Annotated in this window: 89 protein-coding genes and 9 pseudogenes (1 of these 98 running past the window's edge); 42 read left to right on the top strand and 56 right to left on the bottom strand. The window is 70.1% G+C overall.

What is annotated here, in order from left to right:
• The 8 genes from ACFVJX_RS10700 to ACFVJX_RS10665 form a co-directional block, all read left to right on the top strand.
• Window positions 1-607: the 3' portion of an ornithine carbamoyltransferase gene (locus ACFVJX_RS10700; RefSeq protein WP_384136094.1), read on the top strand. The gene continues 320 nt to the left of window position 1, outside the view; only the last 607 of its 927 coding nucleotides appear in the window; its start codon lies beyond the left edge, outside the window; its stop codon occupies window positions 605-607.
• Window positions 608-1210: 603 nt separating this feature from the next.
• Window positions 1211-1504 (top strand): MbtH family protein, encoded by a 294-nt coding sequence (locus ACFVJX_RS10695; RefSeq protein ID WP_384126628.1) that lies wholly within the window; start codon window positions 1211-1213, stop codon window positions 1502-1504.
• Between the two features lie 402 nt (window positions 1505-1906).
• Window positions 1907-16378, top strand: a complete 14472-nt coding sequence (locus ACFVJX_RS10690; RefSeq protein ID WP_384126627.1) for an amino acid adenylation domain-containing protein — start codon at window positions 1907-1909, stop codon at window positions 16376-16378.
• Entirely contained in the window at window positions 16375-23970 is a 7596-nt protein-coding gene (locus tag ACFVJX_RS10685; RefSeq protein WP_384126625.1) for an amino acid adenylation domain-containing protein, read from the top strand. The genes ACFVJX_RS10690 and ACFVJX_RS10685 overlap by 4 nt, the downstream gene beginning before the upstream one ends.
• Before the next feature lie 46 nt (window positions 23971-24016).
• Window positions 24017-24151 carry a hypothetical protein gene (locus ACFVJX_RS10680; RefSeq protein WP_384126624.1) on the top strand — a complete coding sequence of 45 codons (135 nt, stop codon included), beginning with the start codon at window positions 24017-24019 and terminating at the stop codon, window positions 24149-24151.
• 85 nt (window positions 24152-24236) lie between these two features.
• Window positions 24237-25550, top strand: a complete 1314-nt coding sequence (locus ACFVJX_RS10675; RefSeq protein WP_384126623.1) for an acetyl-CoA carboxylase biotin carboxylase subunit family protein — start codon at window positions 24237-24239, stop codon at window positions 25548-25550.
• Between the two features lie 97 nt (window positions 25551-25647).
• A complete protein-coding gene (locus ACFVJX_RS10670; RefSeq protein ID WP_384126655.1) occupies window positions 25648-27687 on the top strand; it encodes a CocE/NonD family hydrolase in 2040 nt (679 codons plus the stop codon).
• A 282-nt stretch (window positions 27688-27969) separates the two neighbouring features.
• The gene (locus ACFVJX_RS10665) at window positions 27970-29493 is read left to right on the top strand and encodes a catalase (RefSeq protein ID WP_384126622.1); all 1524 of its coding nucleotides are present in this window, start codon (window positions 27970-27972) and stop codon (window positions 29491-29493) included.
• Window positions 29494-29590: 97 nt separating this feature from the next.
• Here ACFVJX_RS10665 and ACFVJX_RS10660 read toward each other — a convergent pair whose 3' ends face one another.
• Window positions 29591-31393, bottom strand: a complete 1803-nt coding sequence (locus ACFVJX_RS10660) for a cellulase family glycosylhydrolase (protein WP_384126620.1) — start codon at window positions 31391-31393, stop codon at window positions 29591-29593.
• Between the two features lie 498 nt (window positions 31394-31891).
• On the opposite strand from ACFVJX_RS10660, the gene ACFVJX_RS10655 reads away from it, so the two are divergent.
• From ACFVJX_RS10655 to ACFVJX_RS10630, 6 genes and pseudogenes are all read left to right on the top strand, one after another.
• On the top strand, window positions 31892-32341 hold the full coding sequence (locus ACFVJX_RS10655; RefSeq protein WP_384126619.1) for a spore-associated protein: 450 nt from the start codon (window positions 31892-31894) through the stop codon (window positions 32339-32341).
• Window positions 32342-32943: 602 nt separating this feature from the next.
• Window positions 32944-34119, top strand: coding sequence for an epoxide hydrolase family protein (locus ACFVJX_RS10650; protein ID WP_384126617.1), 1176 nt, complete (start codon window positions 32944-32946; stop codon window positions 34117-34119).
• 270 nt (window positions 34120-34389) lie between these two features.
• Entirely contained in the window at window positions 34390-35523 is a 1134-nt protein-coding gene (locus tag ACFVJX_RS10645) for an FAD-dependent oxidoreductase (protein ID WP_384126616.1), read from the top strand.
• 429 nt (window positions 35524-35952) lie between these two features.
• A complete protein-coding gene (locus tag ACFVJX_RS10640; RefSeq protein WP_384126615.1) occupies window positions 35953-36336 on the top strand; it encodes a hypothetical protein in 384 nt (127 codons plus the stop codon).
• Between the two features lie 53 nt (window positions 36337-36389).
• A pseudogene (locus ACFVJX_RS10635) lies at window positions 36390-37522 on the top strand (IS630 family transposase).
• A 79-nt stretch (window positions 37523-37601) separates the two neighbouring features.
• Window positions 37602-37958 carry a MarR family winged helix-turn-helix transcriptional regulator gene (locus ACFVJX_RS10630; RefSeq protein ID WP_384126613.1) on the top strand — a complete coding sequence of 119 codons (357 nt, stop codon included), beginning with the start codon at window positions 37602-37604 and terminating at the stop codon, window positions 37956-37958.
• Between the two features lie 242 nt (window positions 37959-38200).
• Here the strand turns inward: ACFVJX_RS10630 and ACFVJX_RS10625 are convergent, their stop codons facing one another.
• From ACFVJX_RS10625 to ACFVJX_RS10605, 5 genes are all read right to left on the bottom strand, one after another.
• Window positions 38201-39703 (bottom strand): carboxylesterase/lipase family protein, encoded by a 1503-nt coding sequence (locus ACFVJX_RS10625; protein ID WP_384126612.1) that lies wholly within the window; start codon window positions 39701-39703, stop codon window positions 38201-38203.
• 171 nt (window positions 39704-39874) lie between these two features.
• Entirely contained in the window at window positions 39875-40414 is a 540-nt protein-coding gene (locus tag ACFVJX_RS10620; RefSeq protein ID WP_384126611.1) for a cupin domain-containing protein, read from the bottom strand.
• 46 nt (window positions 40415-40460) lie between these two features.
• Window positions 40461-41306, bottom strand: coding sequence for an HpcH/HpaI aldolase/citrate lyase family protein (locus ACFVJX_RS10615; protein WP_384126610.1), 846 nt, complete (start codon window positions 41304-41306; stop codon window positions 40461-40463).
• A gap of 71 nt (window positions 41307-41377) precedes the next feature.
• Window positions 41378-41806, bottom strand: coding sequence for a heme-binding protein (locus tag ACFVJX_RS10610; RefSeq protein WP_384126608.1), 429 nt, complete (start codon window positions 41804-41806; stop codon window positions 41378-41380).
• Window positions 41803-42237 (bottom strand): VOC family protein, encoded by a 435-nt coding sequence (locus ACFVJX_RS10605; RefSeq protein WP_384126607.1) that lies wholly within the window; start codon window positions 42235-42237, stop codon window positions 41803-41805. Before ACFVJX_RS10605 ends, ACFVJX_RS10610 begins: the two co-directional genes overlap by 4 nt.
• Window positions 42238-42334: 97 nt before the next feature.
• Here ACFVJX_RS10605 and ACFVJX_RS10600 point away from each other — a divergent pair, with 97 nt between their 5' ends.
• The gene (locus ACFVJX_RS10600) at window positions 42335-42955 is read left to right on the top strand and encodes a TetR/AcrR family transcriptional regulator (protein WP_384126606.1); all 621 of its coding nucleotides are present in this window, start codon (window positions 42335-42337) and stop codon (window positions 42953-42955) included.
• 6 nt (window positions 42956-42961) lie between these two features.
• Here the strand turns inward: ACFVJX_RS10600 and ACFVJX_RS10595 are convergent, their stop codons facing one another.
• The 4 genes from ACFVJX_RS10595 to ACFVJX_RS10580 form a co-directional block, all read right to left on the bottom strand.
• Complete coding sequence (locus ACFVJX_RS10595) at window positions 42962-43447, bottom strand: TniB family NTP-binding protein (protein WP_384126604.1); 486 nt, start codon at window positions 43445-43447, stop codon at window positions 42962-42964.
• A gap of 20 nt (window positions 43448-43467) precedes the next feature.
• Entirely contained in the window at window positions 43468-43686 is a 219-nt protein-coding gene (locus ACFVJX_RS10590) for a hypothetical protein (protein ID WP_384126603.1), read from the bottom strand.
• Window positions 43683-44012, bottom strand: coding sequence for a hypothetical protein (locus tag ACFVJX_RS10585; RefSeq protein WP_384126602.1), 330 nt, complete (start codon window positions 44010-44012; stop codon window positions 43683-43685). Before ACFVJX_RS10585 ends, ACFVJX_RS10590 begins: the two co-directional genes overlap by 4 nt.
• A gap of 138 nt (window positions 44013-44150) precedes the next feature.
• Window positions 44151-44390 (bottom strand): hypothetical protein, encoded by a 240-nt coding sequence (locus ACFVJX_RS10580; RefSeq protein WP_384126600.1) that lies wholly within the window; start codon window positions 44388-44390, stop codon window positions 44151-44153.
• Window positions 44391-44826: 436 nt separating this feature from the next.
• On the opposite strand from ACFVJX_RS10580, the gene ACFVJX_RS10575 reads away from it, so the two are divergent.
• Entirely contained in the window at window positions 44827-45165 is a 339-nt protein-coding gene (locus ACFVJX_RS10575) for a hypothetical protein (protein WP_384126598.1), read from the top strand.
• An 82-nt stretch (window positions 45166-45247) separates the two neighbouring features.
• Here the strand turns inward: ACFVJX_RS10575 and istB are convergent.
• Together istB and ACFVJX_RS10565 are read right to left on the bottom strand one after the other, a co-directional pair.
• Window positions 45248-46036, bottom strand: a pseudogene (gene istB, locus ACFVJX_RS10570) (IS21-like element helper ATPase IstB).
• Window positions 46033-46521, bottom strand: a complete 489-nt coding sequence (locus ACFVJX_RS10565; protein ID WP_384126597.1) for a hypothetical protein — start codon at window positions 46519-46521, stop codon at window positions 46033-46035. The pseudogene istB and the gene ACFVJX_RS10565 overlap by 4 nt, the downstream one beginning before the upstream one ends.
• A gap of 66 nt (window positions 46522-46587) precedes the next feature.
• Here ACFVJX_RS10565 and ACFVJX_RS10560 point away from each other — a divergent pair, with 66 nt between their 5' ends.
• Window positions 46588-47547, top strand: a complete 960-nt coding sequence (locus ACFVJX_RS10560; protein WP_384126653.1) for a HEAT repeat domain-containing protein — start codon at window positions 46588-46590, stop codon at window positions 47545-47547.
• A gap of 176 nt (window positions 47548-47723) precedes the next feature.
• Here ACFVJX_RS10560 and ligD read toward each other — a convergent pair whose 3' ends face one another.
• From ligD to ACFVJX_RS10530, 6 genes are all read right to left on the bottom strand, one after another.
• Window positions 47724-48692, bottom strand: a complete 969-nt coding sequence (gene ligD, locus ACFVJX_RS10555; RefSeq protein ID WP_384126596.1) for a non-homologous end-joining DNA ligase — start codon at window positions 48690-48692, stop codon at window positions 47724-47726.
• A gap of 136 nt (window positions 48693-48828) precedes the next feature.
• Window positions 48829-49212, bottom strand: a complete 384-nt coding sequence (locus tag ACFVJX_RS10550) for a hypothetical protein (RefSeq protein WP_384126594.1) — start codon at window positions 49210-49212, stop codon at window positions 48829-48831.
• 127 nt (window positions 49213-49339) lie between these two features.
• The gene (locus ACFVJX_RS10545) at window positions 49340-50284 is read right to left on the bottom strand and encodes an NAD-dependent protein deacetylase (RefSeq protein WP_384126593.1); all 945 of its coding nucleotides are present in this window, start codon (window positions 50282-50284) and stop codon (window positions 49340-49342) included.
• A gap of 107 nt (window positions 50285-50391) precedes the next feature.
• Window positions 50392-51282, bottom strand: coding sequence for an LLM class F420-dependent oxidoreductase (locus ACFVJX_RS10540; protein WP_384126591.1), 891 nt, complete (start codon window positions 51280-51282; stop codon window positions 50392-50394).
• A 419-nt stretch (window positions 51283-51701) separates the two neighbouring features.
• The gene (locus tag ACFVJX_RS10535) at window positions 51702-52223 is read right to left on the bottom strand and encodes a hypothetical protein (protein ID WP_384126652.1); all 522 of its coding nucleotides are present in this window, start codon (window positions 52221-52223) and stop codon (window positions 51702-51704) included.
• A gap of 49 nt (window positions 52224-52272) precedes the next feature.
• A complete protein-coding gene (locus ACFVJX_RS10530) occupies window positions 52273-52857 on the bottom strand; it encodes a DoxX family protein (RefSeq protein WP_384126590.1) in 585 nt (194 codons plus the stop codon).
• Window positions 52858-53408: 551 nt separating this feature from the next.
• Between ACFVJX_RS10530 and ACFVJX_RS10525 the strand changes: the two genes are divergently transcribed.
• A complete protein-coding gene (locus ACFVJX_RS10525; RefSeq protein ID WP_384126651.1) occupies window positions 53409-54419 on the top strand; it encodes an ABC transporter permease in 1011 nt (336 codons plus the stop codon).
• A 221-nt stretch (window positions 54420-54640) separates the two neighbouring features.
• Here ACFVJX_RS10525 and ACFVJX_RS10520 read toward each other — a convergent pair whose 3' ends face one another.
• From ACFVJX_RS10520 to ACFVJX_RS10500, 5 genes are all read right to left on the bottom strand, one after another.
• Window positions 54641-54988, bottom strand: coding sequence for a MerR family transcriptional regulator (locus tag ACFVJX_RS10520; RefSeq protein ID WP_384126649.1), 348 nt, complete (start codon window positions 54986-54988; stop codon window positions 54641-54643).
• A 31-nt stretch (window positions 54989-55019) separates the two neighbouring features.
• Complete coding sequence (locus ACFVJX_RS10515; RefSeq protein ID WP_384126589.1) at window positions 55020-55958, bottom strand: aldo/keto reductase; 939 nt, start codon at window positions 55956-55958, stop codon at window positions 55020-55022.
• Window positions 55959-56115: 157 nt separating this feature from the next.
• A complete protein-coding gene (locus ACFVJX_RS10510; RefSeq protein WP_384126587.1) occupies window positions 56116-57309 on the bottom strand; it encodes a hypothetical protein in 1194 nt (397 codons plus the stop codon).
• A gap of 216 nt (window positions 57310-57525) precedes the next feature.
• Complete coding sequence (locus ACFVJX_RS10505) at window positions 57526-58173, bottom strand: response regulator (RefSeq protein WP_384126585.1); 648 nt, start codon at window positions 58171-58173, stop codon at window positions 57526-57528.
• A complete protein-coding gene (locus tag ACFVJX_RS10500; RefSeq protein ID WP_384126584.1) occupies window positions 58161-59417 on the bottom strand; it encodes a sensor histidine kinase in 1257 nt (418 codons plus the stop codon). The genes ACFVJX_RS10505 and ACFVJX_RS10500 overlap by 13 nt, the downstream gene beginning before the upstream one ends.
• A 151-nt stretch (window positions 59418-59568) precedes the next feature.
• Between ACFVJX_RS10500 and ACFVJX_RS10495 the strand changes: the two genes are divergently transcribed.
• Window positions 59569-60021, top strand: a complete 453-nt coding sequence (locus ACFVJX_RS10495) for a hypothetical protein (RefSeq protein WP_384126583.1) — start codon at window positions 59569-59571, stop codon at window positions 60019-60021.
• A 101-nt stretch (window positions 60022-60122) separates the two neighbouring features.
• Window positions 60123-60428: pseudogene (locus ACFVJX_RS10490) on the top strand (phospholipid carrier-dependent glycosyltransferase); the annotation flags it as partial.
• Window positions 60429-60603: 175 nt separating this feature from the next.
• On the opposite strand, the gene ACFVJX_RS10485 reads toward ACFVJX_RS10490, so the two are convergent.
• Entirely contained in the window at window positions 60604-61722 is a 1119-nt protein-coding gene (locus tag ACFVJX_RS10485) for a serine hydrolase domain-containing protein (RefSeq protein WP_384126581.1), read from the bottom strand.
• A gap of 195 nt (window positions 61723-61917) precedes the next feature.
• On the opposite strand from ACFVJX_RS10485, the gene ACFVJX_RS10480 reads away from it, so the two are divergent.
• From ACFVJX_RS10480 to ACFVJX_RS10470, 3 genes are all read left to right on the top strand, one after another.
• Window positions 61918-62577, top strand: coding sequence for a TetR/AcrR family transcriptional regulator (locus ACFVJX_RS10480; RefSeq protein WP_384126580.1), 660 nt, complete (start codon window positions 61918-61920; stop codon window positions 62575-62577).
• A 99-nt stretch (window positions 62578-62676) separates the two neighbouring features.
• Window positions 62677-62868 (top strand): histidine phosphatase family protein, encoded by a 192-nt coding sequence (locus ACFVJX_RS10475; RefSeq protein WP_384126648.1) that lies wholly within the window; start codon window positions 62677-62679, stop codon window positions 62866-62868.
• 172 nt (window positions 62869-63040) lie between these two features.
• Window positions 63041-63562: a cupin domain-containing protein gene (locus tag ACFVJX_RS10470; RefSeq protein WP_384126647.1), complete on the top strand. Its 522-nt coding sequence runs from the start codon at window positions 63041-63043 to the stop codon at window positions 63560-63562.
• A gap of 316 nt (window positions 63563-63878) precedes the next feature.
• Here ACFVJX_RS10470 and ACFVJX_RS10465 read toward each other — a convergent pair whose 3' ends face one another.
• Both ACFVJX_RS10465 and ACFVJX_RS10460 read right to left on the bottom strand, forming a co-directional pair.
• Window positions 63879-65042 (bottom strand): CynX/NimT family MFS transporter, encoded by a 1164-nt coding sequence (locus ACFVJX_RS10465; protein ID WP_384126578.1) that lies wholly within the window; start codon window positions 65040-65042, stop codon window positions 63879-63881.
• Between the two features lie 74 nt (window positions 65043-65116).
• The gene (locus tag ACFVJX_RS10460; RefSeq protein ID WP_384126577.1) at window positions 65117-65827 is read right to left on the bottom strand and encodes a FadR/GntR family transcriptional regulator; all 711 of its coding nucleotides are present in this window, start codon (window positions 65825-65827) and stop codon (window positions 65117-65119) included.
• Window positions 65828-66768: 941 nt separating this feature from the next.
• Between ACFVJX_RS10460 and ACFVJX_RS10455 the strand changes: the two genes are divergently transcribed.
• The gene (locus ACFVJX_RS10455; protein ID WP_384126576.1) at window positions 66769-67173 is read left to right on the top strand and encodes a hypothetical protein; all 405 of its coding nucleotides are present in this window, start codon (window positions 66769-66771) and stop codon (window positions 67171-67173) included.
• Between the two features lie 208 nt (window positions 67174-67381).
• On the opposite strand, the gene ACFVJX_RS10450 is transcribed toward ACFVJX_RS10455, so the two are convergent.
• The 5 genes from ACFVJX_RS10450 to ACFVJX_RS10430 form a co-directional block, all read right to left on the bottom strand.
• A complete protein-coding gene (locus tag ACFVJX_RS10450) occupies window positions 67382-68563 on the bottom strand; it encodes an acyl-CoA dehydrogenase family protein (RefSeq protein ID WP_384126574.1) in 1182 nt (393 codons plus the stop codon).
• Between the two features lie 253 nt (window positions 68564-68816).
• On the bottom strand, window positions 68817-69758 hold the full coding sequence (locus ACFVJX_RS10445; protein WP_384126573.1) for a TauD/TfdA dioxygenase family protein: 942 nt from the start codon (window positions 69756-69758) through the stop codon (window positions 68817-68819).
• A gap of 30 nt (window positions 69759-69788) precedes the next feature.
• On the bottom strand, window positions 69789-70724 hold the full coding sequence (locus ACFVJX_RS10440; RefSeq protein WP_384126572.1) for an ABC transporter ATP-binding protein: 936 nt from the start codon (window positions 70722-70724) through the stop codon (window positions 69789-69791).
• The gene (locus tag ACFVJX_RS10435) at window positions 70708-71760 is read right to left on the bottom strand and encodes an ABC transporter substrate-binding protein (protein WP_384126571.1); all 1053 of its coding nucleotides are present in this window, start codon (window positions 71758-71760) and stop codon (window positions 70708-70710) included. Before ACFVJX_RS10435 ends, ACFVJX_RS10440 begins: the two co-directional genes overlap by 17 nt.
• Before the next feature lie 101 nt (window positions 71761-71861).
• Window positions 71862-72722: an ABC transporter permease gene (locus tag ACFVJX_RS10430; RefSeq protein WP_384126645.1), complete on the bottom strand. Its 861-nt coding sequence runs from the start codon at window positions 72720-72722 to the stop codon at window positions 71862-71864.
• Between the two features lie 419 nt (window positions 72723-73141).
• Between ACFVJX_RS10430 and ACFVJX_RS10425 the strand changes: the two genes are divergently transcribed.
• On the top strand, window positions 73142-73795 hold the full coding sequence (locus ACFVJX_RS10425) for a DUF402 domain-containing protein (protein ID WP_384126569.1): 654 nt from the start codon (window positions 73142-73144) through the stop codon (window positions 73793-73795).
• Between the two features lie 144 nt (window positions 73796-73939).
• Window positions 73940-75094: an FAD-dependent oxidoreductase gene (locus tag ACFVJX_RS10420; protein WP_384126568.1), complete on the top strand. Its 1155-nt coding sequence runs from the start codon at window positions 73940-73942 to the stop codon at window positions 75092-75094.
• A 232-nt stretch (window positions 75095-75326) separates the two neighbouring features.
• On the opposite strand, the gene ACFVJX_RS10415 is transcribed toward ACFVJX_RS10420, so the two are convergent.
• From ACFVJX_RS10415 to ACFVJX_RS10405, 3 genes are all read right to left on the bottom strand, one after another.
• A complete protein-coding gene (locus ACFVJX_RS10415) occupies window positions 75327-76268 on the bottom strand; it encodes an alpha/beta fold hydrolase (protein ID WP_384126567.1) in 942 nt (313 codons plus the stop codon).
• Window positions 76269-76589: 321 nt separating this feature from the next.
• Window positions 76590-77153: a hypothetical protein gene (locus ACFVJX_RS10410; RefSeq protein WP_384126565.1), complete on the bottom strand. Its 564-nt coding sequence runs from the start codon at window positions 77151-77153 to the stop codon at window positions 76590-76592.
• A gap of 219 nt (window positions 77154-77372) precedes the next feature.
• Window positions 77373-78137 (bottom strand): MBL fold metallo-hydrolase, encoded by a 765-nt coding sequence (locus tag ACFVJX_RS10405; protein ID WP_384126564.1) that lies wholly within the window; start codon window positions 78135-78137, stop codon window positions 77373-77375.
• A gap of 649 nt (window positions 78138-78786) precedes the next feature.
• Here ACFVJX_RS10405 and ACFVJX_RS10400 point away from each other — a divergent pair.
• On the top strand, window positions 78787-79305 hold the full coding sequence (locus ACFVJX_RS10400) for a sigma-70 family RNA polymerase sigma factor (protein ID WP_384126563.1): 519 nt from the start codon (window positions 78787-78789) through the stop codon (window positions 79303-79305).
• A gap of 40 nt (window positions 79306-79345) precedes the next feature.
• Here ACFVJX_RS10400 and ACFVJX_RS10395 read toward each other — a convergent pair whose 3' ends face one another.
• A complete protein-coding gene (locus tag ACFVJX_RS10395) occupies window positions 79346-81529 on the bottom strand; it encodes a BTAD domain-containing putative transcriptional regulator (RefSeq protein ID WP_384126561.1) in 2184 nt (727 codons plus the stop codon).
• 516 nt (window positions 81530-82045) lie between these two features.
• Window positions 82046-83490, bottom strand: a pseudogene (locus tag ACFVJX_RS10390) (aldehyde dehydrogenase).
• Between the two features lie 209 nt (window positions 83491-83699).
• Between ACFVJX_RS10390 and ACFVJX_RS10385 the strand changes: the two are divergent.
• On the top strand, window positions 83700-84188 hold the full coding sequence (locus ACFVJX_RS10385) for a TetR/AcrR family transcriptional regulator (RefSeq protein WP_384126644.1): 489 nt from the start codon (window positions 83700-83702) through the stop codon (window positions 84186-84188).
• A 402-nt stretch (window positions 84189-84590) separates the two neighbouring features.
• Here ACFVJX_RS10385 and ACFVJX_RS10380 read toward each other — a convergent pair whose 3' ends face one another.
• Window positions 84591-84869: a hypothetical protein gene (locus tag ACFVJX_RS10380; protein WP_384126560.1), complete on the bottom strand. Its 279-nt coding sequence runs from the start codon at window positions 84867-84869 to the stop codon at window positions 84591-84593.
• A gap of 521 nt (window positions 84870-85390) precedes the next feature.
• Between ACFVJX_RS10380 and ACFVJX_RS10375 the strand changes: the two genes are divergently transcribed.
• Complete coding sequence (locus ACFVJX_RS10375) at window positions 85391-85999, top strand: TetR/AcrR family transcriptional regulator (RefSeq protein WP_384126559.1); 609 nt, start codon at window positions 85391-85393, stop codon at window positions 85997-85999.
• Window positions 86000-86109: 110 nt separating this feature from the next.
• Here the strand turns inward: ACFVJX_RS10375 and ACFVJX_RS10370 are convergent, their stop codons facing one another.
• The 4 genes from ACFVJX_RS10370 to ACFVJX_RS10355 form a co-directional block, all read right to left on the bottom strand.
• Window positions 86110-86904: an SDR family NAD(P)-dependent oxidoreductase gene (locus ACFVJX_RS10370; protein WP_384126558.1), complete on the bottom strand. Its 795-nt coding sequence runs from the start codon at window positions 86902-86904 to the stop codon at window positions 86110-86112.
• 317 nt (window positions 86905-87221) lie between these two features.
• Window positions 87222-88280 carry an alpha/beta fold hydrolase gene (locus ACFVJX_RS10365; protein WP_384126556.1) on the bottom strand — a complete coding sequence of 353 codons (1059 nt, stop codon included), beginning with the start codon at window positions 88278-88280 and terminating at the stop codon, window positions 87222-87224.
• Window positions 88281-89128: 848 nt separating this feature from the next.
• The gene (locus tag ACFVJX_RS10360) at window positions 89129-90754 is read right to left on the bottom strand and encodes a phosphodiester glycosidase family protein (protein ID WP_384126555.1); all 1626 of its coding nucleotides are present in this window, start codon (window positions 90752-90754) and stop codon (window positions 89129-89131) included.
• A 491-nt stretch (window positions 90755-91245) separates the two neighbouring features.
• A complete protein-coding gene (locus ACFVJX_RS10355; RefSeq protein ID WP_384126554.1) occupies window positions 91246-92130 on the bottom strand; it encodes an NAD(P)-dependent oxidoreductase in 885 nt (294 codons plus the stop codon).
• A 96-nt stretch (window positions 92131-92226) separates the two neighbouring features.
• Between ACFVJX_RS10355 and ACFVJX_RS10350 the strand changes: the two genes are divergently transcribed.
• Window positions 92227-92601 carry a winged helix-turn-helix transcriptional regulator gene (locus ACFVJX_RS10350; protein WP_384126552.1) on the top strand — a complete coding sequence of 125 codons (375 nt, stop codon included), beginning with the start codon at window positions 92227-92229 and terminating at the stop codon, window positions 92599-92601.
• A gap of 50 nt (window positions 92602-92651) precedes the next feature.
• On the opposite strand, the pseudogene ACFVJX_RS10345 reads toward ACFVJX_RS10350, so the two are convergent.
• Together ACFVJX_RS10345 and ACFVJX_RS10340 are read right to left on the bottom strand one after the other, a co-directional pair.
• A pseudogene (locus ACFVJX_RS10345) lies at window positions 92652-92999 on the bottom strand (IS5 family transposase); the annotation flags it as partial.
• Window positions 93000-93144: 145 nt separating this feature from the next.
• Window positions 93145-94212, bottom strand: a complete 1068-nt coding sequence (locus tag ACFVJX_RS10340; RefSeq protein ID WP_384126551.1) for an alpha/beta fold hydrolase — start codon at window positions 94210-94212, stop codon at window positions 93145-93147.
• Between the two features lie 640 nt (window positions 94213-94852).
• Here ACFVJX_RS10340 and ACFVJX_RS10335 point away from each other — a divergent pair.
• Entirely contained in the window at window positions 94853-95665 is an 813-nt protein-coding gene (locus ACFVJX_RS10335) for an alpha/beta hydrolase (protein ID WP_384126550.1), read from the top strand.
• 66 nt (window positions 95666-95731) lie between these two features.
• Here ACFVJX_RS10335 and ACFVJX_RS10330 read toward each other — a convergent pair whose 3' ends face one another.
• Complete coding sequence (locus ACFVJX_RS10330) at window positions 95732-96934, bottom strand: indole oxygenase (protein ID WP_384126548.1); 1203 nt, start codon at window positions 96932-96934, stop codon at window positions 95732-95734.
• A 109-nt stretch (window positions 96935-97043) separates the two neighbouring features.
• Here ACFVJX_RS10330 and ACFVJX_RS10325 point away from each other — a divergent pair.
• Together ACFVJX_RS10325 and ACFVJX_RS10320 are read left to right on the top strand one after the other, a co-directional pair.
• Window positions 97044-97259: pseudogene (locus ACFVJX_RS10325) on the top strand (hypothetical protein); the annotation flags it as partial.
• 101 nt (window positions 97260-97360) lie between these two features.
• Complete coding sequence (locus tag ACFVJX_RS10320) at window positions 97361-97933, top strand: O-methyltransferase (RefSeq protein WP_384126547.1); 573 nt, start codon at window positions 97361-97363, stop codon at window positions 97931-97933.
• Between the two features lie 34 nt (window positions 97934-97967).
• Here ACFVJX_RS10320 and ACFVJX_RS10315 read toward each other — a convergent pair whose 3' ends face one another.
• From ACFVJX_RS10315 to ACFVJX_RS10305, 3 genes and pseudogenes are all read right to left on the bottom strand, one after another.
• Window positions 97968-98180, bottom strand: coding sequence for a MafI family immunity protein (locus ACFVJX_RS10315; RefSeq protein WP_384126546.1), 213 nt, complete (start codon window positions 98178-98180; stop codon window positions 97968-97970).
• Between the two features lie 140 nt (window positions 98181-98320).
• Window positions 98321-99078, bottom strand: a pseudogene (locus tag ACFVJX_RS10310) (transposase); the annotation flags it as partial.
• Between the two features lie 83 nt (window positions 99079-99161).
• Entirely contained in the window at window positions 99162-99746 is a 585-nt protein-coding gene (locus tag ACFVJX_RS10305; protein ID WP_384126545.1) for a DinB family protein, read from the bottom strand.
• Window positions 99747-99852: 106 nt separating this feature from the next.
• Here ACFVJX_RS10305 and ACFVJX_RS10300 point away from each other — a divergent pair, with 106 nt between their 5' ends.
• Window positions 99853-100284 (top strand): hypothetical protein, encoded by a 432-nt coding sequence (locus ACFVJX_RS10300; RefSeq protein ID WP_384126543.1) that lies wholly within the window; start codon window positions 99853-99855, stop codon window positions 100282-100284.
• 13 nt (window positions 100285-100297) lie between these two features.
• Here the strand turns inward: ACFVJX_RS10300 and ACFVJX_RS10295 are convergent.
• Window positions 100298-101175 (bottom strand): IS5 family transposase gene (locus tag ACFVJX_RS10295; RefSeq protein WP_384126542.1). Its coding sequence is split into 2 segments (ribosomal slippage): window positions 100298-100372 and window positions 100375-101175, totalling 876 coding nucleotides; the frame shifts between segments, so codons are not numbered across the junction.
• 52 nt (window positions 101176-101227) lie between these two features.
• Here ACFVJX_RS10295 and ACFVJX_RS10290 point away from each other — a divergent pair.
• Window positions 101228-101481 (top strand): annotated as a pseudogene (locus ACFVJX_RS10290) (transcriptional regulator); the annotation flags it as partial.
• Between the two features lie 423 nt (window positions 101482-101904).
• Window positions 101905-102075, top strand: coding sequence for a hypothetical protein (locus ACFVJX_RS10285; protein ID WP_384126540.1), 171 nt, complete (start codon window positions 101905-101907; stop codon window positions 102073-102075).
• On the opposite strand, the gene ACFVJX_RS10280 is transcribed toward ACFVJX_RS10285, so the two are convergent.
• Window positions 102053-102526: a hypothetical protein gene (locus ACFVJX_RS10280; protein WP_384126539.1), complete on the bottom strand. Its 474-nt coding sequence runs from the start codon at window positions 102524-102526 to the stop codon at window positions 102053-102055. The two genes, ACFVJX_RS10285 and ACFVJX_RS10280, sit on opposite strands and share 23 nt — an antisense overlap.
• Window positions 102508-102927, bottom strand: a complete 420-nt coding sequence (locus ACFVJX_RS10275; protein WP_384126538.1) for a hypothetical protein — start codon at window positions 102925-102927, stop codon at window positions 102508-102510. Before ACFVJX_RS10275 ends, ACFVJX_RS10280 begins: the two co-directional genes overlap by 19 nt.
• A gap of 420 nt (window positions 102928-103347) precedes the next feature.
• Between ACFVJX_RS10275 and ACFVJX_RS10270 the strand changes: the two genes are divergently transcribed.
• Window positions 103348-103929, top strand: a complete 582-nt coding sequence (locus ACFVJX_RS10270; protein WP_384126536.1) for a TetR/AcrR family transcriptional regulator — start codon at window positions 103348-103350, stop codon at window positions 103927-103929.
• Between the two features lie 102 nt (window positions 103930-104031).
• Here ACFVJX_RS10270 and ACFVJX_RS10265 read toward each other — a convergent pair whose 3' ends face one another.
• Window positions 104032-104244: an alpha/beta fold hydrolase gene (locus ACFVJX_RS10265; RefSeq protein WP_384126535.1), complete on the bottom strand. Its 213-nt coding sequence runs from the start codon at window positions 104242-104244 to the stop codon at window positions 104032-104034.
• A gap of 415 nt (window positions 104245-104659) precedes the next feature.
• On the opposite strand from ACFVJX_RS10265, the gene ACFVJX_RS10260 reads away from it, so the two are divergent.
• Window positions 104660-105085: an organic hydroperoxide resistance protein gene (locus tag ACFVJX_RS10260; protein WP_384126534.1), complete on the top strand. Its 426-nt coding sequence runs from the start codon at window positions 104660-104662 to the stop codon at window positions 105083-105085.
• 382 nt (window positions 105086-105467) lie between these two features.
• Here ACFVJX_RS10260 and ACFVJX_RS10255 read toward each other — a convergent pair whose 3' ends face one another.
• From ACFVJX_RS10255 to abc-f, 5 genes are all read right to left on the bottom strand, one after another.
• The gene (locus tag ACFVJX_RS10255) at window positions 105468-106313 is read right to left on the bottom strand and encodes a prephenate dehydratase (protein WP_384126530.1); all 846 of its coding nucleotides are present in this window, start codon (window positions 106311-106313) and stop codon (window positions 105468-105470) included.
• Window positions 106314-106595: 282 nt separating this feature from the next.
• Window positions 106596-107111 (bottom strand): peptide-methionine (S)-S-oxide reductase MsrA, encoded by a 516-nt coding sequence (gene msrA / locus ACFVJX_RS10250; protein ID WP_384126529.1) that lies wholly within the window; start codon window positions 107109-107111, stop codon window positions 106596-106598.
• Window positions 107112-107326: 215 nt separating this feature from the next.
• Window positions 107327-107890, bottom strand: coding sequence for a CGNR zinc finger domain-containing protein (locus ACFVJX_RS10245; RefSeq protein WP_384126527.1), 564 nt, complete (start codon window positions 107888-107890; stop codon window positions 107327-107329).
• 28 nt (window positions 107891-107918) lie between these two features.
• The gene (locus ACFVJX_RS10240; RefSeq protein ID WP_384126525.1) at window positions 107919-109571 is read right to left on the bottom strand and encodes an ABC-F family ATP-binding cassette domain-containing protein; all 1653 of its coding nucleotides are present in this window, start codon (window positions 109569-109571) and stop codon (window positions 107919-107921) included.
• A gap of 83 nt (window positions 109572-109654) precedes the next feature.
• A complete protein-coding gene (gene abc-f / locus ACFVJX_RS10235) occupies window positions 109655-111283 on the bottom strand; it encodes a ribosomal protection-like ABC-F family protein (RefSeq protein WP_384126524.1) in 1629 nt (542 codons plus the stop codon).
• A 507-nt stretch (window positions 111284-111790) separates the two neighbouring features.
• Between abc-f and ACFVJX_RS10230 the strand changes: the two genes are divergently transcribed.
• The 4 genes and pseudogenes from ACFVJX_RS10230 to ACFVJX_RS10215 all read left to right on the top strand — a co-directional run.
• Complete coding sequence (locus ACFVJX_RS10230; RefSeq protein ID WP_384126522.1) at window positions 111791-112513, top strand: molybdopterin-dependent oxidoreductase; 723 nt, start codon at window positions 111791-111793, stop codon at window positions 112511-112513.
• On the top strand, window positions 112461-113153 hold the full coding sequence (locus ACFVJX_RS10225) for a cytochrome b/b6 domain-containing protein (protein WP_384126521.1): 693 nt from the start codon (window positions 112461-112463) through the stop codon (window positions 113151-113153). Before ACFVJX_RS10230 ends, ACFVJX_RS10225 begins: the two co-directional genes overlap by 53 nt.
• Window positions 113154-113431: 278 nt before the next feature.
• Window positions 113432-115030 (top strand): tannase/feruloyl esterase family alpha/beta hydrolase, encoded by a 1599-nt coding sequence (locus ACFVJX_RS10220; protein ID WP_384126520.1) that lies wholly within the window; start codon window positions 113432-113434, stop codon window positions 115028-115030.
• A gap of 18 nt (window positions 115031-115048) precedes the next feature.
• Window positions 115049-115303: pseudogene (locus tag ACFVJX_RS10215) on the top strand (DUF308 domain-containing protein); the annotation flags it as partial.
• Between the last annotated feature and the right edge of the window lie 40 nt (window positions 115304-115343).

The raw sequence follows: 115343 nt of genomic DNA, 5'->3' as shown, positions 1-115343 counted from the left end.
CCGCCGGCTCGGCAGCAGCGAGAACCTGGCCGTCGTCAACGCCCTCAGCCTCGACGAGCACCCGACCCAGGCGATCGCCGATCTCGCCACGCTCACCGAGCAGTTCGGCTCCCTGGACGGTCTGCACCTGCTCGCCGTCGGCGAGGGCAACAGCTCGGGCGCGGCGCTCGCGCTCGCCGCGGCCCTCACTCCCGGCCTGCGCCTCACCCTGCTGTGCCCGAGTGGATACGAGGTACCCAAGGAGACTCTCGACCTGGCGGCCGAACTCAGCGGCGGCAAGGCGCTGGTGAGCCAGGTCGTGACGCCCGACGAGGTCGAGGGCCCGGTGGACGCGGTGTACACCAGCCGGTGGCAGACCATGGGGGTGACGAAGGAGAACCCCGACTGGATCCGTGACTTCGACGGCTTCCAGATCAACCGCGCGTTCCTGGACCGCTTCGGCGGCCCGGGGACCGTCTTCCTGCACGACCTGCCCGCCGTCCGCGGCGAGGAGGTCACCGACGAGGTGCTCGACGGCCCGGCGAGCCTGGCCTGGCGGCAGGCCCACCACAAGATGACCGCCGCCGCCGCGGTCCTGGAGTGGTGCGTCGTCGGCGCCCGGGACTGAGTACCCGCCCCCCGTTCCGACGGGGAGCCGAACGACGAAGCTCCTGGCAGTCATGGGTGCCCGGCCACGGCCGCCCATGACTGCCAGGAGCTTCTCGTGTGTGTGCGGGGCCCCCCCCCCCCCCCCCGGTGGGGCGGGGGCGGCCCCCCCCCGGGGGGGGGGCCGCCGCGTATGCCTGGCTGGGTGGAGCGGGGTGCGAACGGGGCGCGTGCCCGGCGCACGGGAGCGCGACGTGATCTGCGTGTGCCGGAAAGACCGCGGGCGTGCGCCAGCGGCTATCCGGATTTGATCGATTCGTATTCGGCGATTCCAGCACAATCGGGACACCGGGTGGCTGAATGTTTCTGTTCGGACCGTGTTGGCATATGTCTCGTACCGGTCTCCGGCCTTGTCGTCCCATTGAGGACTTGTAAGCAATGGGCCGAATTTGCGTCTTGGGCCGTCGAGGGTCCTCTATTGTGATTGTCGTGAACGGGCGAAGCCGGGGGAGTCCGGGTTCGCCATCGGTGTAACGTCGGTATCCCGAGGCGTAACGTATCTCCGCCCCGCGTGGTCGAGATCGCACCGTGAGGGGACGGGCGGTTCGACGGGCGGCTGCAGGAAATGATCGACGCAGCGCGCCTGGAAAAGGCTGATGAACATGTCGTGGAAATGGCAGGAACAGGTGGGGGGACGGTCGTGACCAATCCTTTCGATGACGAGTCGGGGCGGTTCGTGACGCTGGTGAATGGCGAGGGTCAGTACTCGCTGTGGCCGGCGCATATCGATATCCCGGGCGGCTGGCGCGTTGACGGCGCGGAAGGTTCGCGTCAGGAGTGTCTGGATGCGATCGAGGCTGCGTGGACCGACATGCGGCCCGCCAGCCTGGTGAGGGCGATGGGAGCGGACGCCGGATAGCGGGCGTTCGAACCGTCGAGGGTGGCGTGGGCCACCACGAGGTCGGGCAGGTTCCGACGCTCCGGCCTGATCGACTCTGCTCTAAATCGAGCAGAAGCGATCAGACGGGAGTGGTGATCAGTCATGCCTCGCCTGTAAATGCTCATGTCGCCTTCATTTGGCTTTCATGAAGTATTGGTGGGTCGTCTCGCGGTTCGTCCTCGAATAAGCAGAAGACAGCGGAGTTCCCTGCCGGCCGCCTCTGGGCCGGCGGGGGCCCGCCACTGCCTGATGTCACGGCGCGACGACGTTCCACTTCAATTCACAGGCCCACGGGCGGCTTCGAATGCCGTACCGGCGCGGCCGGTTTCCGTCGTGTCTTCTTCGTCCCCCTCGAAACTCTCCCCAAAGGTGTGGTCCGGCATGCGCGAAAACAGTTCTGTCTCCTCGGGCTCGGATCCCGAAGAAGTCTTCGGAACGACCGTGGCTCAACAAGGTGTCTGGTACGGGCAGCTGGTCGATCCGAAGAGCCCCAAATACAACATCGGGGAATGCTTCGAGATTCGGGGCGACCTCGACAGGGCCTTATTCGCCGTAGCGTTCGAACGGGCCGTCGAACAGTGCGACAGCCTCAACGTCGAGTTCGTCACCAGGGACGACACCGTCCTCCAGCGCGTCGTCCGTCCCCCGGCGGGGACCGGTCGGCTCCACGAGATCGACCTCCGCGACAGTGACGACCCGGCCGGCGCGGCCGAGCGCTACCTCGCCGCGGACATGGCCGCCGTCGACAGGATCGACGCCCCCCACCACCACTTCGCGCTGCTCCGCCTCGGCCCCCGGCTGCACTACTGGTACGTGCGCTTCCACCACATAGCCGTGGACGGCCTCGGCGGTGCCGTCTTCACACGCATCGTGGCCGGCCTGTACGGACGCGCCGTGCGGGGCGAGGATCTCGCCGCGGTGGATCTGCCCGCCGCGCCCCTGCGCGACCTCGTCGCCGACGAGGAGGCCTACCGCGACTCGGACCGCTATGAGGCCGACCGCTCCTACTGGACCGGCCGGTTCGCGGACCTGGTCGCCGGCCACGCCGCGGACCAGGCTGACGCGCACGGCGGCAGGGCACTCATCCGCCGGCGCCCCGGCACACCGGCGCCCGCCGCCCCCGAGGGGCCCGGCATCCGGCTGCACACCGGCGAGACGCTTCCCGTAACCGTCCTCGACAGCCTGCGCCGGCTCGCCTCCGCCAACCGAACGAGCTGGAGCGCCGTTCTGGTGAGCGCGGTCGCCGCCTACGTCGGCCGGGCCACCGGCACACAGGACGTCACCGTGGGCCTCGCCTCCAACGGCCGCCACGGCGGACTGCGCCACATCGTCGGCATGACCTCCAACATCCTGCCGCTGCGCCTGACCGTCACTGCCGATATGACCGTGGGGGCTCTCGTGCGTGCCGCCGCCGCCGAGATGCGCGGCGCCCTGCGGCACCGCCGGTTCTCCCGCGAACAGCTCGCGCGTGAACTGAACATGACCGATGACGCGGCCCGCCTCACCGGCGTCGTCGTCAACATCATGGGCTACGACTACGACGTCGACTTCGCCGGCAGTCCGGGCGCCTCCCGCGTGCTCTCCATCGGGCCGGTCGACGACGTATCCCTCTTCGTCTCCGAACGGGCCGAGGGCAAGGGGCCGTTGATCGGCTTCGACGCCAACCCGGAGCTCTACCGCCCCGAGGACGTGCGGCTGCACCAGCAGGCCATGGTGTCCTTCCTGTCCGCCCTGGCCGAGGCGGACGCCGACCTCCCGCTGCGCGATCTGCCGTTCATCGACGGGAGCACCGCCGCCGCCCTGCACGCACAGGGGCGCGGCACCGCACTGCCGGCCCCAGCCGTGGCATCCAGCCTGCCGGAGGCGTTCGGCGCGCAGGCCCGCAGGACACCGGACGCCCCGGCGGTGGTGGACGGCGCGACCACGCTCACCTATCAGGAGCTCCAACGGGCCGCACAGGACCTCGCGGGCGCCCTGGCCGGCTGGGGCGTCGGCGCCGAGGACGGCGTCGGGGTTCTCGCGGGACGCTCGGCGGCCGTACTGTCCGCCACGCTCGGCGCGGTCGGCGCGGGCGCCGCGTACGTGCCGATGGACGCCGCCTGGCCGGCCGAACGGCTGGACCGCGTCGTGGAATCGGCCCGTATCCGTGCCCTGGTGGTCGACGAGGCGACAGCCGGCCGGCCGTGGGTACGGGAATCGGCCGCCGGACTGCCGCTCATCGTCCTAGACGCCCGGGGCGACGTCGTACGCGGCGCTCCGCCGCGGCCGGGACCGCTGCCGCTCGTGACCCGCGGCGACCGGCTCGCCTACGTCATGTTCACCTCCGGTTCCACGGGGCTGCCCAAGGGCGTCGGCGTCACCCACGCCGACGTCCTCGCACTGGCCGCCGACAGCACCTGGAAGGGCGGCGTGTCCGACGCCGTCCTGATGCACTCGGCCTACGTGTTCGACGCCTCGACCTTCGAGATCTGGGCACCCCTCCTGAACGGCGGCCGGGTGGTCGTCGCGCCCGCCGGCGTCCTCGAGGCACGGGTCCTGCGTGAGCTCGTGGACCGCGACGGCGTCACCGCGCTCTTCCTGACGACGGCACTGTTCAACGTGATGGCCGAGGCGGACCCCGCCGCGTTCGCCGGACTGCGCATGGTCGCCACGGGAGGCGAGGCCGCCACTCCGGACCTGATGCAGCGGGTGGCCGCCGCGACACCCGGCACGCTCGTCCTGCACGTCTACGGCCCCACGGAGACCACGACCTTCGCCGCCCGCCATCCGGTCACCCCCGCCACCGAGGGCGTGGAGCCCATCGGCGGGGCCCTCGACGGGATGAGCCTGTACGTGCTCGACGAGGCCCTCACCATGGTGCCGGCCGGCGTCGTGGGCGAGCTGTACGTGAGCGGCCACGGAGTCGCCCGCGGCTACCAGGGCAATGCCTCGCTGACCGCCACCCGGTTCGTCGCCGACCCGTACGACGCGTCCGGCCGGCGGATGTACCGCACCGGAGACCTCGTGCGCTGGAACGCGCACGGCCGCGTCGAGTACGTCGGGCGCGCGGACGGCCAGATCAAACTCCGCGGATTCCGCATCGAACCCGCCGAGACCGAAAACGTCCTGCTGACCGATCCGGACGTCCGGGGTGCCTGTGTGGTGGTCCGTGAGGACGTCCCCGGGGACCGCCGGCTCGTCGCCTACGTCGTACCCGCCCCCGGTGCCCGGCTGGACGACGCCGCGCTGACCCGGCGTGCCGGACGCGCCCTGCCCGCGTACATGGTGCCCTCCGCGTTCGTCACCCTCGACGCGCTTCCCCTGAACGCGAACGGCAAGGTCGACCGACGCGCCCTGCCCGCCCCGCGCGCCGCGACGACCACGGGCCGCGCCCCGCGCACCGCCTACGAGGAGGTGCTCGTCGGCCTGTTCGCCGACGTCCTGGGCGTGAGCACCGTCGGCATCGACGACAACTTCTTCGCCCTGGGTGGCCACTCGCTGCTGGCCACCCGCCTCACCGGCCGGGTACGGGCCGCGCTGGGCGCGGAGATCGGCCTCGGCACGCTCTTCGCCCGTCCCACGGTCGCATCTCTGGCAGCGGTCCTGGACACCACGGGCGCGGCCCGCCCCGCTCTGGTCCCGCAGGAACGCCCAACCGCTGTCCCGCTGTCCTTCGCGCAGCAGCGCCTCTGGTTCCTCAACCGGGCGGAGGGCCCCGGCGACGCGTACAACGTCCCGCTCGTCCTCGAACTCGACGGCCCCCTCGACACGGCCGCCCTGCGGGGCGCCCTGGCCGACGTGGTCACCCGGCACGAGAGCCTGCGTACCGTATTCGCCGAGACCGACGGCGTCGCCCGTCAGGAAGTCCTCGACGCGGCCACCGCCGCATCGCTCGTCCCCCTCGTCGTCGAGCGGCCCCCGGCAGGCAGGAGTGCCGGTACCTGGGCCGAGGAAGCGGTCCGCCGACTGACCACCGCACCCTTCGACCTCACGGGCGCCGCCGCCGTCCGCGCCCATCTGCTGCGCCTCGGCGCCGACCGCCACATCCTGGTCCTCGTCCTGCACCATGTCGTCGCGGACGGCTGGTCCCTCGCTCCCCTCAGCCGCGACCTCGGCGCCGCCTACCGCGCCAGGAGCGAGGGCACGGGCACGCCCGGCTGGACCCCGCTGCGCGTGCAGTACGCCGACTACGCCCTCTGGCAGCGTCGGCTGCTCGGCGACGACGACGATCCGGAGAGTGTGGGCGCTCGTCAGCTCGCCTTCTGGACGCGGGCCCTGCACGGCGCCCCCGATCTGCTGGACCTGCCGCTGGACCGGCCACGCCCGGCCGCGCCCACCCACCGAGGCGGCTCGGTGCCGTTCGCACTGCCCGCCTCCGCGCACGCCGCCCTCGTCCGGCTCGCCCGCTCCACCGGCTCCACACCCTTCATGGTGCTCCAGGCAGCCCTCGCCGTGACGCTTCAGGCACACGGCGCGGGTCCCGACATCCCGCTCGGCACCGCGGTGGCGGGCCGCACTGACGAGGCCCTCGACGATCTCGTCGGGTTCTTCGTCAACACCGTCGTCCTGCGCACCGACCTGTCCGGCGACCCGTCGTTCCTGGAACTGCTCGGCAGGGTCAAGGAGTTCGACATCGCCGCCCTCAGCCACGGCGACATCCCCTTCGAACGGATCGTGGAGGCCCTCAACCCCGAGCGGTCAGCCGACCACCACCCCCTCTTCCAGACCATGCTGGTCCTTCAGAACCAGGAACGGACGGACCTCGATCTGCCCGGCGTCACCGTGCACGACCGGTCCCGGCACCGCGGGGGCAGCAAATTCGACCTGACGTTCTCCCTGACGGAGATCCCGGCCACCACCGCGCGCCCGGCGAACGATAGAGCACCCGAGGTCACCAGACCCACCGGAGCGACCGACCCGGCAGAACGGGCCGACACACCGCACGCAGCCGGCGGCATCGGCGGCTACCTGGAGTACGCCACCGACCTCTTCGACGCCGCCACCGCCCGCGCGCTGTGCGCCCGTTTCGCCCGCGTCCTGACGCTGGCCGTGACCGACCCCGGCCAGGCCATCAGCGAACTGGACCCGCTCGAACCGGCCGACAGGGACCGCCTCCTCGCCCAGGGGCGCGGTGCCCAGCGACCGCTGCCGGCCCTCACCGCCCCCGAAGCCGTACGGAACCAGGCCGCGCGCACCCCCCACGCGGTCGCCGTGCGCGACGCGCACACCAGCCTCACCTACGCGGAACTGGACGCCCGCGCCGACGCCCTCGCCCACGTCCTGCGCGAGCACGGCGCCGGTCGTGAGACCGGAGTGGCGATCGCCGCGCCACCGGCCGTGGACACCGTCGTCGCCATGCTCGCCGTTCTGCGCTCCGGCGCCGCCTACCTGCCGCTCGACCCGCAGTATCCGCCGGCCCGGATCCGCCACATGCTGGACGACGCCCGCCCCGTCCTGCTCCTCACCACCACGGCCGTCCGCCCGGATCTGCCCGACTGCGGCGTACCGTGGCTCGCCCTCGACGACCCGGCCGCCCGGCCCACGCACCCCACCGGGCCGCTCCCCGGCACACCGCACCCGGCGGACCCCGCCTACGTCATCCACACCTCAGGATCCACCGGCCGCCCCAAGGGCGTGGTCGTGTCGCACGCCGCCCTGGCCAACCACATGGACTGGATGGCACGACACCTGGCGATCACCTCGCAGGACCGGGTACTCGCCCGCACCTCCTCCAGCTTCGACGCCTCCGTGTGGGAGCTCTGGCTCCCGCTGATGAACGGCGCCGAAGTCTGCGTGCTGCCGGACGGCGCCAACACGGAACCCCGCGCCCTGGTCTCCTGGATGAGCCGGTTCGGTGTCACCGTCGCCCAGTTCGTACCCTCCCACCTGACCCTCGTGCTCACCGAGGCCGCGCATGCCGCGCCGCTGCCCCGGCTGCGCGCCGTACTGTGCGGCGGCGAACCGCTGCCGCGCGCCCTCGCCGTGGAGGCCGCCGAGCTGTGGCGTGCCGAGGTGCACAACCTCTACGGGCCCACCGAGGCGACCATCGACGCCACCGCACACCGCGTCGACCTCCCGGCAGCCGCCGGACAGGCGGAGCCCGGCACACCGTACGAGACCGTGCCGATCGGCCGCCCCGTCGACACCATGCGGGCCTACGTCCTCGACGGCCGGCTGCGGCCCGTACTGCCCGGCGTCACCGGCGAGCTGTACCTGTCGGGGCCCAACCTCGCCCGTGGCTACCTGGGCCGTCCCGGTCTGACCGCCACCCGGTTCCTCGCCGACCCGTTCGACGCCGCCGGCGCACGCATGTACCGGACCGGCGACCTCGTCCGGTGGAACCGCCACGGTCTGCTCGACTACGTGGCCCGCGCCGACGACCAGGTCAAACTGCGGGGATTCCGCATCGAGTTGGGAGAGGTCGAGGCCGCGCTGCTGGCGCGCCCCGGTGTCACGGCCGCCTGCGCCGTGATCCGCGAGGACGCGACGGGCGGACCGCGCCTCGTCGCCTACGCGGTCACCGGCGACCACGCCGTGCGTCCCGCCACCCTGCGCGACGCCCTCGCCGAGAGCCTGCCGCACTACATGGTGCCCGGTGCCGTCGTCATCCTCGACGACCTTCCGCTCCTGCCCAACGGCAAGGTGGACCGGCGCTCCCTGCCGGAGCCCGCGCAGGGCCCCGACGCCGTCACCGACGGGACGGGGCAGCGAACGCTCAGGGAGGATCTGCTCGCCGGCATCTTCGCCGACGTTCTGCAACGGCCCCTGGTGAGCCCGCACGACAGCTTCTTCGACCTCGGCGGACACTCGCTCCTCGCCATGCGTGTCGTCAGCCGGGTACGCGCCGTCCTCGGCGCCGAGATCACCGTACGCACCCTCTTCGAACACCCGACCGTCGCGGGCCTGGCCCGTGTACTGGACACATGGGACGGCCGGGACCGTCCGCCGGTGGTACCCGCGGCGCAGCGGCCCGATCCGCTGCCGCTGTCCTACGCGCAGCAGCGCCTGTGGTTCATCAACCGGCTCGAAGGCCCCGGCTCCGCGTACAACATCCCGCTCGTCCTCGAACTCGACGGTGCCCTGGACACGGACGCGCTGCGCACCGCCCTGCACGACGTGGTGGAGCGGCACGAGGCGCTGCGCACCGTCTTCCCCGAACGGGACGGCGTACCGCACCAGCTGGTCCTGCCCGCCGACGCCGCCACGCCCCGGCTGCCCGTCGTGAGCACAGCACCCGCGGACCTGGAGGCGGCCGTCCTGGCCGCCGTGCGCGAGCCGTTCGACGTCAGCGCGGACCCGCCCCTGCGCGCCCTGCTCCTGCGCTCCGCACCCGGCCACCACGTCCTGGTGCTCGTCCTGCACCACATCGCGGGCGACGGCTGGTCCCTCGCCCCGCTCACCCGTCACCTCGGCGAGGCCTACGCGGCCCGCCTCACCGGCCGCGAGCCCGAACCGGCGGCGGGCACGCCCCTCCAGTACGCCGACTACACCCTCTGGCAGCACGCCGCCCTGGGCGACGGGATCGAACCCCGGAGCATCCTGCGGCAGCAGCTCGACCACTGGCACACCGCACTCGCGGGCCTTCCCGGGCTGATCGACCTGCCGCTCGACCGGCCGCGCCCGGCCACCACAGACCCGAGAGGGGCTGTCCACACCTTCGACCTGCCGCCCGCCCTGTACGGCCGGCTCCTGCGCCTGGCAAGGGAATCGGGCAGCAGTCTGTTCATGGTGCTCCAGGCGGCGGTGGCCACCCTGCTGCACCGGCACGGCGCCGGTGACGACATCCCGCTCGGCTCGCCCGTCGCCGGCCGCACGGACGAGGAGCTGGAGGACCTGGTCGGCTTCTTCGCCAACACCCTGGTCCTGCGAACGGACCTGTCCGGCAACCCCACCTTCCGCGAACTGCTCCACCGCGTCCGGGAGTTCGACCTGGCTGCGTACACGCACCAGGACGTGCCGTTCGAACGTCTCGTCGAGAGCGTCAACCCCGCCAGGGCACGTAACCACCACCCGTTGTTCCAGACCATGCTGGTACTCCAGAACCAGGAGACCACCCGCCCCGAGCTGCCCGGCCTCACCGTCGGGAGCCGGCTCGTCCACAACGGCCTGAGCAAATTCGACCTCACCTTCGCCTTCGACGAGGAGCGCGGCGAGGGCGGACTGACCGCCGGGATCGAGTACGCCACCGCGCTCTTCGACCGGTCCACCGTCGAAGCACTCGCAGGCCGGCTGGTCCGGCTCCTGGAGCAGGTGGCCGACGACCCCGCCCGGCCACTGGCGGGCTACGACCTGATGACGCCGGACGAGTACAACCGTGTCACCCGCTGGGGCACCGGCGGCGCCCTGCCCGCACACGCAGCGGACGACGGAGCCACCCTGCCCGCGCTCTTCGGAGCGCAGGCGCACCGCACACCGGACGCCGTGGCCGTCATCGGGGACGACACAGCCCTCACCTACGCCGAACTCGACCGGATCTCCGCCGGACTCGCCCGCGTGCTGGCCGGTCTCGGCGCCGGCCCGGAGACCGGCATCGGCGTGCTGCTCTCCCGGTCACCGGCCGTCGTGGCCGTGTCCCTCGGCGCGGTCCGCGCTGCCGGTACGTATGTCCCGCTGGACGCGCGCTGGCCCGGGGAACGGCTCGACCAGGCCGCCGGGGTGGCCGCGGTGCGGATCCTTGTCGTCGACGAGGACGCCCTCGCCACGCCGTGGGTGGCCGATGCCGCCCGCCGGGTACCGGTCGTGGTCGTGGACCGGCTCGGCCGCGTCCTTCGCGGCGCGCCGGAGCACCCGCTCGACCCCGCCGCCGTGCCCGGTCCCGGCTCCCTCGCCTACGTGATGTTCACCTCCGGTTCGACCGGCCTGCCCAAGGGGGTCGGAGTCACACACGCCGACGTCGCGGCACTGACGGCCGACTCCACCTGGCAGGGCGGCGCGGTGGACGTGGTCCTGATGCACTCGGCGTACGTCTTCGACGCCTCCACGTTCGAGATCTGGGCCCCGCTCCTGAACGGCGGCAGAATCGTCGTCGCACCGGACGGCGTCCTGGAGGCCCGCGTCCTCGGCGACGCGATCCAGGAACACGGACTCACCGCGGTCTTCCTGACGACGGCCCTGTTCAACGTCATCGCCGACACCGATCCCGGCGCCTTCACCGGCCTCCGGCTCGTCTGCGCCGGGGGAGAACTGGCCTCACCGGACGCCATGCAGCGCGTCGCCGGCACCGCGCCCGGCGTACGCGTCCTCCATGTGTACGGACCCACCGAGACCACCACCTTCGCCACCCGCAACGACGTGGCGGCCGACCTCCCGTCCGGCCCGCCCCCCATCGGGCGGCCCCTGGACGGCATGCGCCTGTACGTACTCGACGGCTCACTCGGACCGGTCGCGCCGGGCGTCACGGGCGAGCTGTACCTCGCCGGACGCGGCGTGGCACGCGGATACACCGGCCTCCCCGGCCTCACCGCCACCCGGTTCGTGGCCGACCCGTTCGACCCGGCGGGCGGTCGCATGTACCGCACCGGCGACCTCGTCAGGTGGACCCGCGACGGCCGGATCGCCTATGTCGCCCGCGCCGACGGCCAGGTGAAGCTGCGCGGCTACCGCATCGAACTCGGCGAGATCGAGTCCGTACTGGCCTGCTGCGAGGGCGTCGCCGACTCCTTCGCCGTCGTCCGCGAGGACGCACCGGGCGACCGGCGGCTCGTCGCGTACGTGGTGCCCGCCCACGGCGCACGCCCCGAACCCGCCGACCTCGCCCGAGCGGTCGGCCGGTCGCTGCCCGGTTACATGGTGCCCGGCGCGTTCGTCCTGATGGACGCACTGCCGCTGACCCTCAACGGCAAGGTGGACCGGCGCTCCCTGCCCGAGCCCGCCCACCGGGCACCGGTCCGGGGGCGTGCGCCCCGCACCGCCCGCGAGGAGATCCTCTGCGGACTCTTCGCCGATGTGCTCGGCCTCGAAGGAGCGGGCGCCGACGACGACTTCTTCGCCCTGGGCGGCCACTCCCTGCTCGCCACCCGCCTCGCAGCCCGCATCCGTACCGCGCTCGCGGTCGAGGTCCAGGTCAAGACCGTCTTCGAGCACCCCACGCCCGCCGCGCTCGCGGCCACGCTGGACGGCGCCCAGGAGGCCAGGAAACCCCTGGAGCGTGCGCGGCACAGGCCCGATCCACTGCCACTGTCCTTCGCGCAGCAGCGGCTGTGGTTCCTCAACCGGTTCGAGGGGCCGAGCGCCACCTACAACGTGCCACTGGTACTCCGGCTGGACGGCCCGCTCGACGCGGACGCGCTGCAGAGCGCGCTCGCGGACGTCGTCGAACGCCACGAGAGCCTGCGCACCGTCTTCCCCGAAACGGACGGCGTGGCGCGCCAGCTCGTCCTCGACGCCGGCGCCGCCGACCTCGACCTGAGCCCCCGCGACACCGACACCGCCCGGCTCGACGAGGTCCTCACGGCGGAGGTGGCGCACACCTTCGACGTCGGCGCCGAACTGCCCGTACGGGCCCGGCTCCTGCGGCTCGCAGCCGAGTCCCACGTCCTGGTCCTGCTCATCCACCACATCGCCGGGGACGGCTGGTCCCTCGCCCCGCTCGCCCGCGACCTCGGCGACGCCTACCGGGCCCGCGCCGAAGGAGTGGAACCCCCCTGGACCGAACTCGGCGTCCAGTACGCCGACTACACCCTCTGGCAGCGCGCGCTGCTCGGCGACGACGACGATCCGGCCGGTCAGGCAGCCCGCCAGCTGGACTTCTGGCGCACCGCGCTGGCGGGCGTCCCCGACCTGCTCGACCTGCCGTGCGACCGGCCGCGTCCCGCTGTCACGGCCTACCGAGGTGACGCCTTCGCCTTCCCCGTCGACACCGAGACCCACCGGACGCTCGCGGAACTCGCCCGGTCCCGCGGAAGCAGCCTCTTCATGGTGCTCCAGGCCGCGCTGTCGGTCCTCCTCTCCCGGCACGGCGCCGGCGACGACATCCCGCTCGGCACCGCGGTCGCCGGACGCACCGACGAAGCCCTCGACGATCTGGTGGGCTTCTTCGTCAACACCCTCGTCCTGCGCACCGACCTGTCGGGGGACCCGACGTTCGCCGAAGTGATCGACCGGGTCCGGGAGTTCGATCTGGCCGCCTACGCCAACCAGGACGTCCCGTTCGAGCGGCTGGTCGACGCAGTCGCACCGGCCCGGGCCCAGAACCACCACCCGCTGTTCCAGACCATGCTCGTCCTCCAGAACCAGGCGGACACCGGCATCGACCTGCACGACATCACCGTCACGGAACAGCCCGTGCACACCGGCATCAGCAAGTTCGACCTGACCTTCACCTTCACCGAGACACACGACGGCACCGGCCGGCCCGCCGGCCTCGAAGGCGTCCTGGAGTTCTCGACCGAACTCTTCACCCCCGCCACCGCGCACGCACTGGCCGAACGTCTGACCCGTCTGCTCTCCTCGCTCGCGGCCGACCCCGGCCGGCGCGTCCACGCCGTCGACGTCCTGCCCGCTGCCGAACTGGCGAGCCTGGACCGGGCCGCCCACGGCCCCGCCCGGCCCGTGGCGGTGCGCACCGCGCCCGACGCGTTCCGCGGACAGGCCGCCGAAACCCCGCAGGCAATTGCCGTACGGGACGGCGCCCACCGACTCACCTTCAGTGAACTGGACGCACTCTCGGACGACTTGGCACACCATCTGCACGACCGGGGCATCGGCCGCGGCGACCTCGTGGCCGTCGCCCTCGAAGGCACCGCCGACCAGGTCGTCGCGATGCTGGCGGTGGTCAAGTCGGGGGCCGCCTATCTGCCGGTCGACCTGGAGTACCCAGAGGCACGCGTCACCTACATGCTCGACGACGCCCGCCCGGCGCTGCTCCTCACCCACGGCGCCCGCGCCAGCCGGTTCGCCGCGTCCGTACCCTGCCTGGCGCTGGACGACCGGGCGGCCTGGTCCACGGGACGCGGGGCGCCGGCCGGCACCGAGCCGGATCCGCTCGACACGGCGTACGTCATCTACACCTCGGGCTCCACCGGCCGTCCCAAGGGCGTGCTCGTCACCCACGCCTCCCTCACCAACCACATGGCCTGGATGGCCGGCCACCTAGGCCTCTCCGACGAGGACCGCGTCCTCGCGCGGACCTCGCCCAGCTTCGACGCCTCGGTCTGGGAGACCTGGCTCCCGCTGCTGCACGGCGGCTCCACCTGCCCGGTCCCGCCCGCCCTCAACCACGACCCCGCCGGCCTGCTCGCACGCATCCGCGACGCCGGGGTGACCCTCGCGCAGTTCGTGCCCTCGCACCTCTCGATCGTCCTCGCCGAGACCGGTCCCGACGAGCGACCCGCCACCCTGCGCGCCGTCCTGTGCGGAGGCGAACCGCTGACCGAGGCCCTGGCCGAACGCGCCGGCCGGACCTGGGGGGTGGAGGTGCACAACCTGTACGGCCCCACCGAGACCACCATCGACGCCACCGCCCACCACCACCGAGGCGGCGAGACCGCCGCCGGGGAAGGGGGAGTGCCGCTGGGCCGCCCCGTCGACAACACCCGCGCCTACGTCCTGGACGCCGGGCTCCGGCCGGTGCCACCGGGCGTCACCGGTGAGCTCCACATCGCGGGCGAAGGTCTCGCACGCGGCTACCTGGGGCGCCCCGGCCTGACCGCCGCACGGTTCGTCGCAGATCCGTACGGACCCGCCGGCAGCCGTATGTACCGCACGGGCGACCTCGTGAGACGGGACACCGACGGCCTGCTCACCTATGTCTCCCGCGCCGACGACCAGGTCAAGCTGCACGGTTTCCGCATCGAGCTCGGCGAGATCGAGGCCGCGCTCACCGCACTCGACGGCATCGACGCCGCCTGCGCCCTCGTCCGCGAGGACCGTCCGGGCGAACGGCGGCTGGTCGCGTACACGGTCGCCGGCCGGCGCGGCGGAGCCACGGCCCCCACGGACGGCGAACTGCGCACCCTGCTGACGGCCGGTCTCCCGCCGTACATGGTCCCCGCCGTCTTCGTCGCGCTCGACGCCCTGCCGCTCCTGCCGAACGGCAAGACCGACCGAAAGGCACTGCCCGCCCCGGAGCGCCCCGCCGCCTCCCGGCCGGGAGGGCTGCCGCGCACCGCGCGGGAACGCGTCCTGTGCGAGGTGTTCGCCTCCGTCCTGCGTACCCCGGCCGTCCGCACGGACGACGACTTCTTCGCTCTCGGCGGCGACAGCATCCTGTCGATCCAGCTCGTCAGCCGGGTACGCGAGGCGGGCCTCGGAGTCACGCCCCGCGACGTCTTCGTCCACCGCACACCCGAGGCGATCGCGGCCGTCGCGACCGCCATCGACGCGGACAGCGCAGCACTGGCCGACCGGGGCACCGGCGAGATGCCGCCGACGCCCATCGCCGCCTGGCTGCTCGATCGGCCGGGCACCACGGACGGCTACAACCAGTCGGGGATGCTGAGCACGCCCGCGGGCGCCGACGAGAACACGCTCGTCGCCACGCTCCAACTCCTCATCGACCACCACGACATGCTCCGCCTGCGGGTCACCCGCCCGCCCGGAGGAACACCCGTCTTCGAGGCCCTGCCGCCCGGCGCGGTGCCCGCCCGTCCCCGCTTCACCCGCATCGACATCGCGGGTCTCGACGCGGACGCCGCCCGCGCCGCGGCCGCCGAGGCCGGCGAACAGGCACGCGGTCGGCTGCGGCCCGCCCACGGGGACGTGGTCGAAGCCGTCTGGTGCGACGCCGGACCGCGGGTGCGCGGCCGTCTGCTGCTCGTCGTGCACCACCTGGCGGTCGACGCGGTCTCCTGGCGCATCCTCGCCGCCGACCTCGCCCGCGCCTGGCAGGCGGTCACCGAAGGCACGACCGCCATACTGCCCGCCGTCACCACCTCGTACAGGGGCTGGGCGCACCTTCTCGCGTCCCAGGCCCGCAGCGCCGAGCGGGAAGCCGAACTCCCCCTGTGGCAGGACGTGCTGAGCACCCCGGACCCGCAGCTCGGATACCGGCCGCTCGACCCCCATCTGGACACCGCGGACGGAACCCGCACCCTGGTCACCCACCTGCCCGCCACCTGGACGCGGTCCCTGCTCACGACCGCCCCCGGCGCGTTCCACGCCGGGGTGGACGACATCCTCCTCACGGGACTCGCGCTCGCCGTCCGCACCTGGCGGGCGGAGCGGGCCGCAGACCCCGGCGGATCCCGGCCGGCCGGCACCGGTGTCCTCCTCGACCTGGAGAGCCACGGCCGTGAACAACTCGCCGACCACATCGACCTGTCCCGCACGGTCGGCTGGTTCACCAGCCTCTATCCCGTCCGGCTGGACCCCGGCCCCGTGGACGCACGCGGCCCCGCCGGCTTCGACGCCGCACTGGTCGAACGCGCGGTCAAACGCGTCAAGGAACAGCTGCGGACGGTGCCCGACCACGGCGTCGGCCACGGAATGCTGCGCCACCTCAACCCGGCGACCCGCCCCCTGCTGGCCACCGCGACCGAACCCCAGATCGGGTTCAACTACCTCGGCCGGTACGCCGCTTCACCCGATCCGGCGGGCGGTGACGCGGGCGCCGACTGGGAGGTGCTGCTCGACGGCGGCGGGCCACGCAGCCAGGACCCGGACATGCCCGTGCACCACGTCCTCGACATCAACGCGCACACCGAGGATCTCCCGGACGGCCCACGGCTGGTGACGCGCTGGACCTGGCCGAGCGACCTGCTCAAGGAGGAGGACGTGGGAGCCCTGTCCGATGCGTTCATGCGTGCGCTGCGCGCCATCGCCGACCACGCCGAACGACCCGACGCGGGCGGCTACACGCCCTCCGACCTTCCCCTGGTCTCGCTCAACCAGGCCCAGATCGACCGACTGCAGAACAAGTGGGGTGGACACAAGTGACCGGTTTCCAGCTGGAGGACGTACTACCGCTGACGCCGCTTCAGGCAGGCATGCACTTCCACGCCCTCTACGACTCCCACGCCGTGGACGTCTACACCGCGCAGTTCGTCTTCGACCTCGAGGGCCCCGTCGATGTTCCAGCACTGCACGCCGCCATCGGCGCTCTCCTGCGCCGACACGCCAACCTGCGGGTCGGCTTCCTCCACGAGGACCTGGACGAGCCCGTACAGGCCGTCGCCGTCGAGGTCCCGGTGCCGCTGGAGGAACTGGACCTGACGGCAGCGGACGGCACGGGCACCACGCAGGAGCGCCTCACCGCGTTCCTCGCCGCCGACCGCACCCGCCGATTCGACCTGACCACCCCGCCCCTGATGCGGTTCACCCTGGTGCGCACCGCGCCGCTGCGGCACCGCCTGGTCATGACGAGCCATCACATCCTGTTCGACGGCTGGTCGATGCCCCATCTCGTACGTGAACTCCTCGAGCTGTACGCGACCCGGGGCGACGACAGCGCCCTGCCGCGCGTCACCCCCTACCGCACCTACCTCGGCTGGCTCGCCCAGCAGGACCGCACCGCCGCACTGGACGCCTGGGCCACCGCCCTGGCCGGGGTCGAGGCGCCGACCCTGCTCGCGGGGCCCGGCCGTGGGGGAGCGCCCGGCTCCGCCGAGCTGCCCACAACCCTGGTCCTCGACCTGGACGAGGCCACGACACTCCGGCTCCGGGAGACGGCCCGTGTCCACCGGCTCACCCTCAACACCCTCGTGCAGGGTGCCTGGGGCCTTCTGCTCGGGCATCTCACCGGACGCCCCGACGTCCTCTTCGGTGCCACCGTGTCGGGCCGCCCGCCGGAGATCCCCGGCATCGAGTCGATGGTCGGCCTCTTCATCAACACGGTGCCCGTACGGCTGCGCCGGGAGCCCGGCGAGAGCCTGGCCGCGCTCCTGACACGGCTGCAGGAGGAACAGGGCCGCCTCCTCGGCAGCCAGCACGTGGGTCTGAGCGAGATCCGCGGTGTCACAGGCCTGGACGAACTCTTCGACACCCTGGCCGTGTTCGAGAACTATCCGATGGACGACGAGGCCCTGCGCACCGCTCAGCGGGGGCTGCCCGGTCTCGCCGTCACGGGGTTCAGCGGTACGGACGCCGCCCACTACCCGCTCACCCTCACCATCGCTCCGGGCGACGCCCTGAGGATCACCTTCGGCTACCGGGCCGCCGTCCTGGACCGTGCCGACGTGGTCAGGATGGTCGCCCGCATGCGGCGCCTGCTGACGACGATGGCGCACGGGCTCGACCGCCGTGCCGACACCGTGCCCGTCCTCCTGGACGGCGAGCGCGACGCCCTCCTCTCCCAGGGCGCCGGTGCCGAACTGATCAGTGATACTGAGGGCATGTGCATCCCGCAGGCCGTCGCCGGGCACGCGGCCCGGCATCCGGACGCGGTGGCCGTCTCCGGGGCGGGCGAGCAGCTGACCTACCGGCGGCTCTGCGACCTCTCGGACGATCTGGCCGCCGCCCTGACCGGGCTCGGGGCCGGTGCCGAGGACGGCGTCGGCATCCTCGTGGCCCGCTCCACCGCCACGGTCACCGCCTCCCTCGCCGCTCTGCGCGCAGGCGCCGCCTACGTGCCTCTCGACCCCCGCTGGCCCACCGAACGGCTCGGCCGGGTCGCCGAGGTGGCCCCCCTGCGTGCCCTGATCGTCGACGAGACCACCCGCACACACCCCTGGGTCCGCGAACTCGGCCCGGACACCGCCGTACTGACCGTCGACGCCGCCGGCCGTGTCCTGCGAGGCGGCCCGGCAACCCCGGGCGCCCTCCCCGAAGTCACGGGCGGCGCCCGCCTCGCGTACGTGATGTTCACCTCCGGCTCCACCGGACTGCCCAAGGGTGTCGGCGTCACCCACGCCGACGTGCTGGCCCTCGGCGCGCACCGGGCGTGGGGCGATGCGGCCGAAGCCGTCCTGCTGCACTCCGCGTACGTCTTCGACGCCTCCACCTTCGAGCTCTGGGTCCCGCTCCTCAACGGCGGCCGCGTCGTCGTGGCGCCCGATGGCCCGCTCCAGCCCGCCGTGCTCAGGGACCTCGTCACCCGGCACGGTCTGACGGCGGCGTTCCTGACAACGGCTCTGTTCAACGTCCTGGCCGAGACGGACCCGGACGCCCTGGGCCTGCCGGCCCTGATCGCCACCGGCGGCGAGGCGGCGGCGCCCGGCGTCCTGCAGCGCATCGCAGCCGCCCACCCCGGAACGACCTTCCTGCACGTCTACGGACCCACCGAGACGACCACCTTCGCCACGGCCCACCACGTCCGGAGCGACGAAGCGCCCGCCGGTGCGGCCCCGGTCGGACGGCCGCTCGACGGCATGCGCACCTACGTCCTGGACGCGGCGATGCGACCCGTCCCGGCCGGTGCCGAGGGCGAGCTGTACGTAGCGGGCGCCGGTGTCGCGCGAGGCTACCTGGGGCGGCCGGGCCTCACCGCCACCCGGTTCGTCGCCGACCCCTTCACCGGCACCGGGGCGCGCATGTACCGCACCGGAGACCTCGTGCGCCAGGGAGCCGACGGCACCCTGCACTACGTGGCCCGCGCCGACCAGCAGATCAAACTGCGCGGCCACCGCATCGAACCCGCCGAGATCGAGACGGTGCTCCGCGCCGACCCGTCCGTCCGGGACGTCTGCGTCCTGGTCCGTGAGGACCTGCCCGGCGACCGCACCCTCACGGCCTACGTCGTGCCGGCGCCCGGACACGCCCCCGATGCCGGTCTGCTCGCCGCGCACGTCGGCCGCCATCTGCCCGCCTACATGGTGCCTGCCGTCATCCAGCCGGTCGACGCGCTGCCGCTGACCCCGAACGGCAAGCTCGACCGGGCGGCCCTGCCCAAGCCCGTCGGCCCGTCCGCCACGGCCGGCCGCCCACCGCGCAACGCCCTGGAGGAGATCCTCGCCGGACTCTTCGCCGACGTGCTCGGCGTGGCCCGCGTGGGCATCGACGACAGCTTCTTCGCCCTGGGCGGCCACTCCCTGCTCGCCACCCGTCTCGTGGGCCGTGTCCGCACCGCCCTGGACACCGAGACCGAGATCCGTACCCTCTTCGAGAACCCCACCGTCCGCGCACTCGCCACCGCCCTGCGGGACGCGGGCCGCCCCGCCCGCCCCGCTCTCGTGCCACAGCGACGCCCCACCACGATCCCGCTGTCGTACGCCCAGCAGCGCCTGTGGTTCCTCCACCGGCTCGAAGGCCCCTCCTCGACGTACAACATCCCCTTCGCCCTGCGCATCGACGGACCGCTCGACACGGATGCACTGCACCGGGCCCTGCACGACGTCGTCAGCCGGCACGCCGCCCTGCGCACCGTCTTTCCCGAGGGCGACAGCGGACCCCGTCAGCACATCACCGATCCGGCCGACGTCAGCCTCCCGTGCGCACCGGAGCCCGTCGACGAGGACAAACTCCACGACCGGATCAGAGCCGCCGCCGCCGAACCGATCGACATCGAGAACCGCCATCCGCTCCGGGCGACCCTGCTGCGCCTGACCCACGACGCCCACGTCCTAGTGCTCGTCATCCACCACATCGCCGCCGACGGCTCGTCCCTCGCCCCCCTGACCCACGACCTGGGCGTCGCCTACCGGGCCCGTGTCCGCGACGAGGAACCCGCGCTGACCCCACTGCCCGTCGACTACATCGACCACACCCTGTGGCAGCGCCGCCTGCTCGGTGAGGAACAGGACGCCGAGAGCGTCGTCTCACGCCAGCTCGCCCACTGGAAAGCCGCGTTGGCGGGCATTCCGGAAATGGTCGAACTGCCGTGGGACAGGTCGCGCCCGGCCGTGTCCCGGCACACCGGCGCCACCCACGGCTTCGATGTCGACCGCGACACCGCCCAGCGGATCGCGGAGCTGGCCCGGACCAGCGGATGCAGCGTCTTCATGGTGCTCCAGGCGGCGCTGTCGGTCCTGCTCTCCCGGCACGGTGCCGGCGACGACATCCCACTGGGCACGGCGATCGCCGGACGCACCGACGAGGCCGCGTCGGACCTCGTCGGCCTCTTCGTGAACACCCTCGTGCTGCGCACGGACCTGACGGGCGACCCGACGTTCCTCGAACTGCTGGACCGGGTGAAGGAGTTCGACCTCTCCGCGTACGCCCATCAGGACGTCCCCTTCGAACGCCTGGTGGAACTGCTCAACCCGGCGCGCTCGCAGAGCCACCACCCGCTCTTCCAGACCATGCTCGTACTCCACAACCACGCCCCCGCCACCGGCATCGACATGCCGGGCCTCTCCGTCGCCGGGGTGCCGGTCGACGCCGGTTCCAGCAAGTTCGACCTGTCGTTCACCTTCACCGAGGCGTACGACGACAGCGGTGCCCCCAGCGGTATGCGGGCCGCCGTCGACTACGCGACCGAACTCTTCGACGGGTCAACGGTCCGCGCTCTCGCCGACCGGCTCGTCCTGCTGCTCTCCGCCGTCACCGCGGACCCGGGCCGCCCGCTGCACACCTACGACGTGCTCACGGCCGCCGAACACACCCGTCTCACCGCCTGGGGCACCGGGCCCGTCGACGACCGGCCCGCCGAGTCCGTCACCGGCCTCTTCGACGCCTGGGTCCGGCGCACCCCCGACGCCCCTGCCGTCCGTGACGCCACGACCACCCTCACCTACGGTGAACTCGACAGCCGTGCCGACGCGCTGGCCCGACACCTCGCCGCCCAGGGCATCGGCCCCGAGGACCGGGTGGCCGTCGCCCTGCCCCGCACCCACCACCTCGTCGTGGCCCTGCTCGCCGTCCTCAGGACCGGTGCGGCCTATGTGCCGATCGACCCCGACTACCCCGCCCGGCGGCTGTCCTACATGCTCGACGACGCCGCCCCGCGCATGCTCCTCACCACCCCCGCCACCCACCGCCGACTTCCGCCCAGCACCGTGCCGCACCTGTACGTCACAGACCTTGGCGACCTCACCGGCAGCGACCGCAGAGCCACTCCCACCGCGACCGGGCCGGACCCCGTCCCGCACCCGGCACACCCGGCGTACGTCATCTACACCTCAGGGTCCACCGGCCGCCCCAAGGGCGTCGTCGTCACCCACCGCGGCGTCGGCGCCATGGCCCGGACCCAGATCGAGAGGCTGCGCGTCACCCCGGGCAGCCGGGTACTGCACATGGCATCCGTCAGCTTCGACGCCGCGTTCTGGGAACTGTGCATGGGCCTGCTCTCCGGAGCCTGCCTGGAGATCGACGAACGCGACGCCCTGCTGCCCGGCCCCACACTCGCCGCCCTCGTCCGTGAACGGGGCATCACCCACCTCACCCTGCCGCCCGCCGCACTCGCGGTGATGCCGCCCGGCTCGCTGCCGGCCGGCACCACGATGGTCCTCGCCGGTGAGGCGTGCCCGCCCGCCCTGGTGCACGCCTGGGCACGGGACCGGTACCTCGTCAACGCCTACGGCCCGACGGAGACCACCGTCTGCGCCACCATGAGCGGCCACCAGCACGCGGACGGACCGCTGGCCCCGGGCCGCACGGTATCCATCGGCGTGCCCGTCGACGGCACCCGCGTCCACGTCCTGGACGACCGGCTGGCACCCGTACCCCCGGGCGTGGTCGGCGAGCTGTACGTGTCCGGTGCCGGAGTCGCCCGCGGCTACCACGGCCGCGCCGCGCTCACCGCGTCCCGCTTCCTGGCGGACCCGTTCGACCGGTCGGGCGGGCGCATGTACCGCACCGGCGACCTGGTGCGGTGGACGGCCGACGGCGAACTCGTCTACGTCGCCCGGGCCGACGACCAGGTCAAACTCCGCGGCTTCCGCATCGAACCCGGCGAGATCGAGGTGGTGCTCGCCTCCATGCCCGGCGTGGCCGCCGCCTGCGCCACCGTCCGGGAGGACCGCCCCGGCGACCGGCGGCTCGTCGTGTACACCGTGCCCGCCGACGGCGGGCCGGGACCTGACGCGGCCGAGGTGCGCGCCCATCTGGCCGCGTCCCTGCCCGAGCACATGGTCCCGGCAGCCCACGTCAGCCTCGACGCGCTCCCACTCACGCCCAACGGCAAGACGGACCGGCGCGCCCTGCCCGCACCCCACCACGCCGCACCGACAGGAGGACGCGCCCCGCGCACCGCGCGCGAACACGCCCTGTGCGAGGTGTTCGCCGAGACGCTCGGCGTGCCCGAAGTAGGCGTCACGGACGACTTCTTCGCCCTGGGCGGCCACTCCCTGCTCGCGGTGACCCTGGCCCGGCGGATCGGGGAGCGGTGCGGTCGGCGCCCCTCCCTGCGGGCCCTGTTCGCGGCGCCGACCGTCGAGGGCGTCGACCGGCTGCTGGCACGAGCGGCGGGGGAGGGGGGACCGGAGAACACCCCCACACCGGACCTCGCGTCCGAGGTCAGGCTGCCCGAGGACATCTCGGCCGCGGGCCGGCGGACCTCGGCCTCCGCGCCCGCCCCGGAACGCAGGAACCTCCGCCCGTCCGCCCGCCCCCTCCTGACCGGCGCCTCCGGCTTCCTCGGCGCCTTCCTCCTGCGGGACCTCATCGAGACGACCGACGGCCCCGTCGACTGCCTCGTACGGGCCGGGAACGAGCACCGCGCGGCACACCGGCTGCGGGCCAACCTGGAACGCTACGGCCTGTGGCACCCCCGGTACGCGGATCTGATCCGCGCCGTACCCGGTGACCTCGCAGCACCCGGCCTCGGCCTGTCATCCGGCGAACGGGCGGCGCTGGCCCGCCGCCTCGGCCCGGTCGTGCACAACGGCGCACGCGTCAACTTCGCCGCCACGTACGGTGAACTCCGCGATCCCAACGTGGCCGGCACCGAGGAACTCCTCCGCCTGCTCGCCGACTCCGCCTCACCCGGTATGCACTACATCTCGACCACCGGGGTGTACGCCCCGGCCCAGGGCCCCGATCCGGTCACCATCACCGAGTCGACCCCGACCGGCCCGGCGGCCGAACTGCCCGACGGGTATGCACAGAGCAAATGGGTCGCCGAGGGACTGCTCGGACTGGCCCGCGACCGCGGACTGCCGGTGACCGTTCACCGGCCCGGCCGCATCAGCGGCGACACCGCCACCGGCGCCTGCCAGGACCGCGACCTGCTGTGGCAGCTGGTCAAGGGCTGCCTCCAGGCGGAGGCGGTGCCGGATCTTCCGTACGGGTCGACCGACTGGGTGCCCGTCGACTACGTCAGCGCGGCGGTGGTGGCGCTCGCCCTGTCCGGCCCCACCGGCACGTCCACGTATCACCTCACCAACCCGGACGCGCCGGGCCTGGACCGGGTCTTCGAAGCGGCCACCCGCCTCGGGCACGAGCTGCGAACCGTGCCCGCCGCGCACTGGCAGGCTCGCGTGGCCGCGCAGCCCGACAACGCCGCGCAGCTGTTCCTCGGCGACGAGGGGCGGACCGGACAGTCCGGGGGGGAGGCGAAGGACCTGCGCCGCTTCGACTCACGCCGGACAGCGTCCGCCGCGTCCGCCGTGGGCGTCCGCCTGCCGGCCCTGACCGACGAGATCCTGACCCGCTATCTGACGTACTTCCACGGAACGGGCTTCCTGCCTGCCCCGGGGGTGCAGGCAGCGCCGTAGCCACCGGGTCGCCCTGGACGTCACGGACGAGGCGGTCCGGGTCCGGATGTTCCAGGAGGCGACGACGGCCGACGCCCTCCAGATGCGCGAATGGCTCGAGCGGGGACAGCTGCTCGTCGGCCCCGCCCGCGTCCTGCGCTGCCGACTGGAGGGCCGCAGACCCGGCCGTTTCACCGTCTGAGCGGCTGCGGGAATCAGATTCGGCGGATTCGGTTCGGAGCCGGGAGGGAGGGTACGCGCCGTGAATCCCACGAAAGGACCCCACGGTGTCCGTACAGCGGAAGAACATCTTTGTACTAGGGCTCGACGAGGCGAATCTCCCGACCCTGGAAGCAGTCCCGGAATCCGGGACGTACCGATTCCATCCTCTGCTGAGCCTTGGTGATCTGCAGGGGGGAGAGGTCTCCGTGGCCGATCTGATGACACGGGCACGCGAGATCCTCGACGCGCACGACGGCAGCATCGACGCGATCGTCGGCTACTGGGACTTCCCCGTGAGCACGCTCGTGCCGATGCTCGGCAGCGAGTACGGCACACGCACCACGAGCCTCGAGTCCGTGGTCAAATGCGAGCACAAGTACTGGAGCCGCCTGGAGCAGCAGAAAGTCATCGACGAATACCCGAACTTCGGGCGGGTGGACCTGCACACATCGGACCCTCGACCGCCCGACGGTGTCAACTTCCCCATGTGGGTCAAGCCCGCTCTGGCTTATTCGTCCGAACTTGCTTACGGCGTATCGGACATGGCGGAATTCCGTACGGCCGTGGACAGGATACGGGAGGGGATGGGCCGGGTCGGCAGGCCATTCAATTCCGTACTCGAACTCCTGGAACTGCCGCCGGAGATGGAGGGGGTGGGAGGACAGGTCTGTCTGGCCGAGGAGGCGATGACCGGAATTCAGGTGGCCGTCGAGGGTTTCGTCCACGAAGGGGAGGTCACCGTGTACGGGGTTCTCGACTCGATCAGCTACCCGGGATCCCCCTGCTTCCTCCGCCACCAGTACCCGAGCACGCTTCCGCCCGAGGTGATCCGGAAGCTGCACGAGGTCAGCGAGCGGACCATGCGACAGATCGGCATGGACTCGGCCACGTTCAGCATCGAGTACTTCTACGACCCGAAGACCGGCGACGTGAGCCTGCTGGAGATCAACCCGCGGCACTCCCAGTCACACGCGGAACTGTTCGACTACGTGGACGGGGCGCCCAACCACCACCGGATGATCAGTCTCGCGCTCGGAAACGATCCCGCGCTGTCCGGCGGGAAGGGCCCGTACCGCATGGCCGCCAAGTGGTACTACCGGTGGTTCGGGGAGGGAACGGTGCACCAGGTGCCCACCCCCGGCGAACTCGCCGCCATCGAGCGGGCGATACCAGGGGTACGCGTGGACGTCGTCCCTGCCGAGGGACAGAAGCTCTCCTCGGTGTCCCAGCAGGACAGCTACAGCTACGAGATCGCCCACATCTTCACCGGCGCGGACGACGAGGAGGGCCTGCGGCGCAAGTTCGACCAGTGTGTCGCGGCCCTTGGCCTCACCTTCGACGAGACCGCCCCGGGCGGCCGCGATCCGAACACGTCGTGAACGGACACCCGGGAGCAGGAAGGAGCACGCCATCGGTATACGACACGTCGACCGTTTCCCCCACGAGGTGAAGACGGAGGACCACGTCACCATCACGATGTCGGACGGGGTCCGGCTGTCAGCGAGGATCTGGCGGCCCACCACCTCCGACACGGGGCCGGTCCCCGCGATCCTGGAGGCCATCCCCTACCGGAAGAACGACCTCACCTCCACCCGAGATGCGATCCACCACCCCTACATCGCCGGACACGGCTACGCCTGTGTCCGCGTCGACCTGCGCGGAACGGGCGAATCGGAAGGCGTCCTGCGCGACGAATACCTGGAGCGGGAACAAGTCGACGCCGAAGAGGTGCTCGCCTGGCTCGCCCGGCAGCCCTGGTGCAATGGAACCACGGGGATGATGGGCATCTCCTGGGGCGCGTTCGCCGCCCTCCAGGTCGCCGCCCGGCAGCCACCGAGTCTGGGCGCCGTCGTCATCGCCTCCTTCACCGACGACAGGTATGCGGACGACATGCACTACGTGGGTGGTGCCATGCTGTCCGACAACCTGGCCGAGGCCGGGACCATGTTCGCCTACGCCACCTGCCCACCCGATCCGGCAGTGGTGGGCGAACGCTGGCGCGACATGTGGCACGAACGGCTGGACTCCGCGCAACCCTGGGTCCTCGAATGGCTGCGCCACCAGCACCGCGACGACTACTGGCGCCATGCGTCGCTCAGTGAGGACTACGGATCCCTGCGCTGCCCCGTGCTCGCCTCCAGTGGCTGGGCGGACGGGTACTCCAACGCCGTCACCCGACTGCTGAGCCATGTCGATGTACCCCGAAAGGGCCTCATCGGCCCCTGGTCGCACAAGCTGCCGCACCTCGGTGAACCGGGGCCGGCCATCGGATATCTCCAGGAGGTGGTCCGCTGGTGGGACCACTGGCTGAAGGGGGCCGACAACGGCGTCATGGACGGGCCCATGATCCGTGCCTGGATGCAGGAGAGCGTGCCGCCGTCCACGTCCTACGAGGAGCGCCCCGGGCGCTGGGTGGGGGAGCCGGGCTGGCCCTCGCCACATGTCCAGGAGGTGCGGTACCCCCTGCGCGACCGCGCCATCGGTCGGGCCGGTGACGACGCTGCCGCATCACCGGGCGACTCGTCATCGCGGGCCGAACCGGAGGGGGGCGCACCGTGGGGGGCCGAACCCGAGGGCCGCGTCCACACTCTTCAGTCACCCCTGTCGGTCGGCCAGTTCGCGGGAAAATGGGCTTCGTACAACGCCCCGCCGGACCTGCCGTACGACCAGCGTGAGGAGGACGGCGGCTCGCTCGTCTTCGAAACGCGGCCGCTGACGGAACGCGTGGAGATCCTCGGCGCGCCCGCGGTGGAGCTCCTGGTGTCCTCGTCCGAGGAGACTGCGCAGCTCACCGTCAGGCTGTCCGACGTGGCAGCGGACGGCCGGGCGACCCGGGTCACCTACGGTGTGCTGAACCTCGCGCACCGAGCGGGCGACGAAGGGCCCGCACCACTGGAGCCGGGCAAGAGGTACCGCGTCCGGATCCCCCTGAACGGAGTCGCCCAGGCCTTCCCGGCCGGACACCGCATCCGGCTCTCGCTCTCCACCTCGTACTGGCCGCTGGTGTGGCCCGCGCCCGCACCCGCCCTCGTCAGCGTCCACGAGAGCGGCAGTTCCGTCACCCTGCCCGTCCGGCCCGCCGAATCCGCCCCGGAGGAGGCCGCGTCCTGTGCGCCCTTCGGTGAACCCGAGGGATGCGCACCGCCGGCCGTGACCCAGCTGACCGAGCCCGAACAGGCGTGGACCGTGTCAAGGAATCTGGTCGACTACCGTTCCTCGCTCGACATCGTCAAGGACCGCGGACTTCAGCGGTACGAGGAGAACGGGATCGAGGTGGGTCTCCGGGCCCGCGAGAAGTACACCTCGGTCGCCGACGACTTCGGATCGGTGAGCGGGGAGTCCGCCTGGACCCTGCGGTTCGGGCGCCCCGGGTGGGACGTCCGGGTGGAGACTCGCACCATCCTGACGTCGGACGAGGACGAGTTCCACGTCGATGCCACGCTGGACGGTTACGAGGACGGTCGCAGGGTCTTCTCCCGGACCTGGAACGAAAGCGTTCCGAGGGTGAACGTGTGAGCCGCCGATGCACCCCTTCGGCCGAGCGATCCCCCGAAGCGGCAATTCGTGCGAGCCGGCTCCGTGTACCTGTGCGGGGCGCGGTGCGTACGTCGACGACGGAGCCCGGGCCGGACGCCGGAGTGGATCAGGAGGGGCGGCATCGGCGCGGCGATGTGATGCTTCATTCAGGTTTGGCATCCTTTGATCCGGGCTAGTCGGACTGACGCGACTTCGTTTCGCCGTTCCGGTGTGACCGTGTGACCACCTTTGACTGAGGGAAACATGATGGAGGGCAGCCCGATGACCGACACCTCACGTGAGCCGACCACCACCGATTCCGGTGCCCCGGTGGAGAGTGACGAGCACTCGCTCACCGTTGGGCCGGGTGGCCCGGTCCTGCTGCAGGACGCCTATCTGATCGAGCAGATGGCGCAGTTCAACCGGGAGAGGATCCCGGAACGGCAGCCGCACGCCAAGGGCAGCGGCGCTTTCGGGCACTTCGAGGTGACGGGCGATGTCAGCGCCTTCACGAAGGCCGCGGTGTTCCAGCCCGGGACCAGGACCGAGATGGTGGCCCGGTTCTCCACCGTCGCCGGCGAGCGGGGCAGCCCGGACACCTGGCGCGACCCTCGTGGGTTCGCGCTGAAGTTCTACACCACCGAGGGCAACTACGACATGGTGGGCAACAACACCCCCGTGTTCTTCATGAAGGACCCGATGAAGTTCCAGCACTTCATCCGGTCCCAGAAGCGCCGCGCGGACAACAATCTGCGCGATCACGACATGCAGTGGGACTTCTGGACCCTGTCGCCCGAATCGGCCCACCAGGTCACGTGGCTGATGGGTGACCGCGGTATCCCGCGCAGCTGGCGCCACATGAACGGGTACACCTCGCACACCTACATGTGGATCAACGCGCAGGGGGAGCGCTTCTGGGTGAAGTACCACTTCAAGACCGACCAGGGCGTCGAGTTCTTCACCCAGGACGAGGGCGACCAGATGGCGTCGGCCGACACCGACTACCACACCCGGGACCTCTTCGAGCACATCCGCGACGGTGAATTCCCGAGCTGGACCCTGTACGTGCAGGTCATGCCGTACGAGGACGCCGCGGGCTACCGGTTCAACCCGTTCGACCTCACCAAGGTGTGGCCGCACGGCGACTATCCGCTGACCGAGGTCGGCCGCATGACGCTGGACCGCAACCCCACCGACAACCACGCCGAGATCGAGCAGGCGGCCTTCCAGCCGAACAACCTGGTACCCGGCATCGGCCCCAGCCCGGACCGGATGCTGCTGGCCCGGCTGTTCTCGTACGCTGACGCGCACCGCCACCGCATCGGCGGCAACTACCAGCAGCTGCCGGTCAACGCGCCCGTGTCCCCCGTGAACACGTATTCGAAGGACGGGGCGATGGCGTACCGCAAGACCGCGGACCCCGTCTACGCGCCGAACTCCAAGGGCGGCCCCGCGGCGGACACCGCACGGTACGGCAACCCGCCCAGCTGGTACGCCGACGGGGACATCACCCGGACCGCGTACGTCTCCCACGCCGAGGACGACGACTGGGGCCAGGCCGGCACCATGGTGCGCGAGGTCCTCGACGACGCGGCCCGCGAGCGCCTGGTGGACAACGTCGTCGGCCATCTCCTCAACGGCGTGACGGAGCCGGTGCTGCGACGGGCCTTCGAGTACTGGTCCAACATCGACAAGTCGATCGGCGAACGCATCGAGCGCGGAGTGCGCGCCAAGGCCGGCGAGAAGGACCCCAAGGCCGCCGAGCAGGGCAACCCCGCACGACGGAACATGCAGGCGAAGGCCTGACCGGCAGGCGCGGCACACCCGCCGCGCCCGCCGTCGCCGGTGTCCCCGGCCGGAGCGTGCGGCCGGCCGGGGACACCGGCGGGTGTTCGCGCCCGCCTCAGGACAGGGCGCAACTCACCGTCGGTACGCCGCCCGAGCCCGGGGTCCCCTGGAAACCGAAACTCGTGTGCGCACCGGCCGCGAGCCCGCCGTTGTAGGCGGTGTTCGTGACGCTGACCGCGGAGCCGGTCTGTGTGTACGTGGCGTTCCACATGTTCGTGACCTGCTGGCCGCCTGCCCAGTTCCAGGTCAACTGCCACGAAGTGGCCGGGGCGGAACCCGTGTTGGTCACCGTCACGTCCACTCCGAAGCCGTTCCCCCAGTCGCCGTTGACCGTGTAGTCGGCCGTGCACCCGTCGCTGCCGCCGCCGGATCTGCTCGTGGTGGTGGCTGTCACGGAAGCGGAGGGCGCCGAGGTGTTGCCCGCCGCGTCGCGTGCCCGGATCGTGTACGTGTACGAGGTGCCGGCTGCCAGACCGGTGTCGGTGTGGACGGTTCCGGAGGCGTTGCCGGCCTTGGTGGAGCCGCGGTAGACGTCGTAGCCGGTGACCCCGGTGTCGTCGGACGCGGCCGTCCAGGAGAGGGAGACCGAATCGCTCGTGGTGCCGGTGACGGTGAGCCCGGCCGGCGCGGCGGGGGCCTCGGTGTCGTCGCCGTCACCTGCGCCGTTCCCGCCGTCGCCGAAGCCCGGCGCCTTGATGTCGGTCAGGTAGCCGTCCTTCACCGTGTCGACCGTGGTCCAGTCGTCCTTGAGGATGCCGCCGGTGTCGCCGGAGTTGGGGTTCCAGGACCAGAAGGTCCAGGAGAAGCTGTCACCCCCGTACCGGCCGGTCGGCCGCAGGTAGTCGGCCAGGGCCTTCAGCCACTTCTGGTCGGTGGCGGACTGCAGCGTGGTGCCGAACTCGCCGACCCACACCGGCGCGATGTCCTGCTCGAAGATGTAGCCCCAGTACTTGTCCCAGACGCCGGGCATGTTGTCGGGGAATGAGGCGTCGTCGAACCAGGGCTGCTGGGCGACGCTCGTCGCGTAGTCGTGGGCCGAGTAGACCACCCGGTCCGGCACGCTGAGCTCCACCGGATACCGGCCCACGCCCATGAGGTTCCCGCCCCACCAGCCGGACACCCCGTCGAACGTCTGGATGCCCTCCACGAAGACCAGCAGATCGGGGTTGGCCGACAGCACGGCATCACCGCCGCGCTGTGCCGCCAGCCGCCAGTCCTTCGTCGTGTCGCCGCAGCCCCAGCAGGCGGGGTCGTGCGGCTCGTTGTGCAGATCGATGCCGATCATCGCGTCGTTGCCGGCGTAGCGGGCGGCCAGCGCCTTGAGATGGGCCAGCCAGGTGGATTCGGGGACGGACGCGGTGTACCAGAGCGCCGACTGGCCGGCGGAGTCGGGCCGGTGCCGGTCCAGGATGACCTTCATGCCGACGTGGCCCGCGTGCTCGACGATCCGGTCCATCACCTGGAGCGAGTCGAGACCCTGCAGATCGCTGTTCATGCCGTCGGAGTAGTTGATGCTCGTGGGTTCCGTGCCCGTGAAGATGTCGTCGCTGTAGGGCAGCCGGATGGTGTTGTAGCCCAGTGAGCGCATCTGGTCGATCATGCTCTTGTAGTCGCGGGACCAGAGGCCGTGGGGCACGTAGCTGGAGGTCTCGAAGCCGAACCAGTTGACTCCGGCGATGCGGACCGGCTGGTCGGCGGCGTCCAGGAGCCGGCGACCGCTGGTGTGCCAGTAGCCGGTACCGGGCGAGGCGTCGGCCGCTGTCGCCACCTGAGAACCGGCGAGGGGGAGGAGCAGCGCGGCCGCGATCAGGGCGGCGGTCCGGGCGGCTCTTCGGATGCGATGGAGAGGGTGAAGCACGGTGCTGGTTCCTCTCTCGTAGGCAGGGTCCCGACGTATGGGAGCGCTCCCATTTGTCCGCGTACCGCGCCGCCGGTGACCTGGGGGTGGTGGTGGTGCCGCAGGTGTGCGCCGTCCCCGCTCCCGGGGTGAAGTCCCGTTCTCCCGGGGGCGGTCGACGGCTTGCGACCCGGCGCCATAAAAGCGATAGAGCAATGGACATGTCAATGGGGCGAGCTGTGTTCATTACCTGAAGCGGCGCTGCCGCCCCCCGGCCTTCGGCCCGCCGGTGAACAGGACCGAGCAGGTTGAACCGCTGTTGTGGACACCGGGGGCCGCCCCGTGCGCCACCGGATTCCGCGTCGGTCCCCGAGGCCGTTCCGCGCCAGGGTTTTCGCGCCGGGTTGCTTCGTGTGTGGCTCCTCCGGCATCCGTGCGTACGTCCGGCACAACCATCCATGCCGTTCGTGGGTCACATCAAGTGGGAGCAATCCGCTCTCAGGGACACAAGGGGGATATATGCGAAGCATGCGCAATGTCGCGACCGTCGGAGCGTTGACCACGCTGGTGATGGGCGCCACGGCCGTGTTGGCCACGACCGCTTCCGCCGCGCCCAATGTCACACCGCAGGGTGTCTGCGGCAGCGCCTACAAGACCGTCAACTCGGTGGCCGTCGGCTCCCTGGGTACCGTCTACCTGACGTACAACTCCGCGAACGGCAAGAACTGCGTCGCGACCATCCGCGCCAACCCGGGTGCGGCCAAGAGCGTGGCCACGTACGTCTACGTCCCCGACACCGACGCGTGGGCCGGTGACTCCGGCAACTACACGTCGTACGCGGGGCCGGCCTACGTCTACGGCAAGGGCCACTGCGTCAGCTGGGGCGGCAACATCGACAACGTGTACGTGTCGGTGGAGAACTCCAACTGTGCGGCGCTCAAGGAACACCGGGTCACCGAAGTCCGCTGATCCGGCGCACCGTTCGGTCGCGGGATCCCGCGTCGCCGCTGCCCGGCGTCAGGTCGTCATGCCGTTGACGGCCGCCGGGTGTCATCGAGCCGCAGGCGGCGCGGGATCCCGTGGTGTCCGCCCGTCACCCTGTGGAGGGGGTGGCGGGCGGCGGTTGCGTCGAGCAGAGATTCCGCGTCCGTGTCCCACGCTTTGGGGCCCTCGGTGCACGGATGCTCCGTGGGGCCGCGCTCCTTCGCCCGGTGAGGCCCGGCTTCCATGGCTTCGGCCGCGGTGACGGGTTCGTCCACCGCGGCCCGCTCGACGGCTGATTGGCGCCGCTCGATGACGTACCGGGCCATGCCCACCGACCCGAAGGCCAGCAGGACGGCATGCCCACCGTCAGGGGATCGGCGGCGAGGCGCGGGCGCACTCACCGCCGACCGGGTCCGCCACGGCGGGGGCGGCACCCGGGACGACGGCAGCGCACTCCCGGCTGTGTTCGTCCATGCCCGGGAGAACGCCCGCCGGCCCCGGAGGTTGCACCCGAGCCCGAACCCGTATGCGCACGGAGGGGTGCGGGCGGGAAGCATGATCCAGATGAAGGCCCTAGCATGCGTGCCATGCCAGACGCACCGCTCGACCTGGAACCGTTCAGCCCGCGGACCGATCCGGCCGCGCTCGATGACCTCCGGGCACGGCTGCACGCGACGCGCTGGCCCGACGCGCCCGACGAGGCGGGATGGTCGCTCGGAACCGACATCGAGTACCTGCGCGAACTGGTCGCCTACTGGGTGGACGAGTTCGACTGGCCCGCGCAGGAGGCGGCCCTCGCCCGGCTGCCCCGCTTCCGCGTCCGGCTCGGGGGCCTGGGTATCCATTTCGTCCACGCCCGGGCCGTCGCGCCGGCCGGCCCCGTTCTGCCGCTGATCCTCAGCCACGGCTGGCCGGACTCGTTCTGGCGCTACTCGAAGGTCATCCCGCTCCTCACCGACCCCGGTGCGCACGGTGCCGATCCCGCCGACGCCTTCGACGTGGTGGTACCGGACATGCCGGGCTACGGGTACTCCGATCGCCCCACCGGGCCGCCGCTCGACTCCATCGCGGTCGCGGGCCTGTGGGCCGAACTCATGGACGTCCTCGGCCATCCACGGTTCGGCGCGGCGGGCGGGGACATCGGCAGTCATGTGAGCCGATACCTCGCGCTCGACCACCCCGGCCGGGTCGTGGCCGTTCACCGCATGGACGGGGGGCTGCCCGTCTTCAGCGGCGACCCCGCGGATCTCACACCCGATGAGCGGGCCTGGTTCGAGGAGACCGCGGCCTGGGGCGCTGGTGAGGGGGCCTACGGTGCCCTCCACCGTACGAAGCCGCAGACCGCTGCCGTCGGGCTCACCGACTCGCCGGCCGGTCTCGCCGCCTGGATCGTCGAGAAGCTCCGGGCGTGGAGCGACTGCGACGGCGACATCGAGCGGAGTTTCACCAAGGACGAGATCCTGACGAACGTCACGCTGTACTGGCTCACCCGGACGATCGGCTCCTCGATGCGCATGTACAACGCCAACTCCGCGATCCCTCCCGAGCAGCTCGAACGCCGGGTCGAGGTGCCGTCCGGGTTCTCGCTCTTCCCGGGCGACATCGTCCGCCCGCCACGGGCGTGGCTCGAACGTACGGCGAACCTCGTGACCATGAACGCACCGGAGCGCGGCGGCCACTTCGCACCGTTCGAGGAGCCCGAGCTCTACGCGGAGGAACTGCGTGCCTTCTTCCGGCCGCACCGGGCGACGGTGACGGGCTGACGGGCTGACGGGCTGAGGGGCTGAGGGGCTGAGGGGCTGACGGGCTGACGAGGCGCAACGACGTAGCGTCTGACCCGGCTGCGTCTGAACCCGGTCCAGGACCAGCCACCGAGCCGGGTGCCCACCCTCTCTGACCTGCGGCGACGGGGTGGCGCGGCCGAGATGTCGGTCATATGTCGGTGCCGTCGGTCCGCTGTCGGCGTGTTCTGGAACCTTCGGGAGAACAGCCGGGTGCTCATTCGGCGGACATCCCACACGAAGGGAACCATCATGGTCACTGACGTCACGATCATCGGCGGCGGACTTGGCGGGCTCACCTTGGCGCGCGTCCTCCATGTCCACGGGATCCGGGCAACGGTGTACGAGGCGGAGGACTCACCGACGGCTCGTACGCAGGGCGGGATGCTCGACATCCACGACTACAACGGCCAACTGGCTCTCCGGGCGGCGGGCCTGATGGACGAGTTCCGAAGCCTCGTCCTGGAGGGCCGCCAGGCCATGCGGATAGTCGACCGGGACGGGGGTGTGCTGTTCGAGGAGCCGGACGACGGCACGGGTGGACGCCCCGAGGTACAGCGGGGTGAGCTGCGGCAGATGCTCCTCGACTCACTTCCGGCGGACACCGTCCGGTGGGGCCGCAAGGCCGCCGGTGCCCGAGCCATCGGCGATGGCCGTCACGAGGTGGCCTTCACCGACGGCAGCGCCGTCGTCACGAGCCTGCTGGTCGGCGCGGACGGTGCTTGGTCACGCGTACGGCCACTGCTCTCCACCGCCACACCCGCGTACACGGGCCGGTCGTTCGTCGAGACCTGCCTCTTCGACGGCGACAGCCGGCATCCAGCCTCCGCCAAGGCGGTCGGCGGCGGGTCGATGATGGCGCTCGCACCGGGCAAGGGGATCCAGGCCCACCGGGAAAGGGGCGGCACCCTGCACGCCTATGTGGCGCTCACCGAGCCGCAGGACTGGTTCGACGCCATCGACTTCACCGACGCCGACACGGCCACCGCCCGGATCGCGCAGGAGTTCGACGGCTGGGCGCCGGAGCTCACCGCGCTGATCACCGACGCGGACACCGCGCCGGTCCTGCGCCCCCTCAACGCTCTGCCGACCGGGCACCGGTGGGACCGGGTGCCGGGCGTGACCCTGCTCGGCGACGCCGCGCACCTCGCCGTCCCGAACGGCGAAGGCGCCAACCTGGCCATGTGCGACGGAGCCGAACTCGCCCAGGCCCTCGCCGCGCACCCGGACGACGTCGAGAGCGCGCTGACCGAGTACGAGCAGGTCATGTTCCCCCGCGGCGCGGAAGCAGCCGCCGACGGAATCCGGCTCAACGAGTTGCTCTTCGCCGAGAACACACCGCACAGCCTGATCAGCGCGTTCACCGAAGACGACGGGACCCCGTGAACCATGTACATCGGGGACGGCGAAGTGTTCCGGGTGATTGGCCGGTGCAGACAGAGGCTGCGGCGCTGGCCGCGGGCGACCAGCGGGGCGAAAGATGTGCGTTCACGGAGCCGCCGACGAGCATGCAGATCTACCTTGCCGATCCGACGGGCGGCGACTCGTCCGGACGCCGTGTCGACGAGGTCGGCGAGGTTGCGGCGTCCACCAGCGGCAGACCGAGCTGTGCCAGTGCGACCTGATGCATCGGCATCGGGAAGCTCGGTGGGCGTACGTGGCTGGTATCGCCGATATAGAGGGCCGCACCGTGCCCGTCTAGTGCCGCATCAGGCAACGTTCGCCTCTTCGGGCGTCGACTGGCAGTCGGCCAGACGTCCGCATCCAGTCGTAGGAACGGAACTGCGTCGGCCAGTACTCACGTAGGGTGCCTGGGTGTTCAATCGGCTTGAGGTCAGCGTGTTGCCACCGGGACCCCGATGGGCTGCCCAGTTGTCTTTCCGGATCGATGGCGAGGAAGTGGTAGCTGCGGCGATCGGAGAGGGAGGCCGCGGCCCGTTTGTCGAGGAGGCGTTGCCGGCCCAGGGTCAGGGGCCACTCTGGGCGATCGGCGAGGGACGTCGTGTAGTACTGGGTGAGCCCGAGTGCACGGGCGGATGCTGTGGCTATTTGTCTGTGTTCGTGCAGCGTCACGGTGGGATCGTGGAGTGGTCCGACTGGCAGGTACCCGTTGACGAGGCGCACCCTCCGGTTTTTCACTTCGACGCCGATCAGTACGACGCCGAACTAACCCGCGCGCTGACCAAGTTTGCCTCGTAGTAGTCCGCCGCGTGGGTAGTTCCCTGCGCGGCGGGCCGGGCCAGAATGATCACGTGGCTGGACGTGTACAGGTCCGTGAGATCGATGACGACGAGGGCAGACGGCTGCTGCGGATCATCCGCAGGGGCACCGGGTCGGTGGTGACCTGGCGGCGGGCCCAAATGGTGCTGTTGTCCGCGCAGGGGATGCCGGTGGCGAGGATCGCCGAGGTGTCGTTCACCAGCGACGACCGCGTCCGGGACGTGATCCACAACTTCAACACGGACGGTTTCGACTCGCTGTATCCGAAGTACTCCGGCGGCCGGCCGAAGACGTTCACGCTGCCCGAGCGCCGCGAGATCAAGAAGATCGCCAAGTCCAAGCCGACCGAGCACGACCTGCCGTTCTCGACCTGGAGTCTGACCAAGCTGGCGGACTTCCTGGTCGCCGAGGGGTGGTCGACGACATCAGCCACGAGGGCCTGCGCATCCTGCTCCGCGAGGAAAGCGTCTCTTTTCAACGCCTGAAGACGTGGAAGACCTCCCGCGATCCCGACTACGCGGCCAAGAAGGCCCGCGTCGAGCACCTCTACGCGATCGCCGACGGCGAGGTCGTACCCGAGGACGGTGAACCCGAAGTCGTCTTCTGCATGGACGAGTTCGGGCCCCTCAATCTGATGCCGCATCCGGGTCGGCAGTGGGCCGAACGGGGCGGCAAGCACAAGGACCCCGACCGCGAACCCCGCCGACGACGCCGGGCCACCTACAACCGCTACGGCGGGGTGCGACACCTGTTCGCCGCCCTGGACCTGGCCAAGGACAAGCTCTATGGCCACATCAAGCCGGTCAAAAGACGGACCCAGTTCCTGGAGTTCTGCCGGTATCTCCGCAGCCTTTACCCGCCCCAGGTCCGGATCGCGATCATCAGTGACAACTTCTCACCCCACCTGACCACGAAGAAGTGTCAGCGCGTCGGCACCTGGGCCGCGGCGAACAACGTCGAGATGGCCTACACCCCGACCAACAGCTCCTGGCTCAACCGCATCGAAGCCCAGTTCACCGCCCTGCGCTACTTCACCCTCGACGGCACCGACCACGCCGACCACAAAGAGCAGGGCAGCATGATCCGCCGCTACATCATCTGGCGAAACCGCCACGCCAACGACCAACGCCTACGGACCGTCATCGACAGGGCAAACGTTGCCTGATGCGGCACTAGCCAGGCGACGGCGCTGAGGTCCAGCCCGGGGACGCGGAACGAGGTGTCCATGGTTCTCCGATGAGCTCGTGGCGCGCCTGGAGGCCGCGGAAGTGGCCCCCGTGACGCCGGCGGACACGACCGTGCTCGCGCACCTCGGCCACGACGTGTCCCGGAGCATCGCCGAGTTGGCCCGCCGTGCCGGCGCCACCCGTCAAACGATGCACCGCGCCGTCACGCAGCTCATCGATGAAGGTCTCCTGACCAGCACGGCGGGGCCCGAGTTTCCGCGCAGCACCCTCATCCGGCTGACCGACGCCCGATGCCGGCGCCGTGACGTCGCCCTGGGAATTCTTCGTGCCCTGGAAGAGGAGCTCGGCAGCCGGCTGGGACCCGCGACCGTGGCGGAACTTCGCGAGACGCTGACGCGAGCGTGGCCGCGCTGAAGGATCACCTACGCCCGCGCCGTCACCTGCGACGACGCCCACCGGAGGCCGCGCAGCAGACGTTCTCCACGGAGCGTGACTCGCGAGATCCGTACCATCGGTCGCTCCCGCGACCGCCCTGGGAAGGTGCACGGTCGGCAGTGTGGAGGGGGCCGGTGCGCGGTGTCCGCCGACACGTGCGCGGGGCGCCAGTCTCGTCGTGCGGCGGGTGCCCCGCGGACCCATCGGGGGAGGGCCTGTGGTTACGGGCGTCGCTGAGAGTTGATCATCTCGCAGACAGGGGTGATCCCTAGTGGCATGCCCCTGGTTTCATCGTCGATGACGGTGAAGTGGGGGTCGGTGGGGGTGCAGGCTGGCCAGGGGGTGCCGTCGGGGTTGCGGGGTGTGCCGGTGCGGGCGAATTCGGTCCAGGCGTGCTGGACGTTTTCGCTGACTTGGACGTCTGCCGCGTCGTAGTCGTCTCCGGCGATAACGGGTCCGAACAGGTAGGGGATTTCCGCGCTGTGCGGGGTGAGTAGTCCGGAGCGGCGGGCGCCGGGGGAGACGCGGGCGAAGCGGTAGTTGTAGGTGGTGCGGTCGCCGAGGGCGGCGTAGCGCTGGTAGGAGGCCAGCGCCGGTTCGTGCCACACGCCGGTGGTGTCCAGTTCGCACAGTGCCTCGTACGGCGTGAGCCCGCGGCTGTTGAAGTGGTCGAGGATGTCGCCTGCGCGGTCGCCGCCGATGGCCTTGGCCATGGTGGCCAGGGTTTCGGTCGTGTAGACGTCGGCGGGATCGAGGGAAGACTGGGTCTCGTGCCCGTACAGGCCGGTGGGCTTGTGAAACAGGCGGGCCTCGTCCTGGGTGCAGCCGAACATGATGGGCACGTCGTCCGCCCAGCCGGAGAAGTCCTCCGTCATGACCTGGCCGTCGGCGACCGGGTACCAGACCAGGTTCGCGGGGGTGTGCACCTGGCCGGGCGGCGGGATGACCCCCGCCTCGGCGAAGGAGGCTTCGCGGATCTGCTCGGCGGGCAGGCGGCGCAGTTGGGTGAAGTCGCTGCTGCCCAGGTGGCGGAACATGTTCTCGGTGGCCTTGGTGGTGCGCTCGTAGCTGGGCGAGGGTACGACGGCGTAGTCCTCGTAACCGGCGCTCTGGATGACGGCGCGGTGGAACAGGCCGCGCGCGGCAGGTGTGCACAGCAGCGCGCGGGAGGCGGCGCCGCCGGCGGACTGGCCGAAGACGGTGACGTTGTCCGGGTCGCCGCCGAAGGCGGTGATGTTGCTCTGTACCCATTTGAGGGCTGCCACCCAGTCCTGGATGCCGAAGTTGCAGCCCACTTCGGGGTGGGCGAGGAAGCCGAAGGCACCCAGGCGGTAGTTGAGAGACACCATGACCACACCGCGCTGGGCAAGCTGCTGCCCGGACCACAGGGGCATCGCGTTGGAGCCGTTGAGGAAGCCGCCGCCGTGGATCCAGACCATGACCGGCAGACGTGCGCCCGGGGCGGGGTCGGTGGTCCACACATTCAGGTTCAGGCAGTCCTCGCTCTCCGGGGAGCCGGGGGTGAAGTCGGTGTGGACGCTCTGGATGGCGCTGTTGCCGAAGGTGGTGGCGTCGCGAACGCCGTCCCATGCGGCCAGGGATGCCGGAGGCGCCCAGCGCAGGTCGCCGACGGGCGGGGCGGCGTAGGGGATGCCGAGGAAGCTGTGGACGCCGTCGTGTTCGGCGCCGGCGAGCCTTCCGTGCTCCAGGCGTACGTTGCTCATGAGATGTCCTTGATTGGCGTGAGGGCAACCGCGGCAACAGGATGCGTTGCCGCGGATGGGACGGTGGATGTTCCCACCGCGGTCGGTGTGTCGCACGGCCGGCGGAGCCGGGCGGGCTTCTGGTCGCAGGCCGTGCAGCGAACTGGTTTGCGGCGTCGGGGCGGAGGATTGTCAGGTGGCGGGAGCTGCGTCGATCATGGTGCCGATGAGCAGGCAGGGGCTGTCGGAGCGGTTGCTCCACCCGTGGTTGACACCACGAATGATGACGGTGTCGCCGGGGGGCATCAGGACTTCTTCGGTGTCGGTGATCAGGTAGATCTCGCCGCGGGCGACGGTGATGCAGTCCAGGGTGTCGGTGCGGTGCACGGTCGGGTGGCGCTGGGAGTCGGCGATGCTTGGCAGGTGTTTCTGGTTGACCTGGGCGCTGAGTTCGGCGAATTGTTTGCGGTGTTCGTCGGGGTCCATGTCGGGCCACAGCTCCAGGGCTCGCACCAGCATGCCGCCGGGCAGCGGCTCGCGGCGGGCGCCGACGCCGTCGGCCAGCGAGCGGTCGCCGTCGATGCTGTTGTCGACGGGAATCTCGTGGGTGGCCCAGAGGGTGGCCCGGCTGTAGAAGCCTTCCTTGGTCTGGATGTTGGTGGGCTCGGAATGCAGGACGGCCGAGCGTCCACTCTGGTCGGGGCCGAGGACGTAACGCTTGATACCGGGCACGGGAACCTCTCGTTCTTGAGCGACGGCGTGGGGAGCAGGGACGGTTTCAGAAGTGGTCGGGAAAGCCGCTGACCGGGGCGGCGGGACGGGTCAGGCCAGTGCCGGTGACGGCGGCGTCGAGGGCGCTCACGGTGTTCTCGCACACACGGCGGAAAGCCATGACGTCCAGGCCCAGGCAGAACACCCGGATGCCGTCCTCGATGGCCCGGGCGCAGCTCTCGGGGGTGGGGTCCAGGATCGGACCGCCCATCAGGGCCACGCCGTGCCGCTTGGCGGCGTCCTTGACCCTCTTGTATGCGTCCTTGACCTTGGTGCTGCTGTGCATCGCCGATCCCTCACCGAGCGCGAAGGCGAGTTCGCCGGCGGCGAAGCACAGGACGCGGACCTGCTCGATCGCGCAGATCTCCTCGATGTTCTGCAGCGCGTCCAGGGTCTCGATAAGCGGAATGACGTATGCGTTGGCGTCGCTGGTGGCCGCGTGCTCGGCGAACGACCGGAGCGAGTAATCGGCCGCGCGGTAGGCGGGGCAGATGCCGCGCTCGCCGTGAGGCGGATACAGGATCGTGTCCAGGACCTGCTGGATGTCGGCGGCGGTGCGCACCATGGGAATGATCAGCGCCTCGGCCCCGGCTTCCAGGGCACGCCGGGCGGCCGTGGTGTCGCTGGGCTCGGGGATGCGGACCAGGGAGATCAGACCGACGCCGTCCGCGGTGCGGATGGTGTCCTCCAGGGCGCGGGGATTGGCCGCGCTGTGCTCACTGTCGAGCCAGACGTAATCGAGGCCGGTGCGGCCCATCACTTCGATCAGAGTGTGGTGGCCGGTGAAGCACTGCATGCCCACCGGGGCTGCCTTCCGGCCGAGCAGGTCCAGAAGGCTTTTTGTGCCGGTCATATGACAGTTCCTCTTCTCGGCTGATGCGCCGGGGTGCGGGCTGGGTCCCGCCGGTGCAGGTGCGGGAGATGTCAGGCTCCGGGGTCGCCCGCGAGGCTGGCGGCGGTGATGCCGGTCAGCGCGCACTCCTCGTCCTGGTCGGGGAGGTGACCACTGACGCCGACCGCGCCGACGAGCGTGCCGTCCGCGTCGCGGACGAGCACTCCGCCGGGGACGGGGACCAGTGCGCCGTCGGCCAGCACTGTCAGGGACTGGATGAAGTGGGGATGGGAGGCGGCGCGGGCGGCGAGGGCACGACTGCCCACCCCCATGTGCAGAGCGCCCAGCGCCTTGCCGCGTGCGATGCGCTCGCGCAGCAGGGACGAGCCGTCCTCACGGGCGAAAGCGATCAGACTTCCGGCGGCATCCAGGACCGCCACCGTCATCGGCGGGAAGTCCCGCTTCCGGGCGTGAGCCAGAGCGTGTTCGACCACGGTCTGCGCCTGCTCGCACGTGATCACAGCGACCCTCCCACCGTGGGGGTCGGCGTCGTCAGCCCACCGACCGGCTCGGTGCGCAGGCGCAGGAGGGTGCCGTCCGGGTCGTGGAAGCCGAGCGCGTCCCGCGCTTCGGTCACGCGGCCGTGGGTGATGCCCGCAGTGTCCAGGTGGGCTGCCCACTGATCCAGTACCGAACGGTCGCGAACGGCGAGAGTCAAGGCGGCGTAGCCGCCGGCAGTGGCCGTGGCGTCAGGCGCCAGCCGCAACTGCACCGGCACCCCCGGTCCCGGCACCGTCAACACCGCCGAGACGTGCCCACCGGCCGAATCATGGTGGTCCAGCGCAGGCATCCGCTCTCCCGTGAGGACGGTGGCGTACCAGGCCGCGCCGGCCTTCAGATCGCTGACGGGGAGCGTCACGTGGTGCAGGCCGGACAGAGCGGGAGGAGACATGGGCACTCCAAAAAGAAACGAACGTTTCCGTTACGCTTCGACATTAGACCCGCCTCTCGCTCAAACGCAAGGAGTCGTTTCTGTTTATAATCCGGTCATGCCCCGGCTCAGTGATGCAACCCGCGCCCAGCGGCGCCACCACATCCTCGCCAGCGCCTGGCGCTGCTTCTCCGAGAACGGCTTCCACGCCACCTCGATGGATGAGGTGATCGCCGCGGCAGGCGTGTCCTCCAGCGCGGTGTACCGGTACTTCCGCAGCAAGGACGAGCTCATCGACGCCACCGTTGAGGAAGGCATCATCCGGGTCCGCGACATCTTCGAGCGCCTGCTGGCCGACACCCCCACACCGACGCCCGCGCAGACGCTGGAAACCCTCGTCGGTGAATTGCACAGCCGCACCAGCAACCCTGAGTACGACCTGTCAAAGCTCGCCGTGCATACCTGGGCCGAGGCCCTGCGCAATCCGAGCCTGCGCGAGCGCACTCGCGACCGGTACACCGAGACGTGTACGCGCATCACCGAGCTCGCCACCCGATGGCAGGCCGAGGGGCACTTGTCCCCCGACAGCGATCCGGAAGCGGCCGCGGCCACGGTGTTCACGCTGATGCACGGGTTGATCGTCTGCCATCACCTGGCCGCCGATGTCCCCGCAGACCAACTCGGCCACGGCCTCACCGCCTTCGGCGCCGCCTTGGGCCCGCTGCGGGCCGCCCAGTAGGAACCGTCATGCAGTACGCAGTCGTCGTCTGCCAGATCCTCGCTCTCTGCGGCCATGGCAGGTGGCCTGAAGATGCGGCCGGTGGTAGCGGCCGCCACCTGGACGGGGCCCAAGCGCGTCCACCTGACCGAAGTTGAGGTTGTGCAGCTCGTCCACCACGACTGGGTCGACGTGGACGTGCGAGGCGGTGGCGCAGACGGCGTCGACGATGTCGGTGTGGGTGGCCCTGGCCGGGAAGGACAGCCCGAAGAAGCGGGCGAGCTCTTGCGCGAGCATCTTCGGTGTGGCCGCCGATGGGACGGTGACATAGACGACCGGCAGCCGGGCCCGGTTGTGCGGGTGGCGCTTGCGGGTGGCCAGCTCGTGCGCGCGCCCGAGTTGGGTGAGCGCGGTCGTCGTGCCCGTGCCGGAGGCGCGGGAGAGGATCACGCCGCGTCGGGCGGAGACCTGGTGGCGGTTGAGCTGGATCAGCAGCCGGGCGGTGGAGATCACCTTCCGGATCGTCGGGGTGTTCACCAGTGGCAGTCCGCGTGATACTCCCGCCGCCGGTCGTCCGCCCGGTCCGTTCCCGGCCGGTCAGCGCGGCCCGCTCGGCGGCGGGCAGCAGCTTCGGCGGGATGGTCGCGTGGTTCGACGTAGCGGCGCCAGCCCTCCTTGGTCGTCAGCGGGGAGTCCGGCGGCGCCTGTTCGTCGGTGTCCGGCTGCGGCGGTGTGGCCGCGGGCGTGCTCATAGCCACCTTTCGGCTTCGGCGTGGGCGTCGAAGACCTCGAAGGGCACCACCTTCGCGGACGGCGTGGAGTCGGGCTCGGGGTCGGGCGTGTTCTCGGTCTCGGGTGCCGCTGCGGGCGCCGGGAGTGCGGCGGCGGTACGGGTGCGGCCGAGGACCCGCGCGGTGCGGATGTCCCATCTGTGCTCGGCCCGGGTCAGCAGGGCGTCCAGGACGCTCGCGACGTCGGCTTCGTTCGAGTCGTCCAGGCCGGCCGCGGCGGCCATGCGCCGGGCGTGGTCCCAGGTGAAGTCCGCGAAGAGGGCGTTCACCAGGGGCAGGTTGGCCAAGGGTGCGGTGATCCAGCCGCCGGGTGGTGCGGACGAAGACGCGGGAGAGGTCGTAGGGGTCGTGGTGCACCTCCCACAGGCCCTTCTTGGCCGCGTGGCCGGAGATCCCCACCACCGCCGGATAGAAGTCCAGCGGCATCACCTGGTCGCGATCCAGTCAAGACTCGTCTCCCCGACGTGCCTGCCGGTGGTCGCCGACCACCACAGTCCCGGCAGGTTGCGCTGTCGGCGGTACGACGCAAAGGCGCGTCCGGGAAGGGCGTGCTCGAAGGGAACCGCCCAGACCGCCGGCAGCGGGCGCCGCAACTCCGTCCCGTCCGGGGCGATGTACGCGACCTCGACCCCGGTCACGGGCAGCCCGGCAGAACCGCCTGACATGACCTCTAACGCACGTACCATGACCAGCTACCCTGGCTGTGTCAGTTCTCAGGGGAGTCGTTTGTCGGTGACTTCGGGAGTCGTTTTGGTTCCACGGGCATGATCAATGTCGGTGAGTTTTGATGTCATCCGCGCTATGGCGTCGACAGACGATGACCTTACGACAGATCGTCCAGTAGGCAGCCGAGGGTAATCTCCTGTTGTGATCGATACTTCGTCTCCGCGCGCCGTGGTTGTGCTGCCGGGTGGGTTGGGCGGCCCGTTCGCCCCGCTTCCGTTGTTTGCGACCTCGGCCGCAGAGGCCCGCGGCGCGCAGGTGCATCGCGCGTGGTGGGAGGCACCGGCTGGTCTTCAACCATCGGAGCGTGCTGGATGGGTCGTGCCGCGGGCGACCCCAGTGCTTGACGAGGCGGCAGCCGCTGTTCCCGGAGGATCAGTGTTCGTCGTCGGCAAGTTGTTGGGGAGTGCTGCCGCCTCGCTCGTCGGCAAACGTGGCTTCCCGGCTGTGTGGCTGACCCCGCTTCTCACCGATCCGCAGGTAGTGGCGGGACTCCGCGCCGCCCGAGCTCCGTTCATGCTCGTCGGAGGAACCTCGGACGCGTGGTGGGACGGAAAGGTCGCGCGCGAGCTCACGCCTTTCGTGCTCGAAGTCGACGGCGCGGGTCACGGGATGGAAGTACCGGGCCCCCTCGCTGCTTCCGCAGCCGTGCTCGGCCGGGTCGCCACGGGGATCGAGCAGTTCCTCGACGAAACCGTATGGCCCCGGTCACGCTGAAGCCCTCCGACGGTCCGCCACGAGGGGCACGCGTTTTCTGACCTCGATGACTTCGGAGGAGCGGTGGTCCGGGGCAGGCCGGTCAGATAGCTGCGCGTTCAGCCTGGGCCTTGGTGTGGGCCAGGCGGTAGGACTCGGTGCCGGTCTGGATGATGGCGCCGTTGAAGGTCAGCCGGTCAACTATGGCCGCGCAGAGCCGAGGGTCGGTGAACGTCTTTGTTCAGCCGCTGAAACTTTCGTTCGACGCGATCGCGACGCTGTTTTTCTCCTCGCGTTCGGTCAATACCTGGAAGAGCAGTTCAGCGCCGCGGCGGTTGAGCTCCATGTAGCCGAGTTCGTCAATGCATAAGAGATCAACGCGGCCGTAGCGGGCGATGGTCTTGGCCAACTGCTTCTCGTCGGCGGCCTCGACCAGCTCGTTCACGAGCTTCGTGGCGAGTGTGTAGCGGACGCGGTAGCCCTGCATGGCAGCCTCGGTGCTCAGCGCGATCAGTAGGTGAGACTTCCCTGTGCCCGAGTCGCCGATCAGGCAGAGCGGCTCGCCCTTCTTGACCCAGTCGCAAGTAGCCAGACTATTGACGGTGGCCGGGTCGATGCTGGAGTTGGCGTCGAAGTCGAAGGCCCGCAAGCTCTTGTCCCGGGGGAAGGAAGCGGCCTTGATGCGGCGCTCGGAACGCCGGCGGGCCCGGTCGTCGCACTCGGCCATCAGCAGCTCGGCCAGGAACGCCCGATAGGACATCTGGTCGCGGGCGGCGCCCCCGGCCAGGTCGTGGAACTGCTGCCGGATGGAGGGCAGCCGCAGCAGACGGCAGGCCTGGTCGATCGAGGCGATGGCGGCTTCTTCGGTCAGGCCGCGCTTGCGCAGTGTCATGATCCCTCTCTCTCGTTCCCGGCCATGCGGCCGCTGCGGTGCAGGAGTTGGTCGTAGTGGGCCACCGACGGCAGCGGCCGGTCGTCGGGCGGGAGGTGGGACAGCTTCCAGTCGGACAGGTGCGTCACCGTCGCAGCCGGCCCGTAGGCCGGGTCCACGGGCCAGACCGGCAGGGGCGGCTCGGCGGTCTCGCCCTCGGCAGCTTTGCGGGCTTCCAACGCGACCGCGTCCGCGGTCAGCGCGCCCGCCCGGTAGGCGGCGGCAAGCCCCGCGACAACGTGTTCGTGTTCCATGTGGCGGGCCAGCAGCAGCACCTCTATCAGCGTGCGGGTGCCTGCCGCCTCGCCGTGCGCGGCCCGCACTGCCGTCCACCACTTGTCGTGGACGGGGGTGAACCGGCCGCCGGAGCGGGCCTGCTCCAGCGGGGTCGAGCCGGGAAACGCACCGGGCTTGCGCAGCAGGGCCTCCAGGTAGTGGTCCAGCACCAGGCGGGATCCGCCGCGGCCGGCGAGCCGCGTGACGTGGCACGACGGTCCGGCGTCAGCGCCCGCATGCTCAGGCACTACGACTCGCTCGGCCTGGTGCGCCCAACCGGGCGCAACGAGTCCGGTTACCGGGAGTATTCCAGCGAGGACATCCAGCGGATCTTCCACATCGAGAGCCTGCGGTCGCTGGGGCTGTCGCTGCGCGAGGTCGGGCGCGCGCTGGATGATCCCGGCTTCAAGCCCTCGGAGCTCGTCGACGGCCTCATCGGCCGGACGCGAGAGCGCATTGCGGCAGAGGCGGCCCTGCTCACACGGCTGAGCCGGATCGGCGCCGCGGAACCCGCCGGCTGGGAGGACGTCCTCCAGACCGTTTCGCTCCTCCAGGCGCTCGGGTCCAGGAGCCCCGGAACCCGCCGGCGTGCGGCCCTGTCCTCGGTAGACGAGGTCCCGGTGCCGATGGAAGCGCTCGTCGAGGCGGCGCTGAGCGAGACGGACCCGAATGTCGCCGGAGCCCTGCGCTGGGCTCTGGCCCAATCGAGGGACGGCGGACTCGTGCTGCTGGGGGACGGCCTCGGCTCGCCGGTGGCCGAAGTGCGCAGTTGTGCCGTCCAGGCCATCGCCGAGATCCCGGACGGCGTGGCGACCGCGCTGCTCCGGGATGCCCTCACGAACCCGGACATCGTGGTCCGCGGGTACGCGGCCCTGGGACTAGGGGCACGTGGAGTGGCCGACGCCGTCGCGACGCTCGTCGACATGGTCGCCGGGGGAACGAACGGCGTCGACGCGGCTGATGCGCTGAGCGCGCTGGCGGACCGCTCCGCACCGGCGGACTGGATCGCGGCCGGGCTCGTCGATCGTCTCGCCCACGTCACCGTTGACCCGCCCGCGCGCCTCCGGGTGGCACAGGCGCTCGCGGACATCCCGGGAGCCGCGGCGTCACGCGCCCTCGCGGATCTCTCGTACGACGAAGACCGCGCCGTCGCGCTCACCGCGGCATACGTTCTGGAAATGCGCGACGCAGGGTGACGGCACTTGCCGGGCTTCGCGTGCACGGGCCCGGAGCTGCCACCCGCCTCACGCAGCCGGGGCGTCCACCACCCACCGCAAGGCTCGACTCTCGAGCTGAACCGCACGTCGAGGGTTCACGTCGAGGGTTCGGTCCCCGGAGGGGGCGCCCTCGGGGGACATGGTCCCATTCGGAGTCAGCCCAGCCGAGTGAGATCAGGCCGCAGCCGTTGCCAGACGGGATGACGCAGACGGCCCGCGCCGGTCCACTCCGATGCGGTGACCTCCGCGACCAGCCGGGGCTCGGCCCAGTGTGCTCCGGCCACGCCGACCCGGTCGGCGAAGGGTGAGGTCGAGCGTGAGAGGACCGCCAGATAGGCGGCGAGCTCGCCGAGTTCGCGTTCGGACATGCCCGATCCCACGGATCCCGCGTACCGCAGCCCTGCCGGCCCGTCCACACCGACGAGAACCGCCCCCGGAACACCCGCGGCGGCACCCCGTCTCTGAGTCCAGCCACCGATGACCACATCCAGGGTGTCCACCCGCTTGGTCTTGCGCCAGTTGGCCGACCGCGTCCCCGGTGTGTAGACGGACGAGAGCCTCTTGGCGACCACACCCTCCAACCCCTCACGCACCACCGCGTCCCAGACCTGGGCGCTGTTTCCGTGGACGTACGCCGGCGCGGACCAGTGGGCACCGGCCAGCCCCAGCGCGGAGAGGGCCTCGCGGCGCTCGGCATAGGAGGAGCGGAGCAGGGTGCGTCCGTCGAGAAACATGACATCGAAGATCATCAAATGGGCGGGGAAGTCCCGTGCCAGGCGGGACGAGCGGCGTGCGTCGGCCACGCCCATCCGGTTCTGAAGCAGGCCGAAGTCGGACCGCCCGGATGCGTCCAGCACCACGACCTCACCGTCCAGGACCGTACCGTGCCCGCGGAGAACGCCACCCAGTGCCTGTAGCTCCGGGTAGGTGACGGTGACGTCGTTGCCGGCTCGCGAGGTCAGCCGGACGGTCCCGTCGCCCGTCGTGCTCAGAACGCAGCGCGCTCCGTCCCACTTGGCCTCGAACGCCCAGTCGGCGTCGGGAACGGGCAGCGGACCCGGCACGGCCAGCATCGGTGCGATCGATGGAGGCGACCAGGGAGCGGCGGCAGGATTCGGGGCCATGACATCGATGATCGGACGGCCGGCGGAAGTGCGCAGGCCAGGGCGTGCGGGGGAGTCCCGTACGGGCGCGCGGTGATCCCGGGCAGGACGAGGCCGCCACAACGGGCCGATCGGCCTCCCCGGAATTCGTCGTGCGTCAGATCCGCGCGGCGCCCCCGTCGCGGGCGACCTTACGGGCCCACAGGACCAGAGGAATCTGCAGCGGGAGCCTGCCGAAGGCCGCGGCCCTCGGCAGGGCGGGGCGATGCCGCCAGTCGACGGCCATCTGGACATTGGCGGGAAACACACCGACGAAGAAGCCGGCCGTCACCCGCGCCGCGGTGCGCCGCGTGCGCGGGTGGACGAGTCCGGCGGCGAGTGCGCACTCGACCACGCCGCTCGCGTACGTCCAGGCGCGCGGGGTGCCGGGCAGGACCCTCGGCACCGTCCCGTCGAAGACCTTGGGAACGGTGAAGTGCAGAGCTCCGGCTCCGGCCATCAGCCCGGCGAGGAGGAAGGGGGAGTACGTGGCCCGGGACATGGGTCTCCTTCGAGGTGGGTTCCTGACAGGCTGTCGTTCCGGGCGCAAGGGGAATGCGGGCGAGAGACCGTGGGTGACGACTGAGCCTCCGCTCGGACTCCTGCCCCGGCGCCCTGGCCCGGTCCGGCTATTTCGACGCACTCCGGTCGGGCCCCGGGTCCACACTCCGTCCAGGACCTGCCGTCCCGTCGTCGACAGCAATGCCCAGGTGCCCGGCCACGGTGGTGAGAGCCGCCCCCAACGGGAGTGCGACGCGGGTGACGGCGTGCCGGTCGCCCCGCGTCGGGTCCCGGTTGACGATCAGCACCGGCTTTCCGCTCTCGGCCGCCTGGCGCACGAACCGGAGCCCGGACATCACCGTCAGCGAAGACCCCAGGACCAGTACCGAGGCCGCGCCACGGACCAGTTCACGGCAGTGCTCGACCCGCCGAGGGGGTACGGACTCGCCGAAGAACACCACGTCCGGTTTGAGGACGCCGTCGCAGACCGTGCAGGACACCACGTGGAAGTCCCCGACCTGCTCGTCGGTGAGGTCGGCGTCACCGTCCGGGTTGATCGCGGCGGCCACCGGCCTGAAGCCCGCGTTCGCCTCCTCCAGACGACGGGCGAGTTCGCGCCGCAGGGTGAGGTCGCCGCAGGACAGGCACACCACCCGGTCCAGCCCGCCGTGAAGTTCCACGACGTCCTCGCTGCCCGCGGCCTGATGCAGTCCGTCGACGTTCTGCGTGATCACACCCGAGAGCAGACCGTGCCGCCCGAACGCGGCCACCGCCCTGTGCCCGGCGTTGGGACGCGCCCGGCCGAAGGTACGCCAGCCGAGGTGGCTGCGTGCCCAGTACCGGCGCCGCGCCTGGGCGTCGGCCGTGAAGTCCTGGTACGTCATCGGGGTGTGCCGGCTCAGGCTCCCGCCCTCGCCCCGGTAGTCGGGGATACCCGACTCCGTCGAGATGCCCGCCCCGCTGAGCACCAGCACACCGCCGGTGCCCAGGGCACCGGCGATCGGCTCCGGATCCGTCGTGGCGGGCGGCAGGTCCTCGGTGGGGGCCCAGCTCAGAGTGGGACGCATGCGCATGCGTCCAGGGTACGGAACGGGCTGCCGCCACCCGCCCGCGGCGTCGGTGGTGCCGTCCCGCCAGGAGTCTCCGGTGCCGCCCACCCGAGGCCCTCCCACCCCCTCCGCTACAGCTCGTCGCCGAAGGCCTCGGCCAGCTCGCGCCACTCGGCCAGCGGCAGACCCGCGCCGCCCTCGTCGGCGGTGAGCACCTGAAGAGCGACGTGGTCGGCGCCGGCGTCGAAGTACTGCCGCGTCCGCGCCTTCACCTGTTCCGCGTCGCCCAGGGCGAACAGGGCGTCGAGGAGACGCACGCTGCCGCCACCCTCGAAGTCCTCCTCCGCGAAACCCAGGCGCAGCAGGTTGTCGGTGTAGTTGGGCAGCCCTAGGTACATCGCCAGCATGTTCCGCGCAGTGGCGCGGGCCCGGTCGAGGTCGGTGTCCAGGACCACGGAGAGCTCCGGGGCGAGCAGCGCGTCGGGGCCGAGTGCCTCGCGTGCTTCCGCCGTGTGTTCGGCGGTGACGAGGTAGGGATGTGCGCCCAGCGCCCTGCCGGTCGCCAGCTTCAGCATCTTCGGTCCGAGGGCCGCGAGTACCCGGCGGCCGGACCGCACGGGCGGGGTGGCGGCGTCCAGCGCGTCGAGATAGGCGACCATCGCGCTGTACGGCTTCGAGTACTGGGGCACCATCGGGCCGTGGCTGACGCCCAGGCCGAGGACGAATCGTTCACGATCACTCGGGTCGATCGCAGCGATCCGCTCCGCCACGGCCTGGGCCGTGTGGTCCCAGATGCTCAGGATGCCGGTGGCCACGGTGACCGTGCGGGTGGCGGCGACGAGGGCCGCCGCGTCGTCGGGTGAGGGACTGCCGCCGATCCAGAGCGTCCCGTACCCCAGACCTTCGAGCTCGGCGACCGCCTCCGCGATCGACCGCCTTCCCGCGTCGTCCGTCCGCGATCCGTGCAGAGCTCCGCTCCAGATGCCGACCCGTCCGAATGCCTCGTGCGTCTCAGGAGTCATGCTGTGATCAACAGCGCTCCGTGCCCGCTATTCCCGGCGAGGCAGGACCGGTGCCTTCCGCGTACTTCCGTACGTGACCGCGGGTGGCGGCTTCGGCTCATTCCGTTGCGGGCCGGCACTCTGTGAGCAGGCCGGGCCATGTCGCGCCAGGCCCGTCGCGCGTGCTCGCGGTGGTAGCCGACGCAGGGGGACAATGGCTCCGGCCGGCCGGCCAGCCGGCGGGTGGTGGTCCGTCCGTGGTTCGGCAGGCGGCACATCCGGTGCCGCGTGGCCGACACCCCGCAGCAGGCCGGGACTGGCGACAGGTCCATGACCGACTCGACGAGCGTCGAGGAGACCACGACGCAGGGAGCGGCGCCCGCACCGGGAAGCAACGGGGCCTGCCCCGCCTGCCCGCGAGCCCCTTCGGCCCCGAGGGGTCAGTAGCCCTGCGAGACCAGGAACGAGTCGAAGTCGAGAGCGAAGGACCGGGCTTCGGCCGCGTGGCCCTCGCTGCCCCCGTCGACCAGCACGAAGATGCAGATGCCCTTCCGGGTCCGCACCACCCACATGCTGCGTTCCCCGTCGCGCAGCATCACCAGATCGAGTTCGGTGCCGGTCACCGCGTCCGTGACGCGCTCCAGGCTCTCGCGGTGCCACACCACATCCGCGAGCCGCAGACTCCGAGCAGGAGCCGTGCCCTCGTCGGCCGTCCACAGCGCCTCGACGTCGGCCTGGTGCGGGACTCCCGGAGCACCGGAGTCCGGCTGCCCTTCCCCTTGTTCCGCAGCACGGCCGAAGTACTGCCGGCCGTCGTCGCTGTCCTCGGCGTCGCGGCCGACGACGGCGAAGAATCCCGACGCGGCCGAGAAGGCCCCCGCCGCTCGTACGGCGGGGTGCCTCTCACCGAGTGCGAAGTGGGTTCTGAGGACTTCTTCCCATTGCTCGGTCACGGGAGACATCAGCATCGGCCTTTCGTCGGTGTCGTTCGGGTCCGGATCGCAACGCGCCCTACCGGTCGGGAAGCAGGGAGCGTGCGGACCCGGCGGCGGAGTGCACGGCCCGGCCGGTACCGCTCACGGCGTCCGACGCGCTCGCGCCCACACTGCCGATCGCCGCGTGCACATGCCCGCCGGTCTTCGACGTAGCTCTGTAGGCGTGCTTGCGCCCCCTCTTCGCCGCCGTGCGGGCACGGTAGGCCGCGGACGGCTTGCCGTGCGTATCGGCGGCGGCGAGCAGCAGCGCACCGAACAGGCCGACGCGCTGGACGAAGCCGATGCGCTGGTCCTTGCGCCGCTCGGGATCCTCTTCCTTCCACCACGCCTGCTCGGCAAGGGTCGCCGGCACGAGGCTCGCAGCGAGGACGAGCGACGCACTACGAGGGCAGCGGCCCAGCGCGAGCAGTCCACCCGCACCGATCTGCACGGCAGCGTTGATCCGCACCAGTTGCAGCGGATCGTCAACGGGGGAGCCCAGTCGCTGGGCCAGCGACACGGCGCCGGTGGCGAGAGGACGTGGACTGCGCAGCGCGCGCGCCCCGTCGGTGACGAACGGGGTTGCCAGCAGGGGCCGGGCGATTCTTCTCAGGACAGCCATGGGTCCACGTGTGCCCCTGGAGTCGGATGTCATACGCGCCGGATCAAGAAGTCAGGCGGGTGCCCCACCGGAACTCACCCGCGCGGCGCACCGGTCCCACGGCCGGGCGCCACGCCAAATCCGTGTCGACGCCGTCAGCCCCGGCGTGATCGGCACACCCGCCTACAGCCGGACGGGGGTGTCTCCCAGGAGACGCTGGAGCAGTGGAGCGCGGACATCCACCCCGTCCGGGTGGGCCTTCGTACCCGGGCGGCGGGCCTGCCCATAGATGAGGGCCGCTGGGAGAATCCCGCGGTCTCCTGCCGAGGAAGCCGGTACTGGTGCGGCACGGCGACGTCGTCGCGGGTACGAGAGCCCGGCCGTGCCCCGACGGCATTACGCCGAACAGGGGAGGAAGGCTGCGGTGGAGGCGTGGCCCCCCGGTCTGGCATCGGGACCGGCCGAGGATGTGGTGGTTGTGGGGGACCGAACAGACACGGCCGAGTGCGGGAGTTCATGTGGCGGATGCGACGGGTCGGTCAGCGGCGGACGGAGCGGGCGTCCGGGCGGAGTTGCGTGATGCGATCTCGACCCGTGCCGTGCTCGTCATGGTGGGGGTGCTCCTGCTCCAACTGGGCTTCGCCCTCTCCTACATGGGGGCCTTCCACGCCCCGAAACCTCACCGGATCCCGATCGTGGTGGTCGCGCCGGCAGCCATGGAGAGGGACTTGGTGGGCCGGCTCAACGCACTGCCGGGTGATCCTCTGCTCGTCAGTGCCGTCGCGGACCGGGCCCAGGCCCGGACCCGGCTCCTGGACCGGCGCACAGACGCGGCCCTCGTCGTCGACGCGGCCGGGCGCACCGACACCCTGCTGGTCGCCTCGGCAGGCGGGACTTCGGCCGCCGACGCCGCGACGAAGGTCGTGCAGACGATCGAGCGAGACCGGAACCGCGACATCGTGGTGCGCGACATCAGGCCGCCGGCGGCGGGGGACTCACGAGGCCTCTCGTCCTTCTACCTGGTCCTCAGCTGGACGATCGGCGGCTATCTCGCCGCCTCGGCCCTGAACATGGCAGCCGGTTCCAAACGCCCCACCCTCCGCCGCATCCTCGTCCGGCTCTCGGCGATGGTGCCCTACGCCTTCGTCTCCGGTATCGGGGGCGCGATCATTGTCGGACCCGTGCTGCACTGCCTGCCGGGCGCCTTCTGGGAACTCGTCGGCATCGGCACGCTGGTGGTGTTCGCCTCCGGAGCGGTGGGTGTGGCCCTGCAATCCCTGGCGGGCACGGTCGGCCTCGGCCTCACCATCCTCATCTTCACCATCCTCGGCAATCCCAGCTCGGGCGGGGTGTACCCCGCATCCCTGCTGCCGCCGTTCTGGCGCGCGATCGGTCAGGCTCTGCCGCCGGGTGCCGGCACGACCGTGGTGCGCAACACCGTCTACTTCGACGGCAACGCCACTACCGGCGCCTTGTGGATCCTCGGTGCCTGGGCCTTCGGTGGAATCGCCGCCGCCATCCTGTCGGCCGCCATGCGCGACCGGCGCCGCTTCGCGCGCACGAGGGCCGAAGCCACAGGCTGAGCCGAAGTCGCAACCTGAGCCTCAGCCTGATCCAGAAGCTCGGCCTGATCCAGGACCTCGGCCGGAGGCCGAAGATTCGCCCCGGCGGACCGCAGTGAGGCGGGCACCGCAGTGGGGCGGGCACCGCAGTGAGGCGGCGACCGGACCGGCGAGGTCGCGCAGTGGTCGCGCGGCCACGAGAGGGCGCCCCGCCCTGCCGGGAAGGGCGCCCCCTCCGGCGCTCAGCTGTAGTAGTCGATCTTCTCGTCGAGAACCTTCATGGCCCGGCGCAGCGCCGCTACCCGCTGCTCCAGGGCGGCACGCCGTTCACGGAGGAAGACCACACGGTCCTCCGCAGGATGCTCGGCGCGCAGGATGGCGACAAAACCCCGCAGGTCCGCGATGCCCAGGCCGGCCTCCCGAAAGCATGTGACCAGGCCGATCCAGAAGACGTCGCTCTCGGTGTACTCCCTGCGCCCGCCGACGGAGCGGCGGATCGGGCCGATGAGCCCCTCGCGCTCGTAGTACCGCAGCGTGTCTATGGAGACGCCGGTGCGGTCGGCAGCCGCCGCCGGGGTGAGGGTGGCCAGGGGGGTCATGGGGCTCCTTCTGTGACTGCCGCTACCGTGCTTCGGCGAACCGCGCCAGGTGCTCGTCGTCGAGCCGCAACTGACGTGCCGCGAGTGCCTCTTCGATCTGTTCCACCCGGCTCGCGCCGACAATGGGATCGATCCCCTGCCGCATGAGCCATGCGAGGACGACCTGGTTGCGTGTGGCCGAGAGCTCTCCGGCGACATCGTCCAGGACCGCGAGCACCCGGGCGGTCCCGGGGTGATCATAGGTCGACGGAAGCGGCTTGTCCGGGCGCACGTATGAACCCCACATGAGCGAGCTGTACGACCAGACGGCGAGCCCCTCGGACCGGGCGAGGTCCAGGTCCTCGGCGGCGAGCATCCGGTGGCCGGACTCCGCGACGGGTGTGAGCGGGCGCGGCTGCACGAGCGAGTGGCGCAGTTGCAGGGACGTCCACGGTTCCACGCCCTCCTCACGGGCGAGCGAACGGGCCCGCTCGACGCGCCAGGCGGCATGATTCGCCGCCCCGACCCGTAGGGCCAGTCCCTTCGCGACCACACTGCCGAAGGCGCCGACCGTCTCGTCCAACGGCACGCTGCGGTCCTCGGCATGGGCCCAGAGCAGATCGACGTGATCGACTCCGAGGCGCCCCAGACTCTCCTCCAGTCCGGCACCGATGGCGTGGGCGGATAGCCCTTCGGCACTCTCCGGCCAGCTGTGCGCGACGAGCGGGTTCTGCCGGACCTTGGTCGCGATCCGTACCGCGTCACGCCGGCCCGGGCGGGCCGCGAGCCATGCGCCGATGGTGCGCTCGCTGGCGCCGCCGACACCACTGGGGTCGGCCCAGAAGGAGTAGCAGTTGGCAGTGTCCAGCCAGGTCCCGCCGCCCGCGACGAATGAGTCGAGGACCGCGAAGGCCTGGTCGCGGGCAACGCGGGTGCCGAAGTCCATGGTGCCGAGGACGATTTGGGGGTCGTTGTTGTTCATGCCGACCATCCTCGGATCTGGAGCGCGCTCCAGGTCAAGAGCAGTTCTGACGAACGGTCGATTGCCTCGGTCCGGCGCCCCGGCACCGCCGCACCCGGGCACCTGTGGGGGAGCGGCGGCCCGGCGCTGCGGCGAATGGGACCATGAGGCCCGGTCCTCAGCTCCGGGTGCGGCGGCGGCGCAGTGCGGTGAAGCCGAGCGCGCCGGTTCCGGCAGCGAGGAGGGCCGCCGCGGCCACGGCGGTCGCCGACGTACCGCCGCTCCCGGTCTCGGCCAGTTGCGTGGTCGTTCCGGAGGACGTCGCAGTGGCCGTGGGAGCCACGGCCGTGCCGGATGGCGTGGCCGACGTGGAGTGCGTGGCCGACGCGCTCGGTCCGGCCGTGCCGGGTGCCGTCGCCTTTACCGTGAGGGACGCCGAGGCGTCGCAGAAGGTGGTGCCACGGAACGGGGTCGATCCTTCGTTGACGAACGCGCAGGGGCTCACCGTGGTCTTACCGCTCGGCGCGTCCTTGCGGTAGGTGACGCGGACCTTCACGGCTGTGGTGCTGTGCGCCGCCATGGATGCGTCCTTGCCGAAGACGTCGAAGCCGTACACGTCCGGTTCGGCGTCGGAGGTACGCGGTTCGAGCGTGGTCCAGGTCCCCGAGCGGAGCACCTGAACGGTGGTGTGCCGGTTGGTGAACAGCACGCCCGTCACGTTCTCGTACGCCGATGCCGTCGGGTTGGAGACCGTGGCCCGGAAGGTCACGCCGGGCCCGCCCGCGACGGCGGTGGTGGGTACGCCGGACAGCTCGGTGCCGAGCCCGCCGACCTTGACGGAGTCCTCATCGGTGTCGTTGGCCGCGCCGGAGGCACCGTAGGAGATCAGGGTCGTGAGCTTCAGATGGTCGGTGCCGCCGTTGCTGTCGCCGTTGTGCGGGGTGCCCACGGGCAGGCCGAGGCGCAGCTGCACGGTCCGCGACCGGCCGGCGGCCAGCGCGAAGGTCTCGGGCAGTTCGCCGGAGAACTCCGTACCGTCCATGGTCAGTGGCACCGACTTCCACTTCTCCCCGCTGAGCCGGTACTGCAGGCTGACGGCGTTCGACGGCAGGCCGTTACCACCGTCGACGCGGTAGATCAGCCGCGCCGAAGAGGCTTCGTACGCACCGGTGTTGGATGCCGTGGTGGTGAAGGCGACCGGGAGGCCGCCCAGTCCGACCTCGGCCGGCGCCGCGGTGGCGACGGCCAGCGCCGGCGGCTGCGAGTCGGCGGCGCTGGCCGCGGGTGCCAGGACGGCTCCGGTAGTGGCCAGTAGCAGGCCGGCTCCTGCGGCTGTGACGGACGAACACAGTGTGCGTGCGGTGGTGTTCACGTTTCCCCCGGAATGCGTGTGCGGTGCGGTTGGTGGCCGCATCCGATGGCGGGGAGCGGTCTCGCCCGCCTCTCGCACAGTTGGACACGCCGCTGCGGCACCCGGTTGTGATGTCCTTTGCGACGGTTCTGTAACCGGTTGGCCGGTTGGCCGGTTGTGGGTCGAGCGTCCCCGTACGGGATACGATGCCGGCCGGCCGGTGTGCGCAGGAGACGGTCAGGGGTTGTTCAGGTACGTGAGGACGGCGAGGACGCGGCGGTTGTTGTTGTCATCGTCGGTGATGCCCAGTTTGCCGAACAGAGAGGTCGTGTACTTGCTGATGGCGCTGTCGCTGAGGAAGAGCCGCCGGGCGATGGCCTGGTTGGACAGGCCCTCGGCCATGAGTCCGAGCACGGAGTGCTCGCGCTCGGTGAGCCGTTCGAGCCGCCGGTTCGAGGACCCGCTGGAGAGCAGTCTGGCGATGACGGCCGGGTCCATGGCAGTGCCGCCGCCGGCGACCCGCTCCACGGCCTCGATGAACTGGTCGGCGTCGAAGACGCTCTCCTTGAGGAAGTAGCCGACGCCACCGGCACCGTCCGCCAGGAGTTCGCGGGCGTACAACTGCTCCACGTACTGGGAAAGGATGAGTACCGGCAGCCCGGGTACCTCGCGGCGGGCGGCGAGAGCGGCACGCAGGCCCTCGTCCGATTGCGACGGCGGCATGCGGACATCGATCACGGCGACGTCGGGCCGCCATGTCCGCAGTGCTTCGAGTGTCTCGGGCCCGGTGGCGGCTGTTCCCACCACCTGGTGTCCGCACGCCTCGATGAGGCGGACCATACCGTCGCGCAGGAGGTAGAGGTCTTCGGCTACTACGATTCGCATGGCACCATCATCCTCACCCGCGTCGGGCCGCCCGCCGGGCTGGTGATCTCCAGACTGCCGTCGAAGACGGCCAGGCGACGACGGAGCCCCGCGAGTCCGCCGTCCTCACGCGGTACGGCTCCGCCACGGCCGTTGTCGTCCACATCGATGACGATGCCGGTGGCGTCCTGCGTGATGGAGATCCCGGCTCGCGTCGCGGCTGCGTGCTTGACGGCGTTCGTCAGCAGTTCGGCGACCGCGAAGTACAGGGCGGATTCGACCGGCGGATCCGGGCGGAGCCGCAGGTCGGCGTCGACGGCCGTTTCGAGCGTGCTGTCCAGGGCGAGGGCGCGGACGGCATCGACGAGCCCGCGGTCGTTCAGCACGGGTGGGTTGATTCCCTGGACGAGTTCGCGCAGCTCGGCCAGTGAAGCGGCAGCACCGGACCGGGCCTCCCTCATCAGTCCCCTGGCCCGGTCGGGATCGGTTTCCATCAGCTTCTCCGCAGTCGCCAGAGAGAGCCCGAGTCCGACAAGACGGGCCTGCGCCCCGTCGTGCAGGTCCCGCTCGATCCGGCGGATCTCGGCGGCCTGGGCGACCGTCGCGTCCGCGCGCTGTGCGGTCAGCTCATCCACCCGGTCCGAGAGCGCCATTGCGGATGACGGGCGCAGGAAGCGGACGGCCACCGGTTCGAGGCACCGCCAGGCGTACGGCGCCACCGCAACGGCCACGACCAGGCCGAGCGCCCCGATGCCGCGCGCGGCGGGCCCCGGCCGGCCGAGCCCGATGACCGCCACGACCACCCCGGCCGGCGCAAGGGAGGCAACCGCGCCCGCGGTGAACGGCACGATCGCCATGAAGCGCAGGTCGCGCCAGTTGGCCGGGTCCCTCCACCGGACCCGCCAATTCTGGTCCATGAGAGCGTCCCGGCGGGTGCGCTCGTAACCGAAGCCGTTCCACCAGTACCCGGTCGACATCCGGGTGACCGGCCCGGCCTGCCGGTACCCGGCCGGGATCACGGTGCCGGCCCACCGAGCGACGAGGAGGCGGACCATCCGGCAGACAGGGCGGGCCAGGGCGAGCGTGCCCCCGCCCACCTGTACGGCCGGAGCGAGCCACGACCACGGGTTCCCCGCTCCCCACCGGATCCCCAGTGCCACGGCGGCGGCCCACACCGCGGGAACCAGCATGCTGACACCCGCCACCACACACGCCCGTACGAAACCGACACCGGAACGCCCCAGCCACGCACCCAGCTGTCTCATGATTCTTCCTCCGTCTTCCGTCCGGTGCCTCCACTCTGCACCGGGGAGCGCCTGCCGCTGCCCTGATCAGCCGGGCAGTGGGGCTGGACCCACCCACCTGTGGGTCCAGACGGATACCGCGTCGCCCCGGCGCTTCGTAGCGTCGCTGAACATGGAAACCAGCAAACACACCGCGACCGAAGCCGGCCCCCTCAACAGCCCTCTCAACGGCCCCCTCGCACGGGGAGCCTTCGCCACGGCGAAGAACAGCGTCAAGATCTACGGTGCGCTGGGCGCCGTCGCTCTTCCGGCAGTCCTCGCGGTGTGGGGCAGCGGGCATTCGGTGAACACCTTCATGTGGGTACGCGCAATCCTGCTGCCACTGGTCGCCGTGCTGATCCACCGCCTGACGGACGCCGCCTCGCGGGGATCTCGACGGGCCTTCGAGCGCGTGAGCACCCTTGCCGTCATCATGCCGGTCGCCATCATCGGGGTGGACCTGATTCCGGGTGTCTGCCCGCCGTGGTACGCCGCGATGCAGGCCGTCTGCATGCTGCCCGTCATCAGGCTCGCCCTCGTCACACGCGGACGCGCGCTGCGCGCCGCGTTCCCCCGAGAGCGCTGACCCGGGCCTCCGAAAGGGCACGGACCGGCAGACGGTGACGAGCCGTCACCCATTCTCGGTGTCGGGTCAGGCCATGGCCTCCCGGCCGAGGCCCGGCCGGGCTCACCCTGCTGTGGGACGTCGCCTCCCGCCGCGTGGCAGGGGCCTACCACCCCTACCGCGCGGTGTTCCGCAAGGACCTCGTCTGGTCGGTGCTGTCCCTCCTGCCGGTCGCCGTCGTGACGTACCTGGTGACGTGGACCGCCTTGTTCCTGCCGGACAACGGCTACGGACGCCACTGGGCGGACGGCCGCGGCGGCACTTGGTCGTGGATGCCGGCCCCGCTCCGCAGCCTGTGGCACTACGAGTCCGGGGTGTACCGGTTCAACCCGGGGCTGGAGTCTCCTCATCCGTACGAGTCCAATCCCTAGAGCTGGCTGGTCCTCGACCATCCCGGTCGCTGGCTGGCGCGCCAGGATGTGGCTCGACAGTTGAGTGTGAACCGGTGACCCACCCCCGTACAGCACCGCCCCGTACAGCACCGCCCCCGTGCCGCACTGCCCGCGTACCGCCGGCTCCGCCCGCGTAGGCGGCCGGCCCGTCTCAGCCGTACAGCGCCTCACGGTAGAGAGCCACGAGTGCGCCGTCGATGGCATGGGGCTGCGGCTTGCCCGAGGCATCGAGCCTGTTCCACCGCTGGAGATTCACGGCGACGGACATGCGCCGCCTGCCGTCGGTACGGATCATGGACAGTGCTCCGGCACCCCAGGCCGAGCCCCCATGGCCCCAGAAGGTGGCTGGTCCGGGGCCCTCCATCGGGTGCAGGCCCAGGCCGTAGTCGATCGTCCTCCCCTCCTGGGAGATGACCGGGACGGTGCGTTGCATCTGCGCCAGCGAGGACGGTCCGACGATCTCACCGGCGAACAGCATGCCGAAGAAGTGGTTGAGGTCGGTGACGGTCGATATCAGCGAGGCGGCCGGTCCCACCCATGACATGTCGAAGACGCTGTAATCACGCGGCGGTTCGATCATTCCGAACCACATCTCGTACATCTGCGAGTGCGGCCCGGAGACATGCGGTTCGACGGGAAGTCCGGTGTCACGGAGCCCCACGCGCTCGATGACGTTCCTGGTGATGTACCGCTCGGCCGTGGTGCCCGTCACGTGCTCCAGGAGTTCACAGAGGAGCAGGTAGTTGGTGTTGGAGTACACCCCCGGAGTCCCGCCCGGGGCGCCGACGGAAGGAGCGGCGACCCCCATCTCGATCAGGTCCCTGCGGTGGAACCGCGTGAACCGGTTGTCGTCCAGGCTGTCGGGCCGGGTGTCGGCGAGAGCGGGGAACGCCTTGAGGGAGGGATAGGCGTAAGGAAGGTACTCGGCGAGGCCACTGGTGTGGTTCAGCAGCATCCGGACCGTGATCGCGTCACCCCGCTCCCCGGGAACCAGTCTCGGGAGGTACCGGCTGATCGACGCGTCGAGGTCGATCCGGCCGCTCTCGACCTGCTGCAGAACCGCTGCGGCGGTGAAGGTCTTGGTGATGCTGCCGACGCGGTGGCGCATATCGGCGGTCACGGGACGCCCGGTGGCGACATCAGCCACCCCGGCGGCGCCGCGCCATACCTGATCGCCGTCACGTACCTCGGCGAAGAGCCCGGGCATCCCGGCTCGGTGGACGTTCTCAACGGCGGCCTCCAGCTTGGCCGGGTCCAGTCGACTGCTCACGGCATGCGTCCTTTCGTATGTCCCGGTCGTATGTCCCAAGGGCCGCACAGCGGCCGCCCCACGCGGATGACAGGGCGCGAACGGCACGCCGGCTGCCCACTGCCGGACTCCCGGCGCGCCCTTGCTCCCATTATGCACGCGGTGCGTGCAACGCCAAGTGCATAGGTTAGGGTGAATCCCGACGAGAGGGATGAGATGGCAGGCAGAAGGCGCTGGTCGACCGAGGAGATCCTGGACGCGGCGGCGGAGCTGTTGCGCACGAGCGACGCCGATTCATTCAGCGTCCGCAAACTCGCAGCGGTGCTCGGCACCGACTCCTCCAGCCTCTACCGGCACTTCCGCAGCAAGACCGAACTGCTTCGCGCGGTCGCCGACCGAACGCTTCTGACCGCCATGGACGGCTACCGCCCGGAGGGCGACTGGAAGCAGCGCATCACGGCCCTGGCCCTGCGGATCCGAGAGGCATTCGGCCGGCACCCCCAGCTCGCCGCGACGTGGGGACGCTACGCATCGAGCGGCACCGGCTCCCGCCTGGTCATGGAAGAGGTACTGCAGGCCCTGCGCGCGTCCGGCCTGCCCGACGCGGACATCCCGTCGCGCTACCACCGGATTGCGGTCCTCATCGCCGCACTGATCGCCTCCGAGGGCGGGGTCAGCACAGTCAGCCCCGAAGAGCACGAACAGGGCATGGAGCTGTTCCGCGTCGCGGTACTCGGCGCCGACCCCGAACGCTTCCCGGCCCTGGCCCACTTCGCCCGCGAGGTCCGCCCGCTGGGGGCGGACCGACAGGCCGCGTTCGAGGAGCTCCTCGCCGCACAACTCGCCGATATCGAGGCCACGATCTCCCAGGACTAGCCGACCGGCTCGCTACGACGGCGGGCGACGGCCTGCCGACACTCGTACGCGCGGCCCCCATCCCCGTGACCGACGGCGACTGATGCGACTGAGCGAGATCTGTCGGGCCGGCACGCCGGACACACCGACGTCCCACTGACCGACGCGGGCAAGGCGGCAGCCAGGTCGCTCGCTCCGCGGCTCGCCGCACACCGTCCGACCGCCGTGTTCAGCAGCCCTCTCAGCCGCGCCCTGTGGACGGCGGAGTTGGCCGGGCCGGCCGAGACGTACGGGCTACATCGCCGGACCTAGGTCGTGTTTCGAACATCCCGTCTGCCCAGCGGGCGGACGGCGCTGCTTGCAGAACGCGCCCTACGCCCAGGGTCCCGGTCGAATGGCCACCGACAATCAGGCTTGTGTCCGATGCCGGAGCCCATGGGCGAAGGCCACGATGCTGGTGTACCTCAACGACAAGGAGCGCACGATGTCGTACCAGGAGCACCTGCGGTACCCCGAGCCCCGTTACCAGGGAGACAGGGGCGAGGTGAACGCATCCTTCCGTACCGCCGACACCCCGCCGGACCTCACCTCGCCCGGTGGCGGTGCCACCCACTACCTGGCCACGCACGAGTCGACCGGCGGTGAATTCGGCCTGTACAAGGTGGATCTGGCAGCACGGTCCGCCGGCGCCAAGACCCACTTCCACAAGGCGATGTCGGAATCCTTCTACGTCCTGTCCGGGGAACTGGAGCTCTACAACGGCGAGAAGTGGGTGACGGGCCGCACCGGTGACTTCCTGTACGTACCGGTGGGCGGGCTGCACGCGTTCAAGAACGTGACGGACGAGCCCATGTCGATGCTCATGCTCTTCTCTCCGGGCGCCCCGCGCGAGGAGTACTTCGAACGGGTCGCTGAGATGTCGCAGCGCGACAGCGCAGAACTCAAGGAGTTCCGTGTGCGGCACGACAGTTACTTCGAGGAGGACTTCGGGCCGGACGAGCGGTAGCGAACAACTTCAAGGAACTCGGCATCCCAGCAGGCGCGCTGGACCCTCTTCTCGAACTCCGCGCTCATGCGGAGCCGGGGCAGGCCCGCCCACACGCCGGAGGCGGCCTCGACCGCCCGGCGCGCCCCGGCGGACGCGGTGACGGTCACCCTGCCGTGACCACCGGTCGCGCCAGCGTCGGCCGGGCGCTTCGTCGGCCGGTAAGGCGTCGAACCCGTCAGTGGGCTGGGACCGGGACACACGCCACCGTCTCGCGGCCGTTGAAGCCTGTTCGTGCCAGCGGCTTCGCCGTTCGGGCGGGGCGGGCGACCATGTGTCAGAGGGAGGGTTGACGTATGTGCCGGTCCTGTCCTGCCCCGTGTCCGGCGACCGCCGTCGCGACGCCGAGGGCAGCCAGCACGGTGAGCGGAAGTGTCCAGCTTCGCGTGCCGTCGTGCAGGATGCCGAGGAGCAGGGGGCCGGCCGCCGCCACGAGGTAGCCGATGGACTGTGCCATGCCCGCCAGCGCGGCGGCGTCCCCGGTGCTGCCGGCGCGCTGGCTCTGGAAGGTCAACGCGAGGACGAGACAGGCGCCGCCGCCGAGTCCGAGGAGGGTGCACGCCAGGACGGCCAGCGCGGGGGCGGCGGCCAGTACGGTGAAGCCGCCCGCCACGAGGACCGAGACTCCGGCAGCGGTCCAGCGCTGGTCGTGCCGACCCCGGGTGAGTACTGGCAGGAGGCTGCTCGATGCCAGGGACACGACCTGGTAGTAGAACAGCATCCATCCGGCTGTGGTGCTGCTCGCGCCACGGTCGATGAGAATGCTCGGCAGCCAGGCGACGGCGGTGTAGAAGGCCAGGGACTGCAGGCCCATGAAGAAGGTGACCTGCCAGGCGAGGCGCGACCTCCAGGGCGTAGGGCTGTGGGCCCCGCCGTCGGACGCCTGCGGCTTGTCACCCCGCATCCGGGGCAGCCAGACGAGGAAGGCGGCGACCGTGAAAACGACACCCCAGGCCAGCGCGGTGTGCCAGGAGCCCGGCACGCTGTGGGCCATCGGCGCGGAGACCCCGGAGGAGACTGCTGCCATGAGGCCCATGACGGTCACGTAGAGAGCGCTGACGCCCTGGACGCGGTGTGCGGGAACGCTCCGTCTGACCAGAGCGGGCAGCAGCACATTTCCGAATGCGATGGCCGCGGAAAGGATCACCGTTCCGGCGAACAGGCAGATCACGGAGGGGAGGGAGCGGACCACCGTGCCGACGGCCAGCACACCGAGCGCCGCCACCAGGAGGCGAGCGCTGCCCAACCGGTGGGAGGCGCGGGCGACCAGTGGCGACGTCGCGGCGAAGGTCAGCAGCGGGAGGGTACTCAGCAGCCCGCCCCAGCTGGATGTCAGGCCGCTGCCGCGCTCGATCTCCGGCAGCAGCGCGCCGACACCGGTGAGAGTGGTGCGCAGGTTCGCCGCCACGAGACAGATGGCGACGATGAGCCCGACGGACACGGCGGGCCGGGTCGGGTCGGCGGTCCTTGGCCCGGAGACGGAGTGCTGACGGGATGCCGAAGCCGGCCGTGGACTCACTGTTCCTCCACTGCTTGCGGTGTGTTGGTCTCGTGGCCGCGGGTGAGCTGGACGATCGCGGACGCCGCGTCGCGGGCACCGTCCGCGTCTCTGTCCTCGATCGCGTCGACGAGCCGCCCGTGCAGGCGGGCATGCTCCTCGGCGTGGACGGCGTCCCAGCTCAGGCCCCCCAGAGACGAGGTGAGCGCCGTCCCGAGGTAGTCGTACACCTCGATCAACAGGTCGTTCCCACTCGCCCGCACCACGGCCCGGTGGAACAGCGCGTCGACGCTCGTGGCCGCTGACGTGTCCTCACCGGCGCTGGCAGCGTCGGCGTCGGCCAGCAACTCCCGCATCTGGCGCAGCTGCCCCTCGTCGCGGCGCAGGGCAGCGGCCCCCGAGGCGTACTCCTCCAGAACGGTCCGCAGCTCCAGCACCTTGTCCCGCTGCGCGGAACTCGCCCTCCGCACCATGACCGACTCGAGTTCACTCAACGAGCGGACGTAGGTGCCGTCCCCGGCCCGGGGCTCCAACAGCCCCAGGTGCACCAGCGCACCGAGCGCCTCCCGCAACGTGCTGCGCCCGACCCCGAGCTCCTCGATGAGGACCTGCTCCGGCGGAATCCGCGTCCCCACCGGCCAACCCCCTGCCTCGATGTGTGAGCGGAGACTGTCCACGAGCTGAGCGGACAGGCTGGCCGTCCGTCGCGGTGTACTGATGCGTTTCATGAAAAGCACGGTACACAAACATCAGACATTTGAACATCACACTGATCAGTGCACCATCGCCACATCGAGCGGCCGTACGAGCCGCCGCAGACGGGGTGTGGACCTTCGGCGAGGCCGGTTCCGGGAGATGCCCATCGCTGGACGCGCGATGCGGGTGCGGTGAACAGCGAACTGTTTGAGGTATTTGCTCCTTATGGCAGATCTCGACTATGCCGACAGGTCCGACGTCGACGACGCTGACTGAGGCTTCGTCGCCTTCCTCTCACCAGCGGTCGCCCGGAGGTAGGACGGTCGGGTGATCTGGGACGGGCAGGCTTACGCGTTCCTGGACGCGGAGTGGCCCCGGCAGCGCGCCCCCGAGCCTGTGGCGGCAGAGCCGACTGTGCAACAAACAGACCCTGTTCGAGCGGAGCCCGGAACTTCCCGAACACGCCCTGGTCCCGAGCGGCACTTGACGGTGGCGACGGTACCCGCTGCGTCGCCAGTGGCTGATCCGTTCCTCGGGCTGGACTTCGACTCGGGCCTGGTGACCGGCCCGAATGCACCGTCTACCCACTACGCCAGGTGCGATCGAACCCATCCTTTCCGAACACCACTTTCGGGGTGATGTGTTGAGCACTCGGCGAAGGTCAGCAGTCGACGCAGTGGCGACGTATCCGCCCTGAGGTGACACCGCACTTGGCCGTAACTGACGTGACGTGTGGGCGGGGTGGAACACTGCGCCAGTGACTACCCATTCAGATTTTCATGAGCCCAGCCGATTCGTGCGACAGCTTCCGTTCGGTGAACGGTTGCCGCTGCCGGCGGAGTCCATCGCCTCGTGGGAGACCTTTCCCTTCGAAGGTGACTTGCGGGTCAAGCCGTTGGATCCACCTGTTCTCCCCGAACCGGTACGGGGTGGGGAGGCCGGCCCCGAGGACTGTCGTGCTTGCGGCAAGCCGGTGAGTGAGGCGCTGTGGGCTGACGAGCACTGGCGGGTGGACGCCGTCGGCGCCGAGTTGCGGCTGCCCGCGGTCGTCATGCTCCAGCCTCGTGCCCACCACGATCTGTCCGACCTGCCCATCGAGCGGGCAGCAGAGCTGGGTCCGCTTCTGCAGCGCGCCGAACGGGCTGTGCTCACGCTTGAGGGTGTCGCGCGCGTGCACCTCAACCGGTGGGGTGACGGGAGCGCCCATCTGCATGTCTGGATCTTCGCCCGCCCGGCGGGGATGATGCAGATGCGCGGTACGTTCCTGCCGCTCTGGGAGGAACTCCTGCCCCCTGTACCCGCCTCGGAGCGTCAGCGGGCGCACCGGCAGATCGCTGCCGCACTGGCTGCCGACGGCGGTACCGACTACGCGCAATGACCCTGAGATCCGCCCACTGATCACCCGTCGGCGCCGGTTCCGGCTCCGCTCAGGTGAAGCCGGTTCTGCACGGCGGAGGGCCCGATGTTGATCCTCTTGGCTGAGGCTGCGCCTGCCGCCAGGGAGGCGGCGCGCACGCCACGCGCTCTCGTGCGCCCGAAGGGGACCCAGGACGGGACCCTCTGGGTTCCCCCACACCATTCCCCGCTCAGACGAACGCGCCGAGCCCCGTGACCGCGCGCCCGGTGATGAGCGTGTTGATCTCCCTGGTCCCCTCGTAGGAGTAGAGCGCCTCCGCGTCGGCGACGAAGCGACCGATGCTGTAGTCGAGCACGATCCCGTTGCCGGCCAGGAGCTCGCGCCCCCAGCCGACGACCTCACGCATACGCGTCGTGCAGTGGGCCTTCGCCATCGCCGAATGCTCGTCGCGGAAGGTGCCCGCGTCCTCCAACTGGGCGAGCCGCACGACCATCCCGAGGCAGGAGGTGGCATCGCTCAGCATGCGTACCAGCAGGTCCTGGACCAGCTGGAAGCGGGCGACCGGCCCACCGAACTGCTCGCGCTCACGCGTGTAGTCCAGGGCGATGCGGTACGCCGCCAGCATCACGCCCACAGCTTCCCAGGCCACACCGCTCCGGGTGTGCCGCAGGACATCCGCGGTGTCCCGGAAACCGTGGGCCTCCTGGAGCCTGTTCTCCTCAGGGACCCGGCAGTCCTTCAGGACGATGTCGGCGTTCTCCACGGTCCGCAGGGCGATCTTGTTCTCGATGATGCTCGCGGAGAACCCGGGCGTCGAGCTGTCGACCACGAAGCCGAGAACACCACCCTCACCCCCGTCCTCCCTGGCCCAGACGACCACGAGATCGGCGAAGGTGGCATTGCCGATCCACCGCTTCTCACCGTTGAGCACCCAGGTGTCGCCATCACGCCTCGCCGTGGTCCGCAGACCCGCCGCGACATCGGACCCACCTTGCGGTTCGGTCAGTGCGAACGCTCCGATCTTCTCCATCCGCCCCATCGCGGGCAGCCAGCGGCTGCGCTGCTCGGCGGAACCACAGCGGGCGATACTGCCCATGGCCAGTCCGGCATGCACGCCGTAGAACGTGGCCATCGAGGCATCGACGCGCGCCATCTCCATCGCGATGAAGCCGCTGAGCAGACTGCTTGCCGTGCTGGTGCCACACTCATCGAAAGCCAGGCCGGCGATGCCCAGCTCCCCGTAACGCGGGATCAAGTGGTGCGGAAAGGACGCCTTGCCCCACCAGGTGTCCGCATGCGGGGCCACCTCCTCGCGCAGGAACTCCCGGACGCGGTGGAGTGTCTTGCGCTCCCCGTCGTCCAGCAGCTCCTCGAAACGGTAAAGGTCCTCTTCCAGCATGCCGTCAGCCATCTGTCCGCCCTCACGCCGCGTAATGGGTCGAGCTCTTTCGCTGCCCGACCGCCTACCCGGTGATCCACCAGGAATACCCGCCGGTGGTCACGGCACCGGCCAGGCACCGCACCCGACAGAAGACACCATCGGACACGGTCCGGGGCGACGCCGCGCCGGAAGCGGCTCCCGTGCGGGTCCCGGAGAGCAGCTCCCGGATGGCTTCCGGCGGGCTGCTTCCGGACGGCTTCCGGGGGCTGCGTCCGAACGGCCCTCAGTACGGGCGGTCGCCGGCGATGGCGACGCGTTCGGCCACCCGGCGGTGCGGGGCGTAGTCGTTGACCGCGTAGTGCTGGGTGGCCCGGTTGTCCCAGAACGCCACATCGCCCGCGCGCCAGCTGAACCTGACCTGGAACTCCGGGGCATGGGCCTGCTGGAACAGCAACCGCAGCAGGCGGTCGCTCTCCTCCCTGGAGAAGCCCACGATCCGGGTGGTGAACGAGGCGTTGACGAAGAGGGTCCGGCGCCCCGTACCGGGATGGCGCCGCACCACCGGGTGTTCCACCGGCGGGAACTGCTCCTGGTGCGGCGCCAGCCGCTCCGCCGGATAGAAGCGGGAGAACCCCGGAATGAAGTCGTGCACCGCCCGCGCCCCCTCGATGCGTTCCTTCACCTCCAGCGGAAGGTTGTCGTAGGCGGCGGCCATGTCCGCCCACAGGGTGTCGCCGCCGACAGGAGGTACCTCGCGCAGCTGGAGGACCGCCCCGAGGGCCGGGCGCTCGCGGAAGGTCACATCGGCGTGCCAGATGTTCTCGAACGTCGGAACGGCCGTCCGGTCCAGCCGGACGACCTCGGGGTCGTCACCGGTGGCGAGCAGCGGGTTGGTCTCCAGCTCCCCCCAGTGCCCGGCGAAGTCGCGCTGCTGCCGAGAGGTCAGGTGCTGGTCACGGAAGAACAGCACCTTCCACTCGAGCAGCGCCCTGTCGAGCTCCGCGCGCAGGGCCGGACCGACGGGCCGTGACAGGTCGACGCCGTGGATCTCCGCGCCGATGACCCGCCCCAACGGCACCACGGTGAACAAGTCGTAGGGCCGGTCGGTCCATCCCTCGGGGACCCGACGCAGGGTGCGCGGGCCTTCGTACAGCCCGTCGGCGGGGATGCGGTGGTCGCGCAGGCCGGGCGGTGTGCCGGTCGGGGTCTCGATGGCGGCGGTCATGATTTCTCCTCCGGTTCGACGGGTGTGCGGTCAGCGGGCGGCGTTGCGTACCGCTGTTCCGATCTCGGCACGCAGCGCGGCGTACTCGGGCAGGCCGCGCAGGTCGTCGGGGTCGACGCCGGTGCGGGGCAGGCCGATGGGGATGTCGAGGGCGATGGTTCCCGGCCTGTCGGAGAGTACGACTGTACGGGTGCCGAGGAAGACCGCCTCGTCCACGCTGTGCGTGACGAAGACCGAGGTTGTGCCGGTCTCCGCACTGACGGTCCGCAGATCCTCCTGAAGGCGCTCGCGGGTGAGCGCGTCGAGCGCGGCGAACGGCTCGTCGAGCAGCAGGAGCCGCTTGCCGCCCGCCAGGGCACGGGCGATGGCGACACGCTGCTGCTGGCCGCCGGAAATCTGCCAGATGCGGCGGCCGGCGGTATCGGCCAGCCCGACCCGCTCCAGCAACTCGGCGATACGGCCGGCACGTTCGGCCCGGGGAACGCCCGCGTACTTCAGGGCCTGAGCGATGTTGTCGCCGACCGTGCGCCAGGGGAAGAGGCGGGGCTGCTGGAAGACGATGCCCGCCTGGCGGCCGGGCTCGGGGGTCTCGCCGTTGACGGTGACCTCCCCCTGGGAGGCCCGCTCGAAGCCCGCGATCAGCCGCAACAGGGTGCTCTTGCCACAGCCGGACGGGCCGACGAGAACCAGGAACTCGCCGGCCGGGATCTCCAGTGATACCGGGCCGAGCGCGGTCACGGCCTCCGCGCCACGACCGTACGTATGGCGTACGTCGCGCACCGAGACGGCCGTCGGCGCCGTCCCGCCGTCTTCCGTAGCGGCCCGCCCGGCACTCGTGGCACCGGCCGGGTCCTCCTTGTCCACGGCTGGGGCCGCAACGCCGACGTGGGCGACCTCATCGCCGACGTCGGCGATCTGCTCGTCGGCGTCGCGGCCTTCCTTGTCGACGTCAGGGAGAGACGGCATCGGTGAGCCCTTCCACGTATACGGACTTGCGCAGCGTATCGAGGTCCGGTGCGGCGTCGATCTGCTTCTGGTCGACGAGGAACTGCGCGGCGCTCCGAAGGTTTTCCGCCAGCCCGCCGACCTTGCCCGGGGTGCCCAGCCACTTGGCGTCCGCCTGGTCGGCCGGCTTGAGGAAGATGCCCCGCTTGATCTGTGCGGCCGCTTCGCCGGGGCTGATACCGAGCTGCTTGCCCACGGCGGTGGAGGCGGCGGTGGGATCGTCATGGATGAGGTCGAGCGCTTGGGCCTGCGCCTTCCGCCAGGCGGGCAGCACATCCGGGTGCGCCTTGATGAAGCTGGTGGAGGCGACCCCGAGGTCGAGCGTGGGATTCCCGGACGCGGCGAGCTGACGGCTGGAGATGAGCACCTTGCCGGTCTTCTTCAGCTCGTCGAGGGTCGGCAGCCAGACGTAGGAGGCGTCGATGTCACCGCGAGTCCAGGCTGCCAGGATGTCCTGCGGCTCGAGGTCGAGGAGTTGGACCTTTGACGCGTCCACGCCGGCTTTGTCGAGAGCGGCGAGCAGGCTGTAGTGCGAGGTGGAGCTGAACGGGGTCGCCACCTTGTGCCCCTCCAGATCCTTGACCGAGGAGATCTTGGAGCCGTCGCGGGCGACCAGGGCCTCGTTCTCACCGGCGACATCCAGTACCCAGGTGACCTGGTAGGGAATGTTCAGCGGCTTCGAGAGCCCTCGGGCGACCGGGCTCGACCCGATGGCGGCGAGGTCCACGGCCCCGGCCACGAAAGCGGTGTTGATGCTGGCTCCGGAGTCGAACTTCGTCCACTTGATCGTGTAGTCCGGCAGCGCCTTCTCCAGCCACCCCTTCTCCTTGACGATCAAGTCACCGCTGGGGAAGGCCTGGTAGGCGATCCGTATCGTCTTGCCGCCGCCCTTTCCACCCTCTCCGGAACCGCCCTGGCCGCACGCGGTCACCACCAGCAGGGCTCCCAGTGCCGCGGCGAGCGAAGAGGTGCGGAGCCAACCGCGTGTTCTGGGCATATGCGTGTCCTTCTGACGAGTACGAGTACGAGTACGAGCGGTAAGAGGAAGGGACCGGAAGGAGGGCGGCGCTGCCCGGGGGAGCGGCACTCGGCCGCCGGTCATACGTGCCGCCGCCACGGTGCCAGCCGGTTCTCCAGCCCCCGCAGTACGGCGTCGATGAGCAGACCGGAGATACCGATGGCAAAGAGGCCGAGCACGACCGTGTCGGACTGGTTGTAGCGCTGGGCGTCGCGGATCATGCCGCCGATCCCCGGCAGCCCGTTCACCGTCTCTGCGGCCACCACCGAGGAGTACGCGATGCCGAAGGCGAGCCGGACGCCGATGAGGATCTCGGGCAGTGCGGAAGGCAGGACGACCGAGGCGACCACCTGCCCGCGCCGGGCACCGATCGCGCGGGCGGCCTCCACCAGAGCGGTCGGCGCGGACGCCACGGCCGACGCGGTGGCGACCGCGACCGGAGGCATTGCCGCGATGGCCAGCAGCCAGAGTTTGGGCGCCTCGTCGATGCCGAACCAGATGATCAGCAGGCTGAAGTAGGCGAGCGGCGGCAGCGTACGCAGGAACGCCACCGCGGGCTCGAGTACGACCCGTACCCACGGCAGGGTGCCCATGAGGAGCCCGATGACGAGCCCGGCCACGACCCCCGCACCTGCGCCGATGAAAATACGGCGCAGGCTGATGCCGAGGTGTTCGATCAGGGTGTGTCCCTGATAGCCGCGCACCCCGTCATGGGTCCCCGAGGTCTCCAGCAGAGCCCGCCACACGGCGCCGGGTGACGGCACGAGCACCGGCGACCACACCTGGAGCGAGACCACCAGCTGCCAAAGAGCGAGAAGGGCGACTAGCGCCACCAACCGGAGCCCCGCACGGCGCCACCGAGCGGCACGTTCAGGCCGGCGATCGGCGCGAACCTGCTCGCCGGACGGGCCCGACTCGGCGGACCGTTCCTGTACGGACATGGGCGTGGACATGAAGAGCTCTCCGGTGGCATGGAGTGGCGCCGGGCCTGGGGACAGATCGGCGGGGCGGGTTACGCGTACGAAGCCGGCGAGGGACGCGTCGAACGCGCGAGGCCCGCGGCCTGGCGGGAGGGGAGATCCGTACAGCCCGTGAGCTTCACGGGGACGTCACTCAGGCATCGCTGAGGATGCCGCGGCAGGCTTCAACAGGAAGCGCTGGAAACGCGGCAGAGATCGATGTGGAGACACTCCACCAGAGGATGATCGCCTGTCACGGCAGCTGTTCTAGCACAGCGGCCAGGGCGACACCAGGAGGCCGCCGAGGGCTGAGACGCGACGGGAAGGCATCAGCCGGTATGTACGGACTTTGCTGCTTCGCCGTAACCTCGGCGCCGGGCCGAGAGCGAGAGAAGGAAGACGTGCGCGACTTCAGGGCGGGCGAGACAGTCGTACGGCGGGACGTGTACCGAAGTGGCCGGGTGTGGAGCGCGCAGGCGTTGCGCGTCATCGACGACAGCAGCGAGGCCCTGGTGAGCGCCTGCACTCCGGGTGCCGAAGCGCAGTGGCCCGCTCCGTACTCCCGGGCCCGTTCCACAGGCGACCGTGCGATGCGCATCGAGGCGTTCGACGCGATGGCCACCGGTGAGTGGGAGCTCGCACCCGGCCGGTGGCAGGAGACCGAGCTACTCCTGTGGAAGCCGCCTGCCGCATGGTTCAGCATCAATGCCTTCTACGCGCCGGGCAGCGACGACGGGAAAGGGCGCCGGCTGCGCAACTGGTACGTCAACTTCGAGCGGCCCAACGTCCGGACGGAGGCCGGGTTCGACACCTTCGACCTCACGGTCGACCTTGTGATAACTCCCGATCTCGCCGGCTGGGAATGGAAGGACGAGGATGAGTACGCACACGTGAGGCGACTCGGCATCGTCTCCGACACCGAGCACAGGGCGGTCGACGCCGCCCGCGCCGAGGTCCACGCCATGCTCGCCGACCGCACGGGTGTGTTCGCGGACGCCGAACGGTGGGCCGCCTGGCACTGGGAACCGACCTGGCCCACGCCACGACTGCCGTAGGCAGCGACGGCCGCAGGGGGCCGCACTGTGTCGGGCGAATACCGAGGCGTGCGCTCGAACGGCACGGTGTTTTGGGCGACGTTCGGGTTGGGTGATCTGGACGGCGTGGTTCGGCGCGGGGTTGTAGCCGTACGTTGTATCGGCATGAGACCCCGTATCGCTGTGATCGGTAGTGGCCCGGCCGGGCTTGCCTTCGCCCGTGTCCTGCACCGTCATGGGCACCCTGTCACCATCCTCGAACGCGATCGCGCCCGCGATGCCCGTCCCCCGGGCGGCACGCTGGACCTGCATGAGGGGCTGGGGCAGCTGGCATTGGCGAAGGCTGGTCTGCTGGAGGAGTTCCGTGCGCTGTCCCGACCCGAGGGGCAGGCCATGCGGATCCTGGACACGGACGGGACCGTCCTCCGCGATTGGCAACCCGGTCCCGACGAGGTCGCCAATCCGGAGATCGACCGCGGGCAGCTCCGTGACCTGTTGCTCGGGCCTCTGAACGTTCAGTGGGGGCGGGAGGTGACGGAGGTGGTGCCGGAGAACGGTGACGGTGTGCTGGTCCGTTTCGCGGACGGGCGACAGGAGACGTTCGACCTGGTGATCGGTGCGGACGGCGCATGGTCCCGGGTTCGCCGGGTGGTCTCCTCCGCGAGACCGCAGTACACGGGAATCACTTTGGTCGAGACCTCCTTGGACGAGGTCGACACCCGTCACCCCGATCTCGCCCGGCTGGTCGGTGACGGTTCCGTGGCCGTGTACGGCGTGAACCGTGCGCTCGTCGCCCAGCGCAACAGTGGCGGGCACGTCAAGGTCTACGCCCAGTTCCGCGTGGAGCTGGACCGGCGGGTGGGCCAGGATGCGGCCGATGCCGATGCCGATGCCGATGCCGATGCCGATGCCGATGCTGTGAGGTCAGGTCTGCTGGCCCGGTTCGACGGCTGGGCCGATCCAGTCCTCGAACTCCTGCGCCACGGTTCAGTCTTCGTTCATCGCCCCCTCCACGTCCTGCCTGTGTCCCACACCTGGACCCACGTCCCGGGGGTGACGCTGCTGGGTGACGCCGCCCATCTCATGCCCCCGTTGGGAGCAGGCGCCAACCTCGCGCTGCTGGAGGGCGCCGAGCTCGCGGAGTCCATCGCCGCCGTACCCGGTCCTGGAGATCTGGATGAGGCCGTCCGCGTCTTCGAGGAACGGATGTGGGCACGGGCCGGCAGGTGGGCGGAGATCACGATGGCCGGTCTGGAACGCCTTGTGAGCCCTGACCCCGCTCGGGCCCTCACCGTCTTCGACGAGGTCCAGCCTTCCTGACCGCCAGGCGCGGCCCGGCCGGGGCCGGCAGCGGGGCGGGTCCCCGTTCTGAGGATGCTGATGTGCCGGGCCACCATGTCACTCGCCCTTCTCCGCCGACCAGTTCAGTGTTCCGACCGTCCTGCCGGGCTGCGAACGTCAACCGGTCTCCGCCACCGCCGATCCGGAACAGGATCGTCCGACCATGGCCGACGGAGTTCATGCGTTCAAGAGCCCCCGCCGGGAGTAACCGTTACGCGGCACGCACCTCCGAGACCGCGGTCTCCCGTACGAAGTCGCGAACCGCGGTGTTGAACAGCTCGGGCTCCTCGACGTGTCCGAGGTGCCCGCTGTTCTCCAGCACCAGCAGCCGGGACCGCGGAATCAGACTGTGCAGCTCCTGACTCCGGCGCACACCGCAGATCACGTCGTAGCGGCCCGCGACCACCAGGGCCGGCACATCCACCTCCTTGAGGGCGGAGCGGTCGTCGAAGGTCTCGGGGGAGAGGTCCTCGTCGAGCCCGGAGATGAACGCTGCCCGGACCGCGTCCCGGAGCGGCGCCCACCGAGTCTCGTCGCCCCAGTAGTCCGCGAAGTACGAGGGCAGCACGCCGCGGGCGACCGCCACGGTGTCGGCGTCGTTCGACATGCGGGACATGGCGTCGAAGGCGGCCAGTACACCGGGCAGGCCGGGGTGGCCGGAGTACCGGGCGGCGAACTGTTCGACCATGCGGGCCGCTTCCGCCCCGTGCTCGGGGCCCGTGACGGGTGCTCCTTCGTAGAGGACGACACCCGCCAGCTGCCCCGGGCGGTTGACGGCGTGATGGGCGGCGACGAACGCACCGTGCGAATGTCCCAGCAGGTGCACTTTCGGAACGCCGAGACGGTTGATCAGCAGTTCCAGGAACCGGCTGTACCGCTCCCGGGTGTATCCGTGCGGATGCGAGGGGAGGCGGCCGGATTCACCGGTGCCGATGGGTTCGACGTACACCATGGTCAGGTGCTCTTCCAGGGCCGGCATGCGCAGGTATTCCCAGAAGATGCCGGGGCCCCCGGAGTGCGCCACGCACACCGGTCCGGTGCCGTGGACGTGGTAACGCTGGACGATGCCGCCGACCTCGAAGGAATGGGCGCCCCGGGGGATGCGGCCGGTGCCGTTCCGCGAGGGGGCGGTGGAATGCGCTGTGGTGCCCATGAAGGCCTCCGCGTCTAGGAAGGTGTCTTGACACCGAAACGAGATGCGGGGGGTCCCAGAGTTCGAAGACCGGTGTGTGATTGCCGTCACGATTGTGCGAGTCGATCTCACCGGATCGAGGCGCTCGACGTGTGGGTCGGGGTTTGAGTGCACGGAACGACACGTGCCGGGCGGACGCGGCGGTCGGCCGACGGATGCGTTTCAGCAGCTCACCACCTCTGGCGGACCGATCTCACGCTGTTGCGCTCACTCGGAGCCGGTCGGCATGAGTGAGCGACCGTCGTCGGCCGACGTGCCCCGCCCTGCGGTGACGGTCCGTCCTCAGGAGGACTCGACGGGGGAGTACATCACCGACCGCTGCTGCTTGTGGCGCCGGATACGCCCCTTGGCGACAAGCGATTCGAGGGTGTTGCGCACCACCTGAGGTGTCGGCGTCCGGTCAGGGTGCTTCTCCATGAGTTCGTCGCGCAGTTCCTTCGCGAGGCGCGGCTCGCTGTAGGTGCGAAGCAGCTCGAGCAGCATGTCTCCCAGCAGAGGCTGCCGCGACTTCTCCTTCGCGGCACTCTTCGCGGTGGACCCGGCGGACGATCCCTTGGCCGACGTCGAGCGCCGCGATGCCGCTTTGCCACTGGTGGCGCCCTTGGCACCTTGCTTCGTCTTTGTGAGCGAGGGCTCGTCCTGTGCCTGCTCGGGCAGGCGGGACGGATCCGACGAGCTCTCGGACCGCTCGGCCAGATGCATGATGTCCGACAGGAGGGTTTCCTCCTGCTTCAACATCCTGATCCTTTCGGCCAGTTCCTCCTGCAGACGGCGGTTTTCCTCCAGGTCCGACGCGGCTTGTTCCACATACCGCGATCGGAGCGTGGCGGTTGACTGGCTGGTCACAACCGGTCACTCCCTCGTGTTTGATTGATGTTTCCGCATGGTACCCACCCGGAAGCACCTTGCCGAAATGTGTGAGCGGTCGAAGACAGGCGATCGGGCGCGTGCCCCTGGAACAACCGCGTGCCCCTGAAACAGCAAGGCCGAACCGCCCACGGCGGCTTTCTCCGACACATGTCTGAGCCGACCCTGTCCGCCAAATCGTGGTCGACCCGGCCGGGGCTACCGCGCGGCTCGCTCACGTGCCTCCGCAGCGGCCTCCTTCGCGGACCCGCGGTGCAGCGGCCCGTGGCCGGGAAGGACGACGTCCGCGTCCACTTCCTCGACAACGGACAGGGTGCCGAGAGCGCGGGCACGGTCGGAGTGGAACATGCCGGACAGCAGTTGGGGGCCGGTGATGCGCGACGTGCGGTGCGCCGTCACGAGGGCGTCGCCGCTGACAAGGATCCCGCTCCCCGGCAGGTGGTAGGCACAGTGGCCCTGGGTGTGTCCCGGCGTGTGTACGGGCACGGGCGCACCGGGAAGGTCGAGCGCCCCTGGGGTGGGGAAAGCGCGCGGTTCCTGGACGGGGACGTGGGCGGTCCCGCCGGCTCGAAGGGCATGCACGGACCAGGGGAGTACGCCAGGTCGCCACGCCTGGGTGAGTACCTGCCCGACGGACACCTGATCGAGGAAGTCACGGCGGGCGTGGGGTACTTCGTCCGCGTGCAGGAGCACGGGTGTGCCGTACCCGGCACGCAGACGTTCGGCCGAGCCGATGTGGTCGTTATGGGCGTGGGTGATCAGGACGGCCGCCACGGCGTTCGGCGCCAGGCCGACGGCGTCCAGGGATGCGAGCAGGGCGTCGTGGTCGCCGGGATAGCCGCTGTCGATCAGGGTGCAGCTGTCACCCTCCTTGATGATCACCCAGTTGGTGTTGCTGCCGGAGACCAAGTAGATCTCGTCGTCGGCGCGGACGATGTCTTCGTCCCGCAGTGCCTTGTGCATGGTTGGTGCTGCGCCTCTCGATGCGGACGGGGGACGCGTCGGGAAACCTGTCGGCACCCGGACGACGACCGGGACAATGCGGTGCCGGGTATCTGCTGCCGGCACCGCGCGGCCGGTGGACAGCCCGCTCTCCACCATTTCGGCAGCGGCCACGCCCGGCACGTTACTCCGCGGCGCGCTCCAGGTCGGCCGGGCGGCTCCCGGTGGGCCGAGGATGATGTCGCCGACTTCCTCGGTGACCGCCGGGAACAGGCCCCTGTCCCACTCGGTCTCGGGCATGGCCGGATGGGCTGGGGTACCGGTGCGGTGGATGAGATCCGCGAACTTGCCGGATGAGGTGATGTCGAGGGCGCGCGCCGTCGGGATGTTGGGAACTCGTACCCAAGAGCATATGTGTGTGAGGTGAACATCGTTGATCGAGGCCGATGCGGTCGGCAGGTGTGAACCCTGCGTGCCGGTATCCCCTGTCCCTGACGCAGCGGGAGGCGCGGCCACTCGCGCGGGCGCTTTACGCATGGCGCCGCACGGCATACGGGCGTCACAAATACGGCAGTTTTCTGGCACCCGCCTCTGCATACAGTGCGCACGCGGAGGCTGCATCCGGCCTCCGGTCGCTGTATGACAGAGGACCAGGATGGCTCAGAAAACTATGGCTACGCCCCCCACGACCAGCTCCGGGGCGGAACTGCTCACCACCATCATGAGGGAACACCGGGCCGGGCTTGTCTCGTACGCGGAGAAGATGCTGGGCGACCACGGACTCGCGGAGGACGTCGTCCAGGAGACGATCATCCGCGCGTGGCGGAACATCGACCGTCTGCTCGGCATGGAGGGGTCGATCAGGGGCTGGCTCTTCACGGTGACCCGTCACCTCGTCATCGACTGGGTCCGTAAACCATACGCACGCAGGGAGGTTGCGGGCGCCACCTACAAGGATCCGTCCTCCGGGGACGACGGCACCGGGCCGGTGCGCGACGTCCTGATGGCCAAGCCCATGTTGCGCCGGCTGTCTCTCGAGCACCGCGCGGTTCTGGTCCACATCTACCTGTGCGACCGCACCATCAAGGAGACCGCCGGAATCCTCGGAGTGCCTGCGGGGACGGTCAAGTCGCGTCAGCACAACGCGCTTCGCAAGCTCCGCACCGGACTGCCGCCCAAGGCCGCCTGAGCTGCGCTCCCGGGCGCGCGGCTTTCCGCCGCGTCCGCCGTCAGTCCAGGGCCGGGCGCCCGGCCGGGCGGAGACACAACTCCAGTGTCGACGTCAGATGCCGTCGGAATGTCTCGGCCCGTGGGTGATGGCCCATGTCCTGGACGAGCACCGGCAACAGGTACCGCTCGGCGACGATCCACTCGGCGGCCTCCGTCGGTCCGCGGAACTGCCGCGGCCGGACGCCCGGACGAGGGGGCGGCAGGATGACCGCGCTGCTGTGCGGCGCGATCAGGGCGGTCGCCGCCTCGGCGCTGTACAGATAGTGCTCGAACATCCTGGCACGCGCCTGGGACCGTATCCCGGGTGCGTCCAGGGACGCGCTCAGCGATGCCGCGTATGTGCGTAGCAGCTCGTGGCAGGTGTAGCGGCCCGGGACAAGTTCGACGAGCATGTGGTGATCGGTCAGCTCGGCGATGTCCTCGAGCGCCGTGGGCAGGTCCGTGCCGGCCAGGCTGGCGGCGACCGGCACGGTGAGGTCGCGCGAGGGGTGGACGCTGAGTAGCCGGAACAGGCTCGCGGCGCTGCTGCTCAGTGCTCCGTACGAGCGGGAGAAGACACTGCGGGCGTCCGTGCGGGCGTCGTGGCTGGACAGGGCGACGAGGCTGTCCCGGTTCTCCCGCAGGTGGGTGACGAGCGAGGTCAGCCGGAACCGTGGCTGCACCAGCGCCCGCGTGCCCGCGACGGCCAGTGCCAGCGGCAGCCCCCCGCAGAGCTCGACGATCTCCTCGGCGGCGGAGCGCTCGGCTCTGATCCGGTCCGCGCCCAGCCGGCGGTCGAGGAGTTCCAGGCCCTCCTGGCGGGTCATGGGATCCAGCATGATGAGCCGGGCGTTGTCCGTGACGGCCAGGCCGTCCAGCCGGCGCCGGCTGGTGACGATGGCGAGAGAGCCCGGCGTGGCCGGCAGCAACGGGCGTACCTGTTCGCAGTCACGGGCGTCGTCCAGCACGATGAGCAGCCGTCGCCCGGCGATGGCGGCGCGGTACGCGGAACCGAGGGCGGCCTCGCTCAGGTGGTTCCGGTCCTGGTCGAGGCCGAGCGCGTCGAGCACTTCACGCATCGCCTGGCCCGTTTCGAGGGGCGGTCTCGATGCGTGGTAACCCTGGAGGTCGAGGTGGATCTGACCGTCGGGAAAGCGGTCCGAGACCATGTGGGCCCAGTGCACGGCCAGGGTCGTCTTGCCGATTCCCGCCATTCCGCAGATCGTCGCGGTCGTGGGACGGCTTCCGCCCTCCAGGGGCAGGAGTTTCAGACATTGGCGCAGCGCCTGTCTGCGCCCGGCGAAGGGGACGCAGTCCGCGGGCAGTTGGGCCGGCCCGGCGGTCTGCGTCCCCGGCTCAGGTCCGTCGTCCTTCTGCGGACTCACTCCGCGCCTCAGCAGGTGCTGCTGTGCGGCCCGCAGGCCGGGGCACGGTTCCACTTCCAGTTCGTCGGCCAGCGTGCGGCGGATGCTCTCGAACTGTTGCATGGCCTCGGCCCGGCGGCCGGTGGCCGCGAGGGCGGCGATGATCCGGGAGTGGATGGCCTCGTCGAAGGGGTGACACTCCACCGCACGTCGCAGAACGGTCAGGATCTCCTCGGTCAGCGCGGGTGCCGCGGTCAGTACGACGTCGGCGGCTTCCTTCGCCGTAGCCACGAACTCGTGCCCGACGGAGGTGAAGACGGGATGCGGGGCCACGTGGGTGCCGGCCGCGACCACCGGGCCGCGCCACAGACGGAGGGCGTCGATGAAGTCCCGAGCGCCCTGCGCGCGATCGCCGGCCTTGACCGCGAGCTGTGCCTGTGCGCGCAGGTCGCGAAAGTGCAACAGGTCCGAGGTGGAGGTGTCGGCCAGGAGGCGGTAGCCGTCGGCGGCGCGTACGAGGTGTGCCGCGTGCATCCGGCTGCGCAGTTGGGGCTCCAGTGTCCTGCGCAGTGCTCCGATGTGGCGGTGCACGACATTGACGGCGCTGGCCGGGGGGTTTTCGTCCCAGAGGATGTCCACGGCCTCGCTCACCGTGAGAGGCCCTGGGGCGCGGAGCAACAGCAGGGAGAGCAGGGCCAGCCTCTTCGGCGGGCCGATGGCGAGTTCGGCCTCACCACGCACGGCCTGCACGGTGCCGAGGATCGAGTAGCGCACTGTCGCGTCCATCTCGCGGCCGACCTCGCCCTTCACTACGTGTCGCTGCGGAGTTGTCCCGAACATTCGTCACCAGCTTAACAGGTGACGGAGTCGTTTCGTCGTGGTGCCTTACTGTCGTGCCGGTAAGCGGACCATTGGGTCCGTTTGATGATAGCCGCCCTGTCAGGTCTGGCTGCGGTCCGTGCGACGTCATTGGCGGATGACGCGTGACCCAGAGGTGTGTGGGCGAGCGACTGACTGAGGACTATGCCGGCCGCTGGTGCCCGGGGGGACCCCCGGCCCCAGCGCTCACCGACGGAGGTGATCAGCGCGAGGCCGGTGGTCATGGACGCCGGTGCCAGGGAGCCCTGATGGTCGATACGGGCGGTGGCCGCGTGCCTGACTCCTGCGGGCAGGACACGCGCGGCGATGATCCGGGCGAGCGCGCTGACGGGGGGGGATTGAGCAGGAAGGCCGAGCGCGAGGACAGCTGGGAGCCGGTCGGTGAAGACGCCGCCGAGCAGCGGGCCGACGATGCTCGCGGTTCCGTACGTGGAACCGAACATGCGGGATGTGCTGGGCGGGGCGGGGTGGCCGGGGTCAGACGGTGATCGTCTTGTACTCGGTGTACGCGCCGAGCCCGACGGTGCCGTACTCGCGCCCGATGCCGCTGGCCTTGAAACCTCCGAAGGGGCCGTCGAACGCGACGGAGGCACCGTTGACGGTGACCGTGCCGGTGCGGATCCGGCGGGCGACGGCCAGAGCGTGGTTCTCGTCCCGGGACCAGACGCCGCCGGACAGCCCGTACTCGGAGTCATTGGCGATACGTACGGCATCGTCTTCGTCGTCGTAGGCGATGACGACCAGAACCGGGCCGAAAATCTCCTCCTGCGCGATGCGCATGGAGTTGTCGACGTCGGCGAACACGGTCGGGGTGACGTAGTTGCCCTTCTCGAGGCCTTCGGGAATCTGCGGACCGCCGGTCACCAGGCGGGCGCCTTCCTCGATGCCCAGATCGATGTAGTCACGTACCCGCTGCTGCTGGTCCCGACGGATCATCGGGCCGATGAACGTGTCCGGGTCGTTGGGGTCACCGACCTTCAGTGACTCCACCAGCTCCTTCAGCGCCGTCACGACCTCCGCGTACTGGGAGCGCGGCGCGAGGATCCGGGTCTGCGCGATGCAAGCCTCGCCGTTGTTGAGCAGTGAACCGTACTTCAGCCCCTGTACGGCCGCGGCGATGTCGGCGTCCGGCAGGATCACCGCGGCCGACTTGCCGCCCAGCTCCAGGCTGACCCGCTTGAGCTGCTCGCCCGCGATCGACGCGATCCGTCTCCCGGCCTGCGTCGAACCGGTGAAGGCGATCTTGTCCACCTCCGGGTGCGACACCAGGTACTCACTGGTCTCCCGGCCCGCGGGCAGGACACTGATCACGCCCTCCGGAAGGCCGGTCTGTTCCAGCAGCTCGGCCAGGAATCCCATGCTCAGGGAGTTCTCAGGCGACACCTTCAGCACCACCGAGTTTCCCGCGAGCAAAGCGGGAATGATCTTCGAGGTCGCTGCCGAGAACGGTGAGTTCCATGGAATCACCGCGGCCACCACTCCCACCGCCTCACGGCGCACCACACTGCGTACCGGCGCATCGGGGTCGGTGGGCGTCAGGGTCTCCTCCCAGCCGAACTCCTCCGCGCCGCCTTGAGGTAGGCGTTCGCCTGTCGCGTCAGACCCGGCTGGCCTGCCAGGGTGAACCATCCCGCGGAACCGTTCTCCGCCGCCGTCAGAGCCGCGATCTTCTCCGCGTTCGCCTCACGGAGCGCGTTGAACCGGCGGAGCAGGGCGATCCGTACAGACGGTGCCGTCCCCCGCCACCCGCCGTCCTCGAAAGCGGCGCGCGCGGCGGCCACCGCGCGGTCCACATCGGCCGGCAGCGCCTGCGCGGCCCGGCCGATCACGGACTGGTCGTGCGGGGAGCGGATGTCCAACAGTTCGGCGTTGCTCGGTGCGGTCCAGGAACCTGCGATGAAGAGCCTGCCATACGTGATCATTTCTCTTCTCCCCTTCAGGGCGTCGGGTGAAGGCGCAGGAGGTCTGTAGAGACTCCGCGCTTATCTGTCACTCGACTGTAGCGGTTATAGGCATTAGTTACACACGAGCGAGGTGATAGGTGAGGTATCTGCCCCACCGGGGATAGGGTGGCGGGGTGAGAGCCGACGCAGTACGCAACCTGGAAACCGTCCTGACCACCGGAGCCCGCATGCTCGCCGCCGATCCGGGTGTGAGCATCGCGAACATCGCAGGCGAGGCCGGGGTGGACCGACGTACCGTCTACCGGCGGTTCGCCTCCCGCGAGGAACTCCTCGCGGCCATCTACGAATGCCGGCTGGAAGCCATCGAGCGGGCCATCGAGGACGCGAGGCTGGGCGAGGCCCCGGTCGCCGTGGCTCTGCACCGCTACGTGGAGAACATCATCGGCGTCAACCGCATGTGGCCGGTGGAACTGACCCGCATGCTCTCCGACGACAAGGTCCGCGCGCGGCGGGATGTGTCGAGCAGGAACGTCGACACCTTTCTCCGGCGCGCCGCCGATGAAGGTCTGCTCCGCGCCGACGCACCGGAAGGGTGGGCGGCTGCTCTGCTGCCCCAGCTGATGCACCTCGTTGCCCAGAAGATGCCCGGTCTGAACGCCGCACAGGCGGCCGACGTTGTTGTCGACACGTTCCTGCACGGCATGGGAGCGTCCTGACGCGTGGCATTCTCCCGCTGTCGGACGTCCCCGCGGCACCGCCCGCTCCTGCGGGCCGAGTGCGCCGACAGCGTCCGCGGCGTAGTGGCTGATCAGGGAGGACATCACGGAACCGAGCACCGGGACGCCCACCGCACCACCCACGGACTGGAAGGGGGTGACCGTGGAGGAACCCTGCGCCTGGGGCGCCCGGGGTCACCTGAAGTTCTGCGTACAGTGCACGAGGTTGTGCAGCGTCATGCCGACGGCCGAGGCCCATCAGCACCATGAAGATCGCGACCTGCCGGCACGGGGTGTCGTACCGGAGCACGCCGCGCAGGCCGACGCGCGCTGTCAGCGGCGCACCGCCGGCCGCAGCCACCACGCCCTGGGACGAGCAAGCTGCCCGCGGCCACGACAGCGCTACGAGAATGGCGCCGGGCCGTCACCGGTGACCGGCACGACGGTGAACTCGCTCTCGTGAGCATGGCTGGCCGGCTCCAGGTGGACCCGCCGCACCTGACCGTTGGGCATGCCCAGGCGTAGCTCGGCACTGTCGTTCAGGTCGAAGACCCGACTTGTGGGTACACCCCGCAGGCTGCCGTGCCACCCGTCGTGTCCGGCCGTGACCAGATGGGCCTCCACCGGGATCTGCAGGCGCCCCGCGACAAGCACCGCGTCTCCCTCGTACCGAGTCGTCATAGCCACCACGGTCGCGCCGCTCCCACGGGGCAGCAACCGCAGTGCCCAGGTCAGATGGCCCGCCCGTCCCTCAGCGCCCCGGTGAGCTGTGCTCCGGACGCCACACCCAGCCGGGGGAATACACGGTACGAGATACGCCCCGATGGTCCGGGGGAGCGAGATGGAGCCGCTCGCCGATCTGACGACTCGATCGAGCCCGTGGCCGGCCGGCCTGGCGATGCGCGGCTCCTGCGGACTGTGGAGATCGCGGCGCTGCAGTCCTGCGAGTAACGGGGCGCGGCGTTCTGGGCGGCGCGAGCCACGGCCGAACCACGGGCGAGTGGCAGGACCGCACCCCGGACCCGAAGCAGAGCCCGTGTCCACCGCCACCAGATCTTCCCCGAGCTCGGCATCACCTCCCGGGCCGCACCGCGCGACGCACTCGTCGCCCTCGACGCGAACGGAAGCCACTGAACCGGCGCCCCCGCGCCTGGGCCAGACCGGATTACAATGGACCGGACAGTCTATTCTGCGGAGGTGTCATGGCCGGCGAGCTGACGGCGAAGGGGCGGGCCACTCGCGGCCGGATCGTCGAGGGAGCCGCGACGGTGCTGCGGGAGAAGGGTGTCGCTGCGGCGACGCTGGACGACATCATGGCGCGGACCATGACGAGCAAGAGCCAGCTGTTCCACTATTTCCCGGCCGGCAAGGACGAACTGCTGCTCGCGGTGGCCCAGTTCGAGGCGGACCGGGTACTCGACGACCAGCAACCGTATCTCGGCCGGCTGGACTCGTGGGAGTCCTGGTACCAATGGCGGGACGTGGTGATCGAGCGCTACGAGGCCCAGGGGGAGCAGTGCCCGCTCGGATCGCTGTTCCTTCAGGTCGGGCGCTCGACCCCCGGGGCGCGGGCGATCGTGTCCGGCCTGATGAGCCGCTGGCAGGACAGTCTGGAGGCGGGTATCCGGGGGCTGCAGACGGCGGGCCTGCTCCCCGCCGGAGTCGATGCCACCCTGCGGGCCGCGGCGCTGCTGGCCGGCATCCAGGGCGGGGTGTCGATCCTGCTGTCGACGGGCCGGTCCGACCACCTGCGGGCCGCGCTCGACCAGGGGATCGCGGACCTGCGAGGTGCGGCCCACGCGATGGCGTGACGCCGTAACGCCCTTTCGGCACGCACCCCGTTGGTACGCCCCCTTCGGTATGCACCTCTTCGGTACGTGTTCCGGCGCGGCGGTCCGTGAACCGCCGCGCCGCGCGGACCTCAGGCGTACGAGCCGCCGTCCACCGAGAGAGTCGAGCCGGTGATGTACGCGGACAGAGGGCTGGCCAGGAAGGCGACGACGTCGGCGTACTCCTCCGGGCGCCCGATCCTGCCGACATCGTTCGGCGCGAGTTCCGCGGTCAGGCGGGGTTCGATGGCCTCCCAGGTCTCCCCCCATCCGTTCTGCCTGCCGAGCGCCAGCAACGGTTCCATGGCCTGCGGGGTCAGAATGCCGCCTGCGGCAACGGTGTTGGAGGTGATTCCGGAAGCCTTCAACTCCCTTGCGAGCGACTTGGCGAGGGAGTTGCGCGCTCCGTTCGTCGCCGCGTAGTGGGGCTGGGACGCCGCGGGCTTCTCGCCGGTCAGACTGCTGATCTGGATGACCCGCCCCCAGCCCCGCTCCCGCATGGCAGGGACGAGGCGTTGGATCATCCGCACGCTGGTCAGGACGTTGGTGTTGTAGGTCTCGGCCCACTGCTGTGTCGACGCGGTGGTCCAGCCGAGACTCATGTCGTAGGCGCCCACGTTGTTCACCAGGATGTCGACCGGGCCGCCGGCGACAGCCGCGGCGTGCACCGCGTCGGCGCCCGAGTCGGTTCCCAGATCCCCGATCGCGACCGAGGCGTCTCCGCCTGCCGCATCGATGGCCTTGGCAACCGCCTCGGTTCTGGCCGCGTCCCGCCCGTGCACGACCACGGTGGCTCCTTCCGCCGCCAGTCGCCTGGCGATCGCCTCGCCGAGACCGCTGCTCGATCCCGTTACGAGCGCGCGTCGGCCGTTCAGCTGAAGGTTCATCGGTGATTCCTTCCAGAACCCGTCTGGTCTGCTTGGTCCATCCCAGCGTCTGCTTCGAAAAATGGACCTGCAAGTCCAAGAATGGGATCCACGGACTCCGCCGAGAGGCAATCGGCTCCGAGCGGGCCTTGGAAGTGCTTGCGGAGGGATGAGGGCGCGACGAGGGGCAGCAGGACTGCGAGCATCCTGCCGCTCCCGGGTTTCGGACGACCGAGACGCCTTTCGCGTCATCGCTCTGGCAGGTGATGGAAAGGAGGGGGAGGCGAGAAAAGTCGCCACTTTGAGCGCTGACGAATTGGAGTCGGTGGTGTGGTGTGTCAGGAGAGCGCGGCAACCTCCAGAACGGCGGACGTGAAGGCGTCGGGCCGTTCCTGGGGAAGGTTGTGTCCGGCGCCGGGGACTACGTGATGCACGCGGGGGCCAGTGAAGTGGGACGCCGACGACGTCCCGTCGGTCCATGGGGTGACCCCGTCGGCCTGGCCGTCGAGGGTGACGGTCGGCACGGTGATGGGCGGCTGCTCGGCCAGCCGCTTCTCGATGCCGGCGTACCGCGGGTCGCCGGGCGCGGCGCCGAGCCGGTGGCGGTAGCTGTGGATCACGACGTCCACGTAGTCGGGATTCGTCCACAGGGCCGCCGCCTCGTCGAGCTCCGCCTCGGTGAACCGCCACTCCGGTGAGTTGCGGTGCCAGACGACCCGGGCCAGCTCCTTTCTGTTCAGGTCGAGCCCCGCCCGCCCGCGCTCGGTGAGGAAGTAGAAGAAGTACCAGTAGCCGTTTTCGAGTGAGGGAGCCAGTGGCTGCCGGGCGGCGGCGATGTTCTGGATCAGGTAGTTGTTCACCGAGACCAGGCCGATGCAGCGTTCCGGCCACAGGGCCGCGGCGACGTCTGCGGCGCGCCCGCCCCAGTCGTATCCGGCGAAGATCGCCCGGCGGATCCCGAGGGCGTCGAGTAGGGCGATGTGGTCGGCGCCGAGCGCGCCCTGCTGGCCGGACCGGAAGGTGTCCTCGCGACGGAAGTGCGTCTCGCCGTGGCCGCGCAGGTGGGGGATGAGGCAGCGGTAGCCCTGGCGGGCGAGCGCGGGAGCCACCTCGGCGTAGGAGCCGACCGGGCTGAACGGCCAGCCGTGGCCGAGGACGACGGGTGTGCCGTCGGTGGGGCCGGTCTCGTGATAGGCGATGTTCAGGACGTCCGTACGCGCATGACGTACCGGTCCCAGCCCATGTCCTGGTCCGGGCGCCCCCGCACCCGTGTCGCTTCGGCCGGTTCCGGGCGCCCCCGCTGCGCCGGTGGCCGGGCTCGCGCCGCCCGCGAGGATTCCGCCGACCCCGGCAGCCGCCGTGGTCATTGCCTGGGTGAGTCTCCGTCTGCTGATCATGTCGGCTCTCTCACTCTCGTCAGGGTTTCTGTGGCACTTTCGGTGCCCACACATGTTCGTCACTCGTTTGATCGGCGCCGAGAATTCTTGATGCGGCAGGCATATCAAGGAGGCTGGGTTTCCCGCAGGCGCTCTGGCGGCCTGGCGCACAGGTGCACATGCGGGCAAGCAGGTCGGCCGCACTTCCTGGGGGCAGGCAGGCGCAGGTACGGGCAGCAGGCAGACGCACAGGCGGGCTCCGAGGATCCCTGAAGGGTTGCCCTCACAACGGAGGAAGTGTGTGACGGCAACCGCACGTTCCCGCTGCCGGGGCCCAGCCAGTCACCGCCCTGACAACGGGAGTCTCTCTCACTGGATCAACGGTCCGGGACGTGGGCAAGGTTCACCGCCCGGTCAGGTTTTCCCCGATCCGCCGTTCTTCGCGGTCTGAAAGCATCCCTCGATCGTCCACCGGCGGCCAGCCACGGTAGGGAGGGTGTTGAGGGTGGTGTCTTCGGGTGCGAAGCACACGTAGTAGGCGATCTCGGTGGGATCGTTGATGCTGCTGCGGGCCAGGGCCCAGTGCTCGACGCCCTCCTCGCGCCAGGGGCGGATCGGGGCCCGGGTCCAGTCACAGACACGCTCGCCGGGGCCCCCGCCCGCGTGAACGCCGCTTCCACGCCTGCCGGGGCAGGCCCGGACCCAGCCCTGACCGGCGGAACCCGCGCGTACGGATTTCTCAATCCGCTCGACGCGCGGGTTCCGGGCGTTATGCCGGGCCGCTCCCTGGCCGCGCGCGAACGGGGCGGACAGAACCGCAGGGCAAGCGAATTCCGGAGACGGTGGGACTCTTCGCTGCCGATGAGAAGTCAGCTGGTCGTGCTGGGCAGGATCTGGATCGTGCCGCCGACCGCTCGCTCACCGGTGGCGTCCGATGGCCTGTTGACCAGAACACCGCCCACGGCCATAGCGGTCGAGCCGCCGCCGTCGAGATTGAGCGCGTTCACAGCGCCGAGCGAGCGCATGAAGACGGCGGCCTCGTGGAGCGTGAAGCCTTCACTGCCACCGGACTGGCGGCCGTCCACCGTGGCCAGGATGAGTCGGCCCCTGGCGTCCACGCCGGCCATGGTGCGCGGCTGGCGGGTGTTCGCCCACGCGTAGCCGAAGGACAGGTCGGCTGGGTCGAGGACGCCCTCGCTCGCCGCGTCGATGGCGATACGGCCGTTGTGCAGGAGAGTGGGGGCGGCGCTGACGATGCTGTCGTCACGGTCCAGCCGCACGCGCCGGCCGTCCTTGTCGCGGATGGTCTCCTGCACGTCGATCCGGTGTCCGGTGCGGGCGTTGGCGGTCAGCCAGTCGGCGGCCGTTCCGATGCCCTGGAATACCGTTGCGCCGGCCGGAACGGTGCCTCCGCGCGATCCGACCGACACCACACGTGCGTCGGCGTCCACCACGACCTGCGTGCCGGCCCCGGTGGGCAGCGGCGCGCCCCACTCGTCGGTGAACTGCACCAGGTCGTTCGTCAGGTGGCAGGTGACGTCCTGCCAGGGCCGCTCGCTCGGGGTCCCGCCCGGCCTGCCGCAGTCCCGGATGAGACCGGGTACTCGGTTGATGCCCTGGGCCTGGTAGCGGGCAGCGCCCACGCGGATCGTGAGAGCCGTCGTCAGGTCCGCCACCCGCACGTGCCGGCCGCCGTCCCCGATGATCAGCGCCGCACGCGATCCGGTGGCCATCGACTGCAACTGACCGTGGTCCGCGCTGATACCCGCCTGCGTGCCCTGGACGCCGTCGGCATCGGCGGTGACGAAGAACCCGGCGTTGACACCGACCAGGGAGCCGAGCTTCGCAGCGACCGACGAAGTGGTCGCCCGCTGGGCAACGTTGCCGTCATGGGTGCCCTCGACGGTGCCGGTGAAGACGCGCGGATCGACGATCGCGACGTGTACGTTCTCCCGGTCGGCGGGCTGCTCGGCGTCGTAGCCTGTCCAGTCCACCGCAGTGCGGAAGCCTGCCGCCGCGAGCGCCTGCGCGGCGCTCTGCGTGTCGGCCTGGGTGGAGTACGACCCGATTCGCATTCTTGCGCCCATGACACCTCGCGGGGTGTCGGTGTAGTGGGCCCAAAGCACCGTCTCCACCCGCGGGTCGAAGCCTCTGGCGCGCAACTGCTTCGCCGTGGTGTCGGCCCAGCTCTTCGATCCCACCGATGCCCACGCCGCGGTGCCGCTCAGGCGGCCGGTGGTCGGGGCCTGGATAGTGATCGTCCAGACGGGCTTGGCGGCGGGGTTGACGATGGTGGCGCTGCGCATCTGCACGCCCGGCGCGATGGTCCGTGCCGTCCACGAGGGAACGCCGGTCGCTTGGGCGGTCATCGTGGGGGCGGGCGCTGCGGCCTGCGCCGTCTCCCAGATCCCGCCCGGGGTGATAAGTGCCAACGCGGCTGCCGTGCTCATCAGAATGCGTGCCCGTAGCGCGGACCGGTTATGGTCGCGAGTCATGGTTCCCCTCATTCCCGTGGCACGCGAACAGGCGCATGCCATGTCTTTTCATCCGGCTCCGTGAGAGATCTCATCTGCCGCACGGACTGGCGCGCAGCCCCTGACGCGGCAGCGTCCGAAACAGTCGGTGAACAACTGGGCAGAGTGCACGGGAAGACGGCGGCCTTGCTGCGAGAGTCCAGAGCACAGCCGGCATGCCCCAGGACAACGCGGCCGGAACGGCCACGTCAGCAGCAACCTGCCAGTGGCTTCGGCAGACCGAAGGTGCCGATCAGCAGATGAGGCACTGACTCAACCACCACGACCAGCCCGCGGCAATCGCCCCGGATCGCGCTGCCACTGGATCAGTCGGACTCGTGCCCCGAACTGTGAACGCGGCCCTGCTGGTACAGCCACGCGGCATTACTAGGGCGTGTAGGGAAAGTGCTGGTCACAGCTACCTTTTGAGAGCTGTGACCAGCACGGTCGCTTCTGGAACGGCAAGTGGCCGGTCAGCGCCGCACCAGCAGGTCGATCACGCCCGTCAGGTCCTCCTCGCCGCTGCCCCCGGCCAGGCGGCGCCGCATCAGCTCGAAGTAGGGGCTGAGCAGTTCCGGGCTGACCCCCTGCTGCTCGGCGGTGCTCAGGAAGGTCGGTGTGCCGGCCACCTGCATGGCGAGGTTGGAGACAACGCCCTTGGTGTAGTCGCCGCTCCGCAGCTGGTCGGCGGTCTGGTGAACTGACGGGGCCATCGCGACGAGCCAGTCGGCGAGCAGCGGGGCGAGCGCCGTGGGGTCGATGTCCTCCTTGCGAATCAGGGCGAAGGCGTGCGCGGCCCCGGCGAACATTCCGTACATGGCGCTGAGCAGGGCAACGTCGTGCAGGGCTGCGAAGCCCGCGTCCTGGCCGACGTAGGTAGTGCCGACCGGGATGCCCAGGGTCTGCTGGTGCCGCTCGAACAGCTCTGGCGAACCGCTGTAGAAGACGTAGCCGCCGGCTTCCGGGACTCCGATCATTGGCGGGACGGCCATGATCCCGCCGTCCAGGTAGCGGGCGCCGCGCTCGCGCGCCCACTCGGCACGGGCGCGGGCCTGGGCAGGAGTGCTGGTGGTCAGGTTGACCAGGTCCTTGTCGGCCAGGTCGGTGCCGGCCAGCACCTCGTCGACCGAGGTGTCGTTCAACAGACAGACGACGACCAGGGTGTTCGCCGCGACCGCCTCAGAGGCGGTGTCCGCGACCTTTGCCCCCTCGGCGGCGAGCATCGTGGCGCGGGCCGTGGTGCGGTTCCAGACGGTGAGTGGGTGGCCGGCGGCAAGCCAGGTACGGGCCAGCGCGGTGCCCATCGCGCCGAGGCCGAGCAACGTCACGGGAGTCTTCTCAACAGTGTTCTGTGCCATACCGATTAGGCTGGTCACAAGTCCGGGGGCGATCAAGTACGCACTTGGCAGTGGGTGATTACCTCGAGGTGAGCGAGCACGTCGGAAGGGTGGGGCATGACAACGCTGAACCGGCCGGGCACACCAGACGGACACGTCTGCGGGATCGACACCGCGATGGAGGTGATCGGCGGCAAGTGGAAGGTGCTGATCCTCTGGGCGCTCCACGAGCACCCCTTCCGTCGCTTCGGCGAGCTGCGTCGACTGCTTCCGGGGATCACCGAGAAGGTGCTGGCCTCTCACCTGCGTGAGCTGGAAGCGGACGGTGTCGTGTGCCGCGTCTCCTACGACGAGGTGCCGCCCCGCGTCGAGTACTCGCTGACCGAGGACGGCAAGCGCCTCAACGACGCACTCCAGCCGTTGGCCGCCTGGGGTCGCGAGCGGCCGGCCGGTCGAGGGCTGGAGGAGAAGCCAGGCCAGGGCCTGTTGTGAACCTGCTGGGCACAACCACTCGTTGATGGCCGTGACCTTCTGGAGATCCCCCTTTTTCGGGCGCCCGCGGCGTGCTGATGGACGCGGCAGACGGTGGAGTCCAACGCTGACGCGACCCAGGTGACCAGTCCCTTCACGTTGGCCGCGGTCTGGAGCTGTTCCAGGATCCGCCTCCATGTCCCGTTGCGCTGCCATTGCCGGAACAGGTCGTAGATCCGGTCCCACGGGCCGTATTGCTCGGGCACGTCCCGCCAAGGTGTTCCGGTGCGCGTATGCCACCGTATGCCGTCGATCAGCTGCCGCCTGGTCCGTATCGGCGGCCGCCCCGGCTTCTTCCCGCGCGACAGCAGCGGCTCCAGCCGCGACCACTGCGTATCCGTCAGGTCTCCACGAATCACAGCACCCGGTCATCCACAAGCAAGATCCACTTTCGCAACGGACCCTCGCGCCTGAGAGGCGCGTCGGCGGCCTTCTCGCAACCTTTCCGTGAGCGGCCGGCGGGCCGCACGGGCTCGGACAGCGTGCGGTCGGCCGCTGCCCGGATCAGAAGCGGTCGACGTCGACGACGGCCTGGGCGAAGGCGGTGGGCGCCTCCTGCGGCAGGTTGTGGCCGATGCCCTTCAGCAGCCGGTGCTCGTAGGCGCCCGTGAACCGGTCGCGGTACGAGGAGCCGTCACCGGGCGACGGTGTGAAGGGGTCGCGTTCGGCGTCGAGGGCGATGGTGGGCACCTTGACGAACGGCCGTGAGAAGAGCTGCTTCTCGTAACGGTCGTAGCGGCGCTCGCCATCGGCGAGGCCGAGCCGCCAGCGGTAGTTGTGGATGACGATGGAGGCGTAGTCCGGATTCTCGAACGCGTCTGCCGTGCGCTGGAAGGTGGCGTCGTCGAAGTCCCAGGTCGGCGAGACGGTGTCCCAGACCAGCCGGCACAGATCCGGCCGGTACTCCTTGTTCTCCATGGCGCTGCGGCCCCGCTCGGTGGCGAAGTAGTACTGGTACCACCAGGTGTGTTCGGCCGCCGGGGCCAGCGGCCCCTTCTGGGCCTCGACGTTGGTGATGAGGTAACCGCTCACCGACACCAGCGCCTTCACTCGCTCGGGCCACAGGGCCGCCATGATGTCGGCGGTGCGCGAACCCCAGTCGAAGCCGGCCAGGACCGCCTTCTCGATCTTGAGGGCGTCCATCAGGGCGATGATGTCGAGGGCGATCGCCGACTGCTGGGCGTTGCGGAAGGTCCTCGATGAGAGGAAACGCGTCGTGCCGTGCCCACGCAGGTAGGGGACGATGACGCGGTAGCCCAGGTCGGCCAGCAGCGGAGCCACATCGACGTAGCTGTGGATGTCGTAGGGCCAGCCGTGCAGGCAGATGACGACGGGGCCGTGGGCGGGGCCCGCCTCCGCGTAGCCGACGTCCAGCAGGCCCGCCCGGACGTGCTTCACCTTACTGAAAGACGTGTGAGTGCCGGAGGCCACCGGCGGGACCACCGGGGTGGGCTTGCCGTTCCCCGCCCCTTGGGCCGTGGAGGCATGGGCTGTCTGCAGGCCGGTCAGCGAGACCGCCGCCGCGCCCGTGCCCAGGCCGACGACCTTGCTGAAGGTACGCCTGTTGATCATGTGAAACCCTTCGTTCTGTCGGTGAACTGCCGTGGTGCGGTTGGGTAGAGGTGCGTACAGCCGGATCGCTCCGGGTCGGGCGGTACCGGTCGCGGGGCCGTCCGGTGAGCCGTTACCGGCCGGGCACGGGTCCCGGACCGTTCGCTCAGTCGGACGGCACCTCGGGCCGTGCCGAGTCGAACCGGAAGCCGGTCCCCGGATGGTGTGCCGGGCGAACCCGTCCAGCATCCGGTGGATGTCCAACGACAGCACAGGGAGATCCCTGGACGCCGCGTGTCGGGCCCGTGCACCGGTTCGGTCGCCGCTCATGACGGGTGTTCCTTCCGTTCGGCGGGGCCGGCGTCACACAGTCTCGTCCGGCGGACCGACCGGCGCATCAGTCAGTTGACGGTGATACCTCCCCGACATCCGCTGGTTGTGGGCCGCGAACACCGAGTGCCTCGTCCGCATCGGCGGTGCATCGCCCGTCGTATGAGCGGCCACAAGAACCTTTGCCCCCGGAGTCGCGTTCAGGAGCACATGTGGGCGGCGCCGAGCGTTGAGTCATTCGACTGTTTCGGGTCCGACGGGGCCGGACCACTCTTGAGCGGTCGCCCGCATGTCGGTGCCGGGTGCTCATCCATACTCGGAGGGCTCAGCCGTGAACCGTACCCCCGTTGTCTTCATCCACGGCGCGTGGTTGCACGCGCTGTCGTGGGAGGCGTGGGCCGAGCGTTTCACCCGCCGGGGCTTCATCACCTTCGCCCCGGCGTGGCCGGGGGAGGCCGCGACCGTACGGGAGACGCGCGAGCGCCCCGACGAACTCGGCGCGGCCGGTCTGGACGCTCTCACCGATCACTACGGGCGGATCGTGCGGTCGTTCGACAGTTCGCCCGTGCTCGTCGGGCACGCGGTCGGCGGGCTCATCGCGCAGCACCTCATCGGGGCGAATCTGGGCAGGGCGGCCGTGGCGATCGCGCCGGCTCCCCTCAACGACGTCCCGTCGACTGCCTCCTCCTCCCAGCTGTGGACCCCCGGGGCGGGGGATCCGGTGCACGGGTCCGGGCTGGTGTCCGTGTCACGGGAGCAGTTCCGGCACGTCTTCGCCAACACGGTCGGACAGGAGGAGTCCGGCAGGCTCTTCGACCGCTATGTGGTGCCCGCGCCGCGTCGCCTCCTCACCGACCTCGGCCACGGCAGCGCCGTCCGGCACCCCCGCGCGTTCGCGGACACCGGCAACGCGGCGCGCGGGCCGCTGTTGCTGGTGTCCGGGCAGGAGGACCGGATGGTGCCCGACTCCGTGAACCGCGCGGCGTACAAGCTGTACGGGGATTCCAGGGCCATGAGCGATCTGAAGCAGTTCGCGGACCGGGGCCACTCGATGGTCGTCGACAGCGGCTGGCGCACGCTCGCCGACTACGTCCTCGGCTGGCTCGACGCCCACGGTGTCCACGCGCTCGCGGCGGAGCGCTGAGCGGAGCCCTCGCGGAGGCGCGGCGGGTGTGACACCGGCTCTCCCCGCTCTGCCGGGAGCCAGGTGTCACACCATGGGACTGACGGGCCGCTCGTCGCCCACCAGGGCACGGCCGTACATCTCCCTGGCGAGGCCGGGGTTCAGCGTGGGGTGCCGGGCCGCCGTCTCCAGGTCTCGCCAGTAGCGCTGGATGGCATCGGCACGGGAGAAGCTGCTCGCCCCGCTCACTGTGAGCAGCAGTTGTACCGCCTGTCGCAGACATGTGGAGGCGTGCCCCACGTCCATGCGCACCCGTGCCCGGTCCAGCAGGGCCGGGGTGCCCGGAGACGCCGCCGCCGCATCGACCGCTTCGGCGGAACGCTGGATGTGCAGGCAGGCGGAGTCGATCAGCGTGGCCGCGTCGGCGAGGGCCGCCTGGACACTGGGGGAGTCGGCCAGCCGGCGATGGAGGGACATGGCCATCGGCTTGCCGCCCTCGACGGCCTCCAGCGTCATACGGAAGACCGCCCGGGCCGCCCCGAGCATCGGCGCAACAGAGGTCAGCGTCATGGATCCCGGCGCGACCCGGTACAGGGGCTCGTCACCCCGCTCGTCACCCGACACCACGTCGGAGAAGGCCCGGACCCGGTGGTACGGGACGAAGACGCCGTCGGCGACGACCGTGTCGCTGCCCGTGCCGCGCATACCGGCCATGTCCCAGGTCGCCTCGATGGCAAGTTCGCTCATCGGGAAGAGCGCCACCCCGGGTTCGGTCCCGTTCGCGTCGGCCCGGGCGAGAGGCACACCGAGCACAGCCCATTCGGCCTGGTGGCAGCCGGAGGCCCATGACCACCTGCCCGAGACCCTGAGCCCGTCCTCGACCTGCTCCGCGGTGGCCCCCGCGCTGCTGAACACACCGCACATGGGGACGTCCGGGCTTTCGCCCCAGAGGTCGAAGCGGGCTCTCTCCCCGAAGGACGCGGCGATCTGCTGGGCCCCGTAGGAGAGCATGACGACCCACGCGCTCGACGGGCAGGCCAGGCCGATCTCGGCCAGGACGTCGACACAGGCGGCGATCGGGAGTTCGTGCCCGCGCAGGCGCCTGGGAACAGCCAGCCGGAACATGCCGGCGGCCAGCAGTGCCTGGCCCGCCTCAGGGGTGAGCCGGCTCTCGCGCTCGGCGTCCTCGGCATCGCGGAGCAGCACGGGGGAGAGGGCACGGGCGGCCGCGACGAGCGGCTGGACCGAGTCGCGGGGCGGGGTGTTCTTCTGAGTGTCCAACCGATTCATCGCTGCTCCAGAGTGCTTCAGCAGAGCCCATGCGGACCCTTAGGTCCGCTTGATGTCTCAAGCTACACGGATCCGGCTGAGGGGAATGCCCGGGTCGCTCAACCAGCTGGATCTGCCACGCTTCCACGTGAGGGGCCCTTCGGAGACGCTGTTCGAGGAGGCGTACGACTGGGCGCGGCCGATGACTGATGCGGAGTGCACCCTGCGCCATTTGGTCGGCCTGGACGTGAACATGGCCGTCGCCGCCGGCGCGAACGGGCTGATATGTCGGCCTCGGTGAGCCTACCCACGTCAAGAACCGGTGTTCGACCCGAAGCTGCCCGGCTAAGGCTCTGACCGGGAAGGTTCGCCGGGTCCGGGCAGGCGAAACTCCGTACGGACGTTTCTGCTGGCGGGTAGCGTCATGTTCAGGATGAAGGGGGATTCGTGATCATGGCAGAGCGTGCGGTTCCGTCTCGCGTGGTGGCCGCGGAGCGTGTCGCCTCCGAGGCGGGTTTCAAGAAGAGCTGCATCCCTGAAGTGGGCAGGTTGCTCAGGCTGGCCGCTGCTGCGAAACCCCACGGAGTCATCGCGGAGAGCGGCACCGGCTCGGGGGTGGGCACCGCCTGGCTGCACAGCGGGCTTGGCGCCGGTGCCCGCCTGGTCACCGTGGAACGGGACGAGGAGCTCGCGCGTCGAGCGGCTGGTGTCTTCTCGGACGACGACCGCGTCAGCGTCCTCACTGGGGACTGGCGCCTGCTTGAGCAGCACGCCCCCTTCGATGTCTTCTTCTGCGACGGCGGAGGCAAGCGCGACGACCCCGAGCAGGTCATCGAGCTGCTAGCTCCCGGTGGCCTTCTCATCCTGGACGACTTCACTCCATCGCCCCATTGGCCGCCTCGTTTCGGCGGCGAAGTGGATGAGCTCCGCCTGTTCTACCTCACTCATCCGGCCCTGGACGCCACTGAAGTACACACAACGCCCGTCAGTTCAGCAGTGGTTGCGGCACGTCGCCTCTAATGCTCTGACCGTGAAGGTTTGCCGGGTTAGCCGCTCATTCCTTCTCCGAGGCAGCTGCGAGATGGCGGCGGCAGAGGTCGGCAGCCGTGAGGTGGGGTGTGTGCAGCGCATCGCTGTAGAGCCGCGTCTCACGAGCTGCCCGATCGAGGTGCTGCCAGAATTCGAGCGGCAGGTCAAGGTCGTCACCGAGATCGACGAGACAGTCGAAAGCGAGTCCCAGCTCGTTGTGCTCCTGGAACTCAAGCATTGCTGAGAGGTCGACGCTCGGCAGGCCCATCAGGCGGGCCCGGGCGGCTTCGAGGTGGCCGCGGGTCCGGTTTCCAACTGGTCTGAAGTGCCTCGCGATCAAGGGTCATGACGTCAGTGTCGCCGGTGCTGTTCGCATGGTCACGCGGCTCTCGCCGGGCGCCCACCCCAGCGGATGCCCTTCTCACTGCGGATGCGGGCGCGCTCGCGCCGTTGGGCAGCCAGCACGTCGGGGTGGCGGGCGTTCTTGTTCCGCCAGCGCAGATAGGCATGCAGGGTCCGGGTCTGGACGGTGTGGTTGCGGTGGTTCGAGTTCGCGACGGTGAACCGCCGGAGCGGCCCGAAGCGGGCCTCGATCGGGTCGGCCCAGGACGTGTAGATCGGTGTGAAGCACAGCTCGACCCGGTTCTTCTACGCCCAGTGCCGGATCTGTTCGCCCTTGTGGGCGGAGAGGTTGTCCAGGATGACGTAGAGCGGGGCGCCGTCCGGGCGGGCCGCGCGGATCGACCTGAGCGCGGCCGGGGTGTTCGCGGCACCCTTCTGCGGCGGTTGACGCCCCAGAGGGTGTCGTCGCCGACCGAGTAGCAGCCGTGGAAGTACCGCACTCCGTGGGTGCGGTGGTAGGTCGCGGGATGCCGCTCGGGATGACCGGCGGGCGTCCAGGACGAGCCGGCGGTGGGGCGGATGCAGAGCGGCCCGAATTCGTCGAACGCGAACATCCGGTCCGGGAAGCACTCCATGACGTGCTCGATGCGGTCGAGCTTGGCGTCGCGCTCTGGGTCCGGGGACTCCTTCCACGTCTTGGTGCGCTGGAAGGTGATCCCACGGCGGGCGAGGAGGCACCGTAACGCCTCGCGGCCGATCCGGATCACGCGGCCAGGCACACGGCGGAACGACGCCCCGAACTCCACGATGCCTTCGTCTCGTTGGCCTGCAGCTTGATCTGCTGGAGACGCCTCAAGAAGACCGGATCATGATCACGTCACGAGCTGGCGATGGCTGCTTGAGCGGCTCGCTCGATCTTCGCACGATGGGCATCCCAGAAGGCTGCGTCATGCTCTTGATTCGGGCTTTTGGCAGCTGTCCCTGTCGAGTCGTCGAGCTGCTCGCGCAGGATGTCGGCGTGCCCGGCGTGCCGACTGGTCTCGGTGAGCATATGGACCAGGATGTTGAACAGCTTGACCTTGGGACGTGGCCACCAGGGCACGTAGCCATGGGAGTCGACGGCTAGGGCGGTGATCGTTTCGTCTGAGTGCGCCCACACGCGACGGTAGCGGTCGATGATCTCCTCCCTCGTCTCGTGTTCGGTCGCCCACATGTCGGCGCCACGTTCCTCCGTGTTGTCCCACCGGGGCAGGGGTTCGGGGAACGGTCGGTCGAAGACCTCGCCGAAGTACCTGGACTCCCAGGTCGACAAGTGCTTGACCAGGCCGAGCAGGTTGGTTCCCGTCGAGGTCAGAGGGCGTCGGATGTCGTACTCAACGAGCCCATCGAGCTTCCAAAGTATCGCCTCGCGCATCTCTCGCAGATCGCTGTGCAGGTACTCTTTCGCGAAAGTATCGATCATGCGACACGACTCTGCCATGACAGGCTACGGACTGTCACCGGAACCCCTCACGCGCCCAACCGGGCCATACCCGCAAGATCTTGTTACGAGCTCATAAGGTGTCGGCATGTCGCTGAGCCACATAGCGCTCTCATCTGGCCGTTCGATCGAGCTCACCGAGCTCCGAATGTCTTCGACCTACGGGGGGATGTTGGAGGGCTACCCGTGCAAGCCCATCAATGACATGAAGGTCAGCGGCCTCCAGCGGCAGGCTGAACATGCGTTTTCCTCCATGCCGGTCCATCTGGTTCCGCCCTCCCGCGAGTATCCGGACCAGACGACCGGCGCCTTCGGCCCCGTTGAGGTGCTGCCCTCCGTGGCCTGCATCGGCGCCTTCCGCTCAACACCGGTCTCCCCTGAGCTCGACCCGGTGCTGCACCGTTCCGCCCTCACTGTGGTCTGGTTCCAGGCCGCCTTGGATGTCCCGTCGGGCGAGGACGCTGCCCTTGCACTTTGCAGCATGCGCTGGGAGGAGCTGGCTCAGGACTACGAGCTCTAGCGATGGGTGCCGATCACAACCACTCGTTGATGGCAGCGATGAGGACGGTCGCCTCGTAGCGGACCGCAAGTTTGTCGTACCGCGTGGCGCGACCGCGCGATGCCTCTTGAGGCGGTTGATCCCACACTCGACCGCGTGACGCTCGCGGTAGTCGACCCGGTCGAAGCGTGGAGGCCGACCGCCGCGGGAGCCGAGCTTCCGGCGGTTACGCGCCTGATCGGCCTTGTCCGGGATGGTGCAGCGGATCCCGCGGCGACGCAGGTAGGCACGGTTCCTGCGAGAGGCGTAAGCCTTGTCAGCCCGCACGCGATGAGGGCGGACGCGCGGCCGGCCCGGCCCGATGCGGGGCACGCGGACCTTCTCCAGCACGGGCTCGAACTGCGGTGAGTCCCCGCGCTGTCCTGCCGTGACCACGATCGACAGGGGCTTTTGACCCTGCTCGACGGCCAGGTGCAGCTTGGTGGTGAACCCGCCGCGCGAGCGTCCCAGCCCGTGATCACCGGGCTCGGCGAACACGCCGCCCGGTGGTTCCTTCTGCAGGTCACCCTGCTTGCGGGCCCCGGCCGCATGCTGATGAGCGCGGCACACTGTGGAGTCGACGCTCAGGTCCCACCCGATCGCACCCTTTGCGTCGGCCAGGGACTGGAGCCGGGTGAGTATCCGCTGCCAGGTACCGCCCCGCTGCCATCGGCGGAACAAGTCGTAGACCCGGCTCCACGGCCCGTACTCGACAGGCACGTCCCGCCACGGAACACCGGTCCGGACCCGAAACCGTATGCCGTCGATCAGCTGCCGCCGAGGCCAGACGGGCGGCCGCCCCGCCCTCATTCCCTTCGGCAACAACGGCTCCAGCACCACCCACTGCTCGTCCGTGAGATCTCCCCGCCCCATGAACCGAGATCATGGACCGCTCAAGATCCACTTTTGATACACGGCCTAGCGGCTGGTCGACCTGGCCCACGTCGACCTCTCCCACGTGAAGATCGACAAAGGGCGGGTGCGACGGGACGGCAGCCTGTTGCCCTCCCCGTCACGCCGAAGGGCGACCGCCCGACGGGCCCGGCCCGGTACGCGACGCCCACCGTCACCTACGCCCAGGAGGTCGGCCACGAGGTGACGCCGTCCGAGGTGTGGGTCCGGCACGAGAACGGTCATCACCTGGAGGGCTGGTACCAACTGCTGCGTGACGCCTACCTCGATGCAATCCAGCGCGCCGCCATCCCGCTCTCTGGTGGCGGCCCGCTCCAAATCCGACCCGCGAATGCGAGACCGAAGATGACCAGGGTGTGGCCGCCCGGCGGTGGTGCCCCCGCGTCGCTGCACCCCCCCCGTGAGCCGGTCGACCCGGCCCGCAGCGGCCGTCGCGTCGTACGGCGTCGGGCGAAGGGTCGGACGCCAGCGCCATTGAGGCGGCCCTCGATGACGCCCGGTTCGACGCGCGGCAGGCGTCCCGGCACGAGGACCGGTCGATGACGCCCGCGGCCCGGCGGAGCTCGCGGAGTGGGAACGCCTCGCCGAACTGCTCGCTGACGCGGAGCCCGGCACCGTCTACGACCCGGGCACCGACGACGTCGTCCACGCCGAGCTCGTCGGCTGTCCGGGCACCGGATCGAGATCGTCGTGGTCGCGACCACGGAGCCCCGGAGCCAGCTGGGAATCCTGGACCGGCTGGCCAAGACGCGGGTGGAGTCGGTGCGCTCGCACGCCAGGCACGCCTCGTCGAGGCGGACCTGGCGCGAGGTCGAGGAGGCGGTCGGCGCAGTCAAGTTCAGCTATGGACTGTCTGTTTGACGCCATCCTTGTCGGTGATGCTGACGGAAACGCGCCACCGCGTCCGCTTGTCGGCCTCGATCTTGACCGTACCGCCGAACTTCCGGCCATCCAGGTCTTGCGTCTTCATCGAGGCACCGTAGGTGGCGCTGTCATCACAGGCTTCGATCCCGGCGCGCAGCGCTGTTCCATTACTGACCTTCAGGCCACCCGAGGGACCGAGACAGTCATACCGCACGGACAACGCGGCAATCCGGTCCGCAGCCACGGGCAGCTTCACCGTCCCCGGACCCAGCTGGCCGGGTGTCTTAGCGCCCTTCTCAGGATTCTCCGGATCGGACACCAGCGCCGCTGTCTTCGAGGCACTCGGCGAAGGCGGCGTATTCTGCCCGCCGTTGCACCCGGACACCACAACGGCGGACACCACCAGCAGAACAATCCCTGCGCTGCGCATCAGCTTTTCCCGTGCCATGTCTCGCGGCCGTTGTAGACCAGCCGCGCCGATCCCTTGCGCAACACCTTGGTCTTGCAGTTGGGCTCGGTTTGGTTGTAGTTCCACTTCGTGTACCTGGCCTTCACTCCGGCGTGCAGGTAACCGTGCTTCATCGAGTTCGGCACTTTCCACGACCACGTGTAAGTAGAGCTGTTCGTCCACTGCCAGGCAAAATGGTAGTCGAACTCGGCCGACGCCTTGGCGAACACCACGTTGGCTTCGCCGGAGACCGCCCCGCCGACCGTCGACGTCGTCGTCTTGCCCTTGTGGAAGGTGATGCTGATCGTCGTGCCGCTGTCCCCGCCGGAACGGGGTTCCATGTCCCTGTAATACGTGTAGCTGCCCGAGAAGTCATAACCCCGGTCGGGCGGGCAGCTCATCGGATGGACCGTCCCGGCACTGGCGGGTACAGCACCCGCAGTGGCAAGTGCGGCGACGGCGCAGCCGACTGCGACGTCTTGGGTATTGGACGCACGTATTTCCCCGTTTCTCTTCCGAAAGCGGCCCGTCGACCACCAGGAACTGACCCTAGGGAGCGACTCGCTTTCCTGTCGCGGCAGTTGAGTGAAACTTGAGATCCAGGTCACCCTCGATGATCTATTCCGAGGGGTGCGCAGAGAGGCGTAGGAGTGGGTATCCAAAATTGTTGTGCGATGAACAACCTGGACGCTCTCGCGAAGTTCATGGCTGCCGAAAGAAAGCCGGCCTCCGCACAGGCCGCATCCGGCGTGTGCCGAGGCCGGCAGCCCGGCGGACATGGCGGTGCCGGCCCGGGGGAGGCGGGTGGGCACAATGGGCGGGTGAAACCTGTGGAGACGAGTCCGAGCCCTGCCCCCCAGCCCGGCGCACCCCTGCGAAGGGCCGATGCCCGCCGCAACCAAGAGCGCGTCTTCGCTGCGGCGCTCGAGGTCTTCCAGGAGTCCGGCCTCCAGGGCACCGTGCCGCAGATCGCCAAGCGGGCCGAGGTGGGCAAGGCCACCGTCTACCGCAGCTATCCCACCAAGGAAGACCTCGTGGGGGCCGCCGTCAACCACCGGCTGGCCGAGCTGCGGCGGTCCACCGCCCCCGCGCTGGCCCAGGCGGACCCCTACCGGGCGTTCAGCGACTACGTGCTCCGCCTCTTCGAGAGTCTCGCCGGCGACCGGCTGTTGTCGGAGGTGCTCGCGGACGCGGGATTCAGAAGCATCTCCGGTCTGCTCACCCAGCTCTCGGACCTGATGGAGTCGGCCAAGCCCACCGGCCAGATCCGCGCCGACGCCTCGATCCTCGATCTGCGCGTGGTGCTCTGCGGCATGGCGGTCCAATTGATCAGGATCGCCGAGCGCGACCCCGAGCTGTGGCGCCGGTACGGCGAACTGACGCTGCGGGCGCTGCGTCCCTGAGACCGACGCTGCGGTGCTGCGGGCGCTGCGTCCCTGAGACCGACGCCGCGGTGCTGCGGCACTGCGCCGCTGAGACCGACGGCCGCTGAGGCGGGGAGCGGTTCAGAGGTGGAGACCCTTGAGGAAGCCGGCCGGCGCCTCCCGGGTCGGCTCCGGGTCCTGTAGGACGGCCGAGTGACCGCCCATGGCGCCGACGAGTACTGCGCCGGAGGTGCCGTCGGCGATCTCCGCGGAGTGCTCGGGAGCCACGAACCGGCCGCCCTCAGCCGCCACGACCAGGGTGGGCACCGCGATCCGGGGCAGGGTCTCGCGCATGCCGATGCCGAGTGTGAAGGCGATCTGTTCGGCAACGCCGGGAGCAGGCTGCCCCGAACCGGGCGATGACCTGCTGGACGGCTTCCGGGGGAGCGCGGCCAGGTGGCTCTCGGTGAAGGGCAGGGCCGTCAGGTACGCGCCCGGGCTCTCGTCGCCGCAGGCATGCAGCGACGCCCACGTTCACGGCGCCTGCCGGCCCCGCTCACACGTGTTTTCCGACCACATAGAAACATTTGTCCCTGAAGCAGATGTGGAGGCGGCACCGACCGTCCCGTATGCGTCTTCAACCTGCGCGCGTCACCGCCTTGACGAGTGACGAGCGCGGATGCCATGGTTGCGTCACCGCCCGAACCGGTGATGTGAATGACCGGTCCGAGAACGAGCACGCGACCACACGAGACCAGGAGAACCAGCCATGGCAGTCACCTACACCGCCGTTGTGAACGTCGACGGCGAGGGCCGTAACGGCGGCCGCGTCCGCTCCGAGGACGGCCTCCTGGAGACGACCCTCGCCGTTCCCAAGGACCTCGGCGGAGCCGGCACCGCCACCAACCCCGAGCAGCTCCTCGCCGCCGGCTGGGCAGCCTGCTTCCTCGGCGCCCTCCGCCATGCCGCCGCCACCCGCAAGGTCAGGCTCACCAGCACCACCATCACCGCCGAAATCACCCTCACCCACGGCGACGACGGCGAGTTCACCCTCTCCGCCACCCTCCACCCCGCCCTCGGCGGCGTCGACCAGGACACCGCGACCGAGCTGGCCGAGGCCGCCCACCAGATCTGCCCCTACTCCAAGGCCACCCGCAACAACATCCCCGTCACCATCAACGCCACCGCCGCCTGAGCCACCGGCCGACTCGGCCCCACGCACCGCGGGTCCCACGTACTCCCCTGGCGAGGGACCCGCGTCACCCGTCCCACGTCCCACATCTCCGCATCCCGCCCTCCTGTCCGTACGAGGCGCGTTCAGCGTCAGGGAGAGACATGTTTCCCCTGCTCCATGCATTCGGGCGCATCCGTGAGGACTGCCCGCCCGCCGCCTACGACGTCGCGGTCCAGCCCTGTACTGCCACCGGATCCGTGGCCCGGCACAATGCATGGCCCGACGTCACCCAGGTGTGGGTGTGGGCCGGAACCACCGCCACGTCGGGATTCGGGCCGATCGCCGCGGACTTCCTCTGAACCTTCCCCGCCGCCGGGCCCCCGCGGGACCGCGTCGCGGCCTCTCAGGAGGCGCGACCGCTCAGCCGGTGCGGATGCGCCGGGTACGCCCCGAGAACGCGCACCTCGGACGAGAAGAAGCGCAGCTCATGCAGCGCGAGGGCGACACGGGGCTCGTCGGGATGGCCCTCGATCTCCACGTAGAACCGGCTGGGGCTCAGCCCGGCGCCGATCTGATAGCTCTCGATCTTGGTGAGGTTCACCGCGTTGCTGGCGAATCCGCCGAGTGCCTTGAAAAGCGCGCTCGGGATGTTCCGCACGCAGAAGAACAGGCTCGTCATCGTCGGCTCGCCCGTGTTCGGTGCGAGGGCGGAGTCCCTGGAGAGTACGACGAAGCGCGTGGTGTTGTCCGGATCGTCCTCGACCTCGGACCGCAGGACGTCCAGCCCGTAGAGCTTCGCCGCGGCGGGAGGGGCGAGTGCGGCGTGCCGTGGATCACCGAGCTCAGCCACCTCGCGCGCCGCCCCGGCCGTGTCATCGCTGACGAGGGTGCGCCAGTCGCCGTGCCGCAGGATCTTCCGGCACTGCCCCAGGGCGTGCACGTGGCTGCGTACGCACTCCACGTCGTCGAGGGTCGTGCCCGGAACACCCATCAGGTCGAAGCGGATGGCGAGGAAGTACTCGGCGACGATGAACAGCCCCGATTCCGGCAGCAGATGGTGCACGTCCGCCACGCGACCGGCCGCGGAGTTGTCCACCGGGATCACCGCGACGTCGGCTGCGCCGAGGGTGACGGCGTCCAGAGCCTGCTCGAAACCAGTGCAGGCGAGTTCGTCCCCGCCGGGGAACAGGGCATGGGCTGCCATTGCCGAGTTGGATCCGGGTTCACCCTGGTATGCGACGGTGGTCACCGTGTTCAGCCTTCCACTGAGGGGCTCTGCGAGCGGGGCAGCAGTAGCTCCACCGCGAAGCGTGTGAACTGCAGTATCGGTGAACTGTCCGCCACGAGGCCAACCAGGGGGTGCCCGCCGTCTCCCGCCGCGAAGGGCAGAGCGTATTCGTACGCCCGCCCGCCGGCAGAGTAAGTGACGAAGCCGCCCGGCACCCGTACGTCGTCCAGCCGGCGGACAGGGCGGGATGCATGCGTGCCACCCACGGGCCGGAGGTCGCGCCGTGTACGGCTCCCGCGGAGATCAGGCGCCCGTGCGGCGCGGCAGCCGCCAGCCGGGGCGCGGGAAGTGACAGGTGTAGCCGTCGGGGTAGCGCTGGAGGTAGTCCTGGTGGTCCGGTTCGGCCTCCCAGAACGCGCCCGCGGGTACGACCTCGGTGACCACCGGCCCCGGCCAGAGCCCGGACGCCTCGACATCGGCGATGGTGTCCTGAGCGACCCGCCGCTGTTCGTCGTCCAGGTAGAAGATGGCGGACCGGTAGCTCAGGCCCACGTCGTTGCCCTGCCGGTTCCTGGTGGACGGATCGTGGATCTGGAAGAAGAACTCCAGGAGCGTCCGGTAGTCGGTGCGCGCGGGGTCGTAGGTGATCTCGATGGCTTCCGCGTGCTTTCCGTGGTTCCGGTAGGTCGGCTCAGGCATGTCGTCGCCGCTGTAGCCCACCCGTGTGGTCACCACTCCGGGGAGCGTCCGGATCAGCTCCTGCATTCCCCAGAAGCAGCCGCCCGCCAGCAGGGCCTTCTTCTCGCTGTCGTCAGCCATCACAGATCACCTTTTCTTCCGTGCTCGGAGCCGCCTCGCACAGCGCCGTGACGCAATCATTGCACCTCACTCGTTACCCACCAAGGCGGTGACGAGGCGGTGACGAGCGAGTTGTGCGGGAGGGCGAGTGACCTGTGCGGGAACGAGATGAGGCACCTTGCGGGGGTGCGGACCGTTCAGCGCGCGGCCTGCGCGGCCTGCGCGGCCTGCGTGGGTCAGTGAGCGGCCGGGGCGGGCACGGTCTTCTTGCGGGCGCGGTAGGCGGCCGCCTTGATCTTGTTGCCGCAGGAGTCCATGCCGCACCACTGGCGCCGCATGCCGCGGGAGCGGTCGATGTAGACGCGGGTGCACTCCGGATTGCCGCACTCCTTCATCAGGGGTACGTCCGGTCCGCTGAGGAGTTCGACGGCACACCGGGCGACGGTGGACAGGGCCTGCTCCGGTGTCGCTTCGGTCCGGCGTCCCGACGCGGTGAGCTGCGGCGTCGCGGGCTGCTTGCGCGCGGCGTCGTTCAGCACCCCGAGCGACTCGTCGTCGAACTCCTCCCCGAGCCGTCGGTCCGTGACCAACCGGTAAATGGCCTCCCGTACGGTCGTGGCCTGCTCTACGTCACCCTCCTCACCAGGGGCGATCGTGTCGACGACGCCGGATTCCAGATACCAGGCGTTCAGTCGGTCGGGCGTCACGAACATCTCGAAGCGCGCCGAACGACGGGCGCGCAGGGTCGCCGCGAAGTCCAGGGCGGGGTTCCCGCAAACGAAGACATGGTTAAGATTCACATCACCATCCTGACAGGTGACTTTGTACCTAGCAAGAACCGTCACCTGTCAGAGCAGCGGACAGCCTCAGCTCGCGGCCCCGCCAGCGCCCGCGAAGCCAGCGGTCGTGGCTCGCGATCACGATCGCACCGGGCCCGGTGCCCATCGCCTCCTCCAGTTCGTCACACAGACGCGGGGACAGGTGGTTCGTGGGTTCGTCGAGCAGTAGCAGATGCGGCGGGCGCACCACCAGGAGCGCCAGCGCCAGCCGCCGGCGCTGGCCCACCGAGAGGTGCCCGACCGGCCTGTCCATGTCCGCCCGGTGCATCAGGCCCAGCGAGGCCGGCGTGACGACTTCGGCCCGTTCGGACCCCACCGACCGCTCGTAGGTGTCCCGGACCGTACGGTCCGGCCGGTCGAACACGGTGTCCTGAGTGAGCAGCCCCACCGTCAGCCCGCTCCGCCGACGGATCTCGCCCTCGGCTGCGAGATGCCCGGCCAGCACCGCCAGCAGCGTCGATTTGCCGGCCCCGTTGTCCCCCGTGACCAGCAGACGGTCGGTCGCCGCCACCTCCACGCCGTCCAGCACGAGCCGGCCGGGCACCCGTACGTCGTGGAGGGACACCAGTGGATCCTGGCCCTGCTCGGAGAGCGCGGAGGGGGCCGAGAGCGTCGGGCCGGCGAAGCGCAGCGGCTGCGGCGGCTCCTCGACCCGGCTGCGCTCGAGCGCCTCCAGCCTGCGGGTGACATTGCGTACCCGGCGCGAGATCTGGCTCTGTACTCGCCCGGCCCGGTGTCCGTACCCCATCTTCTCGCTGTCCCGTGGCCCCCGGTCGGGCGCGACGCGATGCGCCGTCACCCCGGCCGAGTGACGAAGGGTATCCAGCTCCTCCTGCTCCTCTGCGTAACGCCGCTCCCAGCGCTCCCGTTCGGCACGCTTCGCGGCCAGGTAGGCGCTGTAGTTCCCGCCGTAGCGGACAGGGCCGTCGACAGCGGGATCGAGATCGATCAGGTCGGTGCAGACGGCGTCGAGGAAGGCCCGGTCATGGCTCGCCACCACCACGGCTCCGGGCAGTGTGCGCACCTGCTCCTCCACGAAGGCGGCGGCAGCGTCGTCGAGGTGGTTGGTCGGCTCGTCCAGCAGCAGCGCCGACGGTCGCCGGACCAGCAGCGCGGCGAGGGCCAGCCGGCCGCGCTGCCCGCCGGAGAGTGATCCGAGAGTCCGGTCGTGCCCGAACTCTCCGAGGCCGAGGCCTTCCAGGATGACGGCGGCACGCCGGTCCGCGTCCCAGACCTCCCGGTCCTGGGCCTCCTCCAGCCGCCTGCCGTAGGTGTCGAGCAACTCGGCGTGGCCGGGTTCGCCGTCCGCGGTGCGGGCGAGCTCCTCGGCCAGCCGCTCGATCTCCGCGAGGACCTCGCGAGCCTCACGGAGGGCCTCGTCCAGGACCGTGGTGATGGTCGACGAGGTGTCGAACGGCGCCTCCTGCTGGAGGAACCCCAGATCGTAGGGGCGTGTGACGCTGCCCGCGTCGGGTTCGTCCGCCCCCGCGAGCAGCCGCAGCAGGGTGGACTTGCCGACGCCGTTCTCACCGATCAGGCCGATGCGGTGGCCGGGAGACGCGGTCAGCGAGACGCCGTCGAGCACTCGGCGGGCGCCCAGACTGCGGACGAGGTCGTGGGCGATCAGGGCGGGCTGGGACATGGGGATCATCCGTCCAACGTGTTCGGTGCTGGGCCCGCCGGGCGCGAGGCCTCGGACACGGCGCAGGTCGACACGCCGGAGGCTCACACCTCGGGGGCCCCCGTCTCCTTGAGCGTGCCGTCGGCCAGGCGTAGCCACCGGTTCACACCGATCTCGGTGAGGAACCGCTCGTCGTGGCTGACCACCACGAACGCGCCCTGGTAGGAGTTGAGGGCGCTCTCCAGCTGGCCCGCGCTGACCAGGTCGAGGTTGTTCGTCGGTTCGTCCAGGAGCAGCAGCTGCGGTGCCGGCTCGGCGCACAGGACGCAGGCCAGGGTGGCGCGCAGCCGTTCGCCGCCGGAGAGTACACGGACGGGGAGGTGGGCCCGTGGGCCGCGGAAGAGGAAGCGTGCGAGCAGGTTCATCCGCTCGGCCTCGGGCCGGTCCGGGGCGAACGCCGTGAAGTTCTCGGCGACGGTACGGTCCACATCCAGCAGGTCCAGCCGTTGCGAGAGGTAGGCGATGCGGCCTTCGGCCCGTTTGATCTGTCCGCCCTGCGGATCGAGGTCTCCGGTGAGCAGGCGCAGCAGTGTGGTCTTGCCGGCGCCGTTGGGACCGGTCAGCGCGATGCGCTCGGGGCCGCGGATGGACAGTTCGACGCCCTGTCCGCCGAACACCTTCCGATCGCCGAGGCGGACCCGCATCCCCTCGCCGAGGAAAAGGTTGCGCCCGGCGGGCACGTTGGTGTCGGGCAGGTCCACGGTGATGCGCTGCTCGTCGCGCAGCGAACGTTCCGCCCCGTCGAGCCGGGCCCGCGCCTCGCTGACCCGGGACGTGTGCATCTGCCCTGCCCGGCCGGCGGACTCCTGAGCGCCGCGCTTCATGTTCCCGGCGAAGATGCGTGGCAGGCCGGCGTTCTTGAGGTTGCGTGCCGCGTTGCTCGCGCGGCGCTCGGCGCGCTCACGGGCCTGCTGCAACTCCCGCTTCTCCCGCTTCAGTTCCTGCTCGGCATTGCGGACGTTCTTCTCGGCGACTTCCTGCTCGGCCTGTACGGCCTCCTCGTACGCGGTGAAGTTTCCGCCGAACAGACGCAGTTCGTCGCTGCCGAGTTCGGCGATGCGATCCATGAGGTCGAGCAGGGCTCGGTCGTGGCTGACCAGCAGGAGACAGCCGTTGAAGTCCTCCAGCACGGCGTAGAGCTTGTGGCGGGCTTCGAGGTCGAGGTTGTTGGTGGGTTCGTCGAGCAGCAGCACGTCCGGCCGCTTGAGCAACTGGGCCGCCAGACCGAGCGAGATGACCTGACCGCCGCTGAGCGTGGTCAGGCTCCGGTCGAGAGTGAGCTCGGTCAGACCGAGGCGGTCGAGCTGTCCACGGGTGCGTTCCTCGATGTCCCAGTCGTCGCCGATGACGGTGAAGTGCTCCTCGGCCACGTCCCCGGACTCGACGGCGTCCAGGGCCCGGACGACAGCTGCGACACCGAGCACCTCGGCGACCGTGAGGTCGTTCGACAGGGGCAGGCTCTGCGGGAGGTAGCCCAGCGTGCCGTCGACGGACACCGACCCGGCACCGGGCCTGAGTTCGCCGGCGATCAGTTTGAGCAGCGTGCTCTTGCCCGAGCCGTTGGGCGCGACGAGGCCCGTTCGCCCCGTGCTCATGGTGAAGGACAGGTCGTGGAAGACGGGGGTGTCGTCCGGCCAGGCGAAGGCGAGGTTCGAGCAGATGAGGGAAGACATGGAGCGACCTCGGAGTGAATGAGGGCAGACAGGCTTCTACCCAGGGCAGACATGGGAATGGGGCACAACGACGACTGGCCAGGGCGGCAGCGCTCCGCGCGCCTGCCGGTGGCCGATCACATCCGGGTATCACCCGGAGATGTCGTCGTCACCCACCATGTCTGCTGCTCCTTCGATGTGGTCAATGCCTGAATCAGTTTAGCAGCGCGGGACTCCGCCTACTCCGGAGGCGGCACCGGCGGACGCTCCGGGCATTCTCCGGCCGGGGGATTCCCAGCGCATACGTGTGCGCTGGGGAGCGAGGAGAGACCGCGGAACTCGGTGACATGTCTGTCGTCCGTTTCTTGACAGTCGAAGGGGGCGATGCCAATATCGTCACCACTTGAACAGGTGATGCTTGCGAGTGGGTGTAGCGCCCTCGCGGCACACGTGTGTGGCGCGTGGCTGACGCCCGTGGCGCGCCTTCGACGTCTCCGGGACCTTTACTGCGCCGAGGGAGTGCTGAACATGGCAGAAGAACGGAAACCGGACGCCGAAGGTGCACCGGTGGGGCGGCGGGCGCTGCTGGGCATGCTCGGCGCGGGGGCCGCCGGGCTCGCCGCAGCGCCCGCTCTGCAGCGCGGCTGGGAAGGGCTCCTCGGTGCCGCCTCGCAGATCGACCCGACCGGACTCACCGGCCTGCTGCCCAATCCGGGCGGCTTCCGTTACTACAGCGTCGTCGGCTCGGTGCCCCACAAGGACGAGACGAACTACGAGCTGAAGATCAGCGGCCTGGTCGACCGGCCGAAGACCTTCACGCTCACGGAGCTGCGCGCGCTGCCCCAGACCGGAGTGGTCCACGACGTCCTGTGCACCGACGGCTGGCGGGTGGAGAAGACGCCGTTCGAGGGGGTGAAGCTGGCGGATCTCCTCGATGCCGCAGGGGTGCGCTCCCGGGGCGCGGCGGTCAGGTTCACCTGTTTCGACGGCGCCTACAGCGAGAGCCTGACCCTGGATCAGGCACGGCGCTCGGACGTACTGGTGGCGCTGAACATGCACGACAGGCCGATCACGCATGAGCACGGCGGCCCGGTCCGCCTCTACGTGGCCCCGATGTACTTCTACAAGTCGGCCAAGTGGCTGTCCGGCATCTCGGTCACCGACAAGGTCGTTCCCGGCTACTGGGAGGAGCGAGGGTATGCGATCGACGGCTGGCTCGCCGGAGAGGACAGGCGCAGTGACGCCTCCTGAGCGGGCGGACCGCGTACGCCGCTTCAGCACCGCCGAACGCATGGTCCATCGCGCCACCGGCTGGCTGATGCTGCTCTGCCTGGTCACCGCGGCCTGCCTCTACCTCGCACCGCTCGCCCAACTCGTCGGCCGCCGACACCTGATGGTCACGGTGCACGAGTGGTCGGGCATCCTGCTGCCGCTGCCCGTCCTGTTCGGACTCCTCTCCCCGGCCTTCCGGGCGGACCTGCGCAGGCTCAACCGCTTCGCGCCCTACGACAGGCAGTGGCTGCGGTCCGCCCGCAAGCGGCTGACGTCCCCGAAGGCCCGCCCGGCCGGCAAGTTCAACGCGGGCCAGAAGCTCTATGCGGGCTGGATCGCCGGTGCGGTGCTGGTGATGATGTTCACCGGCCTGCTCATGTGGTTCATGGGCTTGCTGCCCGACATCTCGCGCACCAGTGCGATCTTCGTCCACGACTGCCTCGCCTGGGCCGTCGGCATCGTCCTGGTCGCGCACATGCGCAAGGCCTACGAGGACCCGGAGGCGAGGCTGGGTATGCGCACCGGACACGTCAGCCGGTCATGGGCGGCGCTGCACCACGCGCACTGGCTGCGGGGCGACCGTGCGGTTGAGGTAACCGGCGACGCGCCCGGGAAATGACATCTCCCCGCCGGGCTGTCCGACGGATGATTTCAGAACGTGTGTGCCGGGACTGACCGTCAACTGACTGATGCGCGCGGGTCCGCGTGATAGCAGAGTGAGTGACGACCCGCGATGTATCTGCCGCGATCCCCGACATGAGAGTCACCTGCTTGACCGGTGACGAAGCTCGTGTCAATCTCTTCTCGTATCCGCCGGGCGGTCGGCCGAGCCACCTGCCTTGTTGCGGTGTCAGCACATGTGTCTCAACACAGACACATTTCTTGGATAGGAAAGTCATGAGACGACCACTTCTGATCCTCCTCGCGGCCGGTGTGCCCCTGGCAGCGGCCGCGATGTACCTGCCCACCGCGGCGGCGGACACCTGGGGCTCGACCCCCGCGGCAGCTCCGACGCCCACGTCCCTCAACTGCTCGACCGTCGCCGTGAAAGCTCCGTCAGGCACCGAGGTGGAGTCCGTGACAGCGGTCCACCAGGCCGGAGGAACGGTGAAGGGCACCGGAGTCCTGGGCGGTGAGGTGCCCGGTGTTCCCGCCTACTGCGAGGTGACGGTCACCCTCACCCACCCGGGTGAGGGCGACCACGCCAAGGTGCGGACCTGGCTGCCGGTGAAAGGGTGGAGCGGACGTTTCCAGGCGGTCGGCGGCGCCGCCTTCGCTGTCGGCGACAACAATCCCGGCCTGGCCAACGCGGTCAAGCAGGGCTACGCCGCCTCGACCACCGACGGCGGCGTCGGCGATGCCATCGACAGCAGCTGGGCGCTGACCAGCAAGGGCAAGGTCAACACCACGCTGCTGAAGAACTTCGCCGAGCGCTCACAGCACGAGACGGTGATCGTCGGGAAGGCGGTCACCGACGCGGTCTACGGCAAGGCGCCCTCCTACTCCTACTTCAACGGCTGTTCGACCGGCGGACGCCAGGGCTACATGGAGGCTCAGCGCCACCCCGACGACTACGACGGCATCCTCGCCAACGCGCCCGCCATCAACTGGGACGAGTACGTGCCCGCGACGCTGTGGCCGCAGGTGGTGATGAACGAGGAGAAGACCCACCCCACCGACTGCGAGTTCAAGGCCTTCACCCAGGCCGCGGTCAAGGCTTGTGACACGCTCGACGGGGCCGAGGACGGCCTGATCGCCGACGCCTCGCGCTGCGACTACGACCCGCGCCGGCTGATCGGCACGAAGGTCGACTGCGAGGGCGAGCAGGTGACCATCACGGCGGCCGACGCGGCCGTGGTCCGCAAGATCTGGGACGGCCCGCGCACCACGTCCGGCAAGAAGCTCGGGTACGGCGTGCCGATCGGCGCCGAGATCCTCGCTCTCGCCGGCCCCGAACCGTTCCAGGTCCCTGACGACTGGACCAGGAAGTGGGTGGCCAAGCAACCCGGCCTGGACACCTCGAAGCTGACGTACAGCCGGTTCACCAAGCTGTTCGAGCAGTCCAGGGCCGAGTACGCCAAGGTCATCGGTACCAGTGACCCGGATCTTTCGGCCTTCCACGAGTCCGGCGGCAAGCTGCTCACCTACCACGGCCAGTCCGACCAGTTCATCCCCACGCAGGGCACCGTGGAATACCGCGAACGGGTCGAGCACAAGCTCGGTGGCACGCAGCGGGTCGACGACTTCTACCGTCTCTTCCTCGCGCCGGGCACGGTCCACTGCGGACTCGGGGGCCAGGGCGCCGACCTGACGGCCCTGACCGAGTGGGTCGAGCACGGCAAGGCTCCGCGGACTCTTTCCGCCACACTCACCAACGCCACCGGCCGGCAGTTCGACCGTGAACTGTGCCGCTACCCGTTGGTGTCCCGCTACGACGGCCACGGTGACCCGGCCGACGCCGGCAGCTTCCGCTGCGTCTCGTCGCACCGGCACTGAGCGGCCCCGGCCTCCGGGGCCGTCGTCTGCGGAGCGGCCCAGATGATGGTCGGCCTGCGCCGGCGCAGCCCCGAGCTGGGCGAGCAGTAGCCGATGCTGATCGCCGGCGGCCTGTCCTTCCTGGCCGGCATCCTCTGCATCGTCCAGGCTGCGGGCGATGATCCCTCACTGGACGTCCTGTCGACCTACGCCACGGGCGGCGGTGTCTTCTTCACCGCCCAGGCTGGACTGCTGGTCTGGAAGGCACGACAGACCCGCGATCGTTCCGTCTGATTTTCGCGGCCATCCGTCCGGCTCACGCCCCGTCCGGGCG

This window comes from Streptomyces sp. NPDC127177 (assembly GCF_042672475.1).
Lineage (GTDB): Bacteria > Actinomycetota > Actinomycetes > Streptomycetales > Streptomycetaceae > Streptomyces.
Note: the sequence above shows the minus strand (reverse complement) of the source record. Positions and strands in the feature narration are given on the sequence as shown.

Coding starts and splice junctions, on each gene's coding strand:
- ACFVJX_RS10540 (WP_384126591.1), bottom strand. CDS start 51,282: ATGACTCCTGAGACGCACGAGGCATTCGGACGGGTCGGCATCTGGAGC.
- ACFVJX_RS10305 (WP_384126545.1), bottom strand. CDS start 99,746: ATGATCGATACTTTCGCGAAAGAGTACCTGCACAGCGATCTGCGAGAG.
- ACFVJX_RS10365 (WP_384126556.1), bottom strand. CDS start 88,280: ATGATCAGCAGACGGAGACTCACCCAGGCAATGACCACGGCGGCTGCC.
- ACFVJX_RS10370 (WP_384126558.1), bottom strand. CDS start 86,904: ATGAACCTTCAGCTGAACGGCCGACGCGCGCTCGTAACGGGATCGAGC.
- ACFVJX_RS10435 (WP_384126571.1), bottom strand. CDS start 71,760: ATGCCCAGAACACGCGGTTGGCTCCGCACCTCTTCGCTCGCCGCGGCA.
- ACFVJX_RS10450 (WP_384126574.1), bottom strand. CDS start 68,563: ATGGCTGACGGCATGCTGGAAGAGGACCTTTACCGTTTCGAGGAGCTG.
- ACFVJX_RS10530 (WP_384126590.1), bottom strand. CDS start 52,857: ATGGCTGTCCTGAGAAGAATCGCCCGGCCCCTGCTGGCAACCCCGTTC.
- ACFVJX_RS10375 (WP_384126559.1), top strand. CDS start 85,391: ATGGCCGGCGAGCTGACGGCGAAGGGGCGGGCCACTCGCGGCCGGATC.
- ACFVJX_RS10680 (WP_384126624.1), top strand. CDS start 24,017: ATGTTCCAGGAGGCGACGACGGCCGACGCCCTCCAGATGCGCGAATGG.
- ACFVJX_RS10275 (WP_384126538.1), bottom strand. CDS start 102,927: ATGAGCTGCCCGCCCGACCGGGGTTATGACTTCTCGGGCAGCTACACG.
- ACFVJX_RS10240 (WP_384126525.1), bottom strand. CDS start 109,571: ATGTCCCAGCCCGCCCTGATCGCCCACGACCTCGTCCGCAGTCTGGGC.
- ACFVJX_RS10415 (WP_384126567.1), bottom strand. CDS start 76,268: ATGGGCACCACAGCGCATTCCACCGCCCCCTCGCGGAACGGCACCGGC.
- ACFVJX_RS10625 (WP_384126612.1), bottom strand. CDS start 39,703: ATGAGCAACGTACGCCTGGAGCACGGAAGGCTCGCCGGCGCCGAACAC.
- ACFVJX_RS10515 (WP_384126589.1), bottom strand. CDS start 55,958: ATGAACAACAACGACCCCCAAATCGTCCTCGGCACCATGGACTTCGGC.
- ACFVJX_RS10480 (WP_384126580.1), top strand. CDS start 61,918: ATGGCAGGCAGAAGGCGCTGGTCGACCGAGGAGATCCTGGACGCGGCG.
- ACFVJX_RS10445 (WP_384126573.1), bottom strand. CDS start 69,758: ATGACCGCCGCCATCGAGACCCCGACCGGCACACCGCCCGGCCTGCGC.
- ACFVJX_RS10695 (WP_384126628.1), top strand. CDS start 1,211: ATGATCGACGCAGCGCGCCTGGAAAAGGCTGATGAACATGTCGTGGAA.
- ACFVJX_RS10550 (WP_384126594.1), bottom strand. CDS start 49,212: ATGTCCCGGGCCACGTACTCCCCCTTCCTCCTCGCCGGGCTGATGGCC.
- ACFVJX_RS10380 (WP_384126560.1), bottom strand. CDS start 84,869: ATGACGACTCGGTACGAGGGAGACGCGGTGCTTGTCGCGGGGCGCCTG.
- ACFVJX_RS10665 (WP_384126622.1), top strand. CDS start 27,970: ATGACCGACACCTCACGTGAGCCGACCACCACCGATTCCGGTGCCCCG.
- ACFVJX_RS10535 (WP_384126652.1), bottom strand. CDS start 52,223: ATGTCTCCCGTGACCGAGCAATGGGAAGAAGTCCTCAGAACCCACTTC.
- msrA (WP_384126529.1), bottom strand. CDS start 107,111: ATGGCTGACGACAGCGAGAAGAAGGCCCTGCTGGCGGGCGGCTGCTTC.
- ACFVJX_RS10315 (WP_384126546.1), bottom strand. CDS start 98,180: ATGCTTGAGTTCCAGGAGCACAACGAGCTGGGACTCGCTTTCGACTGT.
- ligD (WP_384126596.1), bottom strand. CDS start 48,692: ATGGCCCCGAATCCTGCCGCCGCTCCCTGGTCGCCTCCATCGATCGCA.
- ACFVJX_RS10670 (WP_384126655.1), top strand. CDS start 25,648: ATGTCGGACGGGGTCCGGCTGTCAGCGAGGATCTGGCGGCCCACCACC.
- ACFVJX_RS10495 (WP_384126583.1), top strand. CDS start 59,569: ATGGAAACCAGCAAACACACCGCGACCGAAGCCGGCCCCCTCAACAGC.
- ACFVJX_RS10225 (WP_384126521.1), top strand. CDS start 112,461: ATGCGATCGACGGCTGGCTCGCCGGAGAGGACAGGCGCAGTGACGCCT.
- ACFVJX_RS10330 (WP_384126548.1), bottom strand. CDS start 96,934: ATGAATCGGTTGGACACTCAGAAGAACACCCCGCCCCGCGACTCGGTC.
- abc-f (WP_384126524.1), bottom strand. CDS start 111,283: ATGTCTTCCCTCATCTGCTCGAACCTCGCCTTCGCCTGGCCGGACGAC.
- ACFVJX_RS10395 (WP_384126561.1), bottom strand. CDS start 81,529: ATGTTCGGGACAACTCCGCAGCGACACGTAGTGAAGGGCGAGGTCGGC.
- ACFVJX_RS10650 (WP_384126617.1), top strand. CDS start 32,944: ATGCCAGACGCACCGCTCGACCTGGAACCGTTCAGCCCGCGGACCGAT.
- ACFVJX_RS10355 (WP_384126554.1), bottom strand. CDS start 92,130: ATGGCACAGAACACTGTTGAGAAGACTCCCGTGACGTTGCTCGGCCTC.
- ACFVJX_RS10360 (WP_384126555.1), bottom strand. CDS start 90,754: ATGACTCGCGACCATAACCGGTCCGCGCTACGGGCACGCATTCTGATG.
- ACFVJX_RS10600 (WP_384126606.1), top strand. CDS start 42,335: ATGCCCCGGCTCAGTGATGCAACCCGCGCCCAGCGGCGCCACCACATC.
- ACFVJX_RS10615 (WP_384126610.1), bottom strand. CDS start 41,306: ATGACCGGCACAAAAAGCCTTCTGGACCTGCTCGGCCGGAAGGCAGCC.
- ACFVJX_RS10690 (WP_384126627.1), top strand. CDS start 1,907: ATGCGCGAAAACAGTTCTGTCTCCTCGGGCTCGGATCCCGAAGAAGTC.
- ACFVJX_RS10385 (WP_384126644.1), top strand. CDS start 83,700: ATGCTCGCCGCCGATCCGGGTGTGAGCATCGCGAACATCGCAGGCGAG.
- ACFVJX_RS10230 (WP_384126522.1), top strand. CDS start 111,791: ATGGCAGAAGAACGGAAACCGGACGCCGAAGGTGCACCGGTGGGGCGG.
- ACFVJX_RS10440 (WP_384126572.1), bottom strand. CDS start 70,724: ATGCCGTCTCTCCCTGACGTCGACAAGGAAGGCCGCGACGCCGACGAG.
- ACFVJX_RS10400 (WP_384126563.1), top strand. CDS start 78,787: ATGGCTACGCCCCCCACGACCAGCTCCGGGGCGGAACTGCTCACCACC.
- ACFVJX_RS10560 (WP_384126653.1), top strand. CDS start 46,588: ATGCTCAGGCACTACGACTCGCTCGGCCTGGTGCGCCCAACCGGGCGC.
- ACFVJX_RS10460 (WP_384126577.1), bottom strand. CDS start 65,827: ATGAAACGCATCAGTACACCGCGACGGACGGCCAGCCTGTCCGCTCAG.
- ACFVJX_RS10280 (WP_384126539.1), bottom strand. CDS start 102,526: ATGGCACGGGAAAAGCTGATGCGCAGCGCAGGGATTGTTCTGCTGGTG.
- ACFVJX_RS10580 (WP_384126600.1), bottom strand. CDS start 44,390: ATGTCAGGCGGTTCTGCCGGGCTGCCCGTGACCGGGGTCGAGGTCGCG.
- ACFVJX_RS10340 (WP_384126551.1), bottom strand. CDS start 94,212: ATGATCAACAGGCGTACCTTCAGCAAGGTCGTCGGCCTGGGCACGGGC.
- ACFVJX_RS10590 (WP_384126603.1), bottom strand. CDS start 43,686: ATGAGCACGCCCGCGGCCACACCGCCGCAGCCGGACACCGACGAACAG.
- ACFVJX_RS10220 (WP_384126520.1), top strand. CDS start 113,432: ATGAGACGACCACTTCTGATCCTCCTCGCGGCCGGTGTGCCCCTGGCA.
- ACFVJX_RS10545 (WP_384126593.1), bottom strand. CDS start 50,284: ATGCGCATGCGTCCCACTCTGAGCTGGGCCCCCACCGAGGACCTGCCG.
- ACFVJX_RS10470 (WP_384126647.1), top strand. CDS start 63,041: ATGTCGTACCAGGAGCACCTGCGGTACCCCGAGCCCCGTTACCAGGGA.
- ACFVJX_RS10300 (WP_384126543.1), top strand. CDS start 99,853: ATGTCGCTGAGCCACATAGCGCTCTCATCTGGCCGTTCGATCGAGCTC.
- ACFVJX_RS10265 (WP_384126535.1), bottom strand. CDS start 104,244: ATGCGCGAGACCCTGCCCCGGATCGCGGTGCCCACCCTGGTCGTGGCG.
- ACFVJX_RS10500 (WP_384126584.1), bottom strand. CDS start 59,417: ATGAGACAGCTGGGTGCGTGGCTGGGGCGTTCCGGTGTCGGTTTCGTA.
- ACFVJX_RS10655 (WP_384126619.1), top strand. CDS start 31,892: ATGCGAAGCATGCGCAATGTCGCGACCGTCGGAGCGTTGACCACGCTG.
- ACFVJX_RS10605 (WP_384126607.1), bottom strand. CDS start 42,237: ATGTCTCCTCCCGCTCTGTCCGGCCTGCACCACGTGACGCTCCCCGTC.
- ACFVJX_RS10505 (WP_384126585.1), bottom strand. CDS start 58,173: ATGCGAATCGTAGTAGCCGAAGACCTCTACCTCCTGCGCGACGGTATG.
- ACFVJX_RS10260 (WP_384126534.1), top strand. CDS start 104,660: ATGGCAGTCACCTACACCGCCGTTGTGAACGTCGACGGCGAGGGCCGT.
- ACFVJX_RS10645 (WP_384126616.1), top strand. CDS start 34,390: ATGGTCACTGACGTCACGATCATCGGCGGCGGACTTGGCGGGCTCACC.
- ACFVJX_RS10405 (WP_384126564.1), bottom strand. CDS start 78,137: ATGCACAAGGCACTGCGGGACGAAGACATCGTCCGCGCCGACGACGAG.
- ACFVJX_RS10420 (WP_384126568.1), top strand. CDS start 73,940: ATGAGACCCCGTATCGCTGTGATCGGTAGTGGCCCGGCCGGGCTTGCC.
- ACFVJX_RS10430 (WP_384126645.1), bottom strand. CDS start 72,722: ATGTCCGTACAGGAACGGTCCGCCGAGTCGGGCCCGTCCGGCGAGCAG.
- ACFVJX_RS10350 (WP_384126552.1), top strand. CDS start 92,227: ATGACAACGCTGAACCGGCCGGGCACACCAGACGGACACGTCTGCGGG.